The organism is Paenibacillus silviterrae, from assembly GCF_030167925.1.
Classification (GTDB): Bacteria; Bacillota; Bacilli; order Paenibacillales; family NBRC-103111; genus Paenibacillus_G; species Paenibacillus_G silviterrae.
The window spans coordinates 1,903,158-2,018,500 of sequence record NZ_JASKUT010000002.1 but is presented as its reverse complement, the minus strand read 5'-3'; the positions used below and the strand labels follow the sequence as shown (position 1 = coordinate 2,018,500).

The 115,343-nt window shown below is 50.5% G+C and carries 99 protein-coding genes and 1 pseudogene (2 of these 100 cut by a window edge); 31 read left to right on the top strand and 69 right to left on the bottom strand.

What is annotated here, in order from left to right; genetic code table 11:
- On the bottom strand, positions 1–324 hold the beginning of the coding sequence (locus QMO62_RS31815; RefSeq protein WP_284646496.1) for an ABC transporter substrate-binding protein. 1,203 nt of this gene lie to the left of the window's left edge; 324 of the gene's 1,527 nt are visible here — the first part of the coding sequence; the start codon lies at positions 322–324; its stop codon lies off the left edge, out of view.
- A gap of 359 nt (positions 325–683) precedes the next feature.
- On the opposite strand from QMO62_RS31815, the gene QMO62_RS31810 reads away from it, so the two are divergent.
- From QMO62_RS31810 to QMO62_RS31800, 3 genes are all read left to right on the top strand, one after another.
- Positions 684–1,862: a Gfo/Idh/MocA family protein gene (locus QMO62_RS31810; protein WP_284646494.1), complete on the top strand. Its 1,179-nt coding sequence runs from the start codon at positions 684–686 to the stop codon at positions 1,860–1,862.
- Positions 1,862–2,716 carry a sugar phosphate isomerase/epimerase family protein gene (locus QMO62_RS31805; RefSeq protein WP_284646492.1) on the top strand — a complete coding sequence of 285 codons (855 nt, stop codon included), beginning with the start codon at positions 1,862–1,864 and terminating at the stop codon, positions 2,714–2,716. Before QMO62_RS31810 ends, QMO62_RS31805 begins: the two co-directional genes overlap by 1 nt.
- A gap of 402 nt (positions 2,717–3,118) precedes the next feature.
- A complete protein-coding gene (locus tag QMO62_RS31800) occupies positions 3,119–4,096 on the top strand; it encodes an aldo/keto reductase (RefSeq protein WP_284646489.1) in 978 nt (325 codons plus the stop codon).
- A 67-nt stretch (positions 4,097–4,163) separates the two neighbouring features.
- Here the strand turns inward: QMO62_RS31800 and QMO62_RS31795 are convergent, their stop codons facing one another.
- From QMO62_RS31795 to QMO62_RS31720, 16 genes are all read right to left on the bottom strand, one after another.
- Positions 4,164–4,856 (bottom strand): LrgB family protein, encoded by a 693-nt coding sequence (locus tag QMO62_RS31795; protein ID WP_284646488.1) that lies wholly within the window; start codon positions 4,854–4,856, stop codon positions 4,164–4,166.
- On the bottom strand, positions 4,853–5,248 hold the full coding sequence (locus tag QMO62_RS31790; protein WP_284646487.1) for a CidA/LrgA family protein: 396 nt from the start codon (positions 5,246–5,248) through the stop codon (positions 4,853–4,855). The genes QMO62_RS31795 and QMO62_RS31790 overlap by 4 nt, the downstream gene beginning before the upstream one ends.
- Before the next feature lie 104 nt (positions 5,249–5,352).
- On the bottom strand, positions 5,353–7,527 hold the full coding sequence (locus QMO62_RS31785) for a malate synthase G (RefSeq protein ID WP_284646486.1): 2,175 nt from the start codon (positions 7,525–7,527) through the stop codon (positions 5,353–5,355).
- An 18-nt stretch (positions 7,528–7,545) separates the two neighbouring features.
- Positions 7,546–8,313 carry a fumarylacetoacetate hydrolase family protein gene (locus tag QMO62_RS31780; RefSeq protein ID WP_284646485.1) on the bottom strand — a complete coding sequence of 256 codons (768 nt, stop codon included), beginning with the start codon at positions 8,311–8,313 and terminating at the stop codon, positions 7,546–7,548.
- Between the two features lie 159 nt (positions 8,314–8,472).
- On the bottom strand, positions 8,473–9,246 hold the full coding sequence (locus tag QMO62_RS31775; RefSeq protein WP_284646484.1) for an IclR family transcriptional regulator: 774 nt from the start codon (positions 9,244–9,246) through the stop codon (positions 8,473–8,475).
- 106 nt (positions 9,247–9,352) lie between these two features.
- A complete protein-coding gene (locus QMO62_RS31770; RefSeq protein WP_284646749.1) occupies positions 9,353–10,753 on the bottom strand; it encodes an FAD-linked oxidase C-terminal domain-containing protein in 1,401 nt (466 codons plus the stop codon).
- Positions 10,754–10,821: 68 nt separating this feature from the next.
- On the bottom strand, positions 10,822–12,189 hold the full coding sequence (locus QMO62_RS31765; RefSeq protein ID WP_284646483.1) for a (Fe-S)-binding protein: 1,368 nt from the start codon (positions 12,187–12,189) through the stop codon (positions 10,822–10,824).
- A gap of 1 nt (position 12,190) precedes the next feature.
- Positions 12,191–13,552: an FAD-binding oxidoreductase gene (locus QMO62_RS31760; protein ID WP_284646482.1), complete on the bottom strand. Its 1,362-nt coding sequence runs from the start codon at positions 13,550–13,552 to the stop codon at positions 12,191–12,193.
- Positions 13,553–13,767: 215 nt separating this feature from the next.
- Complete coding sequence (locus QMO62_RS31755) at positions 13,768–14,766, bottom strand: D-2-hydroxyacid dehydrogenase (RefSeq protein WP_284646481.1); 999 nt, start codon at positions 14,764–14,766, stop codon at positions 13,768–13,770.
- A 30-nt stretch (positions 14,767–14,796) separates the two neighbouring features.
- Complete coding sequence (locus tag QMO62_RS31750) at positions 14,797–16,821, bottom strand: alpha-amylase family protein (RefSeq protein WP_284646480.1); 2,025 nt, start codon at positions 16,819–16,821, stop codon at positions 14,797–14,799.
- 37 nt (positions 16,822–16,858) lie between these two features.
- Complete coding sequence (locus tag QMO62_RS31745; protein WP_284646479.1) at positions 16,859–17,947, bottom strand: mandelate racemase/muconate lactonizing enzyme family protein; 1,089 nt, start codon at positions 17,945–17,947, stop codon at positions 16,859–16,861.
- Positions 17,944–20,022 (bottom strand): hypothetical protein, encoded by a 2,079-nt coding sequence (locus tag QMO62_RS31740; RefSeq protein ID WP_284646478.1) that lies wholly within the window; start codon positions 20,020–20,022, stop codon positions 17,944–17,946. Before QMO62_RS31740 ends, QMO62_RS31745 begins: the two co-directional genes overlap by 4 nt.
- A 144-nt stretch (positions 20,023–20,166) precedes the next feature.
- Positions 20,167–21,741 carry a type 2 periplasmic-binding domain-containing protein gene (locus QMO62_RS31735; protein WP_284646477.1) on the bottom strand — a complete coding sequence of 525 codons (1,575 nt, stop codon included), beginning with the start codon at positions 21,739–21,741 and terminating at the stop codon, positions 20,167–20,169.
- Between the two features lie 67 nt (positions 21,742–21,808).
- Positions 21,809–22,678, bottom strand: a complete 870-nt coding sequence (locus tag QMO62_RS31730) for a carbohydrate ABC transporter permease (RefSeq protein WP_284646475.1) — start codon at positions 22,676–22,678, stop codon at positions 21,809–21,811.
- A gap of 2 nt (positions 22,679–22,680) precedes the next feature.
- On the bottom strand, positions 22,681–23,562 hold the full coding sequence (locus QMO62_RS31725) for an ABC transporter permease (RefSeq protein ID WP_284646474.1): 882 nt from the start codon (positions 23,560–23,562) through the stop codon (positions 22,681–22,683).
- Positions 23,563–24,455: 893 nt separating this feature from the next.
- Positions 24,456–25,028 (bottom strand): hypothetical protein, encoded by a 573-nt coding sequence (locus QMO62_RS31720; protein WP_284646471.1) that lies wholly within the window; start codon positions 25,026–25,028, stop codon positions 24,456–24,458.
- Positions 25,029–25,214: 186 nt separating this feature from the next.
- On the opposite strand from QMO62_RS31720, the gene QMO62_RS31715 reads away from it, so the two are divergent.
- Complete coding sequence (locus QMO62_RS31715; RefSeq protein ID WP_284646470.1) at positions 25,215–26,411, top strand: cellulase family glycosylhydrolase; 1,197 nt, start codon at positions 25,215–25,217, stop codon at positions 26,409–26,411.
- Positions 26,362–27,276 carry a hypothetical protein gene (locus tag QMO62_RS31710; RefSeq protein WP_284646757.1) on the top strand — a complete coding sequence of 305 codons (915 nt, stop codon included), beginning with the start codon at positions 26,362–26,364 and terminating at the stop codon, positions 27,274–27,276. Before QMO62_RS31715 ends, QMO62_RS31710 begins: the two co-directional genes overlap by 50 nt.
- Positions 27,277–27,341: 65 nt before the next feature.
- Here the strand turns inward: QMO62_RS31710 and QMO62_RS31705 are convergent, their stop codons facing one another.
- Together QMO62_RS31705 and QMO62_RS31700 are read right to left on the bottom strand one after the other, a co-directional pair.
- Positions 27,342–28,925: a response regulator gene (locus QMO62_RS31705; RefSeq protein ID WP_284646469.1), complete on the bottom strand. Its 1,584-nt coding sequence runs from the start codon at positions 28,923–28,925 to the stop codon at positions 27,342–27,344.
- Positions 28,926–28,960: 35 nt separating this feature from the next.
- Positions 28,961–30,769 carry a cache domain-containing sensor histidine kinase gene (locus QMO62_RS31700; RefSeq protein WP_284646468.1) on the bottom strand — a complete coding sequence of 603 codons (1,809 nt, stop codon included), beginning with the start codon at positions 30,767–30,769 and terminating at the stop codon, positions 28,961–28,963.
- A gap of 406 nt (positions 30,770–31,175) precedes the next feature.
- On the opposite strand from QMO62_RS31700, the gene QMO62_RS31695 reads away from it, so the two are divergent.
- Positions 31,176–32,579, top strand: coding sequence for an NAD-dependent malic enzyme (locus tag QMO62_RS31695; RefSeq protein WP_284646467.1), 1,404 nt, complete (start codon positions 31,176–31,178; stop codon positions 32,577–32,579).
- A 111-nt stretch (positions 32,580–32,690) separates the two neighbouring features.
- Here the strand turns inward: QMO62_RS31695 and QMO62_RS31690 are convergent, their stop codons facing one another.
- From QMO62_RS31690 to QMO62_RS31650, 9 genes are all read right to left on the bottom strand, one after another.
- Entirely contained in the window at positions 32,691–32,951 is a 261-nt protein-coding gene (locus tag QMO62_RS31690) for a metal-sensitive transcriptional regulator (protein WP_284646466.1), read from the bottom strand.
- Between the two features lie 96 nt (positions 32,952–33,047).
- Entirely contained in the window at positions 33,048–33,542 is a 495-nt protein-coding gene (locus QMO62_RS31685; RefSeq protein WP_284646465.1) for a DsrE/DsrF/DrsH-like family protein, read from the bottom strand.
- 12 nt (positions 33,543–33,554) lie between these two features.
- Positions 33,555–33,782, bottom strand: coding sequence for a sulfurtransferase TusA family protein (locus QMO62_RS31680; protein WP_284646464.1), 228 nt, complete (start codon positions 33,780–33,782; stop codon positions 33,555–33,557).
- Between the two features lie 13 nt (positions 33,783–33,795).
- A complete protein-coding gene (locus QMO62_RS31675) occupies positions 33,796–34,941 on the bottom strand; it encodes an MBL fold metallo-hydrolase (RefSeq protein ID WP_284646463.1) in 1,146 nt (381 codons plus the stop codon).
- A 21-nt stretch (positions 34,942–34,962) separates the two neighbouring features.
- On the bottom strand, positions 34,963–35,544 hold the full coding sequence (locus tag QMO62_RS31670) for a sulfurtransferase TusA family protein (protein ID WP_372516750.1): 582 nt from the start codon (positions 35,542–35,544) through the stop codon (positions 34,963–34,965).
- A 45-nt stretch (positions 35,545–35,589) separates the two neighbouring features.
- Positions 35,590–36,372, bottom strand: coding sequence for a sulfite exporter TauE/SafE family protein (locus QMO62_RS31665; protein WP_284646461.1), 783 nt, complete (start codon positions 36,370–36,372; stop codon positions 35,590–35,592).
- A gap of 372 nt (positions 36,373–36,744) precedes the next feature.
- Complete coding sequence (locus QMO62_RS31660; RefSeq protein WP_284646460.1) at positions 36,745–38,199, bottom strand: S-layer homology domain-containing protein; 1,455 nt, start codon at positions 38,197–38,199, stop codon at positions 36,745–36,747.
- Positions 38,200–38,335: 136 nt separating this feature from the next.
- The gene (locus tag QMO62_RS31655) at positions 38,336–39,025 is read right to left on the bottom strand and encodes a response regulator transcription factor (RefSeq protein WP_284646459.1); all 690 of its coding nucleotides are present in this window, start codon (positions 39,023–39,025) and stop codon (positions 38,336–38,338) included.
- Complete coding sequence (locus QMO62_RS31650; RefSeq protein ID WP_284646458.1) at positions 39,022–40,494, bottom strand: sensor histidine kinase; 1,473 nt, start codon at positions 40,492–40,494, stop codon at positions 39,022–39,024. The genes QMO62_RS31655 and QMO62_RS31650 overlap by 4 nt, the downstream gene beginning before the upstream one ends.
- A 172-nt stretch (positions 40,495–40,666) precedes the next feature.
- Between QMO62_RS31650 and QMO62_RS31645 the strand changes: the two genes are divergently transcribed.
- From QMO62_RS31645 to QMO62_RS31630, 4 genes are read left to right on the top strand one after another with little or no spacing between them, the layout of a single operon-like run.
- On the top strand, positions 40,667–42,181 hold the full coding sequence (locus tag QMO62_RS31645) for a spore germination protein (RefSeq protein ID WP_372516760.1): 1,515 nt from the start codon (positions 40,667–40,669) through the stop codon (positions 42,179–42,181).
- An 18-nt stretch (positions 42,182–42,199) separates the two neighbouring features.
- Positions 42,200–43,291: a GerAB/ArcD/ProY family transporter gene (locus tag QMO62_RS31640; RefSeq protein ID WP_284646457.1), complete on the top strand. Its 1,092-nt coding sequence runs from the start codon at positions 42,200–42,202 to the stop codon at positions 43,289–43,291.
- A 39-nt stretch (positions 43,292–43,330) separates the two neighbouring features.
- Positions 43,331–44,434, top strand: a complete 1,104-nt coding sequence (locus QMO62_RS31635; RefSeq protein WP_284646456.1) for a GerAB/ArcD/ProY family transporter — start codon at positions 43,331–43,333, stop codon at positions 44,432–44,434.
- Positions 44,431–45,621, top strand: coding sequence for a Ger(x)C family spore germination protein (locus QMO62_RS31630; RefSeq protein ID WP_284646455.1), 1,191 nt, complete (start codon positions 44,431–44,433; stop codon positions 45,619–45,621). The genes QMO62_RS31635 and QMO62_RS31630 overlap by 4 nt, the downstream gene beginning before the upstream one ends.
- A gap of 318 nt (positions 45,622–45,939) precedes the next feature.
- Here the strand turns inward: QMO62_RS31630 and QMO62_RS31625 are convergent, their stop codons facing one another.
- The 4 genes from QMO62_RS31625 to QMO62_RS31610 form a co-directional block, all read right to left on the bottom strand.
- Positions 45,940–47,430 (bottom strand): extracellular solute-binding protein, encoded by a 1,491-nt coding sequence (locus tag QMO62_RS31625; RefSeq protein ID WP_284646454.1) that lies wholly within the window; start codon positions 47,428–47,430, stop codon positions 45,940–45,942.
- A 353-nt stretch (positions 47,431–47,783) separates the two neighbouring features.
- Positions 47,784–48,647 (bottom strand): SDR family oxidoreductase, encoded by an 864-nt coding sequence (locus tag QMO62_RS31620; RefSeq protein ID WP_284646453.1) that lies wholly within the window; start codon positions 48,645–48,647, stop codon positions 47,784–47,786.
- A 93-nt stretch (positions 48,648–48,740) separates the two neighbouring features.
- The gene (locus tag QMO62_RS31615) at positions 48,741–49,157 is read right to left on the bottom strand and encodes an Rrf2 family transcriptional regulator (RefSeq protein ID WP_284646452.1); all 417 of its coding nucleotides are present in this window, start codon (positions 49,155–49,157) and stop codon (positions 48,741–48,743) included.
- Between the two features lie 76 nt (positions 49,158–49,233).
- Complete coding sequence (locus tag QMO62_RS31610) at positions 49,234–49,950, bottom strand: MOSC domain-containing protein (RefSeq protein ID WP_284646451.1); 717 nt, start codon at positions 49,948–49,950, stop codon at positions 49,234–49,236.
- 84 nt (positions 49,951–50,034) lie between these two features.
- On the opposite strand from QMO62_RS31610, the gene QMO62_RS31605 reads away from it, so the two are divergent.
- Positions 50,035–50,607, top strand: a complete 573-nt coding sequence (locus QMO62_RS31605; protein WP_284646450.1) for a hypothetical protein — start codon at positions 50,035–50,037, stop codon at positions 50,605–50,607.
- A 16-nt stretch (positions 50,608–50,623) separates the two neighbouring features.
- Here the strand turns inward: QMO62_RS31605 and QMO62_RS31600 are convergent, their stop codons facing one another.
- Together QMO62_RS31600 and QMO62_RS31595 are read right to left on the bottom strand one after the other, a co-directional pair.
- A complete protein-coding gene (locus QMO62_RS31600; protein WP_284646449.1) occupies positions 50,624–50,980 on the bottom strand; it encodes a VOC family protein in 357 nt (118 codons plus the stop codon).
- A gap of 22 nt (positions 50,981–51,002) precedes the next feature.
- The gene (locus QMO62_RS31595) at positions 51,003–51,365 is read right to left on the bottom strand and encodes a VOC family protein (protein ID WP_284646448.1); all 363 of its coding nucleotides are present in this window, start codon (positions 51,363–51,365) and stop codon (positions 51,003–51,005) included.
- 142 nt (positions 51,366–51,507) lie between these two features.
- Between QMO62_RS31595 and QMO62_RS31590 the strand changes: the two genes are divergently transcribed.
- The 3 genes from QMO62_RS31590 to QMO62_RS31580 are packed head-to-tail and all read left to right on the top strand — an operon-like array spanning position 51,508 to position 55,003.
- A complete protein-coding gene (locus QMO62_RS31590) occupies positions 51,508–52,848 on the top strand; it encodes a spore germination protein (protein ID WP_284646447.1) in 1,341 nt (446 codons plus the stop codon).
- A gap of 3 nt (positions 52,849–52,851) precedes the next feature.
- Positions 52,852–53,928, top strand: coding sequence for a GerAB/ArcD/ProY family transporter (locus QMO62_RS31585; RefSeq protein ID WP_284646446.1), 1,077 nt, complete (start codon positions 52,852–52,854; stop codon positions 53,926–53,928).
- On the top strand, positions 53,918–55,003 hold the full coding sequence (locus tag QMO62_RS31580; protein ID WP_284646445.1) for a Ger(x)C family spore germination protein: 1,086 nt from the start codon (positions 53,918–53,920) through the stop codon (positions 55,001–55,003). Before QMO62_RS31585 ends, QMO62_RS31580 begins: the two co-directional genes overlap by 11 nt.
- A gap of 76 nt (positions 55,004–55,079) precedes the next feature.
- Here QMO62_RS31580 and QMO62_RS31575 read toward each other — a convergent pair whose 3' ends face one another.
- The 7 genes from QMO62_RS31575 to QMO62_RS31545 form a co-directional block, all read right to left on the bottom strand.
- Positions 55,080–55,766, bottom strand: coding sequence for a PadR family transcriptional regulator (locus tag QMO62_RS31575; RefSeq protein WP_284646444.1), 687 nt, complete (start codon positions 55,764–55,766; stop codon positions 55,080–55,082).
- A 121-nt stretch (positions 55,767–55,887) separates the two neighbouring features.
- Complete coding sequence (locus tag QMO62_RS31570; RefSeq protein ID WP_284646443.1) at positions 55,888–57,699, bottom strand: family 20 glycosylhydrolase; 1,812 nt, start codon at positions 57,697–57,699, stop codon at positions 55,888–55,890.
- Positions 57,700–57,737: 38 nt separating this feature from the next.
- Positions 57,738–59,237, bottom strand: coding sequence for a CBM96 family carbohydrate-binding protein (locus tag QMO62_RS31565; RefSeq protein ID WP_284646442.1), 1,500 nt, complete (start codon positions 59,235–59,237; stop codon positions 57,738–57,740).
- Positions 59,238–59,266: 29 nt separating this feature from the next.
- A complete protein-coding gene (locus tag QMO62_RS31560) occupies positions 59,267–65,314 on the bottom strand; it encodes a cadherin-like beta sandwich domain-containing protein (protein WP_284646441.1) in 6,048 nt (2,015 codons plus the stop codon).
- 98 nt (positions 65,315–65,412) lie between these two features.
- On the bottom strand, positions 65,413–66,972 hold the full coding sequence (locus QMO62_RS31555) for an extracellular solute-binding protein (RefSeq protein WP_284646440.1): 1,560 nt from the start codon (positions 66,970–66,972) through the stop codon (positions 65,413–65,415).
- A gap of 62 nt (positions 66,973–67,034) precedes the next feature.
- Entirely contained in the window at positions 67,035–67,901 is an 867-nt protein-coding gene (locus QMO62_RS31550; protein ID WP_284646439.1) for a carbohydrate ABC transporter permease, read from the bottom strand.
- A 16-nt stretch (positions 67,902–67,917) separates the two neighbouring features.
- The gene (locus QMO62_RS31545; protein ID WP_284646438.1) at positions 67,918–68,898 is read right to left on the bottom strand and encodes an ABC transporter permease; all 981 of its coding nucleotides are present in this window, start codon (positions 68,896–68,898) and stop codon (positions 67,918–67,920) included.
- Between the two features lie 264 nt (positions 68,899–69,162).
- On the opposite strand from QMO62_RS31545, the gene QMO62_RS31540 reads away from it, so the two are divergent.
- Positions 69,163–71,421: a helix-turn-helix domain-containing protein gene (locus QMO62_RS31540; RefSeq protein WP_284646437.1), complete on the top strand. Its 2,259-nt coding sequence runs from the start codon at positions 69,163–69,165 to the stop codon at positions 71,419–71,421.
- Positions 71,422–71,531: 110 nt separating this feature from the next.
- Positions 71,532–72,119 (top strand): carbohydrate-binding family 9-like protein, encoded by a 588-nt coding sequence (locus QMO62_RS31535; RefSeq protein WP_284646436.1) that lies wholly within the window; start codon positions 71,532–71,534, stop codon positions 72,117–72,119.
- An 18-nt stretch (positions 72,120–72,137) separates the two neighbouring features.
- Here the strand turns inward: QMO62_RS31535 and QMO62_RS31530 are convergent, their stop codons facing one another.
- Positions 72,138–73,232, bottom strand: coding sequence for an N-acetylglucosamine-6-phosphate deacetylase (locus QMO62_RS31530; RefSeq protein WP_284646435.1), 1,095 nt, complete (start codon positions 73,230–73,232; stop codon positions 72,138–72,140).
- Positions 73,233–73,272: 40 nt separating this feature from the next.
- Positions 73,273–74,025, bottom strand: coding sequence for a glucosamine-6-phosphate deaminase (locus tag QMO62_RS31525; RefSeq protein ID WP_284646747.1), 753 nt, complete (start codon positions 74,023–74,025; stop codon positions 73,273–73,275).
- 346 nt (positions 74,026–74,371) lie between these two features.
- On the opposite strand from QMO62_RS31525, the pseudogene QMO62_RS31515 reads away from it, so the two are divergent.
- A pseudogene (locus QMO62_RS31515) lies at positions 74,372–75,516 on the top strand (IS3 family transposase).
- A 578-nt stretch (positions 75,517–76,094) separates the two neighbouring features.
- Here QMO62_RS31515 and QMO62_RS31510 read toward each other — a convergent pair.
- The 4 genes from QMO62_RS31510 to QMO62_RS31495 form a co-directional block, all read right to left on the bottom strand.
- Positions 76,095–76,841, bottom strand: a complete 747-nt coding sequence (locus tag QMO62_RS31510; protein WP_284646434.1) for a MerR family transcriptional regulator — start codon at positions 76,839–76,841, stop codon at positions 76,095–76,097.
- A gap of 101 nt (positions 76,842–76,942) precedes the next feature.
- The gene (pepF, locus tag QMO62_RS31505) at positions 76,943–78,685 is read right to left on the bottom strand and encodes an oligoendopeptidase F (protein WP_284646433.1); all 1,743 of its coding nucleotides are present in this window, start codon (positions 78,683–78,685) and stop codon (positions 76,943–76,945) included.
- A gap of 96 nt (positions 78,686–78,781) precedes the next feature.
- Positions 78,782–78,919 (bottom strand): hypothetical protein, encoded by a 138-nt coding sequence (locus QMO62_RS31500; RefSeq protein WP_284646432.1) that lies wholly within the window; start codon positions 78,917–78,919, stop codon positions 78,782–78,784.
- Positions 78,920–79,012: 93 nt separating this feature from the next.
- Positions 79,013–79,174 (bottom strand): GNAT family N-acetyltransferase, encoded by a 162-nt coding sequence (locus tag QMO62_RS31495; RefSeq protein ID WP_284646431.1) that lies wholly within the window; start codon positions 79,172–79,174, stop codon positions 79,013–79,015.
- Between the two features lie 261 nt (positions 79,175–79,435).
- On the opposite strand from QMO62_RS31495, the gene QMO62_RS31490 reads away from it, so the two are divergent.
- Positions 79,436–80,557: a hypothetical protein gene (locus QMO62_RS31490; protein WP_284646430.1), complete on the top strand. Its 1,122-nt coding sequence runs from the start codon at positions 79,436–79,438 to the stop codon at positions 80,555–80,557.
- Between the two features lie 51 nt (positions 80,558–80,608).
- Here QMO62_RS31490 and QMO62_RS31485 read toward each other — a convergent pair whose 3' ends face one another.
- On the bottom strand, positions 80,609–81,382 hold the full coding sequence (locus QMO62_RS31485) for a class I SAM-dependent methyltransferase (RefSeq protein WP_284646429.1): 774 nt from the start codon (positions 81,380–81,382) through the stop codon (positions 80,609–80,611).
- A 272-nt stretch (positions 81,383–81,654) separates the two neighbouring features.
- Here QMO62_RS31485 and QMO62_RS31480 point away from each other — a divergent pair, with 272 nt between their 5' ends.
- Positions 81,655–83,475 carry a PAS domain S-box protein gene (locus QMO62_RS31480; protein WP_284646428.1) on the top strand — a complete coding sequence of 607 codons (1,821 nt, stop codon included), beginning with the start codon at positions 81,655–81,657 and terminating at the stop codon, positions 83,473–83,475.
- Between the two features lie 206 nt (positions 83,476–83,681).
- The gene (locus QMO62_RS31475; RefSeq protein ID WP_284646427.1) at positions 83,682–83,882 is read left to right on the top strand and encodes a hypothetical protein; all 201 of its coding nucleotides are present in this window, start codon (positions 83,682–83,684) and stop codon (positions 83,880–83,882) included.
- Between the two features lie 60 nt (positions 83,883–83,942).
- On the opposite strand, the gene QMO62_RS31470 is transcribed toward QMO62_RS31475, so the two are convergent.
- Positions 83,943–84,716, bottom strand: coding sequence for a TerC family protein (locus tag QMO62_RS31470; RefSeq protein WP_284646426.1), 774 nt, complete (start codon positions 84,714–84,716; stop codon positions 83,943–83,945).
- Positions 84,717–85,016: 300 nt separating this feature from the next.
- Here QMO62_RS31470 and QMO62_RS31465 point away from each other — a divergent pair, with 300 nt between their 5' ends.
- The gene (locus QMO62_RS31465) at positions 85,017–86,393 is read left to right on the top strand and encodes an immunoglobulin-like domain-containing protein (RefSeq protein ID WP_284646425.1); all 1,377 of its coding nucleotides are present in this window, start codon (positions 85,017–85,019) and stop codon (positions 86,391–86,393) included.
- Positions 86,394–86,472: 79 nt separating this feature from the next.
- Here QMO62_RS31465 and QMO62_RS31460 read toward each other — a convergent pair whose 3' ends face one another.
- A complete protein-coding gene (locus QMO62_RS31460) occupies positions 86,473–87,219 on the bottom strand; it encodes a DUF1906 domain-containing protein (RefSeq protein WP_284646424.1) in 747 nt (248 codons plus the stop codon).
- Positions 87,220–87,442: 223 nt separating this feature from the next.
- Between QMO62_RS31460 and QMO62_RS31455 the strand changes: the two genes are divergently transcribed.
- On the top strand, positions 87,443–88,048 hold the full coding sequence (locus tag QMO62_RS31455; RefSeq protein ID WP_284646423.1) for a TVP38/TMEM64 family protein: 606 nt from the start codon (positions 87,443–87,445) through the stop codon (positions 88,046–88,048).
- 55 nt (positions 88,049–88,103) lie between these two features.
- Here QMO62_RS31455 and QMO62_RS31450 read toward each other — a convergent pair whose 3' ends face one another.
- On the bottom strand, positions 88,104–88,880 hold the full coding sequence (locus tag QMO62_RS31450) for a DUF975 family protein (protein ID WP_284646422.1): 777 nt from the start codon (positions 88,878–88,880) through the stop codon (positions 88,104–88,106).
- A gap of 159 nt (positions 88,881–89,039) precedes the next feature.
- Between QMO62_RS31450 and QMO62_RS31445 the strand changes: the two genes are divergently transcribed.
- Together QMO62_RS31445 and QMO62_RS31440 are read left to right on the top strand one after the other, a co-directional pair.
- On the top strand, positions 89,040–89,783 hold the full coding sequence (locus QMO62_RS31445) for a hypothetical protein (RefSeq protein ID WP_284646421.1): 744 nt from the start codon (positions 89,040–89,042) through the stop codon (positions 89,781–89,783).
- A gap of 32 nt (positions 89,784–89,815) precedes the next feature.
- Entirely contained in the window at positions 89,816–90,583 is a 768-nt protein-coding gene (locus tag QMO62_RS31440) for an exodeoxyribonuclease III (protein WP_284646420.1), read from the top strand.
- A gap of 336 nt (positions 90,584–90,919) precedes the next feature.
- On the opposite strand, the gene QMO62_RS31435 is transcribed toward QMO62_RS31440, so the two are convergent.
- From QMO62_RS31435 to QMO62_RS31380, 12 genes are all read right to left on the bottom strand, one after another.
- Positions 90,920–92,521: a DHA2 family efflux MFS transporter permease subunit gene (locus QMO62_RS31435; RefSeq protein ID WP_284646419.1), complete on the bottom strand. Its 1,602-nt coding sequence runs from the start codon at positions 92,519–92,521 to the stop codon at positions 90,920–90,922.
- A gap of 14 nt (positions 92,522–92,535) precedes the next feature.
- On the bottom strand, positions 92,536–93,864 hold the full coding sequence (locus QMO62_RS31430; protein ID WP_284646418.1) for an efflux RND transporter periplasmic adaptor subunit: 1,329 nt from the start codon (positions 93,862–93,864) through the stop codon (positions 92,536–92,538).
- 14 nt (positions 93,865–93,878) lie between these two features.
- Complete coding sequence (locus QMO62_RS31425; protein ID WP_284646417.1) at positions 93,879–94,535, bottom strand: HlyD family secretion protein; 657 nt, start codon at positions 94,533–94,535, stop codon at positions 93,879–93,881.
- Complete coding sequence (locus QMO62_RS31420; protein ID WP_284646416.1) at positions 94,532–94,975, bottom strand: MarR family winged helix-turn-helix transcriptional regulator; 444 nt, start codon at positions 94,973–94,975, stop codon at positions 94,532–94,534. Before QMO62_RS31420 ends, QMO62_RS31425 begins: the two co-directional genes overlap by 4 nt.
- 213 nt (positions 94,976–95,188) lie before the next feature.
- Complete coding sequence (locus tag QMO62_RS31415; protein ID WP_284646415.1) at positions 95,189–97,012, bottom strand: ABC transporter ATP-binding protein; 1,824 nt, start codon at positions 97,010–97,012, stop codon at positions 95,189–95,191.
- A complete protein-coding gene (locus tag QMO62_RS31410; protein WP_284646414.1) occupies positions 97,005–98,735 on the bottom strand; it encodes an ABC transporter ATP-binding protein in 1,731 nt (576 codons plus the stop codon). Before QMO62_RS31410 ends, QMO62_RS31415 begins: the two co-directional genes overlap by 8 nt.
- The gene (locus QMO62_RS31405) at positions 98,723–99,145 is read right to left on the bottom strand and encodes a MarR family winged helix-turn-helix transcriptional regulator (protein ID WP_284646413.1); all 423 of its coding nucleotides are present in this window, start codon (positions 99,143–99,145) and stop codon (positions 98,723–98,725) included. The genes QMO62_RS31410 and QMO62_RS31405 overlap by 13 nt, the downstream gene beginning before the upstream one ends.
- 180 nt (positions 99,146–99,325) lie before the next feature.
- The gene (locus QMO62_RS31400; protein WP_372516759.1) at positions 99,326–100,195 is read right to left on the bottom strand and encodes a serine/threonine-protein kinase; all 870 of its coding nucleotides are present in this window, start codon (positions 100,193–100,195) and stop codon (positions 99,326–99,328) included.
- Positions 100,196–100,200: 5 nt separating this feature from the next.
- Positions 100,201–100,749, bottom strand: a complete 549-nt coding sequence (locus QMO62_RS31395; protein WP_284646409.1) for an HAD-IIIA family hydrolase — start codon at positions 100,747–100,749, stop codon at positions 100,201–100,203.
- A gap of 127 nt (positions 100,750–100,876) precedes the next feature.
- Positions 100,877–101,545, bottom strand: a complete 669-nt coding sequence (locus tag QMO62_RS31390; protein ID WP_284646408.1) for a FusB/FusC family EF-G-binding protein — start codon at positions 101,543–101,545, stop codon at positions 100,877–100,879.
- A 250-nt stretch (positions 101,546–101,795) separates the two neighbouring features.
- Positions 101,796–103,112: a sensor histidine kinase gene (locus QMO62_RS31385; RefSeq protein ID WP_284646407.1), complete on the bottom strand. Its 1,317-nt coding sequence runs from the start codon at positions 103,110–103,112 to the stop codon at positions 101,796–101,798.
- A 26-nt stretch (positions 103,113–103,138) separates the two neighbouring features.
- A complete protein-coding gene (locus QMO62_RS31380; protein ID WP_284646406.1) occupies positions 103,139–103,825 on the bottom strand; it encodes a response regulator transcription factor in 687 nt (228 codons plus the stop codon).
- A gap of 157 nt (positions 103,826–103,982) precedes the next feature.
- Between QMO62_RS31380 and QMO62_RS31375 the strand changes: the two genes are divergently transcribed.
- Complete coding sequence (locus QMO62_RS31375) at positions 103,983–104,375, top strand: DUF6220 domain-containing protein (RefSeq protein ID WP_284646405.1); 393 nt, start codon at positions 103,983–103,985, stop codon at positions 104,373–104,375.
- Between the two features lies 1 nt (position 104,376).
- On the top strand, positions 104,377–104,883 hold the full coding sequence (locus tag QMO62_RS31370) for a DUF2269 family protein (RefSeq protein ID WP_284646404.1): 507 nt from the start codon (positions 104,377–104,379) through the stop codon (positions 104,881–104,883).
- A 67-nt stretch (positions 104,884–104,950) separates the two neighbouring features.
- On the opposite strand, the gene QMO62_RS31365 is transcribed toward QMO62_RS31370, so the two are convergent.
- Entirely contained in the window at positions 104,951–105,751 is an 801-nt protein-coding gene (locus QMO62_RS31365) for an undecaprenyl-diphosphate phosphatase (protein WP_284646403.1), read from the bottom strand.
- A 274-nt stretch (positions 105,752–106,025) separates the two neighbouring features.
- On the opposite strand from QMO62_RS31365, the gene QMO62_RS31360 reads away from it, so the two are divergent.
- Positions 106,026–106,301: a hypothetical protein gene (locus QMO62_RS31360; RefSeq protein ID WP_284646401.1), complete on the top strand. Its 276-nt coding sequence runs from the start codon at positions 106,026–106,028 to the stop codon at positions 106,299–106,301.
- A gap of 59 nt (positions 106,302–106,360) precedes the next feature.
- On the opposite strand, the gene QMO62_RS31355 is transcribed toward QMO62_RS31360, so the two are convergent.
- Both QMO62_RS31355 and QMO62_RS31350 read right to left on the bottom strand, forming a co-directional pair.
- Positions 106,361–106,549 (bottom strand): hypothetical protein, encoded by a 189-nt coding sequence (locus QMO62_RS31355; protein ID WP_284646400.1) that lies wholly within the window; start codon positions 106,547–106,549, stop codon positions 106,361–106,363.
- A gap of 140 nt (positions 106,550–106,689) precedes the next feature.
- Positions 106,690–107,388: a DUF2306 domain-containing protein gene (locus QMO62_RS31350; protein WP_284646399.1), complete on the bottom strand. Its 699-nt coding sequence runs from the start codon at positions 107,386–107,388 to the stop codon at positions 106,690–106,692.
- A 268-nt stretch (positions 107,389–107,656) separates the two neighbouring features.
- Here QMO62_RS31350 and QMO62_RS31345 point away from each other — a divergent pair, with 268 nt between their 5' ends.
- The gene (locus QMO62_RS31345) at positions 107,657–107,875 is read left to right on the top strand and encodes a hypothetical protein (protein ID WP_284646397.1); all 219 of its coding nucleotides are present in this window, start codon (positions 107,657–107,659) and stop codon (positions 107,873–107,875) included.
- Positions 107,876–107,955: 80 nt separating this feature from the next.
- On the opposite strand, the gene QMO62_RS31340 is transcribed toward QMO62_RS31345, so the two are convergent.
- Entirely contained in the window at positions 107,956–109,500 is a 1,545-nt protein-coding gene (locus QMO62_RS31340) for an FAD-dependent oxidoreductase (RefSeq protein ID WP_284646396.1), read from the bottom strand.
- A gap of 150 nt (positions 109,501–109,650) precedes the next feature.
- On the opposite strand from QMO62_RS31340, the gene QMO62_RS31335 reads away from it, so the two are divergent.
- Genes QMO62_RS31335 through QMO62_RS31325 form a run of 3 tightly spaced genes read left to right on the top strand, consistent with a single transcriptional unit; the run spans position 109,651 to position 113,387 of the window.
- Positions 109,651–111,138 carry a spore germination protein gene (locus tag QMO62_RS31335; RefSeq protein ID WP_284646395.1) on the top strand — a complete coding sequence of 496 codons (1,488 nt, stop codon included), beginning with the start codon at positions 109,651–109,653 and terminating at the stop codon, positions 111,136–111,138.
- A gap of 12 nt (positions 111,139–111,150) precedes the next feature.
- Complete coding sequence (locus QMO62_RS31330) at positions 111,151–112,260, top strand: GerAB/ArcD/ProY family transporter (RefSeq protein WP_284646394.1); 1,110 nt, start codon at positions 111,151–111,153, stop codon at positions 112,258–112,260.
- Positions 112,257–113,387 carry a Ger(x)C family spore germination protein gene (locus tag QMO62_RS31325; RefSeq protein WP_284646393.1) on the top strand — a complete coding sequence of 377 codons (1,131 nt, stop codon included), beginning with the start codon at positions 112,257–112,259 and terminating at the stop codon, positions 113,385–113,387. The genes QMO62_RS31330 and QMO62_RS31325 overlap by 4 nt, the downstream gene beginning before the upstream one ends.
- 58 nt (positions 113,388–113,445) lie before the next feature.
- Here the strand turns inward: QMO62_RS31325 and QMO62_RS31320 are convergent, their stop codons facing one another.
- Positions 113,446–115,122: a ribonuclease J gene (locus tag QMO62_RS31320; protein WP_284646392.1), complete on the bottom strand. Its 1,677-nt coding sequence runs from the start codon at positions 115,120–115,122 to the stop codon at positions 113,446–113,448.
- A gap of 133 nt (positions 115,123–115,255) precedes the next feature.
- On the bottom strand, positions 115,256–115,343 hold the 3' portion of the coding sequence (locus QMO62_RS31315; protein WP_284646391.1) for a hypothetical protein. The gene runs 440 nt beyond the window's last position; only the last 88 of its 528 coding nucleotides appear in the window; its start codon lies off the right edge, out of view — the gene reads right to left on this strand; the stop codon is at positions 115,256–115,258.

The window sequence follows — 115,343 nt, the reverse complement described above, 5'->3', positions numbered from 1 at the left end:
CTCACCGCTGGAGCTCATCAAGTTCATCTGCTGCTGCCAGGAACCGATGCTGATCGGAAGAATTTTTACCGTTGTGTTAATTTTCTCTTTCGTAATTTTGTTGATCTCATCCTGAACCAATTGCATATCTTTAGGAATGGCTCCGAGAGCCGGCATAGCCATGGTAACTTCGAAGGTCTCATTCGTTGCTTTGTTCGCACCCTGCCCGGCGGAAGGGGCTCCAGAATTGCTGCCTTCATTCTCTTTTGATGCGCACGAGGCTAGCATTCCTGTTATCATAACCGCGGCAAGGGATAATTGGATGAATTTCGTTTTTGCTAACATTTTGTTCTCCCCTAAACTGTATTTTTCTCTTACGCGTTAATCATATCAATTCCGTAAATGAGGCTACTAACACTTTGCCGACTTTTTTAATAATGATATCACGACTTTTTCAAAATTAGTTACCTTCATTGCAATCATCTCAAAAGTCCCTCGCACCCGGATGTCGGCATCTTCTAAATTAATAGTCTTAAAAATGCTAGTCAAAAAGTCGTCAGACTACTAGTGACCCGAATCATCATTGTCATAAAATAAAAAAAATAAGTTAGGGAGACACGAGGAATGGAGGATCGATGGCAAGTTTGTTATGGCTTCTGTATGTCTCATGAAGCAGAAAATTACATTCATAAGGGGTGCATGGAATGAAACTAGTACGATTGGGAATCATCGGGTTCGGAGCTGAGGGTGGGTTATACGCTAAATTTTTATCTGAAGGAAAAGTGACGAATATGATTCTCGGCGCCATAAGTGATAGCGATCCTGCGAAAAGAGCCGAGGTCGAACAGCAATACCCGGATGTACCTTTTTATGATAACTATATCAATATGTTGGAGAGTGGCAAAGTCGATGCCATCGTGACCTGTGTCCCACATTGCTTACACCCTCAAATGGGAATGGAGGCGTTGAAGCGTGACATTCACGCCTTGGTTGAAAAGCCAGCCGGCGTGTATACCCAGCAAGTTCGTGAACTGAACGATCTCGCCGCGGCGAAGCCGGAATTGACCTTCGGCATCTTCTTCAACCAGCGTATGAATCCGTTGTACCAGAAGCTTAAGCAAATGATTGATAATCGTGAGATCGGTGCCATCCGTCGCACGAACTGGATTATTACAACTTGGTGGCGGCCGCAAGGATACTATGACCAAGGCGCGTGGAGAGCGACGTGGAGCGGCGAAGGCGGTGGTGTGCTTGTGAACCAAGCTCCTCACCAACTCGACTTACTGCAATGGATTTGCGGTATGCCAAAAAAAGTATACTCCAATGTGAAATACGGCTATCAAAGGAAAATCGCCGTGGAGGACGATGTAACCGCCATCCTTGATTACGGAAACGGCGCAACAGGCGTATTCGTAACATGTACGCATGATGTACTGGGAACGGATCGGCTCGAAATTTTAGGTGATACAGGCAAGATTATTGTTGAAGATAGCAAGAAGGTAACGATTAAGCGATTGCATAAATCGGAAAACGAGATGAGCTCCACGATGAGCCTGCAAGAAGTCATGCGGGTATTTATGGGACCAAATTCATCGGAGCTTTGTACCGAAGAGGTGTTGGAATTCGGAAGCCAATGGGGCGCCCAGCATATTGCAGTAATGGAAAACTTCGCGGCGAACATACTGGAAGGTACTCCACTCATCGCACCTGGGAGTGATGGTATCCACGGCGTGACGCTGGCGAATGCAATTCATCTTTCAAGCTGGCTAGGGAAAGAGATTGAAATTCCGTTTGATGAGGAATTGTATTTGTCCGAATTGAACAAGCGCATCGAAGAGGAGAAGGCTAATCCGATAAAATTACCGATGGGAGGCGTAAACTAATGAATAAAGGGAAAATTGGCGTTCAGATGATGATGCTCAAAGAAAAAATAGATGAGATCGGCATTTACGAGACATTGCATGAGGTTAGCAAGCTCGGATACCGATGCATTGAAGTATCGCAACTCCCGATGACCGGCGAAAATGTATCGGAGTTAAAGCGGGCTTCCGAGGACTTCGGGATCCAAATCGCCGCGTTAACCGCCGCTGTTGAGCCTGTAACTCCCCGTATGCGGGGTGAGACGCTTTCCAGCGACTTTGACAAAATCGTTCAGGATTGTAAAACGTTAAACTGCAGCTTCTTACGAATCGGCATACTGCCGTTCACCTCCATTGGGGACAAAGAAAAAATAATGGATTTCGTAAAAAAGGCGGATGAATTTGCTGCGAGGCTGGCCGAGCACGGCATCGCTTTGTACTACCATAATCATCATGTAGAATTCCAAAGATACGATGGGGAGTATTTATTGGATATCATTAGGAACAATACGACTCACCTTGGATTCGAGATGGATGTACACTGGATTCAAAGGGGGGGAGAAAACCCTGCTATGTTTATTAAAAAATACGCAGGCCGTGTGTCATTGATCCACCTGAAAGACTACCGCATCGGACCGGTGAACATGGACTTTTTGGAAACCGGCGATATGAGCAAGTTTAGAGAAAACTTTCACAACATCATCCAGTTTGCGGAACTCGGCGAAGGTAGCCTAGATTTCAAGAGCATTATCGAGGCAGGTCTTGAAAGTGGTGCCCAGTATTTCTTTGTAGAGCAAGACGACCTATATGGCAGCGATCCGTTCGAGTGCTTAAGAGTATCCGGCGACCATCTCAGGGCGTTGGGCTACTCGGAGTAGTTCTAAATTCAACTTTGCCACCTAATGAATCAGGTCACCGTAGTGACCGATCCAGACTTCCTTATTAAAAATTGGGGCATTACTAGCGGGCGTACCCTTACGGAACATGCTCATGGTAGTGCCTTTTTCCTTTGCTGCCTTTCTCCCTTAAACATAACAAGAGTAGGCAAATATCACTATTACCTACCTCCGACAACAAGCTCAAAGCCGGATGCGACGTCGAAGCGATCACTCTATCGGCAATCCTCTTTGCAGAATGAGCTTTTTTTCAACGTAAGGATCGAAATTCTTGGCAGTTTCTTTCTTATTCTTGTAGGAACTTATATCCATCTATACCCGTAAGTGGTATGATGATCGTAGGTATGCAGGCCCCAAACATCTTACTATAAACGGAGGACATTCATGAATTATCGCACAGTTGGAAAAACGGGGATTCAGGTTTCGCCGCTATGCTTTGGAACGATGTCTTTTGGCGGGAACGCAGACGAGGCTACTTCAAAAGCGATGTTTGATCGTTGTAGGGAGGCCGGCATCAACTTTTTTGATTGTGCCGATGTTTACAACGGGGGGTTGGCCGAAGAGATTTTAGGTCGCTGCATGACCGGCTGCCGCGATGAGCTGGTCATCACCTCTAAGGTCTGTATGCCTAACGGACCAGGGGTCAACGACCGGGGCTTATCTCGCAGACATATTATGCTCTCCGTAGAGCGAAGCTTAAAGCGGCTTAACACGGATCGAATTGACTTTTATTTCGTTCATCATTTTGATTCCAAGACTGCAATCGAAGAAACGCTGCGCGCACTTGACGATTTGCAGGCACAAGGCAAAATTTTATACCCGGCCGTCAGCAATTGGGCCGCTTGGCAAATCGCCAAGGCGAACGGTATTTCCGAGAAGGAAGGGCTGGCTCGTTTCGAGTGCATTCAGCCGATGTACAATCTGGTCAAACGTCAGGCGGAGGTTGAGCTTTTGCCCATGGCAAAGGCCGAGCAAATCGGTGTCATTACATACAGCCCACTGGGAGGCGGACTCCTCTCCGGGAAGTACGGAATTGGACACAAACCGGAAAAGGGACGCTTAGTCGAGCAAAAGATGTACTCGGTAAGATACGGGGATACTCTCAACTTTGAGGTTGCGGACCGTTTTACCGCTTATGCCGCCGAGAAAGAAGTTCACCCCGCAACACTAGCTATTGCGTGGACCATGTCCCACCCGGGTGTAACCGCTCCGGTCATTGGGGCAAGAAGCTTAGAGCAATTGGAGCCTTCTCTTGCAGCGCTTGAACTGGACATGACAGATGAGTGGAGAAAGGAAATCTCAGCCCTTTCCGTGGAGCCGCCACTCGCTACGGACCGCCGTGAGGAACAGTTGGCTGACTAATGGAGACGGGTTAGGAGGAACAGACTAATCATTAGGGGAGAGGACGACCTCCCCCCTTGTTCATTACCTATGTAAATAACCAATAGATCGGTATTACCAGCACCGAAGTGATCATCCCCGCCAGACACATGGAAAATCCGCCTATGCTGCCAAGCAAGTCTGATTCGCGAATTAATCGGCCCGTCCCAATCCCATGAGATGACGTCCCCACCGCAGTACCGACAATAAAATCATTCTTCATACCGAATCGCCTGAGCACCTCCGGGCCGATCATGCTTCCAAGCAACCCGGTTAATACGGTGAGAACAGAACCTAACTCCGGATTCCCCCCCATAGAACGGATAATTTCGACGGATATAGGTGTAGTTACTGATTTAGGCATCATGGTAAACATGATTTCTCGAGAACCGCCAAATAACCCTACCAAAGCTAAACTGCTTACGATGCCCATAACGGAGCCGGCCAAAACCCCCGTTAAAATAGGCGTTACCTTTTCTTTTAATTTTTGCGCATTTTTATAAAGCGGAACCCCCATCGCCACGGTCGCAGGTCCGAGAAACAACTCAATCAGACTCCCACCGATTTTATAATCGGAATAAGATACTCCACCTGCATAAAGCACCAAAATGATTAAGCCGGAGCAGACAAACAGCGGGTGAAGCCATTTGATATACCGTTGAACATCAAATGAAACCACGTAAGCCAGTACGGTCAGAGAGATGCCGAATATCGGGCTTTGTACATAGGGAAGTAAACTCACGAACGTTTCCTCCTTACCAAGGGCCAAGGTGCGGGAATTTTCGTATTCGAGCTTTCTTTATCTCTTCCGGTTAGCGCCCTCACGGTCCATCCCGTAGAAAGCAATACAGCCAGCCAGCTTACGACAAATGTGACGAGAATCGAAGCAGCATTCTCGCGTATTAATGGCAGGATCGATAGCGTCCCTGCGATAATGGGGGCGAAAAACAACAACATATGCCGGTTCAATAACGAAGCGGTTCTTTCTACCCATTTCAACTTGATAAGGCCAAGAAACAAAAATAATGTAAATAAGGCCAGGCCGATTACGCTCGAGGGAAGCGGAATGTCCAACCCTAGTTGAATCACGATTCCAGCCAAATAAAAAGTTAATATAATGGCAAATCCACGCATTACGAGTCCTCCATTATGTCAAGACTTTGCTGTATTTGTATGCCATACGATCAATAAAGGAAAAAGCATGCTGCTGACACAACATGCCTTCTCCATCATGCAGTTTACACCTTCACCATAGCTTTAAATTGCTTGCGTCTGCGGTGAAGTATAGGCTCCGTGTAACCGTTCGGCTGATTGTATCCTTCGAATACCAGCTCGCATGCCGCCTGAAACGCAATAGAACTATCGTAATCCTCCGCCATGGGGCGGTAAGCCGGATCGCCGGCGTTCTGCTCATCGACCACTATGGCCATGCGCTTCATCGTTTCCATTACTTGTTCCCTCGTACAAATTCCATGATGCAGCCAGTTCGCCATATGCTGACTGGAGATGCGCAAGGTGGCACGGTCCTCCATCAATCCTACATTATTAATATCGGGTACTTTCGAGCAGCCGATTCCTTGTTCTACCCAGCGGACGACATAGCCTAGAATGCCTTGGGCATTATTGTCCAGCTCTTGGGCAATTTCCTCCGGACTCCAGTTTCGGTTCCTGTCTACCGGGATGTCCAGAATATCGTCCCGGAAGTCCCGTCTGTTAAGCTTCAATTGGTTTTGCACCGACTTTACATCGATTTGATGATAATGAAGCGCATGCAAAGTAGCTGCTGTGGGCGAAGGCACCCATGCCGTATTGCAGCCTGCTTCAAGCTGAGCGATCTTCACCTTCAGCATTTCCTTCATAAGATCGGGCATCGCCCACATACCCTTTCCGATCTGAGCGCGTCCTTGCAGGCCGCAGGCCAGCCCGATGCTTACGTTGGATTGCTCGTAGCCTTGAAGCCACTTCGAGGACTTCATGCTGTTCTTGCGAATCATGGGACCTGCTTCCATCGATGTGTGCATCTCATCCCCGGTTCGATCCAGAAAACCGGTATTGATAAATACGATGCGATCCTTTACTTCCCGAATGCAAGCCTTCAAATTCAAGGAAGTGCGGCGTTCTTCGTCCATGACCCCGATCTTGATCGCATTACGCTCCAAGCCGAGCATGTCTTCCACCCGGTCAAACAGCTCGCCCGCAAAAGCAACCTCCTCCGGTCCGTGCATCTTCGGTTTCACGATGTAGATGGAACCTTTGGAGGAATTAGTATACGCGCTGTTCTTCAACAGATCGTGCTTGGCGATAAGACTGGTTATCACCGCATCCATAATCCCTTCGGGAATCTCTTGCCCGCTTGGATCCAATACCGCATCGATGGTCATCAGATGCCCTACATTGCGTACGAATAACAGCGAACGCCCTGGCAGGCTGAACTCCTCCCCGGAAGGCGACGTATACCTGCGATCCGGATGCAGTGTTCGGGTTACCGATTGATTGCCTTTCGTGAAGGTCGCGGATAAGGTTCCTTTCATGAGTCCCAGCCAATTGCGGTATACCTGTACTTTATCTTCCGCATCTACCGCCGCCACGGAATCTTCGCAGTCCATGATCGTGGTCAGCGCCGCTTCCATCAGAACATCCTTCACGCCGGCTTTATCCGTTGTACCGATAGGATGATTACGATCGATTTGAACTTCAAAATGCAACCCGTTGTTGATAAACAATATGGCGTTTGGAGCCTCCGGTGCTCCTTGATAACCGGCAAGCTTGGAGGGCTCCTTCAGTCCGGCTCTTTCCCCGCTGCTCAGCGAAACGGACACTTTCCCCTCCTCGATCGAATAGGCAACAGCGTCTGCATGCGATCCGTTCGTTAGCGGTACCACCCGGTCTAAAAAGCTTCTGGCATACGAAATCACTTTCTCGCCGCGAATCGGATTGTAGGCGGCCGTTACGTGAGCCCCACCCTCATCATCCGTGGCATCGGTTCCGTACAGTCCATCGTATAGGCTTCCCCAACGTGCATTCGCTGCGTTAAGCGCGTATCGGGCATTATTGACCGGCACGACGAGCTGCGGGCCGGCTTGATGCGCTATTTCGTCATCCACATTTTGCGTTGTAATCAGAGCGTCTTCCGCTTCCAGACCCAAATACCCTATTTCATGTAAAAACGACTTATATTCGTTAAAATCATAGTTCTCTCCGTTGTTCCGGTGCCACTCGTTGATCCAATGCTGAAGCTCATCCCGCTTGGCTAACAAAGCCTTATTCTTAGGCACCAAGTCGGAAATCAGCCGTTCAAACCCAGACCAGAAATGCCCTTCATCCACCCTGCTCCCAGGCAGTGCTTCCGTATTGATAAACCGGTAAAGCTCGGATGCAACTTGCAAATGGCCAACTTTGATATACGGTTCCATCGGTAAACTCCTCCTGCTTTAAAATGATTGAGCTTTCACTTGATTTCGAAGATGTCCTATCCCTTCGATATAACAATCGATAACATCGCCGTCGCGAACCGCTTCCGATCCCGCGGGGGTTCCCGTCAATATGACGTCTCCAGGCATAAGGGTCATAAAACGGCTGATGTATGAAATCATGACATCGATCGGTGTAATGATGCGCTCCATCAGGCTATCCTGCTTCTCTATCCCGTTGACAGCCGCTTGAATACGTGCGGTCCGGTAATCGAATTCCGTCTCAAGCACCGGACCGAGAGGACAGAACGTATCGAATGCTTTGCCGATCGTCCAGTGCCCTTCGGGGTGGAAATATTGAAAGGCACCCAAGTCGTTCGCTACCGTATATCCAAAAATGGCCCCGTCCACCTCTGCAGGCTCCAGGTCTTTTACGGTTTTGCCGATAATGACGGCAAGCTCCGACTCGAATCGGATCTCTTCCGTCCCGCGAGGAAGCAATACCGGCTCCTCCGGACCGACTACCGTCCCGAGTGGCTTGAAGAATAAAATCGGCATCTCGGGAACGGGCGGCTTCTCGGCCCCCTCCGCTGCAAAGTTTCTGCCGATGCCAATGATATGTCTCGGAACAAGAGGCGCTTGGAACCGAACATCGCTTAACGGAAACGTTCTCCCGGTTAATGTACGGGCCCCAAATAAATCTCCGGTAAACTCTTTCACCGTATTTCCTTCAATAATGCCGCTCAAAAACCCGGTTTCTCCGGCAACCGTGAATCGGGTAAACTTCACCTTTCATCAACCTTTCGTTCATTATTATGAACACTGTTCATTATATTACTTAAAATAATATTCCCATAGTTTTCTTTAAACGTCAATGGGAATAAGACAATTTGTTGGGCAAAAAATCCCGTTCCGTCGGAAGACGCGTTAAAACGGAATGAAAGCACCTCATTTATTTGTTGATAATCTTTGGGCCAAAGCACAAATCTCTCTTACGGCACTTTCTTTCTTCGCTTCCCAATGATGGATCGGCATGGAGCAGCTGACGGCTGCAACCACTTCCCCCCTGTGGCGAACCGGTGCTGCGACGCAGCAAAAGCCCATGACACCCTCTTGAAGGTCCATGGAATAACCAAGGTGCCGTGCCTTCTCCAGCTCCCGCATAAACACCTCGCGCGAACCAATCGTATGTTCCGTTACTTGGGGCAGCGTCTCTTCGGGGAATATTCGCGCCATCTGTTCGGCATCTATATCCATCATCAGCGACTTTCCAAGACCGGTTGCATGAGCCGGGAAACGTACGCCGGGGCCTGACACCATCTGAACCGGAGAGGGCGCTTCCATTTTGGCGAGATATAAAACCGCATTCCCATCCAAACGGGCCAGCTGAACCGATTCCTGAAGTGTCTGCATGACCGGCCCTGCGGCCCGTTTAAATTCTTCAATCAGATCATACTGCCTAAAGTAAGCGCCGCCGAAATCTCCTAGCGAGCTCCCGACTGCATAAGTCTCGTTTCGGTCTTTCTGTATCCACTGCAGGCGTTCCATCGTAGAGAGCAGAGAGTACAGTGTGCTTTTGCTGATGCGCAGATGCTTGGATATATCAGATAGTTTCCATTTAAAAGGCTCTTCGGCAAGCAGCTTCAATACGGCATGCGCCCGATCGAGTGCAGGTACAGCATATTTTTGTTCCATCGCGTTTCCTTCTTTCATCCGTGCCATCCTGTTTTCTATCTATTATAACCCCGTATCACCCAATCCTAACATGCATTTCTCAGGCCAGTCAATGTGTGAGTGGTTATCTTGTCAAAGAACATGGATTAACACGCTATTCCTTGGAGGAAGCGATAAATTTCTTAACCTCCACACAACGGGCAGGCTTCGGAAATACTTTGTCCGGGTTGCATAAGCCGAGCGGGTTGAATACGTCGCGGATATCGGTTTGAGCCTGAATTTCTTGCTCATTGAAAATAAAACGCATATCCTCCATCTTCTCAATTCCCACTCCATGTTCGCCGGTAATGGATCCGCCTACGTCCGCGCAAGCCTTCAGCACCTCTGAGCCTGCGGCTACCGCTCGTTCCGTTTCTCCTGGCACTCTGGAATCAAATAAAATGAGCGGATGCAAATTGCCGTCGCCGGCGTGAAACACATTGGCGATGCGCAGCTCGTATTTCGCGCTGATCTCGCCGACCTTCGCCAGAACTTCGGGAAGCTTGCTGCGCGGGATCACTCCATCCTGAACCAGATAATCGGGAGAAATGGTGCCCATTGCGCCGAAAGCGGTTTTCCGGTTAGCCCACCACCGCGCTCTTTCCTGAGCATCGGCCGCCTGGCGCACCTCCCGTACTCGGTTTCTTCGGCACACAGCAATGATGTGATCGATCTGATCCTGCAGCCCTTCCTCGATGCCGTCAACTTCGACAATAAGCACCGCACTCAAATCCCTTGGGTATCCAACCGGATAATTGCCAGATTCAACTCCCTCAATGGCGATCTTATCCATCATTTCCAGGGCTGCCGGAACGATGCCTGCAGCAATGATTTCCGACACGGCCCTGCTTGCGTCACCCACGTCGTCGTATAAGGCGAGCACCGTCTTGACGCCCTGCGGCCTCTTCAATATTCTGACCGTAATTTCCGTTACGATGCCCATCGTGCCTTCCGAACCGGTAAGAATGCCGAGCAAATCATACCCCGGACTGTCCGGCGTCCCTCCGGTTTTCACAATGTCTCCGTTCGGCAGTACGAGCTCAAGTCCCAATACATGGTTGGTGGTTACACCGTATTTGAGACAGTGTGCTCCGCCGGCGTTTTCCCCGACGTTTCCCCCGATCGTACAGGTTGCCTGACTGGAAGGATCCGGCGCGTAATAGTAACCCTTCGACGAAATCGAATTGGACAGCTTCAGATTGACATAACCCGGCTGAACGACCGCTCTGCGGTTCATGTAGTCGATACTAATCAATTTATTCATGCGCACCAGGCTGACGATCACCTCCCCGCCTAGCGCTATGGCCCCGCCGCTAAGGCCTGTTCCCGCTCCTCGAGGCAAAAAAGGAATTCGCCGTTCATACAAATATTTGACTACCAGGGAAACCTCCTCCGTCGACTTTGGGAAAACGACGGCCGCGGGAAGCGATTTTTCAATCGTATATCCATCACATTCGTACGCTACCAAATCTTCATACCTGTGCAGGACGGCAGCAGGCCCCATCATTTGCTCCATAGCCCGGATGAATTGCTCACGCTGCTCGTGACTGGCGAATCCGTTTCTCGCCGTATTCTTAGCGTTATTCATGGGCGATGCGCCTCCTCGTTGCGATATGCCCAATCGAGCAGCTGGACCGTATGGACAATTTGCTCCGTCCGGTCATGGCGCACAACGCCTACCTGAAACTGCATCATACATCCGGGATTGCCCATCGCCACCGCATCGCATCCGCCGGGGATGTCGTTCATCTTGCGGTCCAGAAGCTGCCCCGCCATGTCGGGATGCGTCAGGTTATAGATGCCTGCACTGCCGCAGCAGCGGTCGGCGTCGGGCAGCTCGACGATGCGTAAGCCGGGGATGGCCGCAAGCAGCCGGCGCGGCTCGGTCCGTATACCTTGGGCGTGCGCCAAATGGCATGCGTCATGATAGGTGACCGTCATGTCGAGCTTCCCTTTAGGAGCGATCAGCCCGAGCCGGTCGAGAAACTGCGATACGTCCATGATTTTTTCGCTGAACAAATGCGCCTTCTCGCGGTAGCGCTCATCATGCTTGAACAATTCATCGTATTCCTTCAGCGTTGAACCGCAGCCCGCCGCATTGATAATGATGGCGTCAATGTCATCGGATAAAAATACATCAATATTATGGCGAGCCAATTGCCTCGCTTGATCCCGGTCCCCTGCATGAACGTGCAGAGCGCCGCAGCATTTTTGCGCTTTCGGAATCCATACCTCGCAGCCGTTACGACGGAGAACCCGGATCGTCGCCTCGTTCACGTCGCTGAACACGACATCCATGACGCAGCCCGTAAGCACCGCCACCTTCGCCCGTTTGACACCGATGGCCGGCATCGTTTCCGGGTGGGAACGAAGCACCGGAGGACTCGAAAGCTTCGGCAGCGCCTTCTCCATTTCGCGCAAATGCGGCGGAAAGAGCCGCATCAATCCGAGCTTATCCGCTGCATAAGCGAGTCCGGACTTTTGGTACAGCTTCAGCAGCGTACCAAGCATTTGCATTCTTGACGGATACGGGAACAGCCCATGTAGAAACAGCTTGTGAAGCAGACCCGAGAAGCCTTTTGGGGGATCCGCCTTGTACAGCTGTCCTCTCGCTTCTTCGATAAGCGCACCCACTTGAACATTAGACGGACAAGCGGTTTCGCATGCCCGGCAATCCAGACAAGTAGACACCGGATGCTTGAAAAACTCGTTCAGCTGCATTTTCCCTTCCGCAACGGATTTGATCAAATAGACCCGCCCCCGAGGGGAATGCGGTTCCAATGCGGTTTCCTGGTAGGTCGGGCACGCCTCCAGACACATCCCGCAATGCACGCATTGCGAGAATTTATCCGGATCGGGGGCATCCTCCCATAAATAGTTGGAACGGGTTAACGAAACATCGTCGCATGCCGGGGGAGCCGCTTGCTTCTTTTTAACGCCTTGTTGCGACATCTCAAATCCCTCCTACAAACCGACCCGGATTCAAGATGCGCTTGGGATCGATTTTATGTTTGATGCCTTTCATCAAATTCCAATCTTCCGCTTCTGCGCCCCATACATTCAGCTTCATCTTGATGCTGCGAGGTGCGACTTCGATCACCGAACGTCCGTTCAGCCCTTGGAGGAACGATTCGACGGTGTGCAGCCATTCGAGCACTTCCCGCTGCTGTCCAAGGTCTGCTTGAACCGTTGCTCTGCTGATGCCCGTATATAAGCCCCCATGGAAATCGAGCGGCAGCCCTCTTTCATCTGCTGCATTTTGCACGGCCTCATAAACGGCCGGTACTTCTGCAATCATGGAGAGCAGCTTGACGCTAACGACAAGCTTGTCGTCAGGAAGGTCATTCGAATTCGGAAGATGCGCTCGCAGCCCGGAGAGCACAGCCTCGGTTTCCTTATGTCCGGAGATCTGCTCCTGCACTGTAACGCCTAACCTATCACACACGTTCAGCAGCCAGTTCAACTGATATTGTACCGAGCGTTCCACATCCTCAAACGATACAAGCAGGATAGGACCTTCAAATGCCCCCCGGAATATTCGCAATCCAAGCCGTCTGTTCACCCATTCCGCTGCGGAAGGCTCAAGCTGGGAATCGAGCAGCATTTCCTGCAGCCTGCGAAGCTTAAGCAAGTCTGTGCTGTGAATGGCCAAAGCCCCGGCGTAAACGGGGATGGGCCGGATTTTAAAAGTAAGCTCGGTGAATACCCCCAGAGTCCCCATGGAACCGATCATAAGCTTGTTCATGTCGTAACCGGCCACATTCTTGACGACCTTGGCACCTGTACGAATCAGGGTGCCGTCCGGATAACAAACGCGGGAAGCGATTAAATAATCTCTTGCTGAACCGTACATCGCTCTTTTGGGCCCCGACGCGTTGGCTGAGATGATCCCGCCAAGGGTCGATTGCTCCTCCCATGCCGGATCAAGCGGCAGAAACTGCCCTTCCTTACCTAATGCCTGCTGAAGCTCGCCCAAGGTTGTACCCGGCAGCACGGAAACGGTAAGATCCCCGACGGAATGGTGAAGGATGCCGGACATTCTTCTAAGCGACAGGATCACATCCGCTCCATCACCGGAATGTCCATACGCATCCTTCGTCCCCCCGCCCTGAGGTGCGATCTGAGCATGGTTTTCACTGGCCCAGCCCAGAATCCGCTCGACCTTCCGTTCCTCATCAGGAAATACTACCAAAGGAGCCTGAAGCTGATATTGACGCTCCCTCTCCACGCTACCAACCGCAACGTTCTCCGAACCAACCATTTCGACCAAATCATGCTTCATTTTCTCGGTTGTTAGCTTGACCGTTTCAGGCATTCTCTCACCCCGCTTGAAAATCGGTAAACATCCTATTCATCCAAGTAAAACTTGCTTTTGCAGTAACTTCAGCTGATAACCCTTCAAACTTGTTCATTATATTGAACATTGTTCTACATAACGTTCACAGTTATTTTCCCACAGGTTACCAACCGTGTCAATACGTTGGGTCGAACGTTACACCTCTCCAAAGCCATTATTCTTTGCGAATCGGATCAACTTCCTCGTGATTCCGGTGTGTATACATCGTCAGGGCGTAATTCGTTGAGCATGGGCTCCCCGGCACGGTAACGTCTTACATTCTCAGCAATGATGTCGATGGAACGACCGGTGCGGTCTGGCACCTGCGGCGTAGTATGCGGCGTAATCAGCGTATTGGGCGCATCCCAGAGCGGGCTGTCCGAAGGCAGCGGTTCCTGTGTAAAGGTGTCCAACCCGGCTCCGCCGATCTGCCCCGCATAGAGAGCTTCTGCCAACGCTGCTTCCTCAATGACGGCCCCGCGAGCCATGTTGACAATGCAAGCGGAACTTTTCATCAGCGCCAGCTCCCGGCGGCCGATCAAGTGATGCGTCGCATTGCTCAAAGGCACGGCAAGCACGATAAAATCGCTCTCGGCAAGCAGCTCGTCAAGCGAATCGGCGTTGCCGCCGCAGAAGAGCCTATCGACTCCCGGAGGCGGAGGGGCGCTGCTCCGGCGATAACCGAGCACTCGCATTCCCATGGCTTTGGCCCGCACAGCCAGCTCGGTGCCGGTATTGCCCATGCCGATGATGCCGACCGTTCTTCCGTACAATCCCCGCAGCTCGTTCTGACCGGGCACTCCCCATTGGTGTGACCGCTGGGCGTCAAGGAACCGCGGGTATTGGTAGGCCAGCGCCAGCATAAAAAATAGTGCATGCTCCGCCAACGCCGGAGATGACCGCCCCGCTGAACTCGTGACAAGCAATCCCTGCTGGAACAGTTCAGGCCAAGCGCACTTGTTTAACCCGGCATGGTCACAATGAACCCAGCGGAGCAGCGGAGCCTTCACGAATCGTTCATCGAGATCGCCTGCAAGCACCGCCACATCCGCGACCTCAAGCGCTTGCCCTATGCCTTCGTGATCGTCACTTCGCAGGCGGATGAGCGTTGCCGGTTCAAAGGCCTGAGCTAATCTCTGATAATGCCCATCTTTATAGTCAACCGTAGTAAGCACAACGCGAATGTCCCTCATGGTTTATCCTCCCCAAACATATTGAAGGTATTAATCCTCGACCACAACCGTCTCAAACAGGTCCAGCTCATCCAGATCAAACGATAGCTGTCCGTCGCTATACACGAAAGGAATATCTCCGGAGCGACGCAACCCATACACACGGGATGGTTCGGAATCAGCCCGAAGGGTGAAGCGGATGTCGCGAATTGGAATCGGTGCGTGGAAGGCTGTTCCCAGCTGGCCGGAACCATTCACGGCACTTACAAGTCGACGCGAAGGACCCTGATGGAGGCATACTTCCACGAGCGGTGAAGAGGTAACTTGAAGCGATTCCCGGTGGCTGAGCACATCCCGTATCGCTGCCATCAAGAGGCGGGCATGGCCGTGGTTGCTCAGCTTTTCATAGTGCGCACCGATTCCCCATGGTATATAGGCGGATTCCCCTTTTCCATAGCGGTTGTAAATCAGTCCGGCTGTATCGGTCTCCTCGGTGATGTAACATTTCTCCGGCGGTCCGAACATACAGGAGGGAATGAGCCCAAGGAATCCGGCTGCCCCTTCCCCAAGCTTGCATTCCAAGGCCTCTCCGTATAAGTAAACAAGATCGATTTGTTCGAAATGTTTAAGAATCGTCTTGTCATTTTCACGAATTCGGAAGTAGGCCCCCTGTGTCTGGGGTTTAAGGACAAACTCCTTGGCCCCGATGCTTTGCAGGCGGATGCGCCCCATCGGATGACCTTTGAGGTCGCAGGTGGAGGTAAATCCGGTTGCAAGGAGTTTACCTCCTGCTTCTACGAAACGATCAACCGCTTGCACGGCTTCATCGCTCATACTTCGCTGGTCGGCAAGGATCAAGATCTTGTATCGGCGGAGTTTCTCGTCAATCTGCGGCGATTGCAGCATGCTATCATGCAATAGATCATATTGCACGTGGTTTTCCGCCAAAATTCTCATGATGCCCTTTAATTCATTTTTGCTTCCATACATACTGCTGCCTTCTGGAACAACCAGGCAAATCTCCGCTAGGGAGGTAATGTTCGAATAATAGTCCTCGTGTTTTTGATGGAAGCGGAAAATATCCTTCACTAGATCGAAGCAAAGCCGGTCATCCTGATTAATAAGCGTGCCGATCACATAGTAATCGAGCCCTCCCCCGTTTACCAGATTCTGTACCAGCCGGAGTCCGGTTAAATGGGGTGAAACCGCGGTATGCCGCATAGCATAATCAACGAAGTGAACCGCGGAATTACTTACGGCCATTCCGTCCCAAGTGCCCTGAACCGTGCGCACATTTTCCGTAGCCGAAAAATTCCATTCCGGTAAAGGGCGATTCATCCCCGTATTGGATTCCTTGCGGAAGATGTCGGTACCCGAATGCGTATAGTTGCAAATCGCGATATGCGGATTGATGCTCTTAACTACCTCTACCCGTTTGAGAAACAGCTCCCTTACCGTTTCGGTACGGAACTTCTCATAATCCCGGAACACCGGATCGTTCGGATCCTCTTGAAGAGGAAGCCGTTCATGGCCTGTATATTCCAAAAACCGCTTCTGACAGCTGTCGCATTGGCAAATTCCGTAATAATTGTAACTGTAGTCATGCGTTACATAACCGTGCATATTGAAGAATATACCGTCAATGGGATACCGTTCAGCCACTTCCCGCAAGATTTTGAGCGAATATTCTTGTTGGTAAAAGCCATTGATACAAGTATGCACCTGGCCGTTGTAATTGACGATCTTTCCTTCAATACTCCGATACAGCCAATCCGGATTCGGCAAAGCGCATTGTTCATTTAACCGGCTGAAATCAAAGCGGGCTATGAACTTCATCCCTCGTTCGCGAACGCGTTCAATCACCTGCCCGACAAAATCTTCCTTCAAATTCGGGTTGACATAATGGAATTCGAGGGCGGAAGGATAGTTGGCCACAATTCCCCCCACGTTAAAGAGCAAAACGTTTGCCGAAAACTCCTCAAGGCTGGCTATATACTGATTGATATCGAGCCTCGCATCAATCTCTCTTAAATTTGTCTGTATCAGCCGAAGAGGCTTCTGTTCCCACCATGCCATAGTTAATTCCTCCTGAATTTAGCTTCCATTTCATTTCTTACAATTGGCTAATTCGATAATCCGCTTTCTCAAGCCATTCCGGCCGCACGGTAATCCCCCAGCCAGGGCCGTTAGGAATGGAGATTTTGCCGTCCCTCACCGTGAGGTCCTCCATAAACAAGTCCTTTGTCCAATCATTAGATTCGATGCTGAACTCCATAAATGAACCTCGGTTCGGAATCGCCCCGCACATGTGCATCGTAAAAATTGTAACCATCGATAAATTAGCCGCATGCGGGGTACACGTCATTCCAGCCTCCTGAGCCATACGCGCAACCTCAAGTGCCCGGCTGAGTCCGCCGATGTAACAGATGTCGGGTTGAACAATATCGACGGCATGCATGTTGATCATCCGCCGGAACTGCGCCAGGTCCGTATCCTGCTCCCCGCCCGTTACATTCAGCTTGAGAGCTTCCGTAACCTGTTTGGTCCATTCAAGCTGCGGATACGGACACGGTTCCTCGTAGTGCACCACGCCGTATTGTTCAAGCATGCGGCCCACCTCAATGGCACGAGTGGGGGTAAAGCCGCTGTTGGCGTCGACATACAGCAGCGTATCATCACCAAGCGCACGGCGCACTGCAGGCACGATCTGCTCCGTACGGCCCGGATATACGTCGACGTCGTTTCCGAATTTATTGGCAATTCGGAACTTAAAGGCACGGAAGCCATGCTTATCCTGAAGCCGCTTCAGACGCTCGCCCTCCTCCTTCGGCATGATATCCCGCCGCATGCTCGAGCCGTACACCTCGATATCCCCGGTTGATCCACCAAGCAGCTCGCATACACTTTTCCCGAGGCGCTTTCCCTTAAGGTCCCAAAGCGCAGTATCGAGTCCGCCGACAGCACGGCACACATAAGAGCCGGGGAATTTATGCTCGTGGGTAACAATGGCCTCTACAAGATCGGCAATTGGGTCGGCATCCTTTCCGAGCGCCAGAGGGGCGATCTGCTGATGCAGGACCAGCGCGGAAATATTGGCATGATAAGGGGCAATCTGTCCGATGCCCTCGTGTCCGTCGTCCGTGCGGACACGGGTTATGCAAATCGTTTGGGTGCTGAACGTTTCTATGCTCTTAATTTTCAATTCGAAGTCCCTCTCCTTATAACGGTTTCCCCATGCAGCAGGGGAAGCGATGCCTTGACAAATTCGATATCCTCAAGCACCTGCGGACGGAACAGCTCCCACGAGAACGGTGTTTTCCCCAGATGCAAAAGCGGCTGCTTTACGTAATGGGAGCCCGTTACGCGAATCAGATCATCCCAGTGTTTTACTGCGTTTGGCGGCTTTAGCCACTGTAAGGCTTTTTGCCGTTCCGCTTCCTCGCCGGTTCTCACGTAAAATTCAAAGCATACACCGGCACGGAGTTTCGCAGCGAAATAAAGCCCCAAATGGGCCCAAGCTTCGATATCCGCCATCTCACAGCACAGGGCTGGAGAACCGCCGGCAATCGAAGCAAGCACGGCTAGCCCTTGCCGGGCGTCATTCTCCAAAGTACTTGCCAGCTGGAGCGGTGTCACATAAGCTTCAACCGACTTATTATCGATGATATGATCGACATACCTGCGGATCGATAAATAGTCGGAATCCAATGCTTCGCTGCTTAGCAGATCCTCTAGTGAAATAAAAGCTTGCCCGGAATTGTACTCCGATTTATCAGTCGACAAAAAACCTTCCGTGTACAAGGTGAAATCCCATGAGAAGGAGAAAAACGAAGCGAGCGCCATCGGCATTTTGCAAACCGCTGAAAACGCCGAAAGCAGCGGATGACCGACGGATTTGCCGTACCGACTAGCTATTGCACTCGCAAACACCTCATCGGATGTCATGGGGTCATACAGCAGTCTTCCCCACAGCATGTAATACAGCCAGTGCTTTTCGAAAGCGTATTTCCATTGGATGTGCGGGCTTCCCGGCTCGTGGGAATAATCAAGAGCAGGAATAAAACACTCGGATCCGATGTAATACCCTCCCACATAATCTTGGCCGTTTTCCGACAGATGTCTTCTGATAAAATCCGGCTGGGCCCAGCGCAGCGTGAAAAAATCCTCATTACGGATCATCCACGTAATTTTGTAATTTTGCGGCGCCGGGTTCCAGTATCCTTCCATACCGTCGGAGCCTCCGTGCGTCATAAGAAGCTTTGTTGAAGAATACGCGTGGGACCAATTGAATTTTACTTCCACCCATACCGGTTCCGGCAAGCTTTCATTATTCTCTATTGAGATTCTTGTTATGGATGGATCCACGGAAAAGGGCGCCCGATGAATAAACTTAATGGGCCGACCAGCTGCTTTCATCCCTTCATAATAGACCTCTTCAATCCAATCCTGCCGCTCCTGAGGCGTCATTCCGTTCATTCTTTCGCCTACGGAGATACCGAAGCCGGTTAATCCGGGGTATTCGTCGATCAGCTGTGTCACGCACTCGCGGGTATACTGTTTGATTTGGTCGGTAGAATAATAATCTCCGTGATGATAGAACGTTTCATCGCTAACGGCACTAGGGTCATAATGCTCCCGAAACGATTCCGAAACGAAAATATTCCAGTTCACCAAGTACGTTTCTATCCCGCGATCATGGGCCATTTGGAACAGGGATGTCCAAAACCCTTTCCAATCGGCTAGTTCCCCATCGGTAAAGGGAGTTGCTTTAGGAAAATTCGTAGGCTTAATCATGTAAGGGAACGGATGAAGGCACCACAAAGTCAGCACATTGTAGCGGTTTTCCGCCATCATGTCCAAAAAGGCCTGCCAAAAGGCAAGATCACGGACCGTTTCCTTTTGTAGTTCAAAGCATTCGTTCCTCCGGTAGGTTGACCAAGGAAGATTGAACTTCACGGCACGGAATGGAAATCCGGGATTAACGGTGCATTCGGAGATACTTGCCAAATCACCGTGTGCCCGAAGCTGCTCTGCGACCTCCAGCACGCCATACATGGCGCCGGACTCGTCGCGGGCCAAAACGAACAGCGCCGGATTTCCTTCATACTGCGAACGGCGTATTTCAAAGCCCTCCGCCCCGACGGATCCATCGGCGGTCAAGCCGAATGAACCTTCCGCCTCCTTGCCGTCAGTATGGATGATGATATGATTTACATTCGGACGCTGTTCGGAATGAACCGTCCAGCTTTCTCCCAAATCCTCAATTGCTGTTTGCAATCTGCCAATGGCGAAGGTAATCCTCGGTGAACAATCGGGAAACGTTAGTGAGAATGTCATGTTGTCTCCTTTCAAATTAAAAAAGTAGGCACGTTGCCGGGACAACATGCCTTCTCTATAATTGCTTGACTCCGCGCGACTTTGTTATTTTTTCACTTTCGCATACCATTCTCTCGCGCGTTTCGTGACCTCTTCCCCGCCCGATTTATTCCATTTGTCTACAAATTCATCGAATTTGCTGATCGGATATTGACCAACGATAATCTTGGAAGCATATTCCACATAAAGCGTACGATTGTTGATATCCGCGAAGCCTTCGTAGACGCTCGCAGGCATACCATCGCCGGCTATAATCTTGGCGTACTTCTGGGCATCCTGCATATTTCGGACGGTTTGGTCCGTAGCCCATTTTCTGTCTTCGGTTGATGTGTTCTTGATCTGTGATGTCATAAAATCAAGGGTAGCCAGGTTTTTATACGGCTCAAAAATCATGTTCTCCTGGGTACTCTTATCGTCCGGAAGTCTGATGGCTTTGCCGTCTTTCTTGGTGTAGTGCATTCCTTCAACTCCCAGGTACAAAGAATCCCAGGTTTTCTTGTCATACGCGTTGTTCAGCAGCTTCAAGGTAGCCATCAGCTTCTTCTGATCCTTGTTGTTCTTAACAACCCAGGCAGGCGGAGTTAATCTCTTCCAGGTATAGAAGCCTTTAAAGCCCGGGACTTCAGGTATAGGGAGCGCGGAGTAATCAGCCTTCACTCCGGTGTTCTTGTTCATGTTTTCCAGGCGATCATTCGTGGTCTCCGCCCAGTGGAAGTAATTTCCTGCCTTGTTCCCCTCTACCTTTCCGTCCCACTTCTGTTTGTTATTCAGCAGTGTCTCTTTATCCAATAATCCTTCTTTGTAGAGCTTGGAGATAAATTCCAGAGCAGCTTTCATATTCGGTGTCACCGCAGAATAAGTCAGCTTGCCGTCGTACAGATCCCATTCCGGGAGTCCTTCGAACATAGCAACTCCGTACATGGCGAATAGATGGTCCATCCAGCGTGCCTGCTCTCTGCCGCCGGTCGGCACCTCATCCTTTTGTCCGTTGCCATTCGGATCCTTATCCCGGAATGCCTCCAGAACCTTCACATATTCGACCTGGGTCTTGGGCATTTGCATACCCAACTTGTCGAGCCAATCTTTTCGAATCATGGCGGAGTATCTTCCATAGTCCAGCACACCGGGGATATAGTAGATTTTGCCTTGGCCGGTAGGGTCGTTGGCCTTGACGATATCCCATACGTCCTTCGGAATGGCTTCCCATACATTCGGCGCATACTTAGGCAATAATTCTGTCAGATCGGCAATAGCGCCATTCTTGGCAAGGCTCGATTCGATACCGTTCCAGGGCTGGAACAGGTCCGGCATTTCGTTGGCGGCGATTTTCAAGTTAAGCTGATTGAGGTAGGTGGTACCCCCGTTCCATTCCACATAGGGATGGAGGACTCCGACGCCCAGCTTCTCCTTATAGAATTCATATAGCTTGCTCCCTTTAGTGGTCGGTATATAGCCGTTGTTTTCTCTCCATACTTCAATATCAACGATTTCATTCGTCATGCCCGGGTCCTGAGACGAAGATGCAGAAGGTGCCGTCTCCGTGCTGCCGGAACAGCCTGCCACGACTGATATTGCAAGCGATACCGCTACCGAGAGTGCACCCATTTTTTTGACTTTCATTCCATTTCCCCCTTTAATTTCATTATCCATATGTTTCAGGCTATAAGCCATAAAACCAATAAAAATATTACCCTTTAACGGATCCAACCATGGCTCCCTTGACAAAATATTTCTGCAAGAACGGATACACCGCAATGACGGGTACAATCGCGAAAATGACGGTGGCTGCTCTTAATGTTCGTTCGTTATAATTGACGTCGAGCTTGGAAGGAACAAGCGCCATAATCACACTGTCGTCGGTGATAAACTGCCGGATTTTGATCTGTAACGGGAACAACTCCGGATTTTGCAAGAAAAGCAGTGGTGTCTGGAATTGATTCCATATGACAACGCCGTAGAACAAGGCCAAGGTGGCCAATACCGCCTTGGACAGCGGGAGCACGAATTGGAACAGCATTCGGAAGTACCCGCAGCCCTCGATGAATGCCGCTTCCTCCAGCTCTTTGGAAAATTGCTTGAAGAAGGTCCTCATGATGATCAGATTAAACGGATTCAGAATATGGGGCAGGACCAGGACCAACGGATTGTTATAAAGTCCTATACCTCGAACCGTCAGGAAATAGGGTACGAGCGGTGCTTTGAAAACCATGGCGATGACTACTCCGACCATAACCACCGGGGCCCAGCGGAACTCCGACTTGGAAAGCGGGTAAGCGAGCAATGCGGTAATCAGCAGCGCCAATACCGTGCCGATCAGTGTCGAGCCCAAGGTCAGGAAGAACGCTTTCCACAGGTCGGGACGGTAAATGATATACTCCCAGGAGTCGAACGTAAAGCCTCTTGGCCAGATCGTCACCAGATTCAGATCCACATCTTTCTTGGAACTGAACGAAGTGGAGAGGACGGACAGAAGCGGAATGATGGCAAGGAGGGACAAAAGAACAAGAACGACTGTAATCCCCGATACGAATACCTTTTCTCCTCTGGATTCAGACATAGTTACCAAAGCCCCCCATCAGACACTTTTCTTGACAGCCTATTGAAAATGTAGACCAGAACAAATCCGATGACGGACTGGAACAAGCCGACCGCAGTAGCAAAGCTGTATTGCGCTTGCTGGATTCCGGTTCGAAATACATACGTATCCAGAATATCCCCAACACTGTATGTCATCGGTGTCAACAAATTGAACACGTGATCAAAACCAAGCTCCATGAAATTTCCGATCTCCAGCAAGAACAGTACCAACACTGTAGGCAAGAGGAGCGGCAAAGTAATGTGAAGCAGTTGTTTAAACTTGGAAGCGCCATCAATCATCGCCGACTCATATAGCTGTGGATCGATTGAGCTGATGGCCGCCATATAAACTACAGTCCCCCAACCTGCATCCCTCCATATGGCTGTGATGATGTAGACCATGCGAAAGTAATCGCTTTCTTGCATGACAAGCACGGGATCATAACCGAACCACCCTATCACTACATTGAATAATCCGCTTAAAGAGAAGAAATCGAAAACGATGCCGGCGATGATGACCCAGGACAAAAAGTGCGGGATGTAGAGCGCCGTTTGGATCCCTTTCCTTAACGCCGATTTCCGGACCTCGTTGATCATTAGCGCAAGCAAGACCGGAACGGGAAACACCAATGCGATTTTGAGAAAGCCCAACATCAACGTGTTGCCGAAGATCCGGATAAAATCCGGATGCTGGATCAGTGACTGAAAGTGCCGAAGCCCCACCCAGGGGCTGTCAAGCATCCCTTTGAACACGGAATAATCTTTGAATGCGATTACAGTTCCTACAAGAGGAATGTACTTGAACGTGATAAGAAACAGGATGCCCGGAACGGCCATAATATATAGCGGCCACAACATGCTCATCCGATGTTTAGCAGCCTTGTCCAATTTCTTTCCTTTCGAAACCACTTTCATCCGATGATTTACTACTTTTTCCAAGTGACTCCCCCCATGCGACTCATTGTTGTATTCGCTTACACATACTATACTATCGGGATTACCATTGCTCAATCAGGCGTTTTTAAGTTTCTTGCCATGTCATTTTTAAGATATAAAAGTTTTCCCTATTCCTTCCTTTTCCCTGGCCCAGGCAACCTCCCTTCCCCTGTTACATCATTAGTCACACCCTATTGGTCTATAGAGCGAGCTGTCCCCACCGGTTCCCGATCCGGATCCGTCGATTGACTGATGTGATGCATGCATACAAATACTTTACCCAAGGAAATAACATCGTTCAATCCGGCATTTTTTAGACTTAGCAAGGTGATTTTTAAGAAAAGCTTCTATCGAAGCCCTATCGGAGAAGTACATTCGTGCTAAAAAGGATGCTTTTCTTGAAACATCAGACTTCTTGAGCTCCGCTCAAAACTTAAAAAATTCTGATATTATAAGAAAATATACGGCTCCTTCGTTCCTTATTTTCCCCAAAAGCCTTAAAAATGCCATTGCTCAAACTATAAAATGCCCTGTTGGAGAATTTGTGCAGAGAGAATATATTATTATTTGTAAACGGATACAAACCAGTACCGAAAGGCGATGAGAAATTAGGAACCAATCCCTAAATGAAGGTATTATGTCCGTTCACATCGCTTTCATTACCAGAACCATCCTATTTTTTTGGGGGGGAGGTAGCCTCAATCAATGTTAAGAGAAGATCATCCTGCAAGCTTATGTATGAAGTCCAATATCGCATGAGGAAAAACGTGTGTTAGCAAACGCAAAAATAGGCTGCCCTCAGGACAGCCTATTAGGTTAGATCAGCGAGCTAAGCGGATGTTAAGCCTTGCCGCTACGCCGGCAGGGTTCTCTGATGACCGCGGTCCGCCAAAGTTGAAGGCAACGATAACAATGTCGTTAATACCTACTCTTCGCAGGAAGGGACGTATGTTAAATGTGCGTCCTTGCGTGAAGAATTCGGGGGTATTCTGCGGAGCATCATACAGGACGATTCTGCCGTTGATGAGAACGACGGCATAATTATCAACCGATAAAAACAATCTCGCTCTCCGGATCGTGCGTTCGTTCTCTATCCGGAATCTGGTGGAAATGACGGCGGTTTGGTTTGTCAGATCGCGCGAGCTCCATACATAGCTGGCATTATTCACTGCTATCCAAGCCGGATTACGTTCGATGGTTTGTGCGTTGAACCAGGAATTGTCGGTACCGATGACTTGATTTCTTTGGGTGATACGGATCGGTGCTTTGGTGGCGCGCAGCTTCGAAACATGACGACGGTAGATCGCCATGACCCTTTTCCGGCTGATTCCTGCACTTTTCGGCAGACGAATGACCTTCTTGGGGATGGCTCTGCTTTTGCGGATCAAAGGCATGAAATGGTCAACTCCTTATCATTGGAGGATGGTATTACAGAGGCAGTGTATGCTCGATAAAAGGTTACGGAGAGTGCGGTAATCCATATCCTGTAAAAAAGAGGCGAACATCGTTTATGTAAGCGCATACAATCGGCGGACTGTCAATAACCAGGATCACTCTATTCTTAGGAGGTAGACTCAATCATGTTACAATTTGGGTTAAAAACTTTAAGCTTCACTCTCGCTGCCGTGTTACTGGGGAGCAGTGCTAACATTCCATTAACAAGCAAAGCGAACGCAGCTTCAAGCCCTTCAAGTGCAACGGTATCGGTTGATGCAAGTGTCTCCCAAGGCGAACTTTATAGAAGCGAACAGCACTTCAATATATCCAAACATTTTACCTATGGGGACCAAAGAAAAGCAGACGTACAGTTCATGAATGACCAGGGTCTTCATAATAAAATTTTTAGGACTTGGGTCGACCATGACATTTATGATTTGGCTACCGATACGTATAATTTTAGCAATTATGATGTTTACTTCTCAGATACAAGTAATATGGCGGATGCCTTACTCGTCAATATCAAAGCGGAAAAAGTGATCCCCGAGCTACAGTCGCCTGATAAAGTCAAGCCTATCGTCAAAAATATCATTAAACATCTAAAACAAAATCATCCGAAAATAAAGTATATAGAAGCTTTAAATGAACCTGATGATCCACATTCCAATCGCTATAAGGGACTTGTTACACCTGACACAGTATACAGTTATTATAAAGCGTTCTCGGATGCTGTGTATGAAGTCAATGCAGAGTTAAACCCAGAGGTGCCTTTGCAGGTCGGAGGTCCTTCTATCATGCGATTGGATATGGATTGGATTGGAAAATTCCTTGACGGATACAAGAACGACCCATCCCCAATGAATAAGCTTGATTTTATATCCTACCATGGTTACTTCGTAGGTCCGAACTTTACCGGCTTTGTTAAGGAAGATCCTAGCATGGTAGATAATCAACGCAGCCAGATTAATGCAGCACTCAGCAGCAGAGGACTTAGCATAGACATACCGTCGTTCATTACGGAAACAGGGATTTACCCGGGACCACTGACCGATGTACCTAACGTCAGCGGGGGAGTTCAACCAGACCAACTGAGACAGGCGGCAGGATTGGCATCCCTTCATTATTGGTATATAAACAACAGCAAAAACTACGCGTTTCAGTGGGAATTACGCCATCCGGATAACGCTAGAAAGGATGCTTTAGTCTCCAGAGATCCATATAATGTGAAGCTGTCCGATATACCTTCTGATAAGTTTACACCGTATGGAAATAATGGTCATGCTGTCAAAGATGAAAGCGACCAGAGTATCGGCTACCTCGGACAGCATCATAAAAGGTAATGGAGTATATTCCTTGGCCTCCAAGAATGATACAGGTGTTTCCCTTATGGTGTGGAACTATCAGGGCACAGGCACGGCAGATTACAATGCGGCAGTCCGTGTATCCAACCTGCCGTCCATATTCAACGGTAACAATGTCAGAGTAAAAACTTATAAAATCGATGCAACGACCAGTAATTATTACGCAAGTCCCGACAACAGCAATCTTCAGATGGTAGACGACAAGATCGTGCCCAATAAGGGAAATTACTCCGACTCCGTCTACATTGAACCAAACAGCTTGCAACTGCTCGTTCTAGAGCACGTAAGCAAAAATGTTTTTCTAAACAATTCGTTTAACGATGAGGTCACAGGAGCAGACCCGAGTTGGACCGTCAGCGAACCGGAAGACACAGCCGTATCCATTGCAAATGTACCCAGCGTAACCGATAGAAGAGTTTATTTAAGCGATAAATCATCAATCCATTCCGCAGGGATCACCAAGTCGTTTGAAGGTCAATCCGCGGCAATAACGGCACAGTGGCGATTTAAAGACGATGTGGATTTGACAAATGACCGTTTCCAATTAAAAAGCGGCGATACCGTGGCGATAGATATTTACGTGAATGCAGACAACAATTTGGTGGCCAATGGTAAAGTTATACAGAGCGTAAAGCCGAGTACATGGTATACAGTGAAGCTAAAGACAAACCCTTTATCGAATAAGTATGAGATCTACGTTAATGACAATGTAAAGGCAGCCGAGATTCCGTATTCCGCTCCGGTTACGAGCTTGGATACCGTTAGCTTCCGTACGGGGGAAGCCAGCCAGAACTCCCTATATATCGATGATGTGGCGGTTTATCGCGATTCGCTTCCACTCTGAAACAAGTAAAAAAAATGCCGGATCACTACACACCCTGTGTGAGGTCCGGCATTTTTTATGTTCTATTATTCTTTTCTAGAGTTCTTGCGATACTCACTGGGCTTATATCCTACCAATTTCTCAAATAACCGGGCAAAATGCTGAGTATCCGAATAACCGACCATTTGGCAAATTTCGTACACCTTCAAATCAGTTTTCTCCAGAAGTTCCTTGGATTTGTTAATCCGGATCTGAGCAAGAAAATTAAGATAGGTATCGCCTGTTTTCTGTTTAAACAGCTGGCTTAAATAATAAGGGTTAATGAAGAAGCGGTCGGACAGCTCCGCCAGGCTGATCTGTTTATTGTAATGCTCCTTCACATATTCTTTGATTTCGGCTATGATATCCTTTTTCTTAGGTATATTATTTGCCAGCTTGAAGGTAATAATTCCCTTAATTACTCCAACCATCCATTGCTTTAAGTCATCCAGCGTTCGAATACGTGAAATACCTTCCAGCGATAATATATTTCTTCCCAGAAAGTTATTCTGCTGCAGCTGCAGGAAAGACATTTTACGTACGCTTAATAATAAGATGTTCAAGCACTGCAATTGGTGATCGACCGGACTCATGCCTCGTTCCGCTTCCATTTGCCGGAATATCTCCCGGATGATGTTAACGCATTCCGCTTCGTCCATATTATCCAAACCGGCCTCCAGCCGGGTAACCATGTCTTCCGAAATGGAATGACTCGTTCCCGGCAGGCTCATGATCTCAGGGTAAGGGATAACAACATCCACCCCCTTGATAACTTTATGGCTTAAAGCATAACGAGCCTCCTCAAAGGACCGGCTAATTCCCGCTGCCCGCTTGTGCACGGTTCCGATCCCGACGGTCATAGACAGCTTTAGCTCCCGATAAAGCGATTGTTTTAACCGCTGGATGGAGCCAATCAGCTTCTTATAAGCAATATCTCCACTATGTGCCGCTATGACAGCGATCTGTGCTCCGGAATAGCGGAATCGGTACACCTTCCGGTACTGTCCTAACGCCTGATCGATTTGGCGAAAAACCGGTTCAAGCGCGAATTCCTTTAGGCTTTCAACGGTATTCCCGAATTCCAGTAAGGCACAAACAAAGTGATTGCCCTTGATCGGAATGGATGCCATCTGCAGCAGCTCTTCCACGTAAGCGGTATTTTCGCTACCAACGTCAATGATGTCCCTTAAAGAGATTTCCTGCAGCCGGTTATGGACCTCTTGCTTGAGATCTTCCACTTCCTGAAGCTTAGCTTGTTCCCCCTTAATGGCCTCAATAACCTGATGAATACAGTCACACAGCTCCTCTTCCTCCACCGGTTTGTTAATATAGAATTGAACCCCCAGCTGCATGCCTCTTCGGGCGTATTCAAAGTCGGCATAACCGCTCAAGAGGATGAACTTTGCCTGACATCCTGCCTCTTTAAGCATCCTAATCATCTCCAGCCCGTCCGCCTGAGGCATTCGAATATCCGTAATGACGATATCCGGCTTCTGTTCTTGAATGATTTTAACGCCTTCAAGACCGTTAAAGGCTACACCGACCACCTTACATGCCGGAATATAACGCTTTATCAACACCCTAAGGCCGTCCAAAATGCCCTTCTCGTCGTCTACCAGGATCACCTTCATTGCTTTCTCCCCCTTTCTTTCTATTCAAAATGCAATCAGAGCCTCGGAATCAGGATCTCCACCGTTGTCCCATTCCCGTCCCCGGGTAAAAGCTTAAGATAATATCGTTCACCATAATGAATTTTTATGCGTTCCGCAATATTTTTCAGACCAAGCCCTTTATCCTCCGGCTCTCCCAGCTTATACTTATCCGACTCCGCTTCTTCCAAAATACGGCTAAGCTCTTCGTACTTCTCAGGGGATATGCCTGCTCCGTCGTCCGTAATTCGAATCAATATCCATCCCTCCTCCGTCCAAAGCCCTTCAATGATGATATTCATCATCCGGTTGTAATGCTGAAAACCATGATTAATGCTATTCTCAACTATAGGTTGAAAAACAATAGGAATGATGCTGCACCGCTGCATCTCCTCAGGAATGCGGATGTCCAAGCGAAACTTCTGATCAAAACGGATATTCTGCAACTGCAGATAATTAACCGTGTACTCCACTTCATCCTGAATGGAATGCCGCCTGCCTTCCTTGCCCAAGGCTAAACGGAACATTCTCGCCAATATCTTAATCATGCCTGCGATCTCTTCTTCCTCTTGAACAAGCGCCTTCATGCGGATCGATTCCAACGTATTGTACAGCATGTGAGGATTGATCTGGTTCTGAAGTGCAATAAACTTGGCATGACGGCGCTTTATCTCGGCAATATAAACTTCTTCGATTAAGGTTCGAATGGTAGTGATCATTTTGTTATAGCTATTTACCAGGCTGCCTATTTCGTCATTGGATTGCTCACTGTGGATCGGTTTGTATTCCCCGGTTTCCGCCTGCTTCATGCTTCGACGTAATGCTTTGATGGGCTTGGTGATGGTATAGCTTAAGGCTAGGGCGATCATCGCCATGATGAGACTCGCAGCAATAATAACCATTACGGTTAATACCTTCATATGGTTGATTTTCTTCAGCAGCTTGTCACGAGAAAGCTCCGTCTTGATAATTAGATTCCCTAGCTCGGTTTGGCCTGAGAGAATGATTCGATCATCCGTATTCCCATCCCTGGTGTAATCCTTTCCGGATTCCAATATTTGCTTCCATGACTGTCTGCCGCTGGCCGCATCGGAATGGTAAACAATATCTCCGGAGCCGTCGCTTATGATAACACGAATACCGTATTTGTCCTGGGCCTTGAGAAAATCTTGATTAAGCTGCAGCAGTGTATATGGGTCCATATCAATAAGAAGCAGCCCGGCATAAGAACCATCAAAATTCAGCAGCACCCTTCCTACCGTGACCAGAGCCCCTTCTACTTTATCCTCGTAATAAGTACGTTCGTGCAATCCGGTAATAAAAAATGTATTGCCCGAGCTTTGAAGTTTTTTATACCAATCCTCGGAAACTAATGCGCTCAAATTCACCGAATTGGAAGTATTCCCGTACTGGTAAATGCTGTTGTCGCGACTGATCAACATCAAATGGACAATTTCCGGCTTCAACACAGCGACCCGCATCAATAATCTTTGCACGGTAACCTTCTGAATACTCAACTCGTCCATGGTCATCTTCCGCTCTTCGCCGAGCTTGTAGATAATATCATTGTCGACCAATACCGATTTGGTTATCTTTTCATATTCTTTAACGAAATTATTTAATGAAGCCTCGATCTGAGAGGTGTATAACGCCGCAAATTCTTGGGAGGAGTCCTCCAGACCCGTAATCCACTGACGATAGATAACGGTGCTCACCACTAGCAGCGGAATAACGCAGGCAAGCACATATCCCGCCATCAATTTGTTTTGGAGCCTCATACTTCTTATCATGAAAACGATTTTGGGGAGCCAGTTGGTATATTCCATAGTAACCCATCCTCTATGGTATGTGTCATCCTTGCCTAATCATTAGAGATAAAAAATGAGGCCCTTTGCCGGGCCGAAATACAATTCCTCTAGAGAGAAATCAATGTTTGTTTCTGTATTCGCTTACATCATTATACTATATTACGGTAACAATTAGCGTCAATCGGTCATTTAAAAGAACACCCTCTGAACTTTCGCTCTATAGATTATGTGCTCTAATCGGGGACCCAATTTGATAATTTAATTTGCTGAATTCCATTGACACGAAATGAAAACTATGGGAATATTAAATTGATCATTAATATGAATGGCGTTCATTATTATGAACATAAATGAGTCTTCATTATTCCGCCAACTACAGCCCCAGAGAAGCTTGAGCCAATAATTTGTCCAAGAGGTGATCATTATGTCATTTAACAGCTTAATTTTACGATTGGAATTAAATCATGCTAAGCTGAACTTTGGCGACGTCGCTTCAGCGATCAGCCGTGCAGGCGGCGATATTACTTCCATCGACGTCATCCGCCCCGGACAGGATAGTTCCGTTCGCGATATTACTGTGCATGTCTCGGACACAGAGCAGTCCAAGATCGTGGATACTCTCAGGGCAACGGAAGGGATTACGCTGATTAACGTTTCAGATCGTACTTTTCTTGCGCATTTAGGCGGAAAGATATCCATCCAGCCGAATTTGCCTATTAAAAACCGCGATGACCTCTCCCGTGTCTACACTCCGGGTGTCGCTCGGATATGCACATCCATTTCTGAAAATCCGCAAAAGGCTTATTCGCTGACGATCAAAAGAAATACCGTCGCAGTGGTGACTGATGGCACGGCCGTCCTCGGACTAGGCGACATCGGCCCCCACGCGGCTGCCCCCGTTATGGAAGGGAAAGCTATGCTGTTTAAACAATTGGCCGGCGTAGACGCCTTTCCTATCTGTTTGGATACGACGGATACGGATGAGATCATTCGCACGGTGAAAGCCATCAGCCCGATTTTTGGCGGCATCAATCTGGAAGATATCAGTGCGCCACGCTGCTTCGAAATCGAGACCCGGCTTGCGGAAGAACTGGACATTCCTGTCTTTCACGATGATCAGCACGGAACGGCAATCGTGGTCGTAGCCGGGCTTCTGAATGCGCTCAAGGTTGTAGGAAAACGTATGGAGCAAATTCGCGTGGTGGTGAACGGGATCGGTGCCGCCGGAGTATCGATTTGCAAAATGCTGCTTGCTGCTGGAGTAAAGCGGCTTGTTCCAGTAGACCGTGAAGGAGCAATCGTGCGCGGCGAAAGCTATAACAATCCCATGTGGAACTGGCTTGCCCAGCAGCCGCAGGTGGAGTCGGAGCCGGGACCGTTAGATCAAGTCATCCAGGGCGCCGATGTATTCATCGGAGTATCACGGGGTGGAATCCTGCGTAGTGAACATGTCAGAAGCATGACACCTAACAGTATCGTGTTTGCAATGGCGAATCCCAATCCGGAGATTGCGCCGGAGGAAGCAATGCCTCATGTTCGGGTGTTTGCTACAGGCCGAAGCGATTATCCCAACCAAATCAATAATGTGCTTGTATTTCCGGGGCTGTTCCGAGGGGCGCTCGATTGCCGTGCAAGACTTATTAACGAGCCGATGAAGATCGCTGCAGCCCGCGCCATAGCTTCCGTTGTAACGGAGCAAGAGCTTAACGAGCACTATATTATTCCAAGTATATTTAATGAACAAGTCGTTGCCAAAGTAAGGAATGCCGTTGTGGAGACGGCCATTTTGACGGGGGTTTCCCGGAGAATACCGACGGAATTCAGATAAGCTGAAATAAATAAGGTACAGACTTCTCATATTTTTCCTTGAGAGCTGTACCTTTCTTTATTTTGTCCCTGGTATGTGTAAGGACTGATTTATTTCCTTATTTTCCTGCTGTTATCTGCTTTTCACTAAGAGCTCCATAGCTTCTTTGACTACCTGGCTGGTATCTTTTCCCGCTTCTTTTTGCTCCAGAATGCATTGCTCCAGGTTGACCGCTACAATATACGCGATGGCTTTATCGGCTGCGCTGCGAATAGCGGAGAGCTGACTTACAACATCCTTGCAGTTTTTGCCCTCCTCCATCATGTTAAGAACACCTCTAGCTTGGCCTTCCATCCGCTTCAATCTTCTTTTCACATCATCATCATAGATCATTCCATTCACCCTTCCTTAGCTTATACATGTATGGGTATATTATAGCCTTGAATAATTGCAGCTAACAATATGAAAGGAGTGAATTATGGTTTGGCCTTAGATAAACAGGTTTACTTTTCCTTCAGAAGCATCTCCAAGATAAGCAGCCACTCCTGCATATTCGATTCCATCAAGCAGCTCCTCTTGTTGCAAACCCAACAGGTCCATGGTCATGGTACAAGCCACAAGCTTAACGCCTTGCTCCTGTGCCAGCTCGATCAACTGAGGCAAGCTCAGTGCATTATGCTTCTTCATTACGTGCTTAATCATCTGAGGGCCCATTCCGGCATAGTTCATTTTTGATAAACCAAGCTTATTGGCGCCTCGCGGCATCAGTTTGCCGAACATTTTTTCCAGGAAGCCCTTCTTTACAGCTATCGGTTCGTCTTTTCTAAGAGCATTCAAGCCCCAGAAGGTAAAAAAGATCGTAACCTCATGATCGTAGGCAGCCGCCCCGTTCGCTATAATAAAGGCGGCGATCGCCTTATCCAATTCCCCGCTAAACAGTACAATCGTAGATTTTTGTTTCTGTGTCACGTACCATCTCTCCATTTCATTTGCCTATTAGGCCTTCTTAATCCAAAATTTATATACACCGTCTTCTTCCGTATTTTGTACTAGTTCATGTCCTGTACTTTTCGCCCATGCGGTCAAATCATTCTTAGCCCCTTTATCTGTGGCATGTACTTCCAAAACCTGTCCCGATTCCAATTCGTCAATGGTCTTTTTGGTCCTTACGATGGGCATAGGACAAGCTAACCCTTTTGCATCCAATACTTTATGACTATTCATTACGATTTCCTCCTTAATTATCATGAACGGCACAGCGGTTCGGACCCATTTCCATCTCACGCTGCTCCTCTTCACTCGGGTTGATTTTACCCATATTGGTTCGACGGATTTCTTGATACGCCTTAGGCTGAGGCGGCAGGTTTTCCGTAACTGTCTTACGGAACTCCCCCTCATCTTGAATGTTTAAGCCCGGGTTATTCCTGTAAAGATCACCTAGACGACCGGATACAAGCCCGCCTGCTCCAAGCTCCGTTACTTTACCAAAATGGGCAGGGAGAACGACGAGATCGTCAGATAAATTCTTATAACGGCTGTAAAGCGTCTCACGAAGATCTCCGACCCAATCCTGAGCAAGGCCTGCCAGGTCTGGACGTCCGATGGATTCCACAAATAAAATATCTCCGGAAAGCAGGTACTGGTTATCTAGGATGAAAGACGTGGAACCAATCGTATGACCAGGGGAGTAGATAGGCTGAACTACAATGGTTTCATTGCCGACATGAATAGGCTTTCCCTCTTCCAGCGGTTCGTAGCTGAACGTAACCTCTGTCGCATCCTTAGGAGGCAGATGATAGGCTGCACCATATTTCTCAGCCAGGGCGCGCCCCCCGGAGATATGGTCGGCATGAAGATGCGTATCGATGGCGTGAATTAGCTTCGCATTGTTTTCATTCAGAAAGCTATCATATTGGTCAATCATCCGAGTGGAGTCGATAATCGCCGCTTCTCCGCCCGAGAGCACCATATAGGACAAACAGCCTTTGCCGATGCGAACAAACTGATACAGCTCTCCACCGCCGGACAGGTCGGCTACCTTCACCGGCTCAAGATATTCACTCCAGGATTTCATGCCGCCTTCCAGATAATACACATGGCTTCTTCCTGCTTCAGCAATTTGTTCGGCAACAAATACAGAAGAGCCCTCTTTGGCGCATACTACCAGTACGTCCTTGCCATCCGGAATTTGATCGAGCGCCGGATCGACTCCATCGATCAAATCGAAGTAGGGGATGTTGATTATCTCTACGCTTTGTCCCTCGATTCTCCAATCCGCAAAATCCGTTTCGTTACGAACATCCAGGATAAAGAGCTCTTCATGGTTAAGAATCTTTCTTGCCGCTTCTTTGGCGTTCATTTTGTGTATTAGGTTTGTCGTCATTTCGAACAACCTCCTGATGGTTTAATCTCTCTCTATTTCGCCTGTCCACTCCGTCATTCCGGGCAGCACATTCTTGACTTTCGTAAAGCCTTTTTCAGCTAAGGCTTGACAAGCCATATCACTACGGCTGCCGGTACGGCATACGACGTAATACTCCTCAGTGGGATTCAGCTCTTGGATTCGCTGCTCCAGTTCTCCCGCAGGAATGGATATTGCCCCTGGCAGACGACCGAATGCGTACTCCGCCGGTTCGCGAACATCCAAAATGTTTAGTTTCTCCCCGCCCGCCAATTTCAAGTTTATCTCATCAAGGGGAGCCGTAAGAGGATACTTAGCTTCCGCTTTCACCTCGGACGAATCTGCCTTACGGATAAAATGACGATACACTTCGCTTTCTTCCTTTAATCCGATATACTGGTGACCCGTTCGCTTGGCCCAGCTTTGAAGATCGGCAACGGAGCCTTTATCCGTGGCTCTTACCTCCAAAATCTCGCCTGTCTTTATCTCTTCCATGGCTTTTTTGGTACGAACCACAGGCATGGGACATGCCAAGCCAGCACAATCCAACGTTCGATCTGCTTGTAGATTGCTCATGTTACGCATCCTTTCTCGGTATGATTACTGTGTTCACGCATGGTATCTCCTCCATTAGGTTAAAATGATACCAGTCCATATTTTGATGACGGTAGCCACGATAAGAGCGGCCAATATCCATTGAAGAACTTTCGTATTCAGCTTTTTACTAATTTTCGCTCCTATCGGCGAAGCAATCGTACTCGCCGCAACCATGACGATGGACGGGATCAGGAGCATATGGCCCCCCATGAATTTCCCAGCTGTAGAACCGATCGAGGAAATAAAGGTTATAGCGAGCGATGAGGCAATGGCAACTCGCGTCGGTATTTTCAATAGTACTAACATGACCGGAACCGTGATGAACGCTCCTGCCGCCCCGACGATTCCGGAAAGAATCCCGATAACGGCGGCCAATAGGGCTGCGAGCGGCATATTGAACTGCAGCTTCGTATAATCAGCATCCTCATTGGCTTTCTTGGGTAGGAACATCATAATACCCGCTATGAGAGCAAGGATGGCATAAACAAGATTAATTACATCATCAGGCAATAATTTAGACCCGTAGCCACCTACGAAGCTTCCGACGACAATCGCGATACCCATGGATAAAACTAACGATTTATTCATGTAGCCGCCTTTGCGAAAAGCGAACATACCTGCTAATGTTGCGAAAAATACTTGAACCGCACTGATCGCCGAAACCTCTTGAGCCGTAAAAGCTAGATATCCTAAAGCCGGGGGGATGTACAGCAGCATCGGATACTTAATAATGGACCCGCCGATACCGACCATCCCTGAAATGAAGGAACCGGCAAAGCCGATAACGAACAGGGTGATGATCCAACCGAAATCCATAGCGACTCCTTTCTTTGGTGTAAAGGTTGTGTGTTCACTACTCGGCATCATATATACCCTATGGGGTATTATTTTAGGCAAAAAAAATGAATTACATCATGGCCATATTACCTGCATTCCTTTCATCATTTTCGTTTAATACTTATACCCGTATGGGTATGAAAATACTATAGCTCATTTTGTTTTCTTCGTCAACCCCCATAGGTAAACGAGAAGTTATATACGTACATAGCTCTGGTAAAGTTCTCACAGCACGACAAGTACGGATGTCTTTGTTTTTCCCTAGTTCATAATGGCAATAGGATTACAAAGGAAAGGCTGCCCCGGGTCATCTAAGATGACTTGTGGGACAGCCCAACTTCTACATCGTTATTATTGGCCGATAGCCTTCAATACTACATTCTTGGCCACAGCCCAAGCTCCAATGGGTTCGACGGTATAGCTTACTCCAGGGGCTAGCTGTCCCCCGTTCTGAATGTCGAACACCCCAACCGCACCCTTACGGGATTGCAGTCTATATTGAGCGGTTACTTCCGATTGATCGGATCCGATGAGCTTAACGGAGCGGAAGGCAAAGAGTTCATCCTGCGGGTCCTCGGACAGCTGGACATGAATAGTCTTTCCATCTACCTGCGAAGCCGAAGCAATCGTTACCGGTGCGATCTCTTCTGCGATGAAGGAGCCGCTCTTCAGATCAAACCAATCGGAGGTTACGGTGTATTTGAGACCAGGCGTCAGCGCGGCGCCTCCCGGCAGACGGAATTTCGGTTCCTGTTTACCGTCTGTGGATTGAGTAAACCCGACATAGTTAACGGTGACAGGCGTTCCTCCCTCAGGAGTTAACGTCGCCGTACGATTTCTCAAGCTAGAGATGATCTGAAACGGCTGTCCGTCGTAGCTGTTGTTTTCATCCAAGATGAAAGCATCCTTCCCGCGGCCTCCCGCATAGGCGGAAATGATATAACCGTAATCCACCACACCTTCTTCGCGCAGGGATTCTACTTCAAACGTATCGGATGTCACTTGGCGAACCTTATTCATTCGGATCTTCTCATCGCTGGATACAAACGTATGCTGCTGCTTGCCTTTGTAGCTTAGGGTATAGGAAGTATTTGCCGACATAGTCGTTACAGGAACGATGTATGTTTGAAGAGCGCCTGTCTTCAGCCGCGGCTGGTTGACAATGGTAAGGCCGCCGTCAAAGACAAAGTTCTTGGCGGATTCCTCGATGCTCTCATCATTCAGCGTCAGCGGTGCGGAGAACGTCACTTCCAGTGTAATGGCGTTCAGCGCTTTTACGGAAACCACCTGCGCCTCCTGGGAACGAACCGCCTTTCGGGCTAACAGCAGAATCTGGGAAGCTTCCCCGCGGGTGACATGATTCTGGCCGGTGACGATTCCTTTCATCCAATGCTTAATGGACAAGCCATCTCTCTGAAGCGCCTTCGCTAAGGCTGCTGCGAACTCATCCGAGGCTACGGGCTGGTTCGGTTGAAGCTTTCCTTCTTCCAGGATGCCTGAGGCAACCGCTGTATTGATGTAGGAGGTGTACCATTTGTTCCGATGCTCCTGATCCTTCAGGACACTCCCCTCCGTTTGGAGCTGGAGGGAAAGCACGATCATCTTGGCCAGCTCAGCTTGAGTGACCGGCTTCTCCGGCTTCATGCTTTGATCCTCATAACCGTGAAGCACGCCTAATTGAACCATCTCGCGGATCGCCTGCTCCGTCGCGTTCTCGGAAGCCATCACGTTGAAGGGCAGCAACGCGCCTCCTCCAATCGTCGCTGCAATCGCTAAAGCGGTAATCTTCTGCATCGTTTTATTCATATGAATCTTCCTCTCTATGAGCTTGATATGATGTCCTTCATACATTCATGATAGACGATCATTCTAAACTCGCTCATACAGAAAGATTAAATATTTCTAAACAAACTCGAAACTTTTCAATAACAGCCATGATAGCTTATACCGTGAAACGATATCCCGCTCCCCAGATCGTTTCAATAAATTGAGGATTGGACGGATCCGCTTCTATTTTTTCGCGAATGCGCCTAATATGGACGGTAACCGTTGCGATATCGCCTGCCGATTCCAGCCCCCATATTCGTTCAAATAAGTCGTCTTTGCTGAACACACGGTTCGGATTGGCCGCGAGGTAGACCAACAGATCGAATTCTTTGGCGGTGAATATCACTTCCTTGCCATGGATGTATACCCGACGCGACGCTTTATCGATGGTCAATTCGCGTATCCGAATCTCTTCCAAAGCCTTGTTCTTGCCCAAAAAGCGCTCATATCTGGCGAGATGCGCCTTTGATCTGGCGACCAGCTCGTTCGGACTGAAGGGCTTGGTAATGAAATCATCGGCACCCAGGCCGAATCCCCGTATCTTATCGATCTCCTCTTTTTTGGCGGAAACAATCAGTATCGGTACATCCTTGGCCCGGCGAATTTGCCTGCACAGCTCGAAGCCGTCAATCTCCGGCAGCTGCAGATCGAGTATGATTAAATCGTAAGCTCGTTCCAATGCGAGATCCAGCCCTTCGCCGCCGGAATGGCTCATATCCACGGAGAACCCATGCAGCTCAAGGTAATCCTTCTGGAGCTCGGCTATAGCGACTTCATCTTCTATAATCAATATTCGCTGCATCATTCATCACCACTCTTACCCATGATCTTTAATGAGAAGAACATCCTTGTGCCCTCGCCCCATTTGCTCTCCGCCCAGATGCGCCCCCCGTGACCTGCAACCATCTGCTTGGCAATGGCGAGCCCCAAGCCGCTGCCGCCCGTCTTCGCATTTCGCGACGGCTCTCCGCGGTAGAACCGTTCAAAAATATGCGGCAGAGCTTCAGGGGGAATCCCCGGCCCATTGTCGCGAACCTCCACCGTGACTTGATTTTCCTGTACGCTTGTAATAATAACGATACGCTTCTCCGGTTTATCCATATACTTGACGCAATTACCGAGCAGATTCAAGAAGACCCGCTTCAGCTTTTCCCGGTCGGCCATCACCGGCACTTTCGCCTCACGAACACCTTCCCAAACGATCTTGATCCCTTTCTCTTCCAGCTCCAGTTCTGTTTCCTCCACCATATCCCTTACGAACGCTAGGAAATCGACGGTTTCGAAAGAAAAGGGCTCGCGATTCAGGTCCAGCTTGGAGTATAAGAACAATTCATCCACCAGGCGATCCAGGTCCGCTGTTTTCGTATAGATCGTATTGATGTATTTGTCCATTTTCTCCTTCGAATCCGCAACCCCATCCCGAATCCCTTCCACGTATCCCTTAATGGTTGTAATCGGCGTTCTTAAATCATGGGATATATTCGATAACAATTGCTTGCGGTTCTCCTCGTATTGCAATTGAAGCTGAATCGATTCATTCAATTTCTGTCTCATCTTCTCAAAGGTCAGTCCCAGCTGTCCGATCTCATCGCCCGATTCGGGTTTGAATTCGAATTGCAGGTCCCCTTCCTTGATCCGCTCTGCCGATTCCCTTAGCATGTGGATCGGCCGCACAATCGTTCTTGTGACATACCGGTACAGCAGGCCGCTGGTCAGCAGCAGAATGGCCAATAAGACCACAATCAGGATAGGCAGCAGCGTTCGAACGATTTCGGCAAAAGGACTTCTTTCCCTAATGACGAATATACTGCCCCGATCTTGTTCGGAAAAAGGAAAGTCGAATTTCGCATAGGAGAAAAAGCGGCTTCCCACGTTAATGGAATTGCGAATGGAATAGTTCCCCATTTCGTAATCGGGCAGCGCTGTTCCGATGCCCGGCTCCCGGATCGACGGAGATACAAACAATAGGTCTTGATTGTGCCTCACAATCAACCCGGCCTGCACCATTTTCAACTGGTAGTCGTAATCGCCGAGCAGCGCTTTGTTCATTAATTGCCCCGGATTTTCTTTGGCCAAGTATTTCATTTCCATGAAAATCCGTTCTTCCTCTTCCGTTAACGGGTGCAGGGTATAGTGGATATTATAAAAGCGGCTGATGCTCCGGGCATCCCCTGTGACGGCAAACGCAATTAAATAGGCCGTCAGGAAAAAGACGAGCACCGTTACCGCCAGTGTGGTCATAAACGAAATGAGCAGCCGAAATCGAATGGACATGCCTTGGTTCACCCTCCCTTCAAATATAGGAGTATACACCATAATTCTTAACAGAATCTAAACGAAGAAGCAAAAAGAGACGAATTGTTCTAAATCGCTTCTGCTTTTCCTTTTATTGCATAGGAAAGGGGAAATCAGCTAACTCTAACCATAGCTATCCTTAGACAAGGGGATTTTATTCTTGGTGCGAAATGTAACCGATCATAACCTTGATTCGAGCCTGCAGCAAAACGAAGCGCAATTACGTACAGTCTACGCCCATTGCTCCGACGTGATATTTCGTTCCTTTGCAATAGGAGAGGTCAAATCGATGTTAATTTATATCGAAGGCTTATCCGATGCCGAAAGGATCGAGGAATATATCATCGCTCCGCTCATGCGGGAGGAAATCGGAATCCATAATGACCTTCGTCAGTTGGTGGAAAGAAAAATCACAGCATCCAGCGCGACGGAAGTTGCTACAATAAGCGATTGTATCGATCAGCTTTCGAACGGCAATCCTATTCTGCTCCGTGACAACGAAGCCCGCGGCCTAGCGTTCGGTCTCAACAAGTGGGAGAAGCGCGGGGTTGAAGAGCCTTCAGCGGAGGTTGGTGTCCGCGGACCAAGGGAGGGCTTTACGGAAACGCTGAGAACCAACACCTCACAGCTGCGCCGCATCATCAGAAGTCCACAGTTGAAGCTGGAATCCATGACCCTAGGGGAATATACGCAAACGAACATTGTGATTGCCTATATCGAAGGGCTCGCGGACGAAACGCTGATTGAGGAAATAAAAAACCGTCTTGGCAGAATACGAATCGACGGGATCCTGGAAAGCGGCTATATCGAAGAAATGATCGAAGATAACCCGTACTCCCCCTTTCCACAGCTGCTTAGCACGGAACGCCCCGATGTGGTCTGCGGTAATTTACTGGAAGGCAGAGCCGCCATCTTGGTCGCAGGCACCCCGTTTGCTTTGGTTGCGCCTGTGTCCTTTTTCACCCTGCTGCAGGCTGCCGAAGATTATTATCAACGGTTTTGGATCAGTTCCATCATACGATGGCTGCGTTATGGATTTTGCCTGATTTCGCTCTTGCTTCCCGCCCTTTATGTGGCCGTACTGACATTTCACCAAGAGATGGTTCCGGGGGCATTGATCATCAGCATGGCCAGCTCGAGAGAAGCGGTTCCTTTTCCTGCAATAGTCGAGGTACTGATCATGGAAATAACCTTTGAAGCTCTTCGGGAAGCAGGCGTACGTTTGCCGAAGCAGATCGGGGCCGCCGTCAGCATTGTCGGAGCACTTGTCATAGGTCAAGCGGCCGTTCAAGCGGGCATTGTCTCTGCACCCATGGTCATTATAGTGGCGATTACCGGCATTGCCTCCTTCATGATACCGCGTTATGTCGCGGGGATTGCCATCCGGATGCTGCGTTTTCCGATGATCCTGCTGGCAGGAAGTCTCGGATTTCTCGGCGTCATGATGGGAATTATCGCCATCGTCCTTCATCTATGCAGTCTGCGTTCCTTCGGGCTTCCTTACTTGTCCACCTCAAGCACTCCGAAGCTCGGCGAGCTGAAGGATGTCCTGTTCCGAGCTCCCTGGTGGATGCTGGACAAGCGGCCGCGGTTAACCGGATCATTTGATAAGTATCGTCAACGGCCGGGGTTGAAGCCGGGACCGGCCAAAGGGGATGAGTCGTAACAAGGAGCGTGGGGAGCCATGATGTTGGACAAAGGGAAAATTTCAGCTCTTCAAATGGCATTTCTGCTCTATCCGACCATTCTGGCAACCGGCTTTTTGGTTGTGCCGACCGCTTCCGCAAAGCATGCCCAGAATGATCTGTGGATGTCGAGCCTTCTGTCCTTTTTTCTTGGATTCGTTGCCATAACGGCCGCCCATCGACTTCATAGACTTTTCCCCAAGCAGACGATCATTCAATACAGTGAACGCATTATCGGAAAAGCTGCGGGAAGCATCATTGGTCTTGTCTACGTATTGGTTTCCTTTCATGCGACCGGCTCTATCGTCCGCCAATACGCGGAATTTGTGAAAGTCAGTTTTATGTTTAAAACTCCTACCCTGTTAATTGTCGGGACCATGATTTTGTTAGCGGCATTTGCCGTAAGAGGCGGTGTGGAGCTGGTAGCAAGAAGCGCTTTACTTCTTACTCCCATCTTTATGCTGCCGATCGTTTTCCTTCTGCTTGCGATTCCCGATATGGAGATATCCAATATATTTCCAGTATTGAGCCATGGAATCGTCCCTGTCTTAAAAGGAACGCTATTGCCGCAATCGTGGGTATCTCAGTTTTTTCTCATGAGCTTTTTCCTTCCGTGCTTGACCGACCCGGAAAAGGCAAAGAAATGGAGTCTGCTGACCTTGGGAGCTGTAGTTATCAGTATGACATACGTCAACCTCATCGCTTTATTCGTGTTAGGGCCGGATACATCCGATAAAGTATATCCGGTGCTTGATTTGTTTCGCTTAATCAGTATCGCCGAATTTTTCGAGAACTTGGAAGCTTTGTTGATGGCCATGTGGATTGTCGGTAATTTCGTAAAAATCAGCTTCTTTTATTATACCGCCGTTGTGTCCTTAGGACAGTGGTTGAAATTGGAGGACCCCCGTCCTTTCGTCTTTCCGATCGGCATAGTCATCGTAGCCTTTAGCTTTTGGGATCTCCCTGGTTTTATCGAGCTTGGTAATTTTTTGAACACCGTATCTCCTTTTTATTTACCGACGGTATATATCCTAATCCCTATGTTCCTGTTAGCGGCGTCATTGCTGCGCAAGCGAAGCACCGCGGCTTAATACGTATCGGTTGCCATATGCAAAGGGGGATAGAACAGCATGTATGAGAAAGGAAAGATTTCATCCATTCAGATGGCGCTGATGATGTACCCGACCGTGCTTGCCACCGGGTTCATTTCTTTGCCGACGATCTCAGCCCAGCTGGCCGGAAACGACTTTTGGATGACAGGACTTTTCGCTTCTGTGTTTGGAATCATTACGGTGCTTACGGTTACCCGGCTTCACCAGCTATACCCCGGAATGTCTGTCGTACAGTACAGCGAGTGCATTATGGGGAAATGGATAGGGAAACTGCTGGGCGTGACTTATTTTTTATTTTTCACTCGTATTACAGGAATCGTTGTTCGGGAGTATGCTGAATTCGTTACTCATTTCTTATTGACCACGCCGATCCTGTTGATCATGATCTCTATTCTTCTACTTTCCGGCATTGCCATATGCAATGGAGTGGAAGTATTGGCCCGAAGCGCCACTATATTTACTCCCATCTTTGTTATCCCTTTATTTTTCCTATTATTCCTCCTCCCGGATATGGAACCGGGGAATCTGCTGCCCGTTTTAAGTCACGGAATCGTCCCGGTGCTGAAAGGAACAGCTGCCCCTCAGGCCTGGTTATGCGAGCTGTTTCTTATGACATTTTTCCTGCCGTTCCTGACCGATCCGGGCAAAAGCAGAAAATGGGGCTTCCTTTCCCTTAGCGCCATCGTACTAAGCATGACCTATGTCAATCTTATTACCCTATTCGTACTCGGCTTGGATTCAGGCGACAAACTATATCCGATACTCATTGCTTTTCGCTATATCGGTCTAGCCGATTTTTTTGAGAATCTTGAGGCCTTGCTCCTGGTGATGTGGGTGGCCGGCAATTTTATTAAAATCGGAATCTTTCTATACGCGTCCGTTCATTCGTTCACGCAATGCTTGGGAATTTCCGATCATCGTCCCTTTGTGTTTCCTATCGCCATGTTTTGTTTAATTCTGGGATTATGGGACTTTCCGAACTATTCACTTGTCGGAAGCTACTTGGCCGCTGTCGTACCGTTTGAAGTTCCCTTGCTCTTGCTTCTTGTACCGCTGATCCTTTTGGCTGTGTCCACACTTCGCCGAAAACATGCAGCAACCGAAGGGGGTCCATCCACATGAGGAAATATATAAGCACCTTTTTGCTTATTCCTTTACTTACTCTCCTCTGCGGCTGCTGGGATCGAACAGAGCTTAACGATTTGGCTCTGGTTACGGTCATGGGCTTTGATAAAGGGGAAAACAACCAAGTTCTTGTATCGGCCCAAGTCATTATCCCGCAGAACCAAAGCGGGGCGGCCGTGGCCGGAGGCGGCAGCGGCGGAAGTGGCGGCAGGCGGACCATTATGCGCTCGGAGCAAGGAATCAATATCGCTGATGCTTTGTCCAAGCTGCAGCGTAAGCTTCCCCGCAAATTGTTTTGGGGACAATGCAAAGTTTTTATTTTCAGCGAGAGCTTGGCCAAGGAAGGAATACAGGAGCATTTCGATTTTTTGGTTCGGCATCCCCAGCCGAGAGAGAGGGCTTACCTATTTGTAAGTAAAGGAAAGGCAGCGGATATTCTAGAACTGTATCCTCCTATCGAAAGATCAACATCGGAGGTTTTGCAGGAGCTGTCCAATCTCCAGAACAATTTGAAGGTGACAATGGAGCGGCTAAGCATCCTGCTGAAAAGTGAATTTCAATCGTTTGCACTCCCCCTGATTACGATCCTCCCCGAAGCCAAGTCGTCGCAGCCGTTTCAAACGATCGCGTATATTTACGGCAGCGCCATTTTCAAACAAGGGAAGATGATCGGTGAAATGACGGAAAAATCTACGCGCGGCATCCTATGGCTTAAGAATGAAATCACGGAGTACACCGTTACCTACAAAACGCCGGAGGAGGAAGGATTCATCTCCTTAAGACCGGTGAAGGGAAAAGTGAAGCTGCTGCCAAGAATCGAAGGAGAACAGTGGAAGATGATGGTAAAGGTTACAACGGAAGGAAGCATTGAACAGAACGGTACGAATCTGAACCCTTTGGATCCGGACTTATTGGCTCTAATGGAAGCATCCATGGAGAACGATATCAGGGAACGAATTCAAAAAACGCTTCAGGAAATCCAGCAGCATTGGAAGGCGGACGTTGTGGACTTCGCCAAAACGTTTCATATGAAATATCCTAGGCAGTGGGAAGCGGTTAAGGATCGGTGGAATGAAAAATTCCCGGAGATTGCAACCGATGTCCAAGTGGAGGCACATATCCTTCGTCCCGGACTTGTTAATGCCCCCGGCGGTCTGCCTAAAGAGGACGTGAAAAACAAATGAGATGGTCCTTTTTCACAATCGCAACCATCGCTACCTTGATCATTTGGAAATGGGAATGGTCGAAAATGAAAAAAAAGCCGGCATGGGATCGGGGTGTGTTCGTATCGTTTCTCCTTCTGGTTTGGGTTCTATCCATGTTCGATTTACCGAATACACCCGGTCCCAGAACCCTGCTTCAATTCCTATATAAGCCCCTGAAGGGATTACTGGAGCCTTAGAATCAACGAATAGCGAAAACAGCCGCTTACAAACCGAAGCAAGGCTGCTGATTTGCGATCAGCAGCCCTGCTTGGTTTAGCGGTCTGTTACATACCTTTATTACTTTTTGTATTGCGCGTTAAACTCATCCATAATCTTCTGACCGCCGTCATTTTGCCATTTCTTCACAGCTGCTTGGAAGCCGGCTTCGTCGATTTTGCCCAAGATGAATTGGTACGTAGCGTCCTTGATCTGCTCTTGCAGACGGGCGCCAGCTTCGGAATACGTTTTGGATTCAAGCGCTGCTGTAGGGTCCGTCACCATGAACTTTTCCGCTTCGTTAGACAGGGTGTTGGACTTCTCGTGAACAGGCAGTGCATAGTAAGCCGGTGTTACGTTGGTCGTATCCGCCAATGCCATGTTCAGATAAGGACGAACTTCTCTTTCGATAAGCTTCGCATCTGTCGAAGGAACAACCTTGCCGTCCTTCAGGGTATAGTGCTCTTCCTTCAAGCCGTATTTCAACAGGTCGGCGATTTCCGGAGAATAAAACTTATCAAATACGCCCAGAATGGCCTTCAGCTCTTGCTCTGTTTTCACCGAGGATTTCGGGAACAGCATAACCGTACCGTAACCGGAGAGTCCCCAGGTTACTTTCTTGCCATCTTTGCCAACGATATCGTTCGTTACTTCGAAGGTAGCTTCCGGAACGTTTACTTTTGTTTTGTCCTGCATGTTTTTCACGTCGCCCATCGTACCGATGTACATTCCGGAGCGGCCGGAATAGACGAGATTTTGCTGATCGTTTTTGCTCGTTACAGGGAAGTCTTGGTTGATCAAGCCTTCATTGTAAAGCTTCTTCATGTATTTCATTGTATCCATATAGCCCTGGGTCATGAATTCCGGAACCAGCTTGCCGTCCTGAACCCCCCAGTTGTTAGGCGTTCCGAAGTACATAGAGAGCGTCTTAAAGGAACCGTAGACTAAGTCATTGCGGTCTGCCAAAGGAATCGTCTTGGCTCCGCCGAGTCCCGCATCCTTGAATTTTTTCAGCATGTCATAGATATCGTCAACCGTCTTCGGAGGAGCAATGCCGAGCTTGTCAGCCCAGTCCTTACGGTAGATCAATCCGGCACGTGCAGGCTGGCGCTCTTGATACAGTGTATAGATCTTGCCTTCTACCGCGGTATTCTTAAGAACTGTCTCGTTTAATTTACTCAGGTTCGGATAATCCTTCAGCAAAGGTCCGATTTCCCAGAATTGTCCGTCCTTAATAGCGTCGCGCATCAGAATGAAGGATGCAGCGTTCTTCAAGTAAACCACTTGCGGCAGCGTTCCTGTTGCGAAGGCAGCTTGGTACTTCTCGTCATAAGAGCCGTCCGGGACCCATTGAATGGTCAAGTCAGAGTTGGTTTTTTCCTCCAGAACCTTCTCCAATTTATCGGAAGGAACCTCAGGAGTCTGCAGGTTCGCCATGATGCTGATCTTAACAGGACCCTTCTGTGCTTCATTCGATGCTCCAGCATTGGAATCGGGCTTTCCGCTACAGCCGGCCAGCAAGGAAACCGCCGTCACAGCTGAGAGGAACACGGTTGCTTTTTTGTTTACCATGGTCAGTGACCTCCGTCTTGTTGTTGTTATTTCGTCAGCCACATCATAGTTCACCTTCAAGCATTACGTACATAATCAGCTGATTAGTTTTCGGTTAAATAGGGGAAACGAGCCGGATAGAACGTTTTTTCCGCTACAAATTTGTCACACTATTGTATCCTGCCGGCTGCTTAAACATACCCTCGCAATAGAGCAACACCCTAGGCCTGCGGCAAAAAGCACACTCCCCTACCGATGATTGGACGAAACTTCTCAAGCTGCACCCGGGCCGGCATTTCCTTGATAATCATTTCATTATGTTCGTGAAAAAACGACCTTTCTTAGGTGCAAGAATGGTCGTTCCAGATAAAAATTTAGGATATGGCTCTTATCAGTTGAGGCAATGCTTCGCGAACCGGAGTTACCGGACGTCCAAGCAGTTTTTCGAAATCGTTGCTTTCGACCGCCAGATTACCTTCCCTAATCCCTTGCTGAATTCCGACGAGGAACGGGATCACAAAGTCCGGCACTCCCGCATTCTTCATGATGTCGGCGTAAGCGGTGTCGTCGACCTGCTGCACAGGGACTTCCTTGCCGAGAACGGCTCCTATCGCCGATGCCAGTTCTTCCTGCGTCAGTAATGGACCTGACAATTCGTATATCGTATTCTCGTGTCCGTCTCCGGCCAATACGGCTGCTGCCGCTTCCGCATACTCTTGTTGCAGTGCCCAGCCCACCTTACCGGCCCCTGCAGAGGTCACCCAAGGCGCTCCAGCCCGTATTCCTTGAATCCCTGCTGTTTCATTCTCGAGATACCAGTTATTCCGCAGGAAGGAATAGGGGATCCCCGTTTTCAAGATGGCCGCTTCCGCAGCTTGGTGCGGGGGAGCCAGGAACATCTTGCTATCGCGGGCATTTGCCAGACTGGTATAAGCAATAAAGCCGACGTTCGCACGGGCAGCTGCCTCTACGGCATTCGTATGCTGGCGAATTCTCGTTTCGTTATCACCGTCTGCGGAAATGATCAATAGCCTGTCAATTCCTGCAAATGCCGCATCCAAGGTTTCCGGGCGGTCAAAGTCCCCTTCCCGGACGTCAATCCCGCGATCGCGGAGCCCAGCTGCTTTCTCCGGATTCCGAACACTTACTGCGAGCTGGTTTGCCGGCACGGATTTCAACAGCGTCTCTACAACCTTGCTCCCCAATTTGCCTGTTGCGCCTGTTACTAAGAACTTCATGATTCATTCCTCCTGATTTTAGATGTAATCATAATAGTTATAACAATATTTGTTACAACTTGGATATAGATAAAAGCTCGAATGAGCTTTTACTTACTTGAACTTATGAATAAGGTGCTCTAACGTCGTTTGTGCAAGCCTCTGTTCCATTACGAGCTGAGCATCCTTCAATTCCTCTTGAAGGACATGCTCGATATTCCGCCCAACCGGACAATGAATGTTGGGGTTCTCGTGAATGCGAAACAGCTGATTCTCCTCCGTTACATTTACGGCACGATATACGTCAAGGAGCGTAATCCGGTCGGGATCCTTGAGCAGAGTGGCTCCTCCGACCCCGGGACGAACGTCTACTAATCCCGCTTTCTTTAGCATGCCCATAATCCTCCGTATGACCACGGGATTGGTATTCACGCTGCCCGCTATATAATCACCGGTACAATCCTTCGGACTGACTGCGATCAGGGAAAGAGTATGCACAGCAATCGAAAAGCGCGTACTGATCTGCTTCAATCTATATCACCACCGTTGTAACCATTATAGTTACTACACATCATCTTGTCAATGAAGCGGACCCCAAGGCTGAGACTTACACCGATAAATACACCTTCTGGCCCACTTGAATAGGACCTGGCTGCTTTACACCTGCGTAGAGACCGAAGCTCACATCCATTTCCTCATAAACTCTCTTCAAAAGAGACACATCCCGTTCCAGAGTATCCGGATTGATCGTGATCACCGAGCATCGTTCACAGAACGATTGAATTTGCAGTACGGCACCGCCTAAACTCAATTCCTTGCCGATCCAATCGCTTTCATCCATCGTGGCATCGTCTATAGACACAACCAAGTTGGCTCTAAAGCGCCGATGATCCAGGCTTCTCCCCCATAAAGCTTCAAGCTTGCGCAGCGAAGAGTCCGTAACAATATGGATACTGGCTGCATCTACAGACATCAAGTCAGGGTTCTCCGGATTCTGTGCCCTGTAACTCGTCATGGACATTTTTTTACGGGAGAATCTTTGCATCTCCTCTAGCAATTCTTCATTCCAGATAAAGGTATGTCCGCTCGGTGACATTACACAAACTCCCTCCTCTGTCAGTTGGGCTCGATAAGCGAGCATCCTAGGGATATCTCTGGCCGTGATATAGCTGTCCCAGCCTTCCCTAGCTTCATCAACGAAAGCGCAAAAACGGTCCCCATACAGCCCATACTTTTCTATAAGGCAAGCTTCCAGGCTTTCCCCTGCGAAGGATTTCACAGGATATCGGTATATTTCACGAATTTGACCCACCGGTACGGACAAGACCATTCCCCCTTACTCATCTGTTTACATTTCTGATTCTATTTGGTAAATTCATCTAAATTGCTGATAGAGGGGTGCCCTTCATTGAGAATCAAGCTCTGTACGTCCTTGCTCTTCGCCGGTCTAGTCCTGTTCATGCTCCCAAACAACCAAGTGAACGCCTTATCCTGCGCGAGGGTAGACGATCATCAAGAAAGACTGGAAACTTTCGGGGGAGCCGTATACGGCGAAATACTGCAAAGCAAAGATGATGTTAAGCAAAAAGGGATTATCGGCCCCAAGGAGTATGCTAGATATATCTTGGTAGAGGTCAAGCGAAGCTGGGGCATCGTGCTGCCCTCTCAAATTATGGTGTCAACGGATTTTACATGGGGATTCCCGTTTGAGAAAGGCAAAGCTTATCTGATTTATGTACAGGCATCGGATGGGGAGCTTGTAAGCAGCCCGTGCAGTCCTGTGAAAGAAATCCAAAGCCTGGATCAGCTCGACATAGCATTCGGCAAGGGGCAGGCACCCGTGAAACAGATACATATCGAATACAAGATGTGGTTTAAAACCGTTAAGGATTACGATCTATTGATCATAGCCGGCGGAACGATAGCGATGCTTCTGATCGTCTTTCTTAGTATAAAAAGGCGAAGTGGGAACGAGTGTTGACCTACAAGCTTGAGAACTATTCATCATCATCCTGTGCTACTTTAAAAATGTGGCCATTGATATCACGAAAGCTATATTCGCGTACTCCCCAGGGCTTCCGTTCCAGTGATGTTACGATGTCAACGCCTCTGGCAGCATGATGGCCGTATATTTCATCTATGTTTTGAACAAATAAGTAAGAATGTACCCTATACGGCTGAAAGGAAGCTTGTACATCCAGATGAAGCTCTACATCCCCGCATCGAATGGCAGCATATCCGTTGTCGTCCCAAACCCATGCCACCTCAAAGCCAAGAACGTCACGATAAAACGTAAGAGAGTCATCCATGTTCAATACAGGTAAAACCGGAACATGGCACTGAATGTAACCCATGCTTAAACACTTCCCTTCCCGCTTAGTTTTTCACCTCGGAGAAATGCCAGCAAACGCCCGCCGGATCAATGACATGAATTTCACGTCTCCCCCAAGGGTACAATGTCGGCGGCTTCACCTTTATCGGAAATGTATTGGCAAGGTCGCGGTCTTGCATATGCTTCCACCATCCATCCAGATCCTCGACAAGCAATTCTACCATATAATTATTCTGAAAATCCTGGTTATGAAAATTTTGAAGAAAGAAGTCCTGCTCATTCATTCGAAACAGACTGAGTCCGTTATCCGAATAGATCTTCTCGAATCCGAGTGCTTCAAAAAAATGCTGAGCCAGCGTATAATCCGCTCCTGACGGTATGAATGGTCTTAGCTTAATCGCCTTCATATATTTTCCTCCTTGCCTCTTCATATTCTAGCCTTTCCATAGTCATTATAGCAGGGTTGGAAGCATAATACCCCAAGCCCTTCATATATTTCCAGCCTCTGGACAAACTAACAAAACTCAGGTTACGGGAGGAAGGGATACGATGATCAGCAGGGAGGAGCTGTCACAAGCTATTCAAGCTCAGCGCTATTCCAAGGATTTAAAGGTGGAAGAGCTTGATAACGGCCGCATCGGGATGACATTGTACTACCTCCAGTCCGTATGCGACTTGAATTTGATTCATAAGAATCTCTCCGCACCCTTCCTGGAATGCGATACGTCCCAAAGCTTCACGGCGGTATTGCATTCCCAGCTGCAGTGCTCGCAGATTACGAAGCTTGACCGCATTCTACCCGCCTTGCTTGAGGGTCAGGCCATTATCCTTTTCGAAGGACAGCTCCATGGATTATCGGTTAAGAAAGCCGGAGCTACGAAGCCTAACGATTCCGTTAATGAAACAACCGTACAAGGCCCGCAATCAGGATTAAGCGAAGATCTTATGACGAACATCAGCTTTATTAGGGAACGGTTTCCCTCCCCTGAGCTGCAGGTTCGGGAGCAGAAGGTGGGCCGACTTTCCCAGACGAAGCTCGCTTTGCTATATGACCGGAAGCTGGTGAATCAAAACGTGCTTATGCAGCTTGTCCGGAAGCTGGGCGACATTCAAGCAGACATGGTACAATCCGTGGGCCAGCTGGAGGCACTGCTGACCTGCCAGAAGCTTCGCCTGTTTCCGGTGATGCTGCTTACGGAAAGACCGGACCGAATCGCCTTGAATTTATCCCAAGGGAAAATCGTCATTCTTATGCAGGGATGTCCATTTGGTGTCATTGCTCCCGTTGTGTTCTATGACTTCATGTCCGCAATGGATGACATCTACCAATCGTCCTGGATCAGCAGGCCTCTCATTCTGCTTCGCTATGTGGCTTTAGCCATTACCATCCTGCTGCCGGCCAGCTATGTAGCCATTGTTTCCTATAATCCGGAAATTTTCCGTGTGCAGTTCGCGCTGTCCATTGCCGGAAGCCGCGCGGCGGTGCCGTATCCGTCGTTTTTTGAAGTGCTGATCATGCTCTTTTTGATTGAAGCTCTGGTAGAGGCAAGCATCCGGCTCCCCCGGTATATCGGCTCAACCGCGACCACAGTCGGCGGCTTGATCCTTGGACAAGCGGCACAGCAAGCGGGACTTGTCAGCAGCATCATGATTATTATTGCATCCGCTGTGGCCATTTCCAACTTCGTAATACCGATCAACTCGATGAGCTTCGCCATCCGATTTGTGAAATACCCGCTGATTGTTCTGGCTATTTTCTTCGGAATCGTAGGAGTCATCTCCGGCCTGTTCTGCTTTCTTCTTTATTTGTCCGGCATCAAGAGCTTTGGGGAGACCTATTTTCGTTTATTTACCCGCGAATCCTCACCTTCAGGCTATAAGGGGAGCTGATGCATGAGCCGCTATTTTTACTATCCGATTATCGTTTGCATGCTGATCAACACCATCATCTACGTGCCGAAGGTGCTCATGGAAGCCCGGTTTACGGGAGCCATCACCGCCATGCTCATCGCCATCCCGCTGGGTACCTTGCTTGCTTCTATTTTTGCAAAGGCCATGAACCGGTTTCCCGGTAAAGGTTTGCCGGAAATTCTGAAGGCTCATACCCCTTCTTGGATTTGCATTCCTATCCTGCTGTTTCTTGGCTTTATGTGGTTCTCTGCAGGCTCCATCGTGTTGGTATCGTATGCCTTAATTACGAAGAGATTTATTAACCCCGACTTGCAAATGTCGGTGCTTCTCGTATGTTTTATTCTTGTGGGCTGCTGGTCTGCTACACGGTCGTCCGAGTCTATTCTGAACGTCATGGAAATTTTGATTGTGCTTAGCTCTCCATTGGTTATGTTCATCAGCTATAAGGCTTTTACAAGCGAAAGCTTTGATTGGGACGCCATTTTGGTGTTTACCGATTATGCATTCAAGACGCCTTCCCTGATGACATTGGCCGCGGCAACGTATTTGTTTACCGGATATGTGTGTCTCGCCGTATTTCACCGGTTTTTCCAAGAATCCAAGCCGATCCGCTATTTCTGGGTGATACCTATCATCGGTTTCCTGGTATGCCTTACCACCTTCTTTATCCCGATCGGGCTTCATGGGACCCAGGCCGTGGAGAAGTACGTCTATGTATGGGTCAGTACGGCGGATTCCCTTCACATGAAGTACGGGTTTATTGAGCGGGTGCTGTTTGTCTTTTTGATGCTGTATATCATGTTATGCCTGCTCTTTATTGCGTTGACCTGGCATATTGCTACGGAGCTCATCCGGAGTGTATCGACAAAGGAATCCTTATTCGTGAAGTGGCTAATCGTAGCATGTATCGGTGCTGTAACTTACTTGTACGGCTCAACCTTCAACGAAAAACAGCTTACCTATCTTGCCGAGCAGTGGCTGATTCTCCGTCTGTTTGCCGAGCTGGGACTGGTCGGGATCATGATCTATATAAGCAGGAGGAAGAAGCATGCGCAGTAAACGATGGATCGCCTCGCTGCTGCTGTTGTTTCTGTTATCCCTTACGGGCTGCGGATTTAAAGATATCGACAAACGCTTTTTCGCCGTAGCTATCGGCGTGGATAAAGGAAAGGATTATCGTTATAAGGTAACATTGAAGCTGGCGATCCCTTCGCCGAAAATTGAACCGGGAAGCGAGGATTTCCAGCTCGTCAGCAGAGAAGCCAACTCTATCTCGGAAGCGGTTCGAATGATGAAATCGGATGTTGATAAGGAATTTGATCTCGGGCACGCCAAGGTGTTTCTCATAAGCAATGACATCGCGCAGAAAGATATTCTGGATACCATCGACTGGGTCTTCCGTCGGCGGGATATTCAGCGGGTTGCCTATCTGGCTATCGCGGAGCCGAGCTCGGAGGAAATACTTAAGACCAGTCCGAAGTCCGAACGAATTCCTGCGAACTCCCTGTTCCTGGCCTTGGGTAAGGAGGGAACGGAATCCTCCTATCTTGTGCCGGAGTTCAATTACGATTTCTATAACCGTTTGCTGGAGCTGGGGAAGGACCCTTACCTTCCCATTATCCGCAAGAAAGGAAATTTGTTCGAAATTAACCGGGTCGCCTTATTCGATAAAGAGAAGCTCAGGCTTGTACTCAGTCCCGATGAAACCCGCATTTTCAACCAGCTTGTCCGTAAGGACAGCCGATTTGAGATCCGAGTGGATGAAGCCCGCTTTACGCTCTCCATACAGAATTTTAAGTACAAGTATAAGCTGAATACACCTAAGGAAGGCAGGCCTTCCATCGTCATGGATGTGAGAATGAAAGGTCTTGCCGAGGAAGCCGTCGGGAATTTGTATGACCAGGATTGGAAAAAGCTCGAGGAGGCCGCCGGAGAAGCTGTGCGGAAGCGTTACCTAAGGGTCCTGGAGAAGCTGAAAAGCCATGGCCTGGACCCTGTCGGCTTCGGTCTTCGCTATATGGCAACGCACCATGACGGTGAGAGGGAGTATGAAGACTGGAAGAGGTTATATCCGGATATGGAATTTAACATTCAGGTACAAGTGACCATAGAAGGAACCGGAGTCATAGAGTAAGAGCAAATACGGGAACATGCATCGTGCAGGCACAGAGGACATACCTGGCAAAGCTCATACCAGAAGCCTCCACCCCTTATTCCTCGACCGGGTCATTCCCAGTAGCGGATTCATCCGAATCTTCGTGGGGTGGCGTGACCATGATTTCGTTCAAACGGCTCTGGAATTCGGTCATAAGGTCTTGAAACTGCTCTGCTTCCTTGGAGGAAGGATGCTTCCTTGCCGCTTCCGCTGCTTTCGCCATCATATGGATGACGTCCGACCAATCCTTCATGAGCTCGCGTAAATGGTGCCTCCCATTCCTGTCTCCGCGAGGCTTATGGCGTCCATGATGCTCCCAGCGGACCTCCAGCCGCTCTGTGTCGACTTCGCCGCTTTCGCGTAAATAAGCTAATCCCTTGTTCGTTATTTGGTACAGCCTTTTTCCGTCGGTTTCGCTGGATCCGATAAGCTGCATATCTTCAAGAAGCTGCAAATTAGGGTAAATGGAGCCGGGGCTCGGAGAATACAGTCCGCCTGTTTTCTCTTCCATTGCCTTTATCAATTGATATCCGTGCATGGGCTCTGAAGCCAGCAGCTCAAGAAGAGCGATTTTGAACTTCCCTCTTTCGAAGAAGCGTTTGCCTTCCCCCCGTCCGCCGAATCCTCCCCGAGAACCGCCGTGACGGTACCTCAACAGCGACCCCGGGTAGCCGCCCGCTTTGTCAAACCTCTGACGCTCGGTATAACGGGTATGCCGGAAACGTTGATGATCGTGTCTCATAAACAACATCACTCCTCAATACGATATATCGTTATATTATTACGATATATCGTATTGTATCAAGCAGGTAAAGAAGAGGCCTGTCTCCAATGAATGAATCCAATAGAGACAGACCCGGAATTTATGGCTTGAGCACAGGCGAATCCTCCATACTTAAGCCAAGCTCTCTGTATTTCCCCTTCTCCCATTCGTCATGCAGATAGAATCTGGACAGCACATAGTGATCCGCCATCTCCTCAGGCTGGAAGAAGGTGAGGAGTTCCTTCATCCGCGGCCGCGCCTTCTCCCGGCCTGCCCGGTTTCTGCGGTAGTTGTTCAATAGCGACTGCCACTCGGCCGCATCCCCGGGGAACAGCTCCCACCGGTACACATACTTGTGAATGGCCCGCGATTTATCCGTTGCATATTCATAATCGATCATCACGCTGATCAGCTCCGCCACCTCGCGCTGCTTCCGCACAGTATCCAATAAAGAACGGATCACCATATAATAATCCTCATGGATGTAGTTGCCCAGCTTATTGCGTGCATAAGCGGGATCTACCCCATGGAACAGCTTCAGGAAGCGATCGATGAAGCCTGCGCTATCCGCCTTCCGGTTCCACTGCAAATCGGCAAAAAACAGCATGGGAAACCAGGTCGTTTCAAACACGCCGTAGGGAGTTCCCAAGCTGAAGGCGGCGGTCCAGTTCGTTGCCACCATACAGTCGAGCCCGAGCTTCCCGGAGGTTTCCGCCCATTGCACAAGGTTATCGATCCTGTTGTGGATGACGGGATAATTTTGATGCTCCTGATTGTCGAAGCATCGGACAGCCGGCGCCCCCATGACATGAATGCCCCGTTTGCGGAATTTCTCGGTCAAGCCGGACACTTCGGAATCGATATTGCGCCCGTTGTAGATCCATATCATCACGGCAGCCCGCGGATCCAGCAGCGCTAAATCGTCCTCGGAGCATTTGTCGAGCATATCGTGCCATAGGATAGGAGTTTTACCTCGGCTTGCCACGAAGTCGATCAGCTGATTGACAAAGGAAATAAACGCCCGGTCTCTCGAGCCTTCAAATGACTGACGGCAGGTCTCACATTCACACAGACTGTAGACCTCGTCACAGCCCAGATGAACGAACCTGGAACCGGGATGCATTGTCATCATTTCATCCAGGAGTCCCGTTACGAGCTCATAAGCCTCCGGACGGGAAGGGCAAAGCTCTCCGGTCGATGTTTCCGTTTCTCTCAGAGGCCGATAAGCCTCCTGACGCAGTACATACTCCAAGTGACCGAACGATTGCTGCAGAGGAATGATCTCGATGTAATGGCTCGCAGCCGCCTCCAGGATATGCTCCAATTGCTCTTTGCTAAGGCAATGGCTGGAGTGGCGAAGGTGCTTGTAGCGCTCGAAAGGGAATTTATCCTCATACTCGATCAGTAAGCCGTTGATTTTATATTTGGCGAATTCCTCGATATACTCCACCAGCTTCTCCGGGCGGGAATACGTTTGCCGAAGATCAAAGTTCATGCAGCGCAGGTCCACATCGGGGTAATCGATCAGCGTCGCCGCGGGGATGGTATCTCCACTTTCCAGCAATTGTCTCAAGGTTTGCAAGCCCCAGAATACTCCCTCCGGCGCATGGGCGGCAATCGTCGCTGCCGAGGACTCCAAGCAGAGCACGTACCCTTGCCTATGAGGAACTTGAGCAAGCTCGGGAGGAGAGGTCAAGGCCTCCCCTTCCCATCCGATTCGACATACATGGACGCCGGTGTCTGCACTCTCAAGGAAGGAAAGCTGCTGTTGAGGGAACAAACGTCGGAGCAGGCCTGGAACTCTCTCATCGGGCGTGCCCATTTGCAGAGCGATTTGAAAGGCCTCCTGCAGCCCAAAACTTCCCTCCTCCTCGTAATGAATCTGCTTGATTTGCGGTATGGTTTGTATCATCGTGATGATGCTCCTCTCCTAATAGCGCCGGTCTAAGGCTAATGTATGGTAAGATAAGCGCCGTTCGTGTTTTCTTTACTGTTGATTTTGACCAAGCGATCCTTGCTCGTATCGTCGGATAATCTTAAGGTAAGGACTTTATCGGCCATTTGACTATTGACATAGCTTGTGATGTCGATGCTATACCAGCCGGCATTCGTCAGCGATACTGTTCCTAGGACAGAGGCCCCTGACGTGCCGGGGCGGTTGTTCCAAGTAACGGTACTCTCCTGCCAAGAATCAACCGTTAACCCCTGCCACGTTACGGGAACAGAAGGCACCGATGCGTCATTCACCCCGGTGTTCAAGTAGAAGGAAAGCACCGCCGATTGCACGGAGGATCCCGTATACTCCGACAAGTCGAACTTCCAATAGCTCAGCCGGTCATAATCGGTTCCGCCAGGGGCATCCTTCACTTCCAGCAGTGCGGAAGCGCCGTAATTGTCGCCGGAGCTGGTTCCTCCCCGCACATGTGCATCCTCGATGGCCGGAAACTGCGCCCCCATGATGTCCCGGTATTCCTGATCCGTATCGTCCGGTTTGTCCCAGCGCCAGCACATCGTGCCGAGAACGCCGAGCGGATAGGCGGCTCGTTCCGATTCAATCAGACGAACCGCCTGAATGACTTCTCCCTCGGTTACTAAGGAGGGGTCTACTCCATTAGGCCCTACGCTAAAGCCGACTACGATGGACGTGGCCAGATTTTGCGCTTCGACAATATCATCGTGTGCCTTGGCTTGAATGGTCGATGGCGCTGCATAGTAGTACATTCCGATCAGGCTGTCTGCAAACACGGTACCGTTATACGAAGAGAAGTAGGCTACATCGCCGGTGAACGGATTGCTGCCGGTAATGCCGTTAGCAGACTTCCAGCTGCTCGTGCAATCGGTACAGCCGGAAATCCAAACATCCGGGTCGTTGGTGACCGGCAATACCTTCAAGCTGTTCATGCCGATCCGGCTTTTCAGATTGTGATGAAACAAGCGCCAATTGTCATAGTTAGCCATACTTCGATTGGACCCGTGCATTTCATAATCGGTAACCACTCCGACGATGTCCGCATCGGTAGCGGCATTGCCGCTATTGAAGCTGATGATGTGATCGACTCGCGTGTATTTGCTCATTTGATCGGAGGAGCCCGTGAATTGCTCCTCCCAATGCCCCGCATAAACCTTCATGCCGCGCGACGCGGCCTCGTTGATCATAAGCTGAAGCCGCTTTGTCCGTTCTGCCGCGGGGTTCGACAAGTTGGCGATGTCCGCATACGTCATAGACGCAATGATAATATCGATATTTTTGCTGTTCATATCCTTAACAACATTAATAACCTTGGTATCGGAATTATAATTCCAATCATATTCATTGGAATAATACACCCAAACGGAGCGGGCATCGGCAGCCGCATCCCGGCTATCCCCCCACCAGCTCGTTTGAGCATGCGCGGAACCGGGGAACATGATGACCAGCAGCACACCCATCCATACAAGAAACCTATTCACGGTAGATCTCTCCTTTTGGTTATTGGATTTTAGCGAGTCCCTCTTGATGCCGCTTCAATGTGACCGAATGCCCAATGCCCTTGCGGCACATCCTTCCATGTCGGCTGCAGAGCTCCTTCAGCCGGTTGACGTTTCAATATCCGGTTCAAGGCGGTCACCGCCTCGGCGCGGGTAACTTCCCGGTCAGGCAGGAACAGGCTGCTCGGATATCCCTCAAACCAGGCTTGCTCCACACCGGCAGCAATCCACCTTGCGGCCCAGTGCCCGGATGCATCGGCGAACTCCGGTTTGCGGTCTTCCGGTTCAACCCCGCTCCAACGTGCGGCAATGACGGCAAGCTCCGCGCGGGTCACCTTAGTCTCAGGACAAAAGCGATCCGGAGCGCAGCCCTCAAATATGTTTCGTTCTGTAAGTTGCAGAATCGCTGTATGTGCCCAAGCATCGGAATCCACATCCGCATACGGGCTCACAAGTGAACTGTGAGCTTTCCCCGCTTCGCTTGCCGCTTTGTCCTGCAGTAAGCCGTACAGCAAGGAAGCTAGCTCAGCCCGGGTCAGGTGCTGCTCCGGCCGGAAGGTGCCGTCGTCATAGCCTTGCACGTAAGGTGCTAAGCTTGGGTCCTTAGCGCCTTCAGCCGGTAAGCGCAGCACGGTAAACGTACTGAATTTGTCAATTTCAATTTCAAGCCGATCGGGAGCTCCGCTTTCACCCAGGAGGATCTTCCCGTGCTTCAGCACTTTCTCCCCGTCACTATGCTCAATATAGACGGCAAACGTATGCTTCGGGCTGCTCTTTGACAAGGGGAAGCTCAGCTTCGTCTTGGCACCGGTGATATTGCTTTCAATAATCATCGGCCCCCCTGCGATCTCAGCACGTCCTGAGGCTCCCTGTGGAAGGGCGGTCGCATCCAGAGCTCTCCGAGCGGCTTCCTTTCCTTCCGTAAGTCCGCTCAATGGCTTGATCCGGATGAACACATCCCCCTCCTGCTTCTCCAATCCGCGGAGGGTATCTGTGGAGAGCTGCATCGTTACACGGCTGACGGCAATCTCAAGTGTCGCCTCTTTCTTTACCAGCTCACTGACGAAGCCTGGCTTCAGCGTCAGCTCGTAGGCATCGGCATGCCCCGATGCATCGGTATCCAGCCGCAGCTTCGCCAAAGGGGAAGCAGTGGAGCCCGCGGCGGACAATACCTGCGAGGCGGCAGCCTGATCCAGTACGTAAGCATCGACCATGCTTCCGTCCGATGATGGGGTCCGAACGACAGGCAAGCCGGACGGTCCAACCGGTCTGCCGCCGGAAACGGGACCAGCTGCACCATGACCTCCTTCGGAATCGGAATTGCCCGGACTCTCATGAACGGCAGGCGCTTGACGAAAGATCTTCACTTCATAAGTCCGAACCGTGACGCCATCAGGAGCCGTGACCTGGATGCGGATCCCGTTCGGTCCTACATGAAGCGGGATCGCGCCTGACGTCTCACCTGCGACTAAAGCCGCGCCGTTCACTTCTACCTTAGCCGAAGGATCTATTGCGACCGGATGAACGGTAACAGCATAAACGCTGTTCATCACGCTGGCTTCGTACGATAAGACATCCCTCTGGAAGATAGGTGTCAACGAACCGTGGCTGAGCGTGAGTGAGCTTAAGCCCGCTTCTGCAGACGCAAGACGCGTAACGGCAATCGTATAGGCTCTGGTGCTGCCGTTCTGAGACGTGACGATCATCGTGATTTCGTTCAAGCCTACCTGCAGCGGAAGCGCGTGTGCCGCTGAACTTCCGGCAGTTAAGCCGTTCACCGTCACGGTCGCCAGAGGATCCTCCGGTACAGCCAGCACATGTACGGCGTACACCTGGTTGGTTACCGTTGCCTCGTAGCCGGTTCGGTTCGTCTCAAATGCCGGTGATAAAGGCGCCTCCAAGAGGGACAAGGAGTGCAAGCCGGTATTGCCCGGCAGCAAGCGATGGACTCTAACGTTGTAGGTTTTGCTGTCGCCGTTTCGCGCCGTGACTTGAACGCTCACACTGTTGTCTCCTCCCTGCAAAGGAATTGGAGCCGACGGCTGACCTCCGGCCACATTCGTTCCGTTCACCATGACCTGAGCCCCGGGATCAAGCGGCACCGCTGTTACCGACACGGCATAAACACTATCGGCTACGGTCGCCGAGTAGGTCACGACGTCCCTTCGGAACGACGGGGACAGCGTCCCGTGGCTGATCGATAAGGCGGCAAGCTCCGCCGTGTCGTTCGAATTCAGCAGCATATAAGGGGCATAATCTCCCCCGCCCTCACGGCTGCTGATGTGCACAGGGGCGTTGCGCGTCAGCGGATCCGATAACCGCAGCGTGACCGTCCGATCCGCTGCCATCTGGCTCCGCACAAAATCGGTAATATCCAGGCTGTACCAGCCGGGAGCGGCCACGCTCACGCTGCCAAGCGGCTCTGCCGCTGCCAACGGCCGGCTGCTCCAGCTCAAGGACGATTCCTGCCAGCTATCGTCGGCAAAGCCATGGACAGCCAACCCAACCCCGCTTGAGAGCGCCTCTTTCACATAGAAATGCATTCGCGCCGAGAAGACATCCTCTGTCATAGGCGTCAGATCGAACTTCATGTAAGCCAGCTTATCCCCGCCGCCGCTTGGCCTGGGAATGTCCGCCACTTCCAGCACAGGAAGATTCCCGTACGCTTGCGAAGCAGCATTCTCGTAAACATACGTATCCTCCGTTACAGTGAATCTCTGCTCCTGCAGCCGGGTGATATGCAAGGTATAAGATTTCGTACTGCCGTTCTGTGCCGTAACCGTCAGCGGAATCGTATTCGCCCCAGGCTGGAGCGGAACAGGTGTGGAAGCGGCTCCGCTGACCACCGCTGTACCGTTGACGGTAACGGTCGCGTGCGGTTCATCCGTCTCCGGCGTGATCAAGACGGCATGGACCGCCATAGGCACCTTCACCTCATACTCACTCACACTTTTATCGAAAACGGGAGTGAGTGCTCCATGACTGACGGAAAGCGAGCGCAAATCCGCGTTGGCCGAAGGGTTCACAACGAGCTTAGGCTCATAACCGGCATGCTCACGACTGCCAATAACCAGCTTTTTATTACGGGTATTGGGATCCATAAAGCGCAGCGTGATCTTCTTATCCGTCAGCATTTGGGATTGGACGAAGGCCGTAACGTCAAAGCTGTACCACCCGGGGGCGGCAAACGTTACTTGCCCCAGCTTGACGGGAGAAGAGTTGATCCGGTTGTTCCAGTTCATGGAGCCTTCCTCCCAGTTGTCACCCTCCATGCTGTAAATGGACACGTCCGTCGGAAGCGTGCTCGCCTCATGGACATAGAAGCTCAGCTTCGCTGACTGTACCGGCTCGGTAAAAGCCGTGAGGTCGAATTTCATGTAAGCCATCCGGTCTCCTCCACCGAGGGTGGATGGGATGTCGATTACCTCCAGCATTGTGGCGCTGCCGTAATTCGCTGTCGGATCATTCTGGTACACGTAAGTATCGGCGGCCGGGGCAAAAACGTTATCCACCTGTGTGGAGCGTACCACCTTCACCGTATACACATCCGTCTCACCCTTGCGCCCGGCTACGAGAATCGAGACCGTCGTTTCCCCCTCCTGCAGCGAGATAGCCGGAGAACTGCCACCGCTTGATACTACAGCGCCATTCACAGTAATTAGGCTCTCGGCCGTTGAGGCCGTCGGTGTCAGCTGCAAGGAGGTTGCCTGTGACGGAACCTGCAAAGTATAGCTCGTTTGCCGATTTGAGAATGCGGGCTGCAGTGTTCCGACGCTTACGGTTAAGCCATTCAGGCCTACCCTTGGGTACAAAGCGGTCATATGAGGCTGATCGTATGCCTGTGCCCAATAATAGCCGTTCGCGTTCACCCTCCGTGGCTCAAACCCTACCTGGTGTCCGGCCGGAATGGATTCCGACCCGAACGTCACCCAGCCGCTCGCATCGGTAACAGCGCCATGATAGGTGCCGCCGGCATAATGGAACCGTCCCTCCACCTGGGCCCCGGCAATCGGCTGTCCCGTTTGCTTATCGATCGCCTGCATCCTGACGGACGCGTTACCGGAGCCTTGGCTCACCTTCATGCCTGTCAGTATCATCGGCTTCAGCGCGGTGCTGCCGGTTGTCGCGGAAGCGGCGGCGGAAACGGGACCGATGTTTCCTTTCATATCCATGGCGGCCACCTTGTAGTAGTACGTCGTATTCGGAAGGAGTCCCGTATCGACGAACGACAGCGATCGGGCTAGACCCGCTACGTTCCCCGCACCGGGCGTAAAGCCGCTCGTAGTCCCCCGGTACACAACGTACCGGTCCACCTCATAGTTATCCATGGCCATGCCGAAGCTGATCCTGACTTGCTGGAAATCCAGCGCGGCAGCCGTTGGAGGCTGGCTTACAGGGCCCGGCGGCTCGGTATCGGCCGGGGGCTGCCAAAAGACGCCTCCCTCTCCCCAATAGGAGGGGAATTTGCGGATATCGTCGTAATGGTGCATGGCGATCCCGCCGAAGGAAGCGTCAGCGCGGAAAGCGGCATACACCTTATCGAGCTCCGCCTCCATGAACGTACGGCCTTCTTCGTTGAACGTGATCGTCTCCGGATCTCCGCTGTTCGCGATATCCTTCGTCTCTACGCCGATCACCACGGAGCGGGGCTTGCCGATCGCCCGGGCATAGTCGATTTCGCCCTGCGCACCGGCGATGATGCCGGCCGTTCCGTCGGCGCTGTCCCGGTAGTCCATGATGGAAATGTAGTCGCTAATGTCCTGGATGTGCTCGGACAACCACTTCGTGCTTCCATTCCATGTGATGCTCTCGGCCGTCGGGGAGGAATCGTACCACTTCGGAATGGCCGGACCGAAAGGCAAAGAAATGCCCGCCACCCGAATCCGGTCGATCATTTTCTTCAAGCCGTCCAAATATTGAACCTGCAGGGACGGATATTGCGTCTTGAAGTCCTGGGAGATATAAGGCTCGATATCGACATTGACACCGTCGAACCGTTCCTGCTCCGCGGCGAACAAATTGTAGTTGATAATCCGCTCGATTTCGCGAATCGCTTTGTCATGGTAAGCGGCGTAGGCCCCCATATAAGGAGGAGAGGTGCCCCCGGCGATGCAGGCATGAACCTGATAGCCCTGCTGATGGGCCCATGCGACGAAGTCCCTCAGCTTGCCGGGATCATCCTCCAGAATGTCCATCCCGCCGTAAGGACCGACCGCCAAGTATAACGTGGTAATCGGATCCGAGTTGAAGGTGTCGGTATCCTTAGCCAGCGCATCCAGCACAAGCCGCGAGTTCGGATTCAGCAGCAGCTTATAGGTCTCCGACTCCCAGATCCACATCGCGCGGTCCTGCATAGGCAGCGTAACCGGCTCATTCGTGCCAAGACCCGCCTTGGCATACGTCGTGCTGCTGAAGCCTGTTCTGCCCGCCGTATCGGTTGCCTTGGCCTCGATGCTCATCGTCCGGTCCCCAAGACCTGCGGTATCCCATTCATAAACATAGGCGGTGCCGTCCCATGAGGCGTTCAGCCAGGAGCCATGGTTGATGCGCACCTGAACCGCTTGGATCGTTTGGTTTCCGGCGGCTGTGATCCGGACGGGCACAATACCATTAACGGACGTGCCGTCACCCGGGCTTTGAATGATGACGGAGGGCAGACTGCCTGCCGGATTATTTACCGTCAGCTGCAGCGTCGGGCTCCATACCCCGTAACGCGTGTCTATGGCGAGGCCTCTCGCCGTAATCTGCAAGGCGCCATTGTAAGAGCTCCCGTCCAAATCATAGTGCCATGTCCCGGAGTCGTTGCCGTCCGGGTCGTTCATCACAACATCTACCTGCTTCTCTCCATTAATAAAAAGCTTGATTTCGTACGAATTTTCGTACGTACCGGATAAGCGGGTGATGCCGCCGTTCAGCACGGCGCCATCGGCGGGAGAGTCGATCGTAACGGATGCGCTGAGCTCGGCATGAGCCTGACTGGCGATCCCCGAGTTAAGGATCACAAGCAGCAGCACACCCAGCAGCCAAGCCGGATAACTTCGTCTAATGGGCCAATACAAACCGTTCACACCCCTTATGTAAGCATTTTCACAGCGTGAAACATCGGATGCTGCTTAATGGGCATTAGCCTTTCTTAAGCAGCATCCGGCTTGGGAGGTTATTTCGCTTTTAGCTCAATCGTTTCTACACGCTTATGGGCCGCCCGATACGTATCCAACAGCTTGGGTACACCCAAGGCTTCGATTTCCTTCACATATTTATCCCATTCGCTCAGGCTGCGGTTGCCTAACACGAACTTGGCGAAGTTCTCGTCACGGTTTTTCTTAATCGCCTGCCCGGTCACCGACAGCACCTCGTTCTCCGCCTCCGTAAAGGCCGGCTTCGGCTGCATAGCAGGCGGGTCGTATTTGGTTGCCTCCTGGTAGGCGCTGCGAAGGTCTTTGGAGAACAGCGACAGGTGAGCGCCAAAATCAATCCAAGTATACGCACCGCTCGTCTGCAGCCCCGTTTGCTTCCGCATTTCGGTTACATCCGTATATTCAGGCTTGAATTGCTTCTGCCCGTTCTGAACGACATGCGCTTCACCCTCTTTTCCCCAGCTGGCCAGCGTCTTGCCTTCCTCCGAGTAGAAGAAATCCATGTACTTCATAATGTCCTTCACATTCTTGGAGGTGGAAGTAACCGTCAAGCCGCCCTCAAGGTAGTGGAAATACGGATTTTGCTGCTTCATGCCCGCTACCCCGGCCGGTGGCGCCATGAACTGAATATTGTATTCCGGGTTATCCTTCTTCATGGCATTGTTGAAGAAATCCACGCGGCTGATGTAGTCGATCGTAATAAAGGATTTGCCGTTTGACATCATATCCTGCCATTGCTTCGTCTGAATCGTCAGGAAGTCCGGCGGGATCAGCCCGTCTTTATAGAACTTGTTCCACATGCTCAGCATCGCCTTGTAATTTTCGTCGGTCGGGCCGAATTTCCAACTCTTGGACTCGAAATCGTAGTAAGCATTGTCCCCTGTGTGGAAATTCGAGGTCAGGTTTGCGTACATCTCATCCGGAATTTGGCCGAAGCGCATCGAGATCGGATAACTGTCCGGATACTGCTCCTTCAGCTTCTTGGCCACGGTATAAAGCTCGTCATACGTTTTCGGCGCCGTGAGCCCGTGCTTGCGGAATACATCCTCGCGGTACAGCCAGATCATCCGGTTCGTTTCCCCGAAGCCTTGATTCGGCAGCATGTACATTTTACCGTCTGCTGCAATGGCCGCCTTTGCTTCCTCAGGATACTTCTTCATCCACGCCTGAAGATTCGGCATGACATCCAAATGCTCCAATACGTTGACAAGAGCGCCCTGCTGTCCGAACTTGTTCGAGGATGCCCGGTTCGGCATGTAGATCAAATCCGGCATATTATTCGAGGCGACAACCAGATTGATGGTGTCGCTGAGCTTCCCGGAAGGCGTCTGTACCTCGAGTGTCACGCCTGTCTTCTCCTCGATCCATTTCCAGATCGGCCAGTCCTTGCTGTAAGGGAACGTAGCATTGCTGTCCAGCAAGGCCTTGAAGGTTTTCTTTTGAATGCCTGCAGCAGGCGTATTCCCCGTATTTCCCGGATTCGTACCGGTGCCGCTCGGCTGATTGCTTCCGCCGGAGCAGGCGGTCAATGTGCTTGCGGACAAGAGCAGCCCGCACATCATAAGTCCCATCTTTTTCATTGAGTATTCTCCTCTGTCCACGTAGTTTTCCTTACTATAACGCATAGCCTTCGCCTTGCCCATTACCCTTTCACCGCGCCGATCATGACCCCCTTGACGAAGTACTTCTGGATGAAAGGATATACTAAGAGAATCGGCAGTGTGGATACCATGATGGTCGCAAACTTCAGCGAGTCCTCCACAATCAGGCTATCACCTCCAATTCGGGTAACGTCGCCTGACGCCACATTCCCGGCAAGCACCAGATTTCGCAGAAGCACTTGCAGCGGGAACAGGTTCGGATCGCGTAAATATAACAGCGGGAACATAAAGTTGTTCCAGAGCCCTACAGCGTAGAACAAGGCGATGGTAGCGATGACGGCCTTAGATAAAGGCAGGACGAGCCGGAAGAAAATCCCGATATCGTTCAAGCCGTCCAATCGCCCGGATTCCTCCACTTCCTTCGGCATGCCGCTGAAGAAGGTACGCATAATGATCAGGTTCCACGTATTGACCGCCCCCGGCAGCACCATTCCCCATATCGTATCGATCAGCCCCAGGGACCGAACGACCAGAAACGTAGGGATCATACCGCCGCTGAAGAACATCGTGAACACGATCAGCAACGTCATGGATTTATGGAACTTCATATCCTTACGGGATAAGGCGTAGCCCCCCATGGCGGTAATGATGAGGGCGACGGCCGTGCCCAGCACCACGTAGATCAGAGTGTTTTTGTAGGCGAGCCAAATCTTCGGATCCTGGAACACCAGCTCATACATCTTCAGGTTAAAGCCCTTTGGCCAGAGCGTGACTTCTCCCTTCAGAACATAAATATCTTCGCTTAAGGAGACAGCCAGCATGTAGACAAACGGGTACAACGTAACTACAATGACTAAGAGCATGATAAGCACATTGCATAAGCCGAAAAGACTGAATTTGGGTTTCATACCGGTTGCTCCACCTTTACCATAAACTGTTTTCCCCGACCTTGCGGCTGATGTAATTCGCTGTGTAAATAAAGATCAGACTGATAATACCCATGAACAGATCTATTGAGGCCCCGTAGCTGAAATTGCCCTGCTCCAGCCCTACCCGGTACACATAGGTGCTGATGATGTCCGCCGTCTCATATACAGCCGGATTGTATATAAGGAATACCTTCTCGAAGCCGATTTCCAGCACCTTGCCGACGTTCATAATGAAAATGATTACGATGGTAGAGGCGATCCCGGGCAGCGTCACGTGCCACAGCTTCCTCCACCGGTTCGCGCCGTCGATGCTGGCCGCTTCGTACAGCTGCGGATCGACCGCCGTAAGCGCAGCCAAGTAGATGATCGATTCCCAGCCGATCTGCTGCCAAATATCCGATATGACATAGATGGTACGGAACCAGCCGGGCTGCATCATAAAGTTAATGGGCGTAATCCCGAGGCTCTGCAGGATCTGATTGATCAGGCCTCCGGACGGAGACAGGAACATGATCACCATGCTGGCTACGATAACGTTGGAAATAAAGTGCGGCAGGTAGCTGACCGTCTGGACGAAGCGCTTGAACAGCACATGCTTCAGCTCGTTCAGCAGCAGGGCCAGGATGATCGGCGCCGGAAAACCGAAGAGCAGCTTGTAGGCACCGAGCAGGAACGTGTTGCGCATCAGGATCCAGAAGTCGGGATTTTGAAAAAACATGATGTAATATTTGAACCCTACCCATTCACTGGCCCAAATGCCCTTAAATAAATTGAAATTCTTAAACGTAATGACCAGCCCGAACATCGGAGCATAGCGGAACACCAAGTAATACAGCAGACAGGGCAGCACGAGCAGCCATAAATACTTGCTTTGGTTCCACGTCTTACGCCAGGATGAAGCCTTCCTAACCTTGTGGGGCGTCGATGACAGCGACTGCAGCATCGGATTCATGGAACGGTTAGTTTGCTGGACCATAACATTTCTCCTCATGTTCGCGAGTTAATTGTGCTCATTGACCGAGGCATGCCTTTCGTTCGCGGAGCCTTGATATCGTCATTATAAGCAGGTGTCCGGCTCCCGATAAATCGCCACGTTTACCGGGCAATCCGCATTTTATCGGATGAACAATGAAACTGTGTATGTTTACGAAGAAATGAATATTGTGACCGTCTCCGCCGCTCTCTTAAGATAGAAGTAGTTCACCTTGGCGATATACTATGAAGAAATGGGGGCTAACACATGCCGGGTTGGAAAGGCTTCAAAGGGAACACACCTTCGTTATTTGCCAAGCTGATGAGCAGCTTTCTTGTTGTGATCGTGCTGCTGGCCGCCTTCAATTTCACTTCCTTTCTTTATTTAAAATCCAAGATTCATTCGGAAATCATCAAATATAACGAGCTGAACCTGAACAGCACGGTGGTGCGGTATGAGAATCATTTTCGGCTGATGCGGGAAATGATTATCGGCCTTAGCCGCGACGACAAGTGGATGGCCAATCTGAATTTGCTGAGGAATGTGAAGCAGTTTAACGGCTACGATCGGATGGAAAGCGTGATTGCGGACATCAAGCTGCTGATCGCCAACCCGTTCATGTCCATGGACAATATTTTGCTCCACTTCCGCAATGATGGGTATGTGCTGGAGAAGGAAGGTACAAGCGAGGCGGAGCGGCTGTTTACCCGTTATTATGCGAGCCCCGCTTATTCGGCGGACTTCTGGAAACGGCAGTTCGAGGATCCGGCCATGTTTAAGCTGCTCCCCGCCGCAGAATTCGTGGAGACGTCGGCTCATGTAGAGAAAAACAAGGGCAGGCTGCTTCCGGCCATCATCAAGTTCATGCCCTTGAAGGACATGTATTTCATCGTCATGCTGCAGCCGGACAAGATGTTCCAGTCGTATCACTACGCTACGGACACGGACTTTACGATTCTGGGTGAGGACGGCACGGCGATCTATTCATCCAGGCCGGAAAGCAGCCTGACTACCACGGAAGCCTTTCAGGGTGCGGAGGGACATTTCAGCCGGGATCAGCATTATTATTTTTACAAAAAAGGACAGGACACCGGCTTGACCTACGTCAGCGTCGTTCCGATCCAAACGATCTCGAACCAACTCATCAAGCTGAATCTGATCTTCCTTACGCTGCTTGTGATTACCATCGCTCTGAGCGTGGTGACCTCCTTGTTCTTCACGTTCCGCCTGAACAGTCCGGTCCAGATGATTATGGATGCCATGCAGAAGCGGGGCTCCTCCCTGCCGCTGCAAGGCCAGGTACGGGAGTTTGACCTCATCAGCGAGAAGGTCAGCAGCATCCTGAAGACGAACGACCAAATGACGGAGGATCTGGATAAGAAGAAGTCGCTGCTTCGTTATTACGCCTACACCAACAAGCTGAGAAGCATCCATATGAACTTGGCCGAGCTGACGGATATGGTAGCCGCCGATACGCCCTTCGTGCTTGTGATGTATCAGGTCACGTTTAAGGAAAGCTTCGCCGAGCTGGATACGGAGCTCGAGAAGGCGCTCTATTTTGTCCGCGAATATATTGCCAGCTCCCTCCTTCAAGTGTTCAAGGATCCTCTCACCTTCCAGATGGAGAAGGATACCGTGTTATCCTTAATCTTCAACCCGGAGGAGGCAGAGATTGACCAAACGCTCGAGCAGCTTCGGCAGGTGTTCGCATTGGATCGGGATCTGTTGTTCGTGACGGTCTCCGTCAGTCCAGTGTATTCCACATCAACGGAGCTCCTGTCGGCTTATAATATCGCCTCTTCCATGCTGCAGCAGCGCACCTTGAACGATTTGACCCAGATCATCCGGACGCCCAAAGCTCCCGCATCCACGGTTCATTTCACCGTGCTGGAGGAAGAGGAATTCCACACCCGATTCATGTCGGGCAGCGAGGAATCCGTGATGGAATGGATTCGTAAGCAGCTGCAGGCGCTTTATAAGAAAGAGGCCACAGTGGTGGAGTTCAAGCAGCTTGCCAAGGAGATCACCCATCTGCTGAATAAATCGGCGATGAAGCTGAATCTTCACCAGGAGCAAAGCGACACGGCTCTGCCGTTATTGGAACCGCTCAACAGCTTCTACAGCCTGGAGCAATACGAGCAGTGGTTTCAGCAGCAGCTGTCTCCGATGTTGAGCAAGGTGCTGGAGAAGACGGCGGAGAAGGATCCGATGACCAGCTTCGTTATCGACTACCTGGATCACCATCTCGATCAGGACATCACGCTGGACATTATGGCCGATAAGCTGAACATAACGCCTGGTTACTTATCCACTTATTTTAAGGAAAAGACAGGCACCAACTTCAGCGATTATTTGAACGGTCTGCGTATGCAGCGGGCGAAGGAGCAGCTGCACAATTTGGATTTGAAAATTCATGAGGTGGCCGCCAGAGTAGGGTATCAGAACGTCAATTCGTTCATCCGCATGTTCAAGCGGTATTCCGGTATGACGCCGGGCGAGTACAGGAAGAAGTATGGGGCTTCTTGAATTGAAAAAATGACCCTTGCCGCTGGGGTGGGGGTCTGGAGAGAGGGTTGTTTGGCATGGAAAGCTGTCATTATCCAATTCAACGTTTCGATGATTCCACTGAGGGTATCTTGTGGGACAATGTGAGTGAGCTGTCCGTCAGTCACTATCAATGGCTCGATAACGGATATGCCCCCGAGGTGAAGGCCGCTATTGCGTATACCTCCGAGCGATTGCATCTGCAATTTCGCGTCTATGAGTCTATGCCCAAGGTTAGCTACTATACGCCGAACGAGCCCGTATGCAAGGACAGCTGTGTGGAATTTTTCGTTCAGCCGCTCCCGGACAGCGATCCCCGGTATGTCAACTTCGAGCTGAACGCCGCCGGAACCTTGCTCTTGAAGCTGGGGGAGGACCGCCACGATCGTATATTTCTGGAGGAGCCTGAGCCGGATGCATTCCGAATTCGCACCATGACCGAATGCAAGGATCCGATCGATGGACGCGATTATTGGCTTGTCTCTCTCTCGATACCTTTCGCTTGGCTTCAAACGCTGTACCCTTCGTTTCAGGCGAAGCCCGGCCACAGGCTGCGGGGAAATCTCTACAAATGCGGGGATGAAACGCCGCTTCCCCATTACGGGAGCTGGAGCCCTGTCACATCGGATAGGCCGGATTTTCACCGCAGCTGCGATTTCGGCGATCTCGTGCTTGGGTAACAGAGAAAGGAAGGGCCTTTAACCGAGCGCGGGTTGGCCCTTCTTGAAGGCTTGCCGGATTTGCAGCTCCCGACCGTCCCAATCGAATATTGCCAGATCGGCTTGCGCCCCGACGCGCAAGCCTTCTTGCGTCGGCAGGCCCATGAATCGGGATGGCGCGACGGAGGCCAGATCCCAAGCCTGCGGCAAGGTGCAAAGCCCCCTTCGAACCAGATAAGCGATCTGATATGCGGGCAGCTTCACGGAGCCGGCTAGCAGACCGGGCTGCTCCTGCATATGCAGCTTCCCTTCCGGGGTGAGCACCACCTTGCCTCCGATATGGTGCGTGTACGTCCCTGGGGGCATGCCGCTGAAGGAAACCGCATCGCTGACCAGCATCGCCCGATCGCCCTTCACCTTAAGGATCACCTTAAGAACGGAATCCGGCAGATGGAAGCCGTCGGCAATAAAGCAGGCGGACAAGCGCTCCTCCGCAAGCTGATCCCAGATGTAGTTCGGATGCCGCGGCAGGGTGAGATGGGCGCCATTCCCAAGATGCGTGGACATGCTTGCTCCTGCCGCAGCTGCTTCCTCGATCTGCCCGGCGGCAGCCGCCGTATGACCGATGGACACCGTGACCCCGCTTGCCGAACACTTGGCTATGAAGGCGGAGGAGCCGGGCCATTCCGGTGACAGCGTAATGATGCGGATATGCCCTTCGGCCGCTTCCTGCCAGCGCTGGAACAAGTCCCAGTCCGGCGCGATCACGTGCTCCCGGGGGTGAGCGCCTCGCGGCCCGTCCTCGGGGGAAATGAACGGTCCCTCGAGATGGATGCCAGCGATACTTTCGCTGTCTTTATTGCCGCTTCGAATCGCTTTGGCCAACACTTTCAAGGAAGCTTCGATCACACTGCTGCCGTTCGTAATGATCGTAGGATAGTAGGAGGTGACTCCCTCTTTCCTCAGGGCCTGCGACATCTGGTGAATGGCTTCCTCTTGCAGAGGCGGCGCATTGAAGTCCCGTCCGCCGTAGCCGTTAATCTGCAGATCCACAATACCCGGGGCGATCCAGGGCAATGCTTCATCGGGCTCTGGAGCGAACGGCTCGAGCCTGGAGATAAGTCCGTTCACCATATGCAAACGGATGGGCTTTTCTGTCCGGTAGTGTCGTCCCTTAAGCTCCATAGGAGTCACGGTCCACAAACAGGATGCAGCTGGGATGCTGCCGCAGAACGGTCGCCGGGCATGCTGTCGAAATTGCGTCGTTCAACGTCTTCTCCACGGCAAGCCTCTTAGTTGGTCCCGGTACCATGCAGAACAGGTGAGAGCCGGACAGCAGGGCAGGGATCGTCAGCGTCAGCGCATGGGTAGGAACGTCCTCCAGCGCTGCGAAGCAGCCGTCGTTCACCTGCTGTCTCCGACAGGCCTCCTCCAGCTCTACAGGCTTCACTACTTCCGTATCCTTGAAGTCGGCTACCGGCGGGTCGTTAAAGGCAAGGTGCCCGTTCTCCCCGATGCCGAGACAAACGATGTCGATCGGCGCCTCCTTCAGCAGAGCGGTATAACGCTCGCATTCCTCCTCCTGCGGTTTCGTGCTGTCGATCAGATGAACCTGACCCGGCTTCACCAGATCGAACAGCCTCTCCTTCAGGAAGGCCCCGAAGCGCTGAGGCGCATCTTCCGGCAAGCCGATGTATTCATCCATATGAAACACGGTAACTCTCGACCAGTCGATGCCTTCCTCCTTGACGAGCGAAGCTAGAAACTCATTTTGCGACGGTGCCGCCGCGAATACCATCCTCAGCTGCTCCTGTGCGGACAGCAGCTCCTTCATCTTCTGTGCCGCCGCCGCGCACGCGGCTGCCCCCAGATCTGCCCTGTTCTCGTATAACCGAACTTGTAAGCGGTCTACTTGCCTTGCTTCCATGGCCTCAACGGCTCGAATATTAGACAATCGAATCCACCCTCCCGATTTCTTGATCTACACGTTCAGAGTAAGACATTTCCGGGTCCGGTTCAATCGCTAAACCATCCGATCTATGCTCATATCAGCAAGTACATCGGAAAAGGAATACAAATGGGAAGAACTGTAGATATTGCCACTGTCCGCTGACCCAGCCCCTAGGGACACCTGTAATTGCACATCTGCCACTACACGAACCAATTCGCACGTAAATCCGACCATCATGGAGCTAGACTAGAAAGTAGACACACTCTATCAGCGACCTGGTACAATAAAATAAACTAAAAGGTCGAGGTGTGTCATGGGAGATATTCGTCAGCATTTTGATGAAGAGTTCAAGCGTCAAACCGTAAAACACATGCAAGAGAGTGGGAAAACCCCAGCCGAAGTATCCAAGGAATTGGATATCCCCGTAAGCAGCATTCGGGCGTGGAGAAAGCAGTTTACCAACACGGGTGAAAAGTCACAACTGTTTGTCGATTACGAACGACTCAAAAAGCTCGAAGAGATGAATCGAGAACTTCAAGAGGAGAACGAGATTCTAAAAAAGGCGATGCACTTCTTCACGAAAAACCGAGACTGATTTACGCGTTTATCCGTAAATTCCGCTTCCAGTTTCGTGTTGAGAAGATGTGCTCTGTGATGGGCGTTTCCCGAAGCGGTTACTACAAGTGGCTGAACCGAAAGCCGAGCGAACAGGAAAAGCTTCGCAAGAAACGGATGAAGCGAATCCAGCATCATTTCTATGCCTACAAGCGTCGTTACGGCAGTGATAAGATTGCAGCCAAATTGCGTGAAGAAGGCGATACCATCTCGACGAAAACAGTGGCTCGCCTGATGAAAGAGATGGGGCTGTGCTCTTGCACAGTGAAGAAATACAAAGCAACCACCAACTCGAAACATAATCAACCGGTGTATGACAATGTGTTAAACCGCGGCTTTAACGTACTTGCACCGAACAAGGTATGGGTAACAGATATTACGTACATTGGGACATCTCAGGGCTGGGTTTACCTAGCGAGCGTGATGGACCTCTACTCTCGCAAAATTGTCGGTTGGGCGCTTGGGGAGCGAATGACCAAAGAACTAGTGTTGGAGGCGTTTGACCAGGCTTGTGAACGGCAAAAGCCTCCTCCAGGTTTAATTCACCATTCTGATCGAGGCTCACAGTATGCCTCAAACGAATACCGCGAGCGGCTGACGAAGCATGAGATGATTGGCAGCATGAGTCGTAAGGGCAACTGCTACGACAATGCATGTATCGAGTCCTTCCACAGCGTAATGAAGAAAGAGCTCGTGTACCAAACGAAGTTTCACACCCGAAAACAGGCGTATGATGCAATTTACCGGTACATTGAGTTCGACTACAACCGGATCCGCATCCACTCGACGATTGGTTATCTCACCCCGCATCAGTGCGAGAAGAGGTACTATGAACAACACCGGGTCTCCTAGTTTCTGTGTCTACTTTCTTGACAGAGGTCCAGGAACCCCGCCTAATCGCGTATTTGCCACTACACTCGCGGATCCCAGCACTCGTGACGCCTCTAATCGCACTTCTACCACTACACGATCCAATTTTGCACGAAATGCCGCCTTCACGCACGCCTAATCGCATATTTGCCACTACACACTCGAATCCCCGCCCACGCGACACTTGTAATCGCATATCTACCACTACACACTCCAATTCGCACGAAATGCCGCCATCTCGCACACCTAATCGCATTTCTGCCACTACACTCGCCTACCCCAGCACTCGCGACGCCTCTAATCGCACATCTGCCACTACACACTCCAATTCGCACGTAAATCCGACCATCACCCCCGCATAATCGCATATTTGCCACTACACACTCGAATCCCCGCCCTCGCGACACTTGTAATCGCACATCTGCCACTACACACTCGCCTATCCCAGCACTCGCGACGCCTCTAATCGCACATCTGCCGCCCTCACCACACCTGTAACCGCAATCCTGCCACTGCAGAGAAAATTCCCTGAGCAGCTTCTGCTCAGGGATTACTAATGCTTATAATTTGTTCTTCTCCGCATAAACTGCCATCGTATCGCACATAAATTGTGCCAAGCCTTCTCCAAACTTATCGATGTTCTTCGTAAAGCGCTCGTCGTCTACGTACATCCGGCCCAGCCCCGCGAAGGCTTCCAGCGAGTAGCTGCCCATCCGGTTCAGGAACACATACCATTCTTGAATCGCCGCTTGCGCCTCTTCCGATTCCGGGGAGACGTGCCGAAGCGCCGCCAGCCGCTGATAAATCTCGTTCATTTCCGTGCCGAGCTGCCCCTGCTCTTCCTTGGACATGCTGCCAAGCTTCGCTTTGGATCGATCCACGGCGTCGTTCCCCCAACGCTCCCGTGCTTCCTGCTCATACGGATTGCTGCTAAAATCAAAGCCTTCGAATTTCTCTTTGTTTGTCATTTGAATTTCTCCTTTCGCATGCTTCATCGTCTTATCAATCGTCGCGATCATTTGATCGAGCCGGCGCCGCTTCTCAAGAAGCAGGCTTCTGTGCATCTCCAAAGCCTCGTTCCGGTTAAAGCCCGGGCTATGGATAATTTCTTTAATTTGATTCAAAGGAAAGCCAAGCTCACGAAAAAACAAGATCTGCTGCAGCGTCTCGAGATTCTCATCGGAATAAAGCCGGTAGCCGGACTCGGTCGTTTGCTCCGGAGTCAACAGACCGATGTCATCATAATGATGCAGTGTGCGCACACTGATCCCAACCAGCTCCGCAACTTCTTTTACCTTCATGCTCATGGCTCGTGCCCCCTTCGCTGTTTACTATAGAGTATAACGTAACGTGAGAGTCAACATAAAAAAAGACCTTAGCAGTAAATCCGCCAAGGCCTACAACCCTCTTAATCCATCAAAGACGCTAATTCGTCCACCATGCTCCCGAACAACCGAAGCGCATCTTCAATCGGCTCCGGGGAGGACATATCGACGCCCGCTCGTTTCAGCTGCTCAAGTGGATAATCGTCCCCGCCGCTGGCCAAGAAGTCAAGGTAACGCTCATTGCCGTTCTCCAGAATTTGCTCGGACAGCGCAATCGCCGCGGCGAACCCAGTCGCGTATTTATACACATAGAAGCTGCGATAGAAATGAGGAATCCGCATCCACTCCAGCGCGATTTCCTCGTCGATCACAACGCCGTCTCCAAAATATGTCTGGTTCAGCTCGTAGTAAAGCTTCGACATGCTTTCCTGCGTCAATGGCTCTCCTGCCGCGCTTCGCTCATGTACGAGCTTCTCGAATTCCGCAAACATCGTCTGACGGTACATCGTTCCCCGGAACTTATCAAGGAAGTGACTGATCAAATATCGTTTGGTCATCTTATCTTCTGTCTTTTTGAGGAGATGGCGAATGAGCAGCGCTTCATTTACGGTAGAAGCCACCTCTGCCGTAAAAATCGTATAAAATGCATAAGTATACGGAAGAGACTTATGCGAACGATAAGCATGCATGGCGTGACCCATCTCATGGGCCAAAGTAAACATGCTGCCCAAATTGTTCTTATGATTTAACAGAATGAACGGATGAACTCCGTACACCCCCCAGTTATATGCCCCGCTCGACTTGCCCTCCTTCTCGTAGACGTCGATCCATTCGGCTTCGCGGGCGTATTGGAGTGTCTGGATATATTCATCTCCCAGCGGAGCCAAGCCCTCCAGCATCGTGTCATAAGCCTCATCATACGAGATCTCCAGCTTCGATTCGGGAACAAGCGAGGTATGCATATCGTACATATGGAGCTCATCCAGACCGAGCGCTTTTTTACGCAAATCCAAATATCGATACATCGAAGGCAAATGCTTCTTCACGGTATCGATCAGGTTTTCATAAACCGCCATCGGCACGTTGTCGACGAACAGGGAAGCTTCCAGCGCCGAAGAATAGCTGCGAGTTTCCGCCATGAATACGTTCTTCTTCACGTGGGAGCCGTACAGACTGGCGATCGTGTTCTTCAGCTTGTCATAACCGCTATATAAATTCTTGAACGCCTGCTTGCGGGTCTCGCGGTCCTTATTCTCCAAGAACGAGATATAATTGCTCTGTGTAAGCTTCTCGTCTCCAACCGGCTCGAAGGTAATATCCGCATTGTTCAGCGCAGAGAACGCGTTCGAGGCGGTCTGCGATATATCTCCCATCCGGGCCAGCAGTCTTTCCTGCTCATCGTCCAGCACGTGCGCCTTCTTACGGACAACGCGATCAATCAGCTTGCGGTAATGAGTGAGACCCGGCTCTTCTTCATAGAATGTTTCCCATTGACCGTCCTCCACCTTCAGCATGCTTGGAACCACGTAGGAGGTCGCTGCCGAAAGCTTCGTCCCCAGCGCCTGAACCCGTTGGGTGAGAGCCTGATACTCGCTGCTTTTGTTATCGATGTCGCGGTTCATTTTGGCATAGGCAAACAGCTTGCCGAAGGTTTCCGATGCCTGGTCCTCCAGCCGGAGGATAGCTAAGAGCTCGGACGGCTTCGTCCAGCCGACATAACCGGAGAATGCTGCGATGGTATCCGTCAATCGCCGCAAATCCTCTTCCCAAGCGTCGATGCCCGGGTAAATATGATATAAATTCCAATGAACCGGTGTTGATGCCATGAACGAACAACCTCCTCAGCGATTGAGAGCTTTTTCCAGCCAATCTCGTTCATTATAGCACTTCGCCGTCCCGGAATTAAAGTTATCTTCCGTTGGTTAATTAATAAAACCGGACCTTGCGGTTTGGATCTGATCCCGCGACTGCACGCTGTTCTCCTCTATCAATACCATACTGTAATAACCAATGAAGGCCGACAGAATGAACAAAAGGGTAAGTCTTGTTAAGCTGATCATGAATGATACCCTCCGAACGGAGCATTTTTTATAAGATAGCTCAAGGGTATCATGCAAATCTTACATAACTCTTACCAAATCAATAAGAAATTCTTAAGAACTTATTTCCTCTTGCAGGTCAAACCAAAATCGGAGCACCACATTCCCGTTATCCTCTACGTATTCGGAATCGAGCTTCCCGCCGTTCTTGACGATGGTTCTCGCCGAAGCCTCATTGCTTCGGTCGCAGGTGACAAGAGCACGATCGAGCCCCATAGCTTTGGTAATGCCTAGTGCCAGTGACAGAATGCGGGTCGCATGCCCCTTTCTCCTTGCCGAAGGACGGATGCACTAATCTGGACATAGGCAGTATCCTTTCTTCTGTAAATTTCATCCATGCTAACACGGCAGACCGGGCATCGTCAATCAATCCGTGCTGCTTCTAAAGGCCGGACGTTGTTAGAAAAAAATGAATAATGTCCGGGGCCTCATGGGGAATGATATATAGAAGTAAATGATTTACAGTAGGGGGAAAGTATGCATCCATCAACACGAACCCAACGTTGTTTAGCCGTTCTGTTATTGCTCACAATTGCCATATCGTCTGCCCTGCAGCCGAAAGCACTGGCGGCGGCGACAGCTACCTTAACGATTAAGGCCTCTCCGGACTCCGCTATGGCTACACAAAATGAAGTCGATTCCGACTTGCTCGCCCGCGGTATCCGGCATGCGGTGCGCCGGCCGAACGCTGAGGCTCCTGTAACCGATGCCTACGTCACCGTTCCCGATAACCCACAAGCTAGAACATATGCTGTAGACCGCCGGGGAAATCTGTACGATGACTTATCCCGTGAGCTGCTGGTTCTGCCCTTTGCCGAGCAGTCGGAGCTGCTTCGGCACATATATCATTTACGCGCTAAACATTACGGACAGTTCATTGCTTGGAAGGAAGCGTCCCGCATAATCCCGAGGAAGGCCAAGTTCCAAGTGAAGGACGTGGAGAGCGGCCTGACCTTTCATGTACAGCGGCGAGCCGGCAGCAATCACGCCGATGTACAGCCACTGACGAAGGAAGACACCGCTATTATGAAGAAAATCTACGATGGGCGGTGGAGCTGGCAGCGCAAGGCGATTCTTGTGCTTACGGAACAGGGACAGTATGCTGCCTCCATGCACGGCATGCCTCACGGAGGAGACGGCATTCCGGATAACAATTTTTCCGGCCATTTCTGCATCCACTTCGTCGGCAGCTCCACGCACGGTTCCGGTAACGTAGATCCGGAACATCAGCTGATGATCTACAAAGCGGCGGGCAGATTGGACGAGTACTTCGATCAAGCCTCGCCCTATCAGGTGGTGAACGCGTTTTTCTCCGCCTTTGCCTTGAAGGACGCCCAAATTTTCCGAATGAGCTTCCGCCGGCCTACTGATCGGCAGATGGATTTCTTCGTAAAAGGAAACGGCAAAATTCAGGGCATTCTGCGAAAGCCGCCGATAGAGCAGCAGGACCTGAAGGACCGGCTGCTCATGGAGATTCCTATGGAAGTTAACATTTACCCCGAGGGACAACGCAGGATCAAGACGGGATATACCTTCCGTCTTCAAAGAGCCTCCCTGATCGACCCCTGGAAAATCGAATCCATCGAGATGATCTCCTAAGATGCCGAAGGGCTGCCCCAACCTCCATAAGTTGGGACAGCCTCTCTTCCATTATGAAGCCTGATTCGGAGTGCGATCATAGACGGACAACGCCGCGATACGCTTATACTCCTCGGGAAATAAATAATTACGGATCACCAGATTCGAGGAGGAGGGAGTCCTTGGAGAACGGGTAAAGAAAGAGAAGCAATCACTTAGAAGATCGGTTCCTTCCCACCATACGATCTGCTCCTGACATATACATTGCAGCCCCGCCTGCCATGACAGTTCCTCGAAGACGGCTGCAGACACAGTGCTCCCCCGCCATCCGGGATTATAGTCCGTGGTAAGCTTTCCGGTCTCTTCATTGCGATACATGCCCATATTCGAGTGATGAATGAACCCGGAGCCTCGGGGCTTCAGCTTCCTGCCGAGCTGCATCAGATAAGCCTCCATCACATCTCTCTCCACGTGAACCAGCGAGTCGTAGGAAAAAACGAAGTCAATCGATTCATCGGGGATCATATCGAGCGACTTGCCGTCATTGACAAAATAACGGATGTGACGGTCCTCGGCGAAACGGTTGCGGCAATAATCAATTCCGGCGGCAGATAAGTCTACAATCGTCAGCTCCCGGCACAGCTGCTTCAAGAATTGTGTGCAGCGTCCGTAGCCCGGCGCAATCTCCAGCACATTTCCCGCAGGAAGAAATCTGGAAATACGAGGGTACAGCGTTCCCATCCATAGACCTGATGTGCCTCCCCACCATTCCGACCATTCGTCACCTGCTTGCGGCCAATGATATTGGCGCGACCAAGTTGCGTTGTTCTCTTCAATGCTAGGCATGTCGATCTCCCCTTCTACTTTACTAGAATCTACCAATTGGTAAATTTTATTCCAGTATATTGGAAAGTGAAACAACAAACAATCCTTTGCCTGCTCTGTTACCACTATTAAATTTAAATTAATTTATGGTAAAATGATTCAAAACCTATGATATGATCAAACTGCTACGAATCGTGTATTGGAAATGAGCTAGATAGGAAGCTAGACATGCCGATATCAAATTACCCTTTTCTTTCAAACTTCCACTGCTTCTTATGAAAGGAATTATGATCATGGCAAATCTAAGGATGGACAAGGATGCTTTCTTTGTTCATGCGTTCGAGAAGGCTCCTATCGGCATGGCTTTCGTATCTTTGAACGGATATTTTCTAAAAGCGAACGAAGCGCTGCGTCATATGTTCGGATATTCCAATGATGAGCTGCTCGCCATGCGTTATCAAGACATTACGGAGAAGCAGGATCTCGAATCTAGCATGGAACAAGTCAGGAAATTGCTAGAAGGTGAAGCGGATCATTTTCAGTTAGAGAAACGTTATGTCCACCCTTCCGGCCGTCTATTATGGGGGCTGACGAGTGCATCTCTGGTTCGTGACGAGGTGGGAACGGCACTTTATTTCATCGTTCAGCTTCAGGACGTTACCACACGAAAGTGCACGGAAAAGCAGCTGCAGGTTAGCAAGCAGCGTTACAAGTCGCTCGTTGAGCAGCACCCTGATCTGGTAATGTCCATTGCGTTGGACGGGACACTCCTTCGAGTAAACGATGCCTGCGAAAGGGTTACCGGCTACTCGAAGCACGAGATGCCGGAAGCCTTTGACAACATGCTTTTAAAAGATCATGAATTGTTCCGCAAGCATTATGAGGAGGCGCTCCTTGGAACATCTCAAGAATTCGAAGGTCGCATCACCCACAAATCGGGACGCGAGGTGCTGCTGCGCGTGACCTACGTACCGATAATCATAGAGGATCGCATTGTTGGTATTTATGCCATCTCCAAGGACGTTACCGAGTTCAAACGGACTACCGAGCAGCTGCGGCATCATCAAGAGCTGTATGAGCTGATCTCGGGCCATGCCCAAGAAATCATTATGTATGCTAAGCCGGACGGGCACATCGAGTATATTTCACCGGCGGTTCAAGCGAAGCTTGGCTTCACTCCGGAGGAATTGAAAGGGTGGCACCTGGCCGATCTATGGCATCCGGAGGACGCTCCCCTGCTAAGAAGCGACGGATTGTTTCATGCTTCGGATGAAGATGTGATCACCAGCCGCATGAGGCACAGGAACGGTCAAGAGCTGTGGTTCGAAACGACATTCAAGGCCATACGTAACGGGCAGGGCGACATAGAAAAGGTGCTGGGTATCAGCCGCGATATCTCGGATCGAAAGGCAGCGGAGGAAGAGGCAAAGCGGGCGCAGCAGATTATGCTCAATACCGAGAAGCTGTCTCTTGCCGGTCAGCTGGCCGCAGGGATTGCCCACGAAATCCGCAATCCGCTCACCGCGATTAAAGGCTTCCTGCAGCTTCTGGAGCGTCAGATCGCGCAAAAGCCGCAGTACTTTGAGATCATTTCCGAAGAGATGAATCGGATTGAGCTCATTCTGAACGAACTGCTTCTTCTGGCTAAGCCGCGCGAGGCCGACTTTCTAAGTAAGGATGTCAGGCATGTAATTGCGCAGGTCATCCAGCTTCTTGAGTCGCAAGCGCTCATGAAAAATGTGCAATTGACGGCAATTATGCAGGAGGCTGAGCTGTCGGTCCACTGCGACGAGAACCAGTTGAAGCAAGTATTTATTAATTTTATTAAAAATGCGATTGAATCCATGTCGAACGGCGGCGTCATCTCCATCGAGGCTTATACGGATCCAAACGGCCGGATGGCGGTCATCAGCATCCAGGATCAGGGCTGCGGCATTCCAAGCGATCAGCTGGCGAGGCTGGGGGAACCCTTTTATACGACGAAGGAAAAGGGCTCCGGGCTCGGCTTTATGGTAAGCAAGCGCATTATCGAGGATCATCAAGGACAGCTGCGCGTTAGCAGCCAAGTGAACCAGGGGACGCTGGTGCAAGTGGTTCTGCCGCTCGTCCCTTAAGAAAGAAGCCCCATAGCCGCTAATAACGGCTATGCGGGTTATTTCTTATTTATGGCGGTTTGGAAAAAATTTATTTTTTTTCTAATATTTCGACAGTAAGTGCGGAAGAGCTGATATACAATCATTCTTGCTAGTAACCTATGATAATCCTCTTCATAGACTTCGCATAAGGAACGAACGACACTACTAAGGAGGAATTTATCAGCATGATGCAGGATGACGGTATTATGGATGTGCAGCAATCGATTCCGTGCCCGAATTGCGGCCGAACGATGCGATTGAATTATGTGCTTTGGAAAGAGCCCCGGTATGTTTGTGAAAGCTTCCGGCAGGACAAGGATTGCGAAATGGTTCTTATGCTGAAGGAATATAGACCGAACTTTGACCGCAGTGCCTCCGCTTCCTAATGACACAAGCACCGGCCTACCGGATGGTAGAATCGGTGCTTGTTTTTTTGAACCATTCGTTTAGGCATGGCCAGCTTTGGAAAGCTTGTTGCTGGGTGCAAACCAACCAAGAAGGGCTATTGCTATTAAGACAGCATAGAAGACCAAGGTCCAGCCCGTGCTATGAGGAAAATGAGGATTCAAAATCCTAATATCCTCGTGGGCAAGCGTTATTACAGCCAGCTTTACCCCAACCCAGGCTACGATCGCATAAGCCGTTGTCTCCAGCGCCGGACGTTGCCCAAGCAGTTTTACAAACCAGGTGGCTGCATATTTTATTAAGACTAAGCCGGCGATCCCGCCAAGAACCACTACAATAAATTGTCCGCCGTCCATCCCGCCGAAATCGCCAAGCGGCGAATCCGGTAATCCAAGAGCAAGCGCTACGGCAGCAAGAATGGAATCTATTGCAAAAGCGAGATCAGCCAGCGCAATTTTTCCTACTGTAGGCCAAAAGCCTTTCCCTGAAGCCTCTTGCTTTACATCCTTGTGAATATTCTCATGTTTCTTACCAAGCCGCGCTTGGATGATGTGCTTTAGACCTAGGTATAGAAGATAGGCCGCGCCAATCGCCTGCACCTGCCAGACATTTGCAATAAAGGAAATCGCAAAAAGAGCGGCAAAACGAAAGACAAAGGCCATAATGATCCCATAGTTAATAGCTCGGTTCTTCTGTTCATCCGGTAAATGCTTGGCAATCACCGCCAGCACCAACGCGTTGTCGGCCGACAGCAATCCCTCCAAACCGATAAGAATGAGTAAAGCCCACGCATACTCCAACCACAATGACTCCAACTTGAATTTCCCCCTTCTACAGCTATGGTAAGTATAGTCTGCCAATAAAGTCATTTTTTATAATATTTTACTTGCCCGACAATACGTATACGTAATTCATTGCCGTTAAGGTTCATTTCATTTTTCCCCGATCAGGAGCGGAGTGAGGTGGTATTCCGGAATCTTGTTCAGAAAAATTTTCCAGCCGTGCCCCCTCATTCGCATCAATGCCTCCGAATGCTTCTGATGTATCCATTCTTTGGCAGGAATGAAGCCGCATGGGCGGCTTACATATTCATTAGAAGAAAGAGGGATGAACCGATGAAAAACTTCACTAAGCACGCCGTATCCACTGCTATTTTGCTTGCAGCCATTGCCGTACCAAGCGTCGCACTTGCCGACAAACCCGATCATGGGGAGAAGAAAACCGGACTGGAGCGCGCACTTCAGAGCGGAAAGAAAAGCGATCGGGCACGGGAAGTACTTGAGCGTAACCTCGAACGCAAGCTGCAGCGTGAGCATGACGAGAATGATGAAGAAAAATCCGATGCATACATCGTGGCTAAAGATAAAGAGGAACTTTCTATCGACTTTGGCGGGACTGATACCGCAGACAGCGTGACGCTGCCGCTGGACGGCTTGCCGGCGAAGGGAGAGCATGGCTCCAGCATTACATGGGTGTCCAGCAACCCTGCGGTCCTGTCGAATGACGGCAAGACGCTCCACCGTCCCGCCTATGGAAGCGCAGATGCAAAGGTGACACTCACGGCAACGCTCACCTACGGGTCGGCTACGGCAACCAAAACGTTTGAATTGACCGTTAAGAGCCAATGGACGGATGCCCAGCGCGTTGCCGCGGATAAAGAGGCTCTTGCCATCACGTTCAGCGGCTCCGACTCCCTTAGCAGTGTCACTGCTCCTGTAACTCTGCCGGCAACGGGACTTCACGGATCTTCCATCACTTGGCTCTCCAGCAACACCTCCGTCGTATCGAATGACGGACGTACCGTGGTTCGACCGGCAGCAGGATCAGGGGATGCAACCGTAGCCCTGACGGCAGTAATCACTTATAACGGCGTGAGTGAAACCAAGACCTTTACACTGACGGTGAAACAGCAGCTCACAGCACAGCAGAAGCTGGCGGCGGACAAAGAAGCTCTCGCCATTACGTTCGCAGACTCGGATTCGCTCAGCAGTGTGACGCGTCCGTTTACGCTCCCGGTCACCGGTGCGAATGGCTCTACCATTACATGGACTTCCAGCTATCCTGCCGTCCTGTCGGCGGATGGTAAAACGGTGAACCGCCCTGCATATGGTGCAGGCGACGCAACGGTTGTCCTAACCGCCACTCTCTCGAACAGCGGCCTGGCGGATGTGAAGGTATTCACAGTGATCGTGAAGCAGCAGCTCAGCGACGCACAGAAGGTGGCGTCCGATAAAGAGGCGCTTGCCATTACGTACAGCGGCACCGATACGGCTTCCAGTGTGACCGGTGCGTTAACGCTGCCTGCCGTTGGGGTGAACGGTTCGACGATCATGTGGGTTTCCAGCGCTCCAGCCATCATCTCGAATGACGGGAAAACGGTTGTTCGTCCGCTGGATGGCCAAGGGGACGCAAGCGTGACACTAACTGCGATTATTGTCGGTAACGGGTACAGCGATACGAAAACCTTTACCGTTACGGTGAAAGAACGATAAAGAAAAAAACTTCTGCTGGATGCCTTCCTAAGGCGACAGCAGAAGTTTTTTATTTGGTAGTTCAAAGCTTCCCCGCTCCTTACTCCACCGGAAGACCGGAAGCTCTCCGAAGCTCGTTGGCCAGCCAATGGAGATAATCCTTCTGTTCCTGGTCATCCGTTTCGTACCATGCGGGAGAAATCCATGTATTGATTATGGTTTGGGCTACGCCTGGATCCAGCACGTTGTCCTCACCTCCGCCGTTTCCGTTTGTACTCCACCATCCCTCGGATCCGTAAGACTCATTCAGATCGACCAGAATGCCGTTCATCGATATATTATTGCGGTACTGATAAATGTGTCTTGCAAGGGATTGCTGCCCCCCGCTCCAAGCATACGTTTGCCAGAATCGGGAGCAAGCGCCCGCAGCACTAACCGCTTCTACGACTCTGTAGGATCCGTAGACCCCTGTATTAAAATTCGGGGTGGCTTCACTGCAGGCCCGAATATATTCGATTACCGTTGGAAGCTGTGCGTTGGTTGCGTCGAAGTCCACTGCGAAGTAAATGGTGCTGCCTTCAGGCTGTCCCACCTCCGCAGCGACCCGCAAAGCCGTCGCCCCATCCGCCAGCCCGGCGCTTCTGCCTCCTAGCGCCCTGTCCGCCGTCGTTTCGAATACCGATACGATCTGCATGCCGGCCTCGCTAATGATTTCGGCTTCCCCCCTTGTCAAACGCTTCCAACCGGTGGGAACAAGATAGCGGCAAATAAATTCGTAGCCGTCATTCGCAAAAGCCGCTGCGGTTTGAGCCGTTAAGGGAGTTGAGCAATCGATGCCTTTTGCCATTGGTGATCCCTCCTTTACTTATCAGCCTATGATATCAACATGAGCTTCGCAGCGGCGAATGCGGATATTTCGTCAAAAATAGGCAACTGTCTCTTGTTTCCTTGCGCCGGGCGATACAGCCTGTTTCGTTCCGGTGAGACTGCTTGTAACCAGAAGTGCTTTCCAGTAGTATGGAGTAGAAATGATTACTATTACACAAGATCAGGGTCGGTGAAACGAAGCGATGAGCCCAGAATGGATAACGAATGTAACGGAAGAGAATCTGCTGGCGCTGCTCGAGCGATTCCGATCCTGGGGACCGCTGCCGGGCATCCTCCTGACCTTTCTTAAATCGTTCATTCCCCCGCTGCCTACGTTACTCATCGTTGGCCTGAATGCAGTCGTATACGGACTTTGGCTCGGCTTCCTGTATTCCTGGATCGGTATGGTCAGCGGCTGCATGGCAACCTTCCTGCTTGTCCGCCGCATTGCGGGTCATCGCCTGCTTGAGCGCTGGTACCGCAAGCCCAAGGTACAGCGGGGCATGCTTTGGATCCGCCGCAATGCCTTCAGCTACGTATTTCTCTTAAGCTTGTTCCCCGTTGGCCCGTTCGTGGTAGTGAATATGGCGGCCGGACTGGCAGGCATGAGAATACGGTCGTTCGCCCTTGCGGTTGCCGCCGGCAAAGGCATCATGATTTTTACCGTTTCTTATTTCGGTCATGATCCCTCCCGCTATGCGGAGAATCCCTGGAGCCTTTTGTACATCGCTGCGATGATTATCGGCTCCCTGGTCGTGATTCGTAAGCTTGAGGCCCGTTATACCAAACAGCTGCAGCACGAGACGTGAAAAAGCCACCCTAGGAGACCGAGTGCTCGAAGGGTGGCTGTATTATTGGTGGAGCCTATACTGCGGGCGGGTTGAGTCGCAGCTCTTCCTCGCTGGTAATTCCCTGCTGAATCGCAAGGCGGCGAAGCGTGCGGTAAAGCTCCGCCTTCGTCGAATCCACATAAGGCATGACGAAGAAAATGCCGACGATAAATACAATGAGGCCCAATAAATACCATCCGATAAAAGAAAGATCAAGAACCCACATCCGGAATTTATGTCCGGCGGTCATTTGCTTGCTGAGCTCGACGGCGCGCTTGTAGCCGATATTGGGATTGTCACTCAGGATATAGGGCACCAGGCTGTAGGCGTACGTCTTGACAATACCCGGGATGATCAGCAGCAGGTACCAAAGGAAGGTGAGCAGTCCTCTCCAGAACATAGCTTTAATAATGTCCCAGTACCTGCCCTTGTCAAAAGAATAGACGATATGAGCGAGATTCACGTCCTGCTCCGCGGCCTGCTTGAAGTAGAGTCTTCCTCCCACCTCAAGAGGATAGCCCAGCAGGATTCGAAACGCCATCAAGATGACAAACACGACAAGACCGATCAGCAGAGCTATCGCCAGGATCACCCAGACAAAAGAACCGTCTCCGTCGGGAGAGAAGGAATTCCAGCCGAAGGACGGCGAATTCCCTGATGTGCCGCCGCCACCTCCGCCCCCTCCAAAATTATAGGAGCCCCCTAACCCTCCTGTCGCAATGACAATCACCAGACTGGCCAGAAACGCCTTCCAGTAGGAGCCTTTGAGTGCCTCCTTAGCTCTGGCTTTGAGCTCCGCTCGTGTCCACACACTGCATTCCTCCTTTTAAAAAATAATTGGATGATCAATATTACGCTATCTCTTCTGATTAGTTTCGTTTACTATCCTATACATCTTCACGGGAGAAGATGATTGAAGTGACAAAATCATGTTAAAATAGACAATAACGACAAGAAAGGCGGAGATCCAATGGAGCATTCGTTTACGATCGAACCGGCCAGTTATTATGCCTTCGATACCGAGTCTGATTTGATGGACAAGTGTAAGGAATGGGGACTGCTGTCGGAGAAGGCGGCCAAGACCAAAAGCTTTTACTATAAGGGAAATGGGAAACACCTCGCGTGCAGTATTGTCGGTTATGTGGATGACATGACGGCCGTTATTGAATTCGATAATCAGCAGAGGCACTGTATCCATCCCTCTTACCTGAAAGAAATGCAGGCGGCGAGCTATAGCCAGAAGCTGATCACCGCTACCGATGTTGAGCAAGAAGTTGCTTCGGATTCGGCCGATGGGGAGACGCCTGCCAAAGCGCAGTCCGCGAAGGACAAGCCCTCAGCGGAAGCAGCGCCGAAGAGCAAGCCCGTCAAGGAGCCGGCCCAGCCGAAGGCCCCTAAGACGGCTAGAGCGCCTAAGCTTGAGCTTCCTGAGGGGAAGGTCAGCATGATCGCAACGGTCAAGGAGTTCGCGACGGTTCCGAATCATTTTGCCGATACGGATGACGAGGTCATCATTTACGAAGCGGTATCGATTACGGATCCCGAGACGGAGGTCGGAACGGCCTGGTCCAGCCACAGCAATACGATGAAAAAGCTGGAGCTGGAGGTTGGCGATACGATTACCTTCGATGCCAAGATCGTAGCCAAGAAGTTGACGAAGCATCCGGTTCCTTATAAAATTAATAATCCTGCTAAGATTAACAAAGTTAAGTAATGTGGGAATGAAAGTCGGGGAGAGGACTTGCAATGAAACTGATATCCTGGAATGTGAATGGCCTTCGGGCCTGTGTCAATAAAGGGTTTAACGAGTATTTCGCCCGAATGAACGCCGATATCGTCTGCGTGCAGGAGACGAAGCTGCAGGAGGGCCAGATTGCGCTGGATTACGGCGAGGAGTATGAGCAGTATTGGAATTACGCGGAGAAGAAGGGATATTCCGGCACTGCGGTTTTTACCAGGTTGAAGCCGCTCTCTGTACGCTATGGGATCGAAGAAGACTCTGAGCCGGAGGGCCGTATCCTCACACTGGAATTTGAAGCATTTTATCTCGTCACCGTCTACACCCCCAATGCGAAGCGCGACTTGTCCCGTCTGGAATATCGGCTCGAATGGGAGGATCGCTTTCGCGGATACCTTAAGGAGCTGGACGCCAGGAAGCCCGTCATCGTCTGCGGTGACCTGAACGTAGCTCATCAGGAGATTGACATTAAGAACGCCAAGTCCAACCGGGGCAATTCCGGCTTCACGGACGAAGAGCGGGAGAAGCTATCGCTGCTGCTGGAGACCGGGTTCACCGATACGTTCCGGCATTTCTACCCGGACAAGACCGATGCCTTTACCTGGTGGTCCAACATGCCCAAGGTGCGGGAGCGGAATGTAGGCTGGCGTATCGACTATTTCCTCTGCTCGTCACGGCTGCAGCCTGCCTTGGTCGACGCACAGATTCACTCCGAGGTACTAGGCAGCGACCATTGCCCGATCGTGCTGGAGATTGATGAGATAAACATTTCATAACGTTTAATATTGATAATATGAAGGGGCTCCCAAAGGTTCATGCAGGTCATGATGCATGACTATGGGCAGCCCCTTCTCGCGATCGGGAGAATGTTCAGCCAGGATTCATGGGTTCAACCCGAGAGATGTTTGCCATTTCTGCAAAAGTACAAAAATCAATATGAGAAAGAATGGTTTATGTGAAGATTTGTGAGAAAATACATAATTCTTCCACCCCTAGCCGCCTAACAGGTCGAAATCCCCAAGAAATGATGCCTTATAGCACAAATCGCTCAGCATAGAAGATCCATGCAGAGCGATTTGTGCCGTTTTGCAGCTTTAAGCATACCCGGAGACTTACATCTCTATCATCACATGCTTCTTGTCAGCCCCATGCTCTGTTTCCGCCCCTGCTTTCCTTCTCCTAATCATAAAGAAGACCAGGACCATCGAGATAAAAGCAGGGATGGCGGAGATTAACAGTGTTTCGGCGATGCCGCGGGTTAAGGCTTCCTTCTGTATGACGGCTGCCAATACACCGCTGACACCTCCCGCGGCCGATAAAGAATCCGTCCCCAGCTCCAGGTAACGATGGACCACATTCGTTTGAAACTCATTGAAAGCAGGCGTCGTCACATCGATCTTCTCGGCGATATGCGAAGCGTAGTTTGTAGTGCTTCGGGTCATGATGCTTGTAAGCGCGGCAATCCCGAGCGACGCCATAACGTTCCGGAATACATTGGATAATGACGATGCTCTGCCGATCATACTGTTGGGAAGTGTATTCAGCCCTGCAGACGATAACGGCATCATACAGAGGCCGATTCCGATCCCGCGGATGACCAGCATCCAGGTGATCCAGTGATGCGGCGTATTTTGCGCAATATTGTGCAGCTCGACCGTAACGCACCCGACGAGCGCCAAACCGATGACGCTAAGCGGCACAGGGCCGTACTTGGACGTCAGCTTCCCTGCCACCGGCATCATGAAGGCCATCGCAATGGATTGCGGCATCATGAGCATTCCCGTCTGCATAGGCGTCATCCCCAGCACGTTCTGGATGTACACCGGCATCAGATAGACGCCGCCCTGCATCGCAATCATCACGAAGCTGGAGGCGATAAGGCTGATGGTGAAGAGCGAATTTTTGAACAGATGAAAATCCATGATCGGATTCTCCTTGCCGAGCTCAACCCACAGCAGAAACACAAAGCTAAAGAACGAGATAAAGAAAAGCGAGACGATATACAGTGAGGTCCAGCCTTCCTTCTGCCCGTCGGTAAGTGCAAGCAGCAGCGTACCGAACATTACCATGGACAGGAAAGAGCCCATAAAGTCGAACTTTAAGCCCTCTTGCTTCGGCGTTTCCTTCAAGAGAAGATAGCCGAGGATGATGGCCAGAATTCCGATAGGCAAATTGATATAGAACAGGTAGCGCCAGCTGAAGTGGTCCACCAAATAACCGCTTAGCGTCGGGCCCATGGCCGGAGCGGCCATCGCGGAGATGCCCCAGACGCCCATCGCTACCTGAACCTTGTCACGGGGCACAATTTGGTACAGCATCGCCATACCGATCGGCATGATAAAGCCGCCGCCCAAGCCCTGAATAATCCGTGCCGCGATAAGGCTGGAATTGCTCCAGGCCATGCCGCACAGGGCCGAACCGATGACAAAAGCGATTAATGTCGTTAAGAACGTCGTTTTGTAGCCGAAACGATCGGCCAGAAACCCGCCCATCGGCACGACGACGGCGGAAGCCAGCATGTACCCGGTTACCACCCACTCCACGTCGTTCTGGGATACACCGAAGACCGCCATCAGCTTCGGCAGGGCCACGTTCATCAGGCTGCTGTCCAGTATAGCCATGAAGGTACCGATAATCAGGACGATGACCGGCAGCCAATAGCCTTCCTTAGGCTGCAGCTGCGGTTTTGCTGCGGTAATGGAAGCTTGCGTCATTCGCTTCAGCCCCCTTATTCCGCATGAACCTTAGCGCCGTCGGTTACTGCTTCTCCTGGCTTCAGGACGATTTGATCGTTAGCCTTCAGTGAATCGCCCTTGACGTAGACCCATTCTTCATTCTTCTCCTCGACCTGAAGCTGAACTTTCTGAGCAACCCCATTGCTAACACGGTATACGAAGGTGCCTCCCTCGCCCTTCAGCAAAGCGCTCTTCGGCAGCTCGACCCGGCTTGAAGCGGATGCGCCGAAAGCTACGGATGCGACGGCACCGGCGCGAAGAGCCTCATCCGAATTTTTGACGATCACCTTAACGGGAAACGTATTATTATTGACGTCAGACACGGGAGAGACGAAGGAGACGACCCCGTCAAACGTTTTATTCGGAACGCTCGGTACCGTCACTTTCACCTCTGCTCCTTCTTTTACCTGGCCTATGAGACTTTCAGGAACGCTAACCTCCACCTTAACCGAGTCCATGCTCACCATGGTCAACAGCTCCGTACCGGAAGGCATCGAGGTAAAAGCCATTTCTCCGGGCTGAACGGAGCGCTTGACTACGATGCCGTCCGATGGAGCCTTGATAGCGGCGTTGTCAATCGCATTCTTCGAAAGCTCCAGGGATGCTTTAGCCAGATCGACCTGCGCTCTCAAGGCCGCAATTGTGTCACTGGTTGCGCCGGCACGAGCCAGCTCCAGCTTCGCAGAAGCGGCCGAGAGCGCGGCTTGTGCGGAGCTTTGCGCAGCAAGGGACTGGTTATATCCCGTGCTTGCCTTCTCGAAGTTCACATGGGCTGCTTCAAGCTCATCCTTGGACAACAAACCCTCATCATATCGATTCTGAAGCTGATTATGCGTTTTGGTGGCTAAGTCCAATACAGCCTTGGCCTGCTCGACCGCTGCCGCCGCCGTATCCAGACCTCCCCGGGCTTGCGTTACCGCAGCTTCCGCCGCTTGAAGATCCTGCGGCCTTGCTCCATGCAAGGTATCGTTCAGCTTGGCCTGCGCCGCGTCTACATTCGCTTGGGCTTGCGCCTGCTGCTGCAACAAATCGGCCGTATCCAATTGGAGGAGCACATCGCCCTTCTTCACCTTGGAGCCCTCGTCAACGAACACCTCAGCGACACGGCCCGGAAGCTTCGAATAAATATGAACGGTTTGGAGCGGAGCGATTTTGCCGCTTGCTCCGGGGACACCCGCGGAAGCGCTTAGCGTAATCACCTTGACCCCAATGGAGCCGGATGAAGAGGCTTGTGCGGGAGTCCCTGCATTGCAGCCTGTCAGCGCTGCCGTGGATGCAGACAGGATCGCTGCTGCCGTAAGAATATGCAAATAGTTCTTCATGTCGGGATCCCCTTTTAGTCTTTGATATGAATCTTAATTACTGCGTTCATGCCCGGTGCAAAATCCAAGCCCTCGTGGTCGTCGATCGCTACTTTTACATTGATCCGCTGTGTCACCTTCGTGAAGCTTCCGCTGGTGCTGATGGTAGGCATCAGGGAGAAGGTCGAGGCGGCGGCTTCCCCAATCTCCGTTACCTTCCCTGTAAAAGCTCGACCCGGATACGTATCCAGCTCGATATCGACCGTTTGCCCCAGCTTCACCTTGTTAATGCTGGTCTCTTCAATATCCGCCGATATGTATACCTTGCTCTTATCCATAATCATGGCGACGGCTTGCCCTGGTGAAACTACCTCGCCCGGCTTAGCCGACGTCTGAATGACCGTTCCGCTAATCGGCGCTCGCAGCGTCGCTTGATCCAGCAAGCTGTTGGGCAGGTTCGTGATATCCTGCTGACCGACGATCTGATCGGCTACCACCGTATCCCCGATTTTGACCCCGAGTGAATTCATCTTGCCGGCAATCCTTGGCATTACCCGATAAATCTCTCCGGCCACGCGGGCGTCCTCTGTCTTGACATAATGCTCGTTCTCATACCAATAGTAGACGCCGATGCCGGCGCCGCTCGCCACCATAACCAGCAAAATGACGTATAGGATGATTTTCCGTTTCATTGGGTACTCTCCAGCCTCTCCTCGATATGGACTATTAATTTCGAAAGCACATCATGAACTAAGGTAAACTGCTCCTGCGTAAAAGACTGAGCCAGCATTTCGTTAAATTCGGCATCCACCCGGTCGAGACGATCCTTTTTTAATTGCTCGCAAAGCGACGTAATATAGATCCATATCACACGTCGGTCCTTCTCATCCCGCTTCCGCTCCACCAGCCGATCGCGCTCCAAGCGGTCAATGATACCCGTTAACGTGCTGTTGCTTAGCTCCAGCGCCTTGGAAAGATCTCCAATCGTCTTGGGCTGCCCCAGAAACAGCTCACGCAGCACGAACATCTGCGGCCCCGTAAGGCCAAGCGTTTTCATTTCGGCATACATCATGGTCGTTCGCAGCTTATTTAATCTTTTGAATAACGAAGTTACATCAAGGCTGCGGTCCAACGGCACTTCCCCTTTCTTTATACATGCTAATATTACGAACGCGAAATATTCGAATGCAAAATATCATAGCATGAAATGAAATCCATGCAAATATGTTTTTAAACAGTTTAATGAATTTTTGATAAATGGGCCTTCGGATAGCAGAATAGCGCTGCTGGCGCCGGCTTTCCCTAATCGAAAAGAGGCTGACAGCCCCAGCCGTCAGCCCCCTTCTTACCCTGCTTTCTCAAACTGCGTCGTGTACAGACGATAGTAGAAGCCCTTGCTGTCCAGCAGCTCTTCATGAGTCCCGCGCTCAATGATGCGCCCGCCGTCGATCACCAGAATCATGTCGGCCTCCCGGATCGTGCTGAGACGATGAGCTATGACGAAGCTGGTCCGCCCCTGCATCAGCACACGCATCGCCTCCTGGATGTGCATTTCCGTGCGGGTATCGATGCTGCTCGTGGCTTCGTCCAGGATCAATACGGCCGGATTCGCCAGAATGGCCCGCGCGATAGTTAAGAGCTGGCGCTGCCCATGGCTGACATTGGTCCCTTCCTTGGAAAGCACCGTATCATAGCCCTGAGGCAGCTTGCGGATGAAGCTGTCCGCGTTGGCCAGCTTGGTAGCGGCCTCCACCTCCGCATCCGTGGCATCAAGCCGACCATAGCGAATATTCTCCCGGATCGTATCGGAGAACACATAGGCATCCTGAAGAACGATCCCCAATTGACGCCGCAGTGCCTCCTTATCCATGTGCTTGATGTCCGCCCCGTCGATCGTGATGCTTCCCGAGGTCGTTTCATAAAATCGGGTGAGAAGATTCACGATCGTCGTTTTCCCCGCTCCCGTAGGCCCTACCAGTGCGATCATGCTGCCTGGAGATGCATGCAGCGACACGTTCTGAAGCACATGTACGCCTTCCTTATATCCGAAGGAAACATCATTGAAAATGACCTCGCCCTTCATATCTGCAAATGATGAGGATACGGTTCTTCGTGCTGCCTCTTCGTGCTCCGACTTCTGCTCCATCAATTCGAAGACACGCTCGGCACCGGCAATCGCCGCTTGAATCATGTTGAACTGGTTGGCAAGCTCGTTCACCGGCCGCCCCAGCTGGCGGGAATAGTTCAGGAAGGAAACGACGACACCGACCGTAGTCCACTGCATCAACGCCATCCAGCCTCCCCCGAGAGCAATAGCGGCGAAACCCAAGTTATTAATTACGTTCATAAACGGACCCATAAGCCCTGTCAAAATTTGCGCCCGGATGCCCACGTCCGCCAGCTTCGTGTTGAGCCGGCTGAAGTCGGCCAGCGCGCGAGGCTCGCGACAGAAGGTAGCCACGACCTTCTGCCCGGAGACGGTTTCTTCAATGAACCCGTTCAGCTCGCCAAGCTGCTTCTGTTGGGCGGCGAATTGCTTGCGCGTATGACCGGACACGACTCTTGTCAGGATAGCGACCAGCGGAATGGTCACCAGACTGAGCAGCGTCAGCCGCACGTCCAGGCTGAGCATGATCACCAGACACCCGGCAACGGTGATTACACTGGAAATCAGCTGAATCAAGCTCTGGTGCAGCGTAGTCGCGATACTCTCGATGTCATTCGTCGCACGGCTCATCAAATCCCCATGCGGCTGGGTATCGAAGAAGCGAAGCGGCAAGCCCTGCAGCTTGCCGAACACGTCCCCCCGCATCGCCCGAACCGTACGCTGCGACAGCTTCGCTGCGGTAAACGCCTGCAGCCAGGCCAAAGCGGCCCCGCAAATATAAACGCCGAGCAGAATCGCACACAGCTGTAGCAGCCCTGCGTAACGCTGCGGAAGAATATAATCGTCAATAGCCACGCCGATAAGGAAAGGTCCGATCAAGGAAAGGCCCGCGTGCACCGACGTCAGGAGAATGACAAGGAAAAGGGAACCGCTCTCCGACCGTAAATAAGACCATAGCTTCGCCAGTGTTTCCTTGGTGTTCTTAGGCCTTGCCTTCGGCATCCCCATGCTTCCGTGCCCGAAGCCCGGTCTACCTCCGGGCCCCATTGGTATTTCACGCATGCGCCGCATCCTCCTCACCAAGCTGAGATTCGTAAATTTCGCGATAAAGTGCGCTCGAACGCATCAATTCCTTATGCGTCCCGGAGGCGGCGATTCGCCCCTCCTCCAGCACAAGGATGCGGTCCGCTTCCTGCACGCTGGTGATGCGCTGGGCGATCATCAGGCAAGTGCTCCGCGACATCCGCTCCTTCAGAGCCTTCTGAATTTTGGACTCCGTACCGAGGTCCACCGCGCTCGTGCTGTCATCCAGGATCAATATCGCCGGCTCAATCAGCAGGGCTCTCGCGATCGAAATCCGCTGCTTCTGACCTCCCGATAGGTTGACTCCCCGCTGCCCGAGCAGCGTATCGTACCCGTCCGGCAGTCTTGTGATGAATTCGTGAGCCTGAGCGGCCTTTGCCGCAGCCACGATGTCCTCCATCGACGCATCAGGCTTCCCGAAGGCAATGTTGTCCTTAATCGTGCCGCTGAACAGAATCGCCTGCTGCAATACCATGCCGATACGGGAACGAAGACCGGTCAGGTCCAAGGATCGCACGTCCTTGCCGTCGATACGGACCGTCCCGCTCGTTGCTTCATAAAGCCGGGGGATTAGATGAACCAGCGAGGTCTTGCCCGCGCCGGTCGCACCGAGTATGGCTACGGTTTGCCCCGGCTCGACGTCAAAGCTGAGCTCTTTCAGCACGGTTTCGTTCCCGTCATAAGCAAACGATACCTTGTCAAAGGAGATATGTCCTGTGCTGATCCCAGTCGTATCCGGGCTTTCAGGGTTTCCGATCCCCGGGTCCGTCTCGAGCACCTCCTGAATTCGGTCCGCAGAAGCCTTCGCACGGGAAACGTTCATCATCATCATGGCAACCATTAATAACGAGAATAACACCTGGGTTACATAGTTAATAAACGCAACCAGCTCGCCTACCTGGAGGGAGTTCGACCAAATGAGATTCCCCCCGAACCAGAGCGCGGCCACAATGGTAGCATTCAAGAGCAGGAACATGACGGGGCTAAGTGTAGCCATGACCAGATTCGCCTTAAGCGACATCTCCATGAAATCCGTATTCGCACGACCAAACCGCTCTTTCTCGTAATCCGCCCGCACGAAAGCCTTCACTACGCGGATGCCGGCCAAATTTTCCTGCAATACCGTATTCAAAGCGTCGAGGCGGGCTTGAACCTTGGAGAACAAAGGAAAGCCCTTTCGAATCACGACGTACAGCACCGCAAATAAAAGAGGAGTAACAATGAGCAAAATCAACGCCAGCCTGCTGTTAATCATGAACGCCATAATGAAGCTTCCTACGGTAAGCAGCGGAGCGCGCACAAGAACGCGCAGCATCATTTGGACGAAGTTCTGTACCTGAGTAATATCGTTCGTGAGCCTCGTAATGAGAGATCCGGTTGAGAACTGCTCCAGCTTGCGGAAGGAAAAGGATTGAATCCGCTCAAACAAATCGCCCCGGACATCCGCGCCGAAGCGCTGGGAGGCGATACTGGAGAACACCGTACAGCCCACGCCCCCGATCAGACCGACAAGGGTGGTAACGACCATCCAAAGACCCACCTGTTGAATATGACCCAAATTGCCGGTCTTCACGCCCTCATCGATAATGCTGGCCATAAACTGGGGCTGCATCAGATCCATAGCGACCTCCAGCATCATAAGCAGCGGAGCGAGAAGTGTAGCGAGCCAATACGGCCTGACGTATTTGATTAATTTGCGCATGAGCTATCGCTCGCTTTCTTCAGGTTATCGTGCATCTTCATCAGCAGCCGGCGAAAGGCATCCTGCTCAGCCTCCGTAAAGCCGGAGAAGCCTATCGCCTCCATACGATTCATCTCCTCGGTAATAATTTGATGCACCTCTCGTCCTTTCTCCGTCAGGTAAACCCGAGAAACCCTTAAATCCTCCTCATCCGGCCTCCTCACGAGAAGTCCCGTCTTCTCCATCCGCCCTATCATCACGTTAACCGTGGCGGGAGTCACCTGCATCAGCTCGGCGAGCTCCTTTTGGCTTTGGCCATCCTTCTTGGATAAGTGCAGCAAGAGCGCAGGCTGTCCCGGAAACACATCCTTGGTGGAAAGCGTGGAATGCACCATCTGACGATGCAGCTTTGCCGCTCTGATAAATGCCATCTGTAAAGGAATTTGTTCCTTCAAAAGGATCGATCCCTCCCTTTTTAATTAGTCGACTAATTAAAATGTACAACGAAAGACCCGGATCGTCAATGCACTGAAACCTGAAAAACAGCTGAAAGTGTCGGCTTGGAAATGCTTCCTCACCGGCTCTTTCAGCTGCTTCAAGGTATTGTATCGCTAACTGCGCGTTTGGGCCTCATCCCACGCGGCTTTAAATTCACTTATACTGCCATATCGTTCGCTTCTGTCAGGCCGGACAGCCCGGGCCGCGACCTCGTACAGCTCTCTGCCTGCCTCCCATTTGGACATGGAACGGTCTCTTTCACCTCCAAGGAGTGCGAAAGCGGTCGCCCCCATCACAAACACATTGGAGCGTCCGTCAATTTCCGCGCCTGACGTGAATTCCTCGGGTGACATGAACCGCGACGAACCCCATAATCTTCCCATCGTATTGATGAAGGGCTTCTTCCGGTATAGGTCGATATCGCAAATCTTCATTTCCTTGCGGGCAAAATCGTACATCAAGCTTCCGTCATAGAAATCAACGGCAACATAGCCCTTTTGCTCCACATGCTCGTGAAAAGAAAAAATGGTGTCCAGCGAGGCCAATCTGTCCTGTACGGATAGCTGCCGGAATTGAAAAAACGGCGACTCGGGGTGAGTATACTTAGCCGGAGGCGGAAACGTATCATGGGGATGCAGCGATTCCCCCTCGAACCAGGAGAATACGGCGACGTAGCCTGAGCCGGTTTCATAATGGTCAACCATTTGCACAAGAGCGGGATGACTTAGGTCGACATAAAGAGGAACCGCCGCTTTCAGGTTCAGGATGGCCGTATGCGGATCACCCGAATACGCTAGACCTCTCGCGCCTGCGTACTTGACGAAGAGGGTCTCCCCGTCCTTCCTGACGGCAAAGCTGATATTGCCGGAGTCCTGCCGGTCGAATACGCGAATGACACGTCCCAGCTCGCGGATCCATTCTAAATCATGCGGCTCCTGCAGCTGAAATACGACCTCGTCAAGGGTTATCGTATAGGGAGAGATGGCGCTCAAGCTCCTTCCCCGGTGCGATTCACAAGCCACTTGGCCGCATCCAGCAAGTCCGCCGCAATGTAATCGGGCGTCGCCTGGTCATACCACTTATGGCGGTAATTCCCCAGAGAAGACTCCCCCCACCCCGTCTTGACCAGCACCTTGACAGCGCCAACCGCTGCCGCCGCGAGCATATCCGTCGACCCCACATCGCCGACAACCGCACAGCGCTTTAAGTCCAGTCCCAGTTCCTCCGCAGCTCTATGCAGCATCCCGGGCCGTGGCTTGTGGCAATCGCAGCCATCCTCCGGTTCATGCACACAAATGTATGCGGCGTCAAAGCCGTAGGCTTCGAATTGCCGGGTGAATTCCTCTACGGTTGCTCGTCCTTTGGAGATGTTATGCTGATTTGTAAAGGCAATGATCTTACAGCCGTGATCCTTCATGAGTCGGATGGCTTCCTGAGAGTAAGGATAGAGCTCGAAATCATTAGGATGAATAAAATGTCCTGTTCCGCCTATCGTTCCGTCACGATCAACAAAAACTGCCTGCAATGTCTGCATCATAGCCTCCTTCTAATTGAAACCATGTGGTGTATGCACCTCCATTATTACCATATTATGGTCAAAATAACTACCCCTCAAAGCAAAACAACCGCCATACAGCGCGATGACTGTAGGCGGTTGTTACGATTTACACTCGAGGTGTCCCTCCCAGAATGCCGGTTATCAGCTTCTCCAGCGGGATGACATCCGTCATATTCTTGTTGCAGGCACTGCTATGGACACACAAATAATTGCCTATGGCTTTATAATAATCAGGCGAAGCGTTCGCCGGTCTGGATTTGGTAATGGCCGTGAACAAAGCAACCTCTTCCAGCCGATTGCACAAGCAGCAGGTGCTCTTCTTATGCACCGGAGTGATTCGTCCTTCAATACCCACAAGCCGACCTTCCCAAGGATACACGATAAATAGTTTATTTGTGGCGATGTCGGTCCAGCCCAGGTAGCTCATATATCGGAAGTCCGTCTCACTAAGGTCCGGTCCCTTCAGCTTCTTCACTTTAGGGAAGAGCTTCTTCAGCTGCGCTTCGTTCACCTGCGGGAAAGGCTCCATAAAGGGCTCCAAGGATTGCAAGTACGCCTTCAAATCGCCGGAGGATTGAATGTCCTTAACGGCACTTAATAACTCCTTCTGATGGTCCGTTGCCCCTGGGAATGCATCAAGAATTTTTGCCTCGGCCGTATGTCTTACCGATTCGATAATCTTACGATCCGAAACGGAACTGCAGGCTTTCAGCAGACGATCAGCCTGCTTGGAGATCAATTGATATTGGTGGTTTCTAATAAATTGTGTATTCATGGCGCTCAGCCCCTTCCTTGTATTGGAACACAGTAAGGTGCAAAGCCCATTATTAGAAACGATGAAGCTTTATCGGGCGACAGTGATGTATCACAACGATCCGCCCCATGCAAAGTATCGCCCTAATGCTAGGCTTTGCATGAGACGCTACTTAATCTGGCAAACTGATTTGCCATCTCGACCAACCTCCCTTGTCACGCTCATTATAAAATAATCCCTTCTCCGCTGCAACCGCCCGCTCACCTGAACGTCAGTCCGCTTCAGCCAAGGGCAATCTGACAATAAAAGCAGTACCTTGCCCTAGGGTACTATTCACCAGGATCCTTCCCTGATGGGCTTCGACCAGCTCCTTTGCTATAGCCAGCCCTAAACCTGTACCCCCTCTATGGCGTGTACGCGCGTCATCCGTCCGATAAAACCGGTTAAATAAATACGGCAAGTGCTCCGGTGCGATGCCCGGACCGGTATCTGTCACAGAAACCTCAGCCTCCCGAGCCTCGCGATCCTGTCGAATGGTAATGGATACAGTGCCTTTTTCGGGTGTGTACCGAATCGCATTCCCAATCAGATTGACGAAAATTTGGGTGATCCGATGAGGGTCTGCCATCACGAAGCATGCTTCCGCGTTATGGTTAAACGTTATTCTTAGCGACTTGGTTTCCCCATTGAGAGTTAGACGATCAACGATTCTCTCCATCAGGTTCGTTAGATTCAATGCTTTCTTCTCCAATGGCAGCTGTCCGGCCTCAGCAAGCGAAAGCTGGTGGAGATCGTCTACAAGCCGGGTGAGCCGAATGAATTCATCCTGCAGCGGTAGCAGCGTTTCCGGTTCAACCGCCTGTCCCTCCTGCTGCAGCAAATCCAGCTTCCCGCGAATGATCGTAATGGGCGTACGAAGCTCATGAGAAACATCGGCAACCAGCTTCCGTCGTACCTCCTCACCACGCCGAAGCTTCTCGGATAACTCGTTAAAGGCTTTCGCTACCGTTCCATATTCATCCCTCGTAAGGACCTCCGCTTGTACTCCAAGCTCCCCGCGACCCAATCGTTCAATGAAAGGCAGCAGACGCTTCAGAGGAGCCGTAAGTCGGCGCGAAAGCAAATAGGCCGCCAGCAGAGCCACCGGTACGAGCAGCAATGCCCCGACCAATAACAAAACGGTAACTGAGCTTTTCACTCCTTTACGTGCCTTGGCGACGGTTTCTACCTCCCGGTCGTAGTAGTATAAGCCACCGATCACCTCATCCTTGTACTTCACCTGACTGTGCAAACCTAGTCCTCTCGTCAGACCTTCCCCGGCATTTCCGGCGGAATATAGAGGCAGTTGTCGTTCGTTTACCAGGAGGAAGCTTGCGTCGCGATACCGATTCCACTGCTCGCTTGGAATGGTAATTTGATCAACTCCGGTCCAGCTCCCATGGTCCGCATAATACTCGGTAAATTTTGCCGAGAGACGGCTCATTTCATCCGTTCGATCTACGGTCATAGCGTATTGGAATACGGCCGAGACGACCACCTGCGTCAGGAATACGAACAGAAGCCCCATACTCAGAACCATGGCTGCCATGGTAAAAAAAAGCTTACGGCCTACACTCATGGCCGTTGTCCAAACCGATAGCCGAAGCCGTATACCGTTTGAATATATACGGGGTTCGCCGGATCGTCTTCCAGCTTCCGGCGAAGCCTGCTGATGTGTGCATCGACGGTACGTTCGTCATTGAGCAAATCATCCTCCATGGCCGCTTGCAGCAGCTGCAGTCGGCTGTAAACGATACCGGGCTTCGCCGCCATCGTAAGCAGCAGCTTAAACTCAGTAGGGGTTAAGGGAACCTCATTTCCCCGCTTCCACACCCGGCACTCCGCCTCCGCTATCGTCAATTCGCCGCGTTGAAGCTGAGGCTCCGTCTCATCCCTGCCCTCCATACGACGCAGCAGCGAGCGAATACGCGCCAGAAGCTCCCTTAGGGAAAAGGGCTTCGTCATATAATCATCGGCCCCTGCTTCGAGGCCAACAATTTTATCGATTTCCTCCGCCTTCGCCGTGACCATAATAATTCCCATGCGCCCCATTTTCCGTAATTCCCGGCAAACATCTATACCGCTCATCTCCGGCAGCATCCAATCGAGCACGACCAGAGAGGGCTGCTTGGACCTCGCGGCGAGTAAAGCCTCCTTGCCGGTTTGAGCCGTCACAATCTCATAGCCTTCCCTACGCAGGAAGGGGATCATAAATTCCAATACTTTTTCCTCATCGTCTACCAAAAGCAGAGTATGCGGCACTATTTACACAACCTTTCTACCCTATCTGACCCCATTATACAATGACCGCTCAGCACTATGGCAAAATTCACGGGAAGTGTAACGAATCGCAATAAGTTCGCAACATGTTGCTGTTATAGTTCAAATTATCTACTAAGTAAAGGAGTTGAAGTACCCCGTGAACACTAAAAAGAAAGGCTTCGTACTAGCTTCTGAAGCAGCTTATCTCCTCTTATCATGGGCCCTTCTGATATGTATTCTGGTTCAAACGTTCTTTGCGGGCCTTGCAGTATTTGCCGATCCCGTCCACTGGAACGACCATTCGGAGTTTGTAAAGATATTCAGTTTCGTACCTCTGCTCATGATCATCCTTTCCTTCACCGGACGTTTGCCCAAACGACTGCGATGGCAATCCGCCTGCATATTCGTGCTGTTATACGCTCAATATGTTACTGGGAATATACCTTGGGCGGGTGCCGTTCATCCGGTAACGGCGCTTATCATGTTCTGGCTTGTCTTCCAAACCGCCGTCGCAGCGTACAATCACTTTAGAAAAGGGGGAGCTTGTTAAGATGTCTATCCGATTAAGCTTGAAAATGAAGAATGCGCTGGTAGCTCTCCACGTCGTTGCCGTCGTAGCTTGGTTTGGTTCAACCATGTGCATGCTTCTGCTATCGCTTTACGCGCAGCGCTCCGTGAACGGGGAAGAGCTGTATTATACGCTGTCCGGGATGCATGTCATTGACGACACCTTGTTAAAATATCCAGCTTTAGCAACATTGATTACGGGCATTTTGCTTTCCGTCTGGACCCACTGGGGACTGGTAAAGTATTATTGGATCGTGATGAAGCTTGTCATGACAATAGGGATTATTCTCCTAGGGATTTTCTTTATCAACGATTGGTTCGGCTATCTCCTGGAGACCGCTTCTCGACTTGGCATGGCGTCCATGGATCAGGAACTGTTCCAAAGCACGTGGCAAAAGCTAAACATCGCATCGATCGGAAACCTTACCGCACTAGCTGCAATGGTAGTCATCACCTATTACAAGCCCTTCGGCAAAATCCGCAAGAAGTAATCAGATCTCCCCTGCACACTAAAAAAGCCAGACATGCCTGTTTCTTAGGCACAGCTGGCTTTTTGTCTTACCTCATAACGAACCAGTAGAATACGGCGGCAATCGCAAAACGATATATCGCAAACCATTCCAGCTTTAATCGCTTCACAATGTTTAAGAACGTCACCACGGCAATCATCGCGACGACAAAGGCGCTAACGAATCCGATCAGAAACAACAGGAGGTCATCGGAGGTTAAATAATCTTTGCTATCATACAAATCTAGGATCGTAGCCCCGAACATGACGGGCACGGAGATCATAAAGGTGAAATCTGCAGCAGCCTTCTGGCTCGTCCCCAAAAGCAACCCGCCCGAGATCGTCGAGCCTGAGCGGGAGAAGCCCGGCCACAGCGCCAAGCATTGGAACAATCCGATACCGAGCGCCTGCTTGTACGTAATGTCATCCGTCTCTTCCGAGGTCACCTTGCGCTTCGAGCGGACGGCGACGATCAGCAGAATCCCCCCGATAACAAGACCAATGAGAACAGGACCCGGACCGAAGAGCACTCCTTTAATAAAGTCTTTGGCAACCAAATAGACGATAAGTGCAGGAATCATGGCAAGAATCATATGAATGGCATTCAGCTTTTTCGCTTTAAAATCGAGCTTGACCAAATCCATCAGCATACCTAAGTAGCGTTTCCAGTACAGCACCAGCACCGCAAGAACGGCACCGAGCTGAATGACGATTTTGAACGTGTCTGCAGCCTGACCTTCGAAGCCCAGCAAGTTGCCCACGAGAATCATATGCCCCGTGGAGGAGACCGGCAAAAACTCCGTTAATCCTTCGACAATTCCTAAAATAACGGCATGAATCATTTCTAGCATGTACGATGTTCCGCCTTTCTAACGTTAAAAGTCCGCGTAGTACACGACGCTACTCAATATAGCAGGAGTGCGACGGAGATTCAAGAGAATTCGCCATTGTTAAGAAGATGTTAAGGAAGAATCCGTCAGAAGTTGATGAAGTTTGATGGCTTATGTCACGGGTTGCTTCTCCCTGTCAGCAGATTTTATATTCTCATAAGATGATTCTAAATGAAACCAAACATGTTTCGGTTAGGATGTAGCTATCAGAGAAATCAAAGGAGTGTTCGAGCTTATGAGAGCTGCTTATCCGACTGGAAGAACGGTAACGATGGATTTTATCGTGATAGGTTCGGCAAGAGGACTGCATTCGGTGCTGTTGCGCCGCGGCGATCAAGAACGGTATCTGATGAAGCGGTTGAGCGGAAGAGAGCTTGCCGCCATGGCAGGTGATATGGGAGAATGCGCGGTTCGTCTGCTCAGCGTACTGAGACAGGGAGAAATTTTGAGCTGTGAGCACGGGATGATCCTGGTGAAGCAAGCTTCATGCCTGAGATCGGTGGGGGCGTAGTAAGGGAGGGGATCTAGTAAAAAAAGAAAAGCGCTCCATTTACGGAACGCTTCATACGTTTATTCGTTGTCACGAAAAGCCAGGGGTTCATCCTCGTTGCCTTCGTTAAGATCGTCTTGGGCAATGTTAACCGGAGTTACGCTTTTCGCATTTTCCAGGTTATCGTTAACAAACTCCATATCTTGATTCTCTGCATTCATGTTGCCTGTTCCCGTGTAATTTCCTTGATGCTTCCTGTTTTCAGACATAACGGCATACTCCTTTGTTATTAATGTTAATAACAATATTTATTTTGTTAATGCATGCAGGCACTGCCCTGCCCCCTGCACTCAACTGGTAGTATGACCGTGACTTCGTAAAATTACCCATCGGAAACACAATTCTTTGACTACACCTTAAATTTTCGGCGGTAATACGCGTTGTACCCAATAATTAAGGGAGTTATGACGAACGTAGGGATAAACCAAACCAGCGGATGTACGGAGTCTACCTCGAGCAAGCGCGGAGCCCCGAAAACCGTGAAAGCCGTAATGGTTGCTATACAGCAGCCCAGCATGCCGCCTAAATGCTCGAACCACCAATGCATCCGGTTCTTTGGAGGTGTCAGCCAATAATACAGCTGCTGGGATCCAAGCAGAATCCCAATGAGCGGAAACCACTGAAGCAGCGGAAAACCGATCGTCCAGCCAAACCAGCTGATAGCGATTCCTCCCAGCACAAGCGCGCCTGGAATCAACATATCCAACAAGCCCTTATGAGCTGCCGACCGCTGTTTGTAGCGAAGCACCCTCATCCCGTACCATGCCGATGAAGAGCTCAGCAGTGCGATAAAGATGAGAAAATAAGCAAAGGCCGTCGATTCTGCGGTCCTCCCGGGATCCAGCGTAATCCTCCATAGCCCCATGTACCAAGCAGTGACTGCAACCACGCCCATGGCCCACACATAAATCCACCCGACTCTTGCATGCAACTTCCCGCCTTTACGGGTAATCATTGGAATCCAAAAGACAAGAAGCGCAAGAAATCCGCCCAGAATATGAAGGACCCGTGTAAATTGAAACAAAACCTCCAAGCTCGTTACCAGCATAACCATCACTCCCTGTAGATACATCGTTTCATTCCGTTAAATCTATTGTAACGGGAATGCTTCGCTTCTTCAGGTGAGCTGAGTCATGAACCGCACCCTGCATAGCAATGACCTAAGTCATGATCTGGTGAGCCGGAGAATCTCGTCCTTTAAAAAACGAGAGCTATCCAGCAATTTCCGACAAAACCTCTTATTTTCACACCTTGCAGGCTATGAATCTAGCAATTATGATTAAGAAAAAAACTAGAACAGGCTGGTGCATACATAAGTGAAGACAGAAGGGCAAATTATTGGTGCGATTAAGGGGAAAATGACGGATGAATCGGTGGCGCGCGAGCTTCGCGATCTGCAGACCCGATTGAATGAATTGCGTAGCGAGACTTTGCAGCTTTCTAAGCATGATCAGCATAGAAGAGCGCTGATTCGAGCGGAAAAGCAGTATATCAGCAACCGGATTCAGTCATTTATGGGGCAGCGAATCGGATAGCGTATCCGTTGAAACGTTAAAAAGCAGGTACAGAGGAAAGAAAGCTTCCTTTGTTCCTGCTTTTTGTCATGTTTGCGGTCCTATTTCGTCATGGGAGACAAAGCTCCAAGCGCCTTCTTAGCCGGCCCCTCGATAACTTCACCATGGTAGTTGTAACGGGAGCCATGACACGGGCAGTCCCACGATCTTTCCGCAGCATTCCACTCGACCTCGCACCCCATATGAGAACACGTTGTGTCCACCAGGTGCAGCTCGCCATGAGGATCCCGATAAGCTCCCGCCCTCTTCCCTCCTACACGGACAACGGCGCCTTCGTCGTTCTTCAGCTCCTCCGGCTTCGTATGTCCCAGCTCCAGCTTGCCGGCTATCAAGTGCTTAGCGACATCCGCATTCGCCGAAAGGAAGTTCTTAATGTCGGGATCGGCATGGAATCTCGAAGGGGAGAACAGCTCCTTATAAGGGCTCTCCTCTCCAAGGATCAGCTTGGTGTTCAGATGGGCGGCCGCTACGCTGGAGGTCATCCCCCATTTCTTGAAGCCAGTGGCTATGAACAGGTTCGGCGTATCCGCCAGCTCCTGCCCGATATAAGGAACCTGATCCGTGGTGAAAATATCTTGAGCCGACCAGCGATAAGCAATCTCCTGCAGGCCAAGCTCCTCCTCCGCGAATTTTTTCAAATTTTCGTAGTATTGGAACGTACAGATGCCTTGCCCTGTCTTATGCCCTTCCCCTCCGATAATCAGCATGGGCTCGCCATTCACCGTCGCAGACCGCAGGGACCGTTTCGGGTTGTCTGCACTGATGTACATGCCGCCTGGATAATCCAGCTTCGCCCGTATGGCCATAACATACGATCGTTCTACGTGTAAACGGGAGAAATAATATCCGTTCCGGTCATTAAAAGGCCAATGGGAGGCACACACCACGTAATCGGCCGTTACCTTTGCCCCTTCTTGCGTGCTTACCGTAGCCGGCTTTTCCTTCGTTACGCCGTTAACCGTGGTGTTCTCATAGATCTGTCCACCCCCGCGAACAATCTCCTCTACGAGGTGGGTTAGGAAGGCGAGCGGATGAAAGCGTGCCTGATTCTTCATGACTACGGCAGCCTTCGTCTCATAGGGAAGGGCTGTTCGCTCCAAGTATCCCCCGGGGATGCCGAGTTGTTCGTACGCCTTCGCCTCCGCCGCGATTTTGCCAATATAATCCTCACTGCTGCAATAAACGTAAGCATCCTCTGTGACTAGCTGACAATCCATCGAATGCTCCTGCACCATGTCTTTGATCCATTGAAGCGCTTCCGCATTGGCATCGTAGTAGAGGCGTGCCTTCTCTTTGCCCATATGAGAAATCAGCTGATCGTAGAATAAATCATGCTGGGCGGTAATTTTCGCCGTTGTGTGCCCCGTCATCCCGTGAAGGATTTGGTCTGCTTCCAATATGGCTACTTTCAAGCCTCTCTTGGTTAGCAAATAAGCTGTGACGATGCCCGTCATCCCGCCCCCTACAATGGCCGCATCAACTTGAATATCGCTGATCAGCCTGGAGAATCGTGGAGTTTGAACGGAATTCAGCCAATAAGATTGAGGAAATTGCGGAAATGCATTGTAGGATTCGGTTTGCGCCATACCTAAAGTACCTCTCGTTTCCCAGTTTTAGGATAATGTAACCAATCCCAGGAGCCGCTATTCACACCGATCTGACAACGGCAGAATAATTCCTCCGCTTCGAAACAAACTATACCAAGATATTATTGGAGCGGATCGGGGTGAATTCTTTTGAATCAGGCAGGCACAGCGGCTTACAATATAGAGTCCTTCGATAAGGCACTGCGGAAGGCCGTTCATCAGAATCCGAACCTGATTGCAAAGCAAGTATCCTTCGGATTTCGGAAAGGCTGCATTTTCTACCTCAATACCATCGTCGATCAGGATCTGCTTCAAAGAGATGTCATTGGAACGCTTATCCATTTAGATCATGAACCGACTACGGATGATTTTAAGGAACAGTTCCCTGTCGGTGCGGTGAAGCAGGGAACTACACTTTCAGCGTTGGTTGACGATTTGTTTCAAGGCTGGGTCTATCTGTACCTTGGGGATCGTCCCGGATTGCTGTTCTACCTGTACAAGCCGAAGGAAAGAACACCGGGCAAACCAGACGTGGAAAGTCAGGTTCTGGGACCGCAGGTTGGCTTTACAGAAATACTGAATTCCAATATTGCCTTGCTGCAAACGTATTTACCGAACCCCGACCTTTGTCAGGAAATGCTGCAGGTGGGGACGAGAACCAAGACCCAAGTTGCACTGCTCTACGTTAAGCAGGTTGCGGATGATCATTTGGTTGAACAGCTTCGGACCCGAATCGAAGAACTTAGCTTCGACGGCATCGTGGATAGTGCGGTGCTGGTTCAGCTGATAGATGACAATAAGGCATCGATCTTTCCTCAGATGATCCTAACGGAGCGGATTGATCGTGTGACCTTCTCGCTGTTGGAGGGAAAGCTGGTGCTGCTCGTATCCGGCAGTCCTTTTGCCATCGTCTGCCCTGCAACCATGATGGATTTCTTCTCGTCGGCGGAGGATCATCTGGTCCGCTGGAACATGGGGACATTTACCCGGTTCCTTCGAGTCTTTGCTATGGTTCTCTCCTTGTTGTTTACACCGGTATACGTGGCAGCCTTGACCTTTCATTACGAAATTGTCCCGACCGCCATGGTCGTACCCTTAGCGGAATCACGAACAAGAGTACCGTTCCCTCCCCTCCTTGAGGCCTTGTTCTTAGAATCGACGATTGAGCTTCTGCGTGAAGCCGGAGCTCGCCTGCCGACCAAAGTCGGTCAGACCATCGGTATCGTAGGCGGTATTGTCATTGGGCAAGCAGCGGTGCAGGCGGGTTTTACGAGCAACATCCTTATCATTATCGTTGCTCTTGGCGCTTTGTCTTCCTTTGTTACACCGGTTTATTTGATGGGTATTACCATTCGTATCATCCGATTCCCATTGATCATCCTTGCGGGGCTTTTCGGCGGACTTGGGATTATGATCGGCGTTTGCTTTCTCCTGATCCACCTGCTTCGATTGACCAGCTTAGGGCAGCCATATCTATACCCTTTAGTCCCGTTCCGATGGACGGATCAAATGGACAGCCTGCTCCGGTTCCCCTTCTCCTTCCTGCGGAAACGTTCACCGTACACTCATGGTGAAGATCAGCATCGATGGAAGTCAGCGAAGGATAAGGATAAGAACAATCAAGATATCGACGAATGAGGGTAGAGGCCCATGCTTAGAAGTGAATCCGCTCCAAAACCATGCAAGCAGTTTAGCGCCTATTTACTGGCCTTTCTTGTATTTGAAGCTCAGGTAGGAGTCGGCTTGCCGGGTTTTCAAAGGGTTATCTTTCGTGAAGCCGAACATGATGCTTGGTTATGTGTGATTCTTGCAGGTTTGCTTTCCCATATAACGGTTTGGTGCATGTTTCAGGTGCTGAAACGCGGTTCGAGGAAGGATCTTTTTGGCATTCAGCAGGAGATCTTCGGGCGCTGGGTTGGAGGGTTAGCTACTCTTCTGTATACCTTATATCTTTCGTTCGGCTTTCTTGTGATATTAAGAAATTATGTGGAGATGGTTCAAACCTGGATGTTTCCGGACATGCCGACGTGGCTGCTTGGTTCTATTATCGCCTACCTGGCGGTTTATGGAGTTCTTGGAGGTGTACGAGTCATCGTGGGTATTTGTACCATTACCTTCTTCTTAACCATCTGGCTGGTGATTTTTATCTGGTTTCCGCTTCGATATTCCTTATGGTCGCAGCTGCTGCCTTTACTGGAGGCGGATATCGGTCAATTGCTCCGTGGTACAGTAAAAATGTCCTTCACTCTGGTAGGCTTTGAGCTGATCTATGTGTTATTTCCATACATAAGAAAACCTGAGCAAGCACCCAAATACACACATGTCGGTCTTATCATGTCCACTCTGCTCTATCTGATCGTCATGGTCGTCACTTTAAGTTATTTCAGCCCAAATCAGCTGCTCCAGACCGTATGGGCTACCTTTACCATGTTCAAAATCGTCATGTTTCCGTTTTTGGAACGATTCGAATATGTGGCCATCAGCGTTTGGATGCTGGTCATTCTTCCTAATCTTGCGTTGTATCTTTGGGCTTCTACGAAGGGATTGAAGCGCATCTTCGGGTGGAAACAAAAGGTGTCTACTTTGGGAATTGCCGTTATCGCTGTTGTAAGCTCTCTTTTCCTTGATACCCGGATTCAAATTGATCAAATGAATGATCTATTCAGCAAGATCAGCTTTGTGGCGGTATTCATCTACCCGTGGCTTATATTACTTGGCTACGGGATGATGCGACTGCGGAGGAGAGGACCTAGTTCATGATGTGGAGAAAAAGACGGCTGGCTCTCGTTGTGCTAACGCTTGCTCTGATTTGCACCGGGTGTTTGGAAACAAAAATTTTGGAGGAAATGGGACTCTCCGTTATTGTAGGCTATGATCCGGATGAGGACGGCAAAATTACAGGCACCTCCCTTCTCCATCAAATTGATCCCGGCGCTAAAGAAAATGTAATCGTCGTGGGAACGACTTCCGACACAAGCAAGGGAATCCGAAATAAACAAAATCGGGAGATGTCAAAGCGTGTCGTAAGCGGTCAGCTGCGTGTGGCTGTTTATAATGAGAAAATTGCCAGAAACGGCATCATGCCGCTCGTAGATACGTTGAAACGCGATCCCTCAATCTCGAATACCATGTATCTTATTGTGAGCCGCGGGAAAGCAGAAAGCATTATTGCCCATGATTATCCTGAAATCGTAAATATCGGCAGCTATTTGTATAAAATGATTCGGCAGAACATTCGTGGGGAACAAATCGTTTCCTGTACCCTGCATGAATTTTTGCAGGCCTACTATTCGGAAGGGCTAGATCCGGTCCTTCCAATCGCGCGACAAGTTGGGGATGAAATTCATCTGGAGAGCACGGCTATTTTCCTTGACGACAAGATGGTAGGCGAACTGAATATGGAGGAAACCTTCCTCTTAAAGATGATGAAGGGCAGATACAGGGCCGGCTCCCTTGAGCTCGTACTGGATGCCGAGCCGCTTAAGGAGGTTGTAAAGAATTTAAAGGATTCGGAGCTGAAGCTTGTTGTAGAGAATATTCACAGCAAGACGAATATTAAACTGGTCACTCCTTCTCCTCCCACCTATCGCATTGATATTAAGCTAGAAGGGAGAATACAGGAAATTTCATCGGAGTTGAATTTGGGCCAACAGGAAATCCTACGAGTCATTGAGCAAGGGATCTCCGATCGCTTGGCCACCCGAACGAAGATGATGATTGACAAAGCGAAGAAGCTCAAGGCCGATCCTATTGGGCTTGGAGAGGTTTATCGTTCCACCATTCGCGGTTCTAAGCTGACCAGGGAGCGCTGGCGTGAAATTTATCCTGATGTTAAGGTCGATATCAGTATAAAAACAAAGATCATTCGTTCCGGGGTTTCCGATTAACATATAAAAAGAGAGATCCCTACTCCTTCTTAATTCGAAAAGGAGTAGGGATCTTTCTTTACACTTCTACAATGATCGGCAATATCATCGGACGTCTGCCGGTTTGATCATAAAGGTAACGTCCCAGCGTTTCTTTAATTTTTTGCTTCAGTACGTTCCACTGTCTCTCCTGGTCTTCTTGCCAGCGGTTCAATGTATCCACCACCAGTACATTGGCTTTATCCAGCAGCGCTTCCGATTCACGCACATAAACGAAGCCGCGCGAGATGAGATCAGGCCCGGAAAGAATGGTTCCCGCAGCCTTGCTTAAGGTAATGACAATGATCAGGATTCCGTCCTGGGAAAGGGATTTCCGGTCACGCAGGACGATATTGCCTATATCCCCGATGCCTAAGCCGTCCACATACGTGCTGCCGGAGGATACTTTACCTGCCTTACGGGCGACCCCATTCTCGATCTGGACCACTTCCCCGTTTTCAACAATGAACGTGTTTCCTTCTTCGACGCCAACCGCTTCCGCCAGCAAGCGGTGCTGATGGAGCATGCGGAATTCTCCGTGTATGGGAATAAAATATTTCGGCCGCATCAGGTGCAGCATCAGCTTCAGCTCTTCTTGGCTGCCGTGTCCCGATACATGCATGCCGGTAGCGGAACCGGGACCATAAATAACATGCGCACCGATTTTGTACAAATCATCTACAGTACGGGACAAAGCACGTTCATTCCCTGGAATCGGACCCGCGGACACAATAACCGTATCACCTGCAAGCACTTCGACCTGACGATGATTATTACGGGCTAGTCGGGAGAGGGCTGCCATAGGTTCCCCTTGGCTTCCCGTACATAATACGGCGACACGATCCAGCGGCAGATTCCCTACTTCAGACGGATCAACCAGCATTCCTTCCGGGATGGTCATGTAACCGAGCTCCTCGGCAATAGTCACCACATTAATCATGCTTCGTCCAAGCAAAGCAAGCTTGCGGTTTGTGATCCTCGCCGCGTCAACGACCTGCTGCAGGCGATGAACGTTTGAAGCGAAGGTAGCGACAAATACCTTCTGTCTCGCCTTACGGAAAATCTCTTCCAGATGAACGCCTACGTTGCGTTCCGACGGAGTAAAACCCGGCCGCTCGGCATTCGTACTTTCCGAAAGTAAAGCCAGCACACCGCTTCTTCCGATATCCGCCATACGATGCAGATCTGCCGCTTCCTCATTAACCGGAGTCAAATCAAACTTAAAGTCTCCGGTATGAACCACTGTACCCTCCGGTGTATCAAATACTACGCCTAGGCAATCCGGAATACTGTGATTCGTTTTGAAAAAGGATACGCCGACCGTTCCAAATTGTTCCTTCGAATCCGCAGTGATAACATGCAGCTTCGTCGAACGCAGGAGTCCGGCTTCCTTTAGCTTGGCTTCAATGAGGCCGATGGTTAATCGCGTGGCATAAATCGGCAGGTTGAGCTGTTTCAGAATGTAAGGCAAACCGCCGATATGGTCCTCATGACCATGAGTAATTATAATAGCTCGAACCTTATCCTGATTCTCAAGCAAATAGCTGATATCGGGAACGATCAAATCAATGCCCGGCAGCTCCTCATCGGGAAATTTAGAACCGCAATCGATTGCGATGATATCGTCCCCGTACCGGACGACATACATATTCTTGCCAATCTCCCCTACACCACCTAGGGCGAGAATGGATAGTTTGGGGTCACGCTCCGTGCTCATATTCCCAGACCTCCTTATCGAGTCGACAATCCATCACTCTTATTAATTTTTCCTACGGAGCAATAATTATGAGTGCCAAAAAGCCGGTACTCACGAAAGGAGTCCCGGCTTGAATTAGTTTGCGTATCAGGATTTACGATAAGCTTTGTGTAGCGGCATTAGCCTGCTGTGTTTGCTGCTGTGCTTGGAGAAGCTGCTGCTCGGCTTGCTGTTCTTGCTGC

Bases quoted from the DNA above. Each gene is read 5' to 3' on its own strand.
- QMO62_RS31810 (WP_284646494.1), top strand. From the start codon at position 684: ATGAAACTAGTACGATTGGGAATCATCGGGTTCGGAGCTGAGGGTGGG.
- QMO62_RS31805 (WP_284646492.1), top strand. From the start codon at position 1,862: ATGAATAAAGGGAAAATTGGCGTTCAGATGATGATGCTCAAAGAAAAA.
- QMO62_RS31800 (WP_284646489.1), top strand. From the start codon at position 3,119: ATGAATTATCGCACAGTTGGAAAAACGGGGATTCAGGTTTCGCCGCTA.
- QMO62_RS31790 (WP_284646487.1), bottom strand. From the start codon at position 5,248: ATGCGTGGATTTGCCATTATATTAACTTTTTATTTGGCTGGAATCGTG.
- QMO62_RS31785 (WP_284646486.1), bottom strand. From the start codon at position 7,527: ATGGAACCGTATATCAAAGTTGGCCATTTGCAAGTTGCATCCGAGCTT.
- QMO62_RS31775 (WP_284646484.1), bottom strand. From the start codon at position 9,246: ATGGCACGGATGAAAGAAGGAAACGCGATGGAACAAAAATATGCTGTA.
- QMO62_RS31770 (WP_284646749.1), bottom strand. From the start codon at position 10,753: ATGGAGCAAATGATGGGGCCTGCTGCCGTCCTGCACAGGTATGAAGAT.
- QMO62_RS31765 (WP_284646483.1), bottom strand. From the start codon at position 12,189: ATGTCGCAACAAGGCGTTAAAAAGAAGCAAGCGGCTCCCCCGGCATGC.
- QMO62_RS31760 (WP_284646482.1), bottom strand. From the start codon at position 13,552: ATGCCTGAAACGGTCAAGCTAACAACCGAGAAAATGAAGCATGATTTG.
- QMO62_RS31755 (WP_284646481.1), bottom strand. From the start codon at position 14,766: ATGAGGGACATTCGCGTTGTGCTTACTACGGTTGACTATAAAGATGGG.
- QMO62_RS31750 (WP_284646480.1), bottom strand. From the start codon at position 16,821: ATGGCATGGTGGGAACAGAAGCCTCTTCGGCTGATACAGACAAATTTA.
- QMO62_RS31735 (WP_284646477.1), bottom strand. From the start codon at position 21,741: ATGAAAGTCAAAAAAATGGGTGCACTCTCGGTAGCGGTATCGCTTGCA.
- QMO62_RS31730 (WP_284646475.1), bottom strand. From the start codon at position 22,678: ATGTCTGAATCCAGAGGAGAAAAGGTATTCGTATCGGGGATTACAGTC.
- QMO62_RS31725 (WP_284646474.1), bottom strand. From the start codon at position 23,562: ATGAGCATGTTGTGGCCGCTATATATTATGGCCGTTCCGGGCATCCTG.
- QMO62_RS31720 (WP_284646471.1), bottom strand. From the start codon at position 25,028: ATGCCTTTGATCCGCAAAAGCAGAGCCATCCCCAAGAAGGTCATTCGT.
- QMO62_RS31715 (WP_284646470.1), top strand. From the start codon at position 25,215: ATGTTACAATTTGGGTTAAAAACTTTAAGCTTCACTCTCGCTGCCGTG.
- QMO62_RS31710 (WP_284646757.1), top strand. From the start codon at position 26,362: ATGAAAGCGACCAGAGTATCGGCTACCTCGGACAGCATCATAAAAGGT.
- QMO62_RS31705 (WP_284646469.1), bottom strand. From the start codon at position 28,925: ATGAAGGTGATCCTGGTAGACGACGAGAAGGGCATTTTGGACGGCCTT.
- QMO62_RS31700 (WP_284646468.1), bottom strand. From the start codon at position 30,769: ATGGAATATACCAACTGGCTCCCCAAAATCGTTTTCATGATAAGAAGT.
- QMO62_RS31695 (WP_284646467.1), top strand. From the start codon at position 31,176: ATGTCATTTAACAGCTTAATTTTACGATTGGAATTAAATCATGCTAAG.
- QMO62_RS31690 (WP_284646466.1), bottom strand. From the start codon at position 32,951: ATGATCTATGATGATGATGTGAAAAGAAGATTGAAGCGGATGGAAGGC.
- QMO62_RS31685 (WP_284646465.1), bottom strand. From the start codon at position 33,542: ATGGAGAGATGGTACGTGACACAGAAACAAAAATCTACGATTGTACTG.
- QMO62_RS31680 (WP_284646464.1), bottom strand. From the start codon at position 33,782: ATGAATAGTCATAAAGTATTGGATGCAAAAGGGTTAGCTTGTCCTATG.
- QMO62_RS31675 (WP_284646463.1), bottom strand. From the start codon at position 34,941: ATGACGACAAACCTAATACACAAAATGAACGCCAAAGAAGCGGCAAGA.
- QMO62_RS31670 (WP_372516750.1), bottom strand. From the start codon at position 35,544: ATGCGTAACATGAGCAATCTACAAGCAGATCGAACGTTGGATTGTGCT.
- QMO62_RS31665 (WP_284646461.1), bottom strand. From the start codon at position 36,372: ATGGATTTCGGTTGGATCATCACCCTGTTCGTTATCGGCTTTGCCGGT.
- QMO62_RS31660 (WP_284646460.1), bottom strand. From the start codon at position 38,199: ATGAATAAAACGATGCAGAAGATTACCGCTTTAGCGATTGCAGCGACG.
- QMO62_RS31655 (WP_284646459.1), bottom strand. From the start codon at position 39,025: ATGATGCAGCGAATATTGATTATAGAAGATGAAGTCGCTATAGCCGAG.
- QMO62_RS31650 (WP_284646458.1), bottom strand. From the start codon at position 40,494: ATGTCCATTCGATTTCGGCTGCTCATTTCGTTTATGACCACACTGGCG.
- QMO62_RS31640 (WP_284646457.1), top strand. From the start codon at position 42,200: ATGATGTTGGACAAAGGGAAAATTTCAGCTCTTCAAATGGCATTTCTG.
- QMO62_RS31635 (WP_284646456.1), top strand. From the start codon at position 43,331: ATGTATGAGAAAGGAAAGATTTCATCCATTCAGATGGCGCTGATGATG.
- QMO62_RS31630 (WP_284646455.1), top strand. From the start codon at position 44,431: ATGAGGAAATATATAAGCACCTTTTTGCTTATTCCTTTACTTACTCTC.
- QMO62_RS31625 (WP_284646454.1), bottom strand. From the start codon at position 47,430: ATGGTAAACAAAAAAGCAACCGTGTTCCTCTCAGCTGTGACGGCGGTT.
- QMO62_RS31620 (WP_284646453.1), bottom strand. From the start codon at position 48,647: ATGAAGTTCTTAGTAACAGGCGCAACAGGCAAATTGGGGAGCAAGGTT.
- QMO62_RS31600 (WP_284646449.1), bottom strand. From the start codon at position 50,980: ATGGGTTACATTCAGTGCCATGTTCCGGTTTTACCTGTATTGAACATG.
- QMO62_RS31595 (WP_284646448.1), bottom strand. From the start codon at position 51,365: ATGAAGGCGATTAAGCTAAGACCATTCATACCGTCAGGAGCGGATTAT.
- QMO62_RS31590 (WP_284646447.1), top strand. From the start codon at position 51,508: ATGATCAGCAGGGAGGAGCTGTCACAAGCTATTCAAGCTCAGCGCTAT.
- QMO62_RS31585 (WP_284646446.1), top strand. From the start codon at position 52,852: ATGAGCCGCTATTTTTACTATCCGATTATCGTTTGCATGCTGATCAAC.
- QMO62_RS31580 (WP_284646445.1), top strand. From the start codon at position 53,918: ATGCGCAGTAAACGATGGATCGCCTCGCTGCTGCTGTTGTTTCTGTTA.
- QMO62_RS31575 (WP_284646444.1), bottom strand. From the start codon at position 55,766: ATGAGACACGATCATCAACGTTTCCGGCATACCCGTTATACCGAGCGT.
- QMO62_RS31570 (WP_284646443.1), bottom strand. From the start codon at position 57,699: ATGATACAAACCATACCGCAAATCAAGCAGATTCATTACGAGGAGGAG.
- QMO62_RS31555 (WP_284646440.1), bottom strand. From the start codon at position 66,972: ATGAAAAAGATGGGACTTATGATGTGCGGGCTGCTCTTGTCCGCAAGC.
- QMO62_RS31550 (WP_284646439.1), bottom strand. From the start codon at position 67,901: ATGAAACCCAAATTCAGTCTTTTCGGCTTATGCAATGTGCTTATCATG.
- QMO62_RS31545 (WP_284646438.1), bottom strand. From the start codon at position 68,898: ATGGTCCAGCAAACTAACCGTTCCATGAATCCGATGCTGCAGTCGCTG.
- QMO62_RS31540 (WP_284646437.1), top strand. From the start codon at position 69,163: ATGCCGGGTTGGAAAGGCTTCAAAGGGAACACACCTTCGTTATTTGCC.
- QMO62_RS31530 (WP_284646435.1), bottom strand. From the start codon at position 73,232: ATGGTGAACGGACTTATCTCCAGGCTCGAGCCGTTCGCTCCAGAGCCC.
- QMO62_RS31525 (WP_284646747.1), bottom strand. From the start codon at position 74,025: ATGGAAGCAAGGCAAGTAGACCGCTTACAAGTTCGGTTATACGAGAAC.
- QMO62_RS31510 (WP_284646434.1), bottom strand. From the start codon at position 76,841: ATGAGCATGAAGGTAAAAGAAGTTGCGGAGCTGGTTGGGATCAGTGTG.
- pepF (WP_284646433.1), bottom strand. From the start codon at position 78,685: ATGGCATCAACACCGGTTCATTGGAATTTATATCATATTTACCCGGGC.
- QMO62_RS31500 (WP_284646432.1), bottom strand. From the start codon at position 78,919: ATGATCAGCTTAACAAGACTTACCCTTTTGTTCATTCTGTCGGCCTTC.
- QMO62_RS31495 (WP_284646431.1), bottom strand. From the start codon at position 79,174: ATGGGGCTCGATCGTGCTCTTGTCACCTGCGACCGAAGCAATGAGGCT.
- QMO62_RS31490 (WP_284646430.1), top strand. From the start codon at position 79,436: ATGCATCCATCAACACGAACCCAACGTTGTTTAGCCGTTCTGTTATTG.
- QMO62_RS31485 (WP_284646429.1), bottom strand. From the start codon at position 81,382: ATGCCTAGCATTGAAGAGAACAACGCAACTTGGTCGCGCCAATATCAT.
- QMO62_RS31480 (WP_284646428.1), top strand. From the start codon at position 81,655: ATGGCAAATCTAAGGATGGACAAGGATGCTTTCTTTGTTCATGCGTTC.
- QMO62_RS31475 (WP_284646427.1), top strand. From the start codon at position 83,682: ATGATGCAGGATGACGGTATTATGGATGTGCAGCAATCGATTCCGTGC.
- QMO62_RS31465 (WP_284646425.1), top strand. From the start codon at position 85,017: ATGAAAAACTTCACTAAGCACGCCGTATCCACTGCTATTTTGCTTGCA.
- QMO62_RS31460 (WP_284646424.1), bottom strand. From the start codon at position 87,219: ATGGCAAAAGGCATCGATTGCTCAACTCCCTTAACGGCTCAAACCGCA.
- QMO62_RS31455 (WP_284646423.1), top strand. From the start codon at position 87,443: ATGAGCCCAGAATGGATAACGAATGTAACGGAAGAGAATCTGCTGGCG.
- QMO62_RS31445 (WP_284646421.1), top strand. From the start codon at position 89,040: ATGGAGCATTCGTTTACGATCGAACCGGCCAGTTATTATGCCTTCGAT.
- QMO62_RS31440 (WP_284646420.1), top strand. From the start codon at position 89,816: ATGAAACTGATATCCTGGAATGTGAATGGCCTTCGGGCCTGTGTCAAT.
- QMO62_RS31435 (WP_284646419.1), bottom strand. From the start codon at position 92,521: ATGACGCAAGCTTCCATTACCGCAGCAAAACCGCAGCTGCAGCCTAAG.
- QMO62_RS31430 (WP_284646418.1), bottom strand. From the start codon at position 93,864: ATGAAGAACTATTTGCATATTCTTACGGCAGCAGCGATCCTGTCTGCA.
- QMO62_RS31425 (WP_284646417.1), bottom strand. From the start codon at position 94,535: ATGAAACGGAAAATCATCCTATACGTCATTTTGCTGGTTATGGTGGCG.
- QMO62_RS31415 (WP_284646415.1), bottom strand. From the start codon at position 97,012: ATGCGTGAAATACCAATGGGGCCCGGAGGTAGACCGGGCTTCGGGCAC.
- QMO62_RS31410 (WP_284646414.1), bottom strand. From the start codon at position 98,735: ATGCGCAAATTAATCAAATACGTCAGGCCGTATTGGCTCGCTACACTT.
- QMO62_RS31405 (WP_284646413.1), bottom strand. From the start codon at position 99,145: ATGGCATTTATCAGAGCGGCAAAGCTGCATCGTCAGATGGTGCATTCC.
- QMO62_RS31395 (WP_284646409.1), bottom strand. From the start codon at position 100,749: ATGATGCAGACATTGCAGGCAGTTTTTGTTGATCGTGACGGAACGATA.
- QMO62_RS31390 (WP_284646408.1), bottom strand. From the start codon at position 101,545: ATGAATACACAATTTATTAGAAACCACCAATATCAATTGATCTCCAAG.
- QMO62_RS31385 (WP_284646407.1), bottom strand. From the start codon at position 103,112: ATGGCAGCCATGGTTCTGAGTATGGGGCTTCTGTTCGTATTCCTGACG.
- QMO62_RS31370 (WP_284646404.1), top strand. From the start codon at position 104,377: ATGTCTATCCGATTAAGCTTGAAAATGAAGAATGCGCTGGTAGCTCTC.
- QMO62_RS31365 (WP_284646403.1), bottom strand. From the start codon at position 105,751: ATGCTAGAAATGATTCATGCCGTTATTTTAGGAATTGTCGAAGGATTA.
- QMO62_RS31360 (WP_284646401.1), top strand. From the start codon at position 106,026: ATGAGAGCTGCTTATCCGACTGGAAGAACGGTAACGATGGATTTTATC.
- QMO62_RS31355 (WP_284646400.1), bottom strand. From the start codon at position 106,549: ATGTCTGAAAACAGGAAGCATCAAGGAAATTACACGGGAACAGGCAAC.
- QMO62_RS31350 (WP_284646399.1), bottom strand. From the start codon at position 107,388: ATGCTGGTAACGAGCTTGGAGGTTTTGTTTCAATTTACACGGGTCCTT.
- QMO62_RS31340 (WP_284646396.1), bottom strand. From the start codon at position 109,500: ATGGCGCAAACCGAATCCTACAATGCATTTCCGCAATTTCCTCAATCT.
- QMO62_RS31330 (WP_284646394.1), top strand. From the start codon at position 111,151: ATGCTTAGAAGTGAATCCGCTCCAAAACCATGCAAGCAGTTTAGCGCC.
- QMO62_RS31325 (WP_284646393.1), top strand. From the start codon at position 112,257: ATGATGTGGAGAAAAAGACGGCTGGCTCTCGTTGTGCTAACGCTTGCT.
- QMO62_RS31320 (WP_284646392.1), bottom strand. From the start codon at position 115,122: ATGAGCACGGAGCGTGACCCCAAACTATCCATTCTCGCCCTAGGTGGT.